At 66.5% G+C, this 114,569-nt stretch carries 95 protein-coding genes and 1 tRNA gene (1 of these 96 running past the window's edge); 61 read left to right on the plus strand and 35 right to left on the minus strand.

Annotated elements, in window-relative coordinates:
- The 7 genes from ACUVWL_RS00705 to tkt all read left to right on the plus strand — a co-directional run.
- Positions 1–540, plus strand: partial view of a DUF58 domain-containing protein gene (locus ACUVWL_RS00705; protein ID WP_134809232.1) — the 3' portion only. It extends 390 nt beyond the left edge of the window; 540 of the gene's 930 nt are visible here — the last part of the coding sequence; its start codon lies off the left edge, out of view; it ends in the stop codon at positions 538–540.
- Positions 537–986 carry a DUF4381 family protein gene (locus tag ACUVWL_RS00710; protein WP_197606527.1) on the plus strand — a complete coding sequence of 150 codons (450 nt, stop codon included), beginning with the start codon at positions 537–539 and terminating at the stop codon, positions 984–986. The genes ACUVWL_RS00705 and ACUVWL_RS00710 overlap by 4 nt, the downstream gene beginning before the upstream one ends.
- Positions 983–1,987 (plus strand): vWA domain-containing protein, encoded by a 1,005-nt coding sequence (locus ACUVWL_RS00715; protein ID WP_014648252.1) that lies wholly within the window; start codon positions 983–985, stop codon positions 1,985–1,987. The genes ACUVWL_RS00710 and ACUVWL_RS00715 overlap by 4 nt, the downstream gene beginning before the upstream one ends.
- Entirely contained in the window at positions 1,984–3,822 is a 1,839-nt protein-coding gene (locus tag ACUVWL_RS00720) for a VWA domain-containing protein (RefSeq protein WP_445978745.1), read from the plus strand. The genes ACUVWL_RS00715 and ACUVWL_RS00720 overlap by 4 nt, the downstream gene beginning before the upstream one ends.
- Entirely contained in the window at positions 3,819–5,534 is a 1,716-nt protein-coding gene (locus ACUVWL_RS00725) for a BatD family protein (RefSeq protein ID WP_445978746.1), read from the plus strand. The genes ACUVWL_RS00720 and ACUVWL_RS00725 overlap by 4 nt, the downstream gene beginning before the upstream one ends.
- 57 nt (positions 5,535–5,591) lie before the next feature.
- Complete coding sequence (locus tag ACUVWL_RS00730; RefSeq protein WP_014648249.1) at positions 5,592–6,911, plus strand: dicarboxylate/amino acid:cation symporter; 1,320 nt, start codon at positions 5,592–5,594, stop codon at positions 6,909–6,911.
- Between the two features lie 216 nt (positions 6,912–7,127).
- Entirely contained in the window at positions 7,128–9,125 is a 1,998-nt protein-coding gene (gene tkt / locus ACUVWL_RS00735; RefSeq protein ID WP_014648248.1) for a transketolase, read from the plus strand.
- 125 nt (positions 9,126–9,250) lie between these two features.
- Here the strand turns inward: tkt and ACUVWL_RS00740 are convergent, their stop codons facing one another.
- Together ACUVWL_RS00740 and ACUVWL_RS00745 are read right to left on the minus strand one after the other, a co-directional pair.
- Positions 9,251–11,203 (minus strand): acetyl-CoA hydrolase/transferase C-terminal domain-containing protein, encoded by a 1,953-nt coding sequence (locus ACUVWL_RS00740; RefSeq protein WP_445978747.1) that lies wholly within the window; start codon positions 11,201–11,203, stop codon positions 9,251–9,253.
- Between the two features lie 33 nt (positions 11,204–11,236).
- Positions 11,237–11,794, minus strand: coding sequence for a flavin reductase family protein (locus tag ACUVWL_RS00745; protein ID WP_014648245.1), 558 nt, complete (start codon positions 11,792–11,794; stop codon positions 11,237–11,239).
- A gap of 118 nt (positions 11,795–11,912) precedes the next feature.
- On the opposite strand from ACUVWL_RS00745, the gene ACUVWL_RS00750 reads away from it, so the two are divergent.
- The 3 genes from ACUVWL_RS00750 to ACUVWL_RS00760 are packed head-to-tail and all read left to right on the plus strand — an operon-like array spanning position 11,913 to position 14,072.
- Positions 11,913–12,278: a BlaI/MecI/CopY family transcriptional regulator gene (locus ACUVWL_RS00750; RefSeq protein ID WP_049406228.1), complete on the plus strand. Its 366-nt coding sequence runs from the start codon at positions 11,913–11,915 to the stop codon at positions 12,276–12,278.
- Positions 12,271–13,512 (plus strand): M56 family metallopeptidase, encoded by a 1,242-nt coding sequence (locus tag ACUVWL_RS00755; RefSeq protein ID WP_126411307.1) that lies wholly within the window; start codon positions 12,271–12,273, stop codon positions 13,510–13,512. The genes ACUVWL_RS00750 and ACUVWL_RS00755 overlap by 8 nt, the downstream gene beginning before the upstream one ends.
- Positions 13,509–14,072 carry a hypothetical protein gene (locus tag ACUVWL_RS00760; RefSeq protein ID WP_032962142.1) on the plus strand — a complete coding sequence of 188 codons (564 nt, stop codon included), beginning with the start codon at positions 13,509–13,511 and terminating at the stop codon, positions 14,070–14,072. The genes ACUVWL_RS00755 and ACUVWL_RS00760 overlap by 4 nt, the downstream gene beginning before the upstream one ends.
- Positions 14,073–14,125: 53 nt before the next feature.
- On the opposite strand, the gene ACUVWL_RS00765 is transcribed toward ACUVWL_RS00760, so the two are convergent.
- The 3 genes from ACUVWL_RS00765 to ACUVWL_RS00775 form a co-directional block, all read right to left on the minus strand.
- Positions 14,126–14,926: an MBL fold metallo-hydrolase gene (locus ACUVWL_RS00765; protein WP_014648241.1), complete on the minus strand. Its 801-nt coding sequence runs from the start codon at positions 14,924–14,926 to the stop codon at positions 14,126–14,128.
- 11 nt (positions 14,927–14,937) lie between these two features.
- On the minus strand, positions 14,938–15,756 hold the full coding sequence (locus tag ACUVWL_RS00770) for a S1/P1 nuclease (protein WP_049440438.1): 819 nt from the start codon (positions 15,754–15,756) through the stop codon (positions 14,938–14,940).
- 561 nt (positions 15,757–16,317) lie between these two features.
- Positions 16,318–16,947 (minus strand): OmpW/AlkL family protein, encoded by a 630-nt coding sequence (locus ACUVWL_RS00775; protein ID WP_014648239.1) that lies wholly within the window; start codon positions 16,945–16,947, stop codon positions 16,318–16,320.
- Positions 16,948–17,139: 192 nt separating this feature from the next.
- Here ACUVWL_RS00775 and gap point away from each other — a divergent pair, with 192 nt between their 5' ends.
- From gap to ACUVWL_RS00815, 8 genes are all read left to right on the plus strand, one after another.
- Positions 17,140–18,144: a type I glyceraldehyde-3-phosphate dehydrogenase gene (gene gap / locus ACUVWL_RS00780; RefSeq protein ID WP_005414333.1), complete on the plus strand. Its 1,005-nt coding sequence runs from the start codon at positions 17,140–17,142 to the stop codon at positions 18,142–18,144.
- Positions 18,145–18,269: 125 nt separating this feature from the next.
- Entirely contained in the window at positions 18,270–20,948 is a 2,679-nt protein-coding gene (locus ACUVWL_RS00785) for a DUF2339 domain-containing protein (RefSeq protein ID WP_445978748.1), read from the plus strand.
- Positions 20,945–22,321: a DUF3999 domain-containing protein gene (locus ACUVWL_RS00790; RefSeq protein WP_032962132.1), complete on the plus strand. Its 1,377-nt coding sequence runs from the start codon at positions 20,945–20,947 to the stop codon at positions 22,319–22,321. The genes ACUVWL_RS00785 and ACUVWL_RS00790 overlap by 4 nt, the downstream gene beginning before the upstream one ends.
- 637 nt (positions 22,322–22,958) lie before the next feature.
- Positions 22,959–24,134: a phosphoglycerate kinase gene (locus ACUVWL_RS00795; RefSeq protein WP_014648236.1), complete on the plus strand. Its 1,176-nt coding sequence runs from the start codon at positions 22,959–22,961 to the stop codon at positions 24,132–24,134.
- Positions 24,131–24,784: an HAD hydrolase-like protein gene (locus tag ACUVWL_RS00800; RefSeq protein WP_111205442.1), complete on the plus strand. Its 654-nt coding sequence runs from the start codon at positions 24,131–24,133 to the stop codon at positions 24,782–24,784. The genes ACUVWL_RS00795 and ACUVWL_RS00800 overlap by 4 nt, the downstream gene beginning before the upstream one ends.
- A 210-nt stretch (positions 24,785–24,994) precedes the next feature.
- The gene (pyk, locus tag ACUVWL_RS00805) at positions 24,995–26,461 is read left to right on the plus strand and encodes a pyruvate kinase (protein WP_032959168.1); all 1,467 of its coding nucleotides are present in this window, start codon (positions 24,995–24,997) and stop codon (positions 26,459–26,461) included.
- 183 nt (positions 26,462–26,644) lie between these two features.
- Entirely contained in the window at positions 26,645–27,649 is a 1,005-nt protein-coding gene (locus ACUVWL_RS00810; RefSeq protein ID WP_445978749.1) for a class I fructose-bisphosphate aldolase, read from the plus strand.
- A 129-nt stretch (positions 27,650–27,778) separates the two neighbouring features.
- Positions 27,779–28,921, plus strand: coding sequence for a hypothetical protein (locus ACUVWL_RS00815; RefSeq protein WP_014648232.1), 1,143 nt, complete (start codon positions 27,779–27,781; stop codon positions 28,919–28,921).
- Between the two features lie 92 nt (positions 28,922–29,013).
- Here the strand turns inward: ACUVWL_RS00815 and ACUVWL_RS00820 are convergent, their stop codons facing one another.
- Both ACUVWL_RS00820 and cysK read right to left on the minus strand, forming a co-directional pair.
- Positions 29,014–29,613, minus strand: a complete 600-nt coding sequence (locus ACUVWL_RS00820; RefSeq protein WP_445978750.1) for an O-acetyl-ADP-ribose deacetylase — start codon at positions 29,611–29,613, stop codon at positions 29,014–29,016.
- 273 nt (positions 29,614–29,886) lie between these two features.
- Positions 29,887–30,846: a cysteine synthase A gene (gene cysK, locus ACUVWL_RS00825; RefSeq protein ID WP_014648230.1), complete on the minus strand. Its 960-nt coding sequence runs from the start codon at positions 30,844–30,846 to the stop codon at positions 29,887–29,889.
- 208 nt (positions 30,847–31,054) lie between these two features.
- Between cysK and ACUVWL_RS00830 the strand changes: the two genes are divergently transcribed.
- From ACUVWL_RS00830 to ACUVWL_RS00875, 10 genes are all read left to right on the plus strand, one after another.
- The gene (locus ACUVWL_RS00830; protein WP_010481448.1) at positions 31,055–32,038 is read left to right on the plus strand and encodes a LysR family transcriptional regulator; all 984 of its coding nucleotides are present in this window, start codon (positions 31,055–31,057) and stop codon (positions 32,036–32,038) included.
- A gap of 623 nt (positions 32,039–32,661) precedes the next feature.
- A complete protein-coding gene (locus tag ACUVWL_RS00835; RefSeq protein ID WP_197621835.1) occupies positions 32,662–33,081 on the plus strand; it encodes a DUF2946 domain-containing protein in 420 nt (139 codons plus the stop codon).
- 72 nt (positions 33,082–33,153) lie between these two features.
- Positions 33,154–35,217 carry a TonB-dependent copper receptor gene (locus ACUVWL_RS00840; RefSeq protein ID WP_329768503.1) on the plus strand — a complete coding sequence of 688 codons (2,064 nt, stop codon included), beginning with the start codon at positions 33,154–33,156 and terminating at the stop codon, positions 35,215–35,217.
- A 273-nt stretch (positions 35,218–35,490) separates the two neighbouring features.
- The gene (locus ACUVWL_RS00845; protein WP_032957171.1) at positions 35,491–36,597 is read left to right on the plus strand and encodes an efflux RND transporter periplasmic adaptor subunit; all 1,107 of its coding nucleotides are present in this window, start codon (positions 35,491–35,493) and stop codon (positions 36,595–36,597) included.
- Positions 36,594–39,719, plus strand: a complete 3,126-nt coding sequence (locus ACUVWL_RS00850) for an efflux RND transporter permease subunit (protein ID WP_032957173.1) — start codon at positions 36,594–36,596, stop codon at positions 39,717–39,719. The genes ACUVWL_RS00845 and ACUVWL_RS00850 overlap by 4 nt, the downstream gene beginning before the upstream one ends.
- Complete coding sequence (locus ACUVWL_RS00855; RefSeq protein WP_197621834.1) at positions 39,712–40,314, plus strand: GNAT family N-acetyltransferase; 603 nt, start codon at positions 39,712–39,714, stop codon at positions 40,312–40,314. The genes ACUVWL_RS00850 and ACUVWL_RS00855 overlap by 8 nt, the downstream gene beginning before the upstream one ends.
- Before the next feature lie 182 nt (positions 40,315–40,496).
- Positions 40,497–42,005, plus strand: coding sequence for an alanine/glycine:cation symporter family protein (locus ACUVWL_RS00860; RefSeq protein WP_049440417.1), 1,509 nt, complete (start codon positions 40,497–40,499; stop codon positions 42,003–42,005).
- Positions 42,006–42,839 carry a TrmH family RNA methyltransferase gene (locus ACUVWL_RS00865; RefSeq protein WP_049440415.1) on the plus strand — a complete coding sequence of 278 codons (834 nt, stop codon included), beginning with the start codon at positions 42,006–42,008 and terminating at the stop codon, positions 42,837–42,839.
- A 166-nt stretch (positions 42,840–43,005) separates the two neighbouring features.
- Positions 43,006–43,992, plus strand: a complete 987-nt coding sequence (locus tag ACUVWL_RS00870; protein ID WP_049404925.1) for a hypothetical protein — start codon at positions 43,006–43,008, stop codon at positions 43,990–43,992.
- A 10-nt stretch (positions 43,993–44,002) separates the two neighbouring features.
- Positions 44,003–45,454 carry an alanine/glycine:cation symporter family protein gene (locus ACUVWL_RS00875; RefSeq protein WP_049440414.1) on the plus strand — a complete coding sequence of 484 codons (1,452 nt, stop codon included), beginning with the start codon at positions 44,003–44,005 and terminating at the stop codon, positions 45,452–45,454.
- A gap of 126 nt (positions 45,455–45,580) precedes the next feature.
- Here ACUVWL_RS00875 and ACUVWL_RS00880 read toward each other — a convergent pair whose 3' ends face one another.
- The 4 genes from ACUVWL_RS00880 to ACUVWL_RS00895 form a co-directional block, all read right to left on the minus strand.
- On the minus strand, positions 45,581–47,002 hold the full coding sequence (locus ACUVWL_RS00880) for a M28 family peptidase (protein ID WP_032957185.1): 1,422 nt from the start codon (positions 47,000–47,002) through the stop codon (positions 45,581–45,583).
- Positions 47,003–47,247: 245 nt separating this feature from the next.
- A complete protein-coding gene (gene mscL / locus ACUVWL_RS00885) occupies positions 47,248–47,652 on the minus strand; it encodes a large-conductance mechanosensitive channel protein MscL (RefSeq protein ID WP_005418809.1) in 405 nt (134 codons plus the stop codon).
- 54 nt (positions 47,653–47,706) lie between these two features.
- Positions 47,707–48,423 carry a fumarylacetoacetate hydrolase family protein gene (locus ACUVWL_RS00890; protein WP_445978751.1) on the minus strand — a complete coding sequence of 239 codons (717 nt, stop codon included), beginning with the start codon at positions 48,421–48,423 and terminating at the stop codon, positions 47,707–47,709.
- A gap of 75 nt (positions 48,424–48,498) precedes the next feature.
- Complete coding sequence (locus ACUVWL_RS00895) at positions 48,499–48,780, minus strand: hypothetical protein (protein ID WP_005410817.1); 282 nt, start codon at positions 48,778–48,780, stop codon at positions 48,499–48,501.
- A gap of 178 nt (positions 48,781–48,958) precedes the next feature.
- Between ACUVWL_RS00895 and ACUVWL_RS00900 the strand changes: the two genes are divergently transcribed.
- Complete coding sequence (locus tag ACUVWL_RS00900; RefSeq protein ID WP_012511947.1) at positions 48,959–49,294, plus strand: Rieske (2Fe-2S) protein; 336 nt, start codon at positions 48,959–48,961, stop codon at positions 49,292–49,294.
- A 303-nt stretch (positions 49,295–49,597) separates the two neighbouring features.
- Here the strand turns inward: ACUVWL_RS00900 and ACUVWL_RS00905 are convergent, their stop codons facing one another.
- The 4 genes from ACUVWL_RS00905 to thiS form a co-directional block, all read right to left on the minus strand.
- A complete protein-coding gene (locus ACUVWL_RS00905) occupies positions 49,598–51,445 on the minus strand; it encodes an SLC13 family permease (protein ID WP_032957191.1) in 1,848 nt (615 codons plus the stop codon).
- A gap of 27 nt (positions 51,446–51,472) precedes the next feature.
- A complete protein-coding gene (gene trmB, locus ACUVWL_RS00910; RefSeq protein WP_019660186.1) occupies positions 51,473–52,207 on the minus strand; it encodes a tRNA (guanosine(46)-N7)-methyltransferase TrmB in 735 nt (244 codons plus the stop codon).
- Entirely contained in the window at positions 52,207–53,001 is a 795-nt protein-coding gene (locus ACUVWL_RS00915; RefSeq protein WP_005418798.1) for a thiazole synthase, read from the minus strand. The genes trmB and ACUVWL_RS00915 overlap by 1 nt, the downstream gene beginning before the upstream one ends.
- A gap of 118 nt (positions 53,002–53,119) precedes the next feature.
- Entirely contained in the window at positions 53,120–53,320 is a 201-nt protein-coding gene (gene thiS, locus ACUVWL_RS00920; protein ID WP_005418796.1) for a sulfur carrier protein ThiS, read from the minus strand.
- 240 nt (positions 53,321–53,560) lie between these two features.
- On the opposite strand from thiS, the gene ACUVWL_RS00925 reads away from it, so the two are divergent.
- The 10 genes from ACUVWL_RS00925 (at position 53,561) to ACUVWL_RS00970 (ending at position 61,993) form a co-directional block, all read left to right on the plus strand.
- Positions 53,561–55,381 (plus strand): autotransporter outer membrane beta-barrel domain-containing protein, encoded by a 1,821-nt coding sequence (locus ACUVWL_RS00925; RefSeq protein ID WP_288496540.1) that lies wholly within the window; start codon positions 53,561–53,563, stop codon positions 55,379–55,381.
- 159 nt (positions 55,382–55,540) lie between these two features.
- Positions 55,541–55,614, plus strand: a tRNA-Gly gene (locus tag ACUVWL_RS00930).
- Positions 55,615–55,738: 124 nt separating this feature from the next.
- Positions 55,739–55,957, plus strand: a complete 219-nt coding sequence (locus ACUVWL_RS00935) for a hypothetical protein (protein WP_032957205.1) — start codon at positions 55,739–55,741, stop codon at positions 55,955–55,957.
- A 177-nt stretch (positions 55,958–56,134) separates the two neighbouring features.
- The gene (gene rimK, locus ACUVWL_RS00940; RefSeq protein WP_005418651.1) at positions 56,135–57,013 is read left to right on the plus strand and encodes a 30S ribosomal protein S6--L-glutamate ligase; all 879 of its coding nucleotides are present in this window, start codon (positions 56,135–56,137) and stop codon (positions 57,011–57,013) included.
- A 258-nt stretch (positions 57,014–57,271) separates the two neighbouring features.
- Entirely contained in the window at positions 57,272–57,751 is a 480-nt protein-coding gene (locus ACUVWL_RS00945; protein ID WP_032957208.1) for a hypothetical protein, read from the plus strand.
- Positions 57,752–57,846: 95 nt separating this feature from the next.
- On the plus strand, positions 57,847–58,317 hold the full coding sequence (locus ACUVWL_RS00950; protein ID WP_014648207.1) for a hypothetical protein: 471 nt from the start codon (positions 57,847–57,849) through the stop codon (positions 58,315–58,317).
- 115 nt (positions 58,318–58,432) lie between these two features.
- Positions 58,433–58,894, plus strand: coding sequence for a hypothetical protein (locus ACUVWL_RS00955; protein WP_014648206.1), 462 nt, complete (start codon positions 58,433–58,435; stop codon positions 58,892–58,894).
- 162 nt (positions 58,895–59,056) lie between these two features.
- Positions 59,057–59,734, plus strand: coding sequence for a response regulator transcription factor (locus tag ACUVWL_RS00960; protein WP_005410804.1), 678 nt, complete (start codon positions 59,057–59,059; stop codon positions 59,732–59,734).
- Entirely contained in the window at positions 59,697–61,067 is a 1,371-nt protein-coding gene (locus ACUVWL_RS00965; protein WP_032957212.1) for a sensor histidine kinase, read from the plus strand. The genes ACUVWL_RS00960 and ACUVWL_RS00965 overlap by 38 nt, the downstream gene beginning before the upstream one ends.
- Positions 61,068–61,606: 539 nt before the next feature.
- Complete coding sequence (locus ACUVWL_RS00970) at positions 61,607–61,993, plus strand: hypothetical protein (protein ID WP_075076075.1); 387 nt, start codon at positions 61,607–61,609, stop codon at positions 61,991–61,993.
- Positions 61,994–62,166: 173 nt separating this feature from the next.
- Here ACUVWL_RS00970 and coaE read toward each other — a convergent pair whose 3' ends face one another.
- The 3 genes from coaE to ACUVWL_RS00985 are packed head-to-tail and all read right to left on the minus strand — an operon-like array spanning position 62,167 to position 64,917.
- The gene (gene coaE / locus ACUVWL_RS00975) at positions 62,167–62,778 is read right to left on the minus strand and encodes a dephospho-CoA kinase (protein WP_032957216.1); all 612 of its coding nucleotides are present in this window, start codon (positions 62,776–62,778) and stop codon (positions 62,167–62,169) included.
- Positions 62,779–62,789: 11 nt separating this feature from the next.
- A complete protein-coding gene (locus ACUVWL_RS00980; RefSeq protein WP_005418626.1) occupies positions 62,790–63,653 on the minus strand; it encodes a prepilin peptidase in 864 nt (287 codons plus the stop codon).
- Positions 63,654–63,660: 7 nt separating this feature from the next.
- On the minus strand, positions 63,661–64,917 hold the full coding sequence (locus tag ACUVWL_RS00985) for a type II secretion system F family protein (protein WP_262224781.1): 1,257 nt from the start codon (positions 64,915–64,917) through the stop codon (positions 63,661–63,663).
- 355 nt (positions 64,918–65,272) lie between these two features.
- Here ACUVWL_RS00985 and ACUVWL_RS00990 point away from each other — a divergent pair, with 355 nt between their 5' ends.
- The 3 genes from ACUVWL_RS00990 to ACUVWL_RS01000 all read left to right on the plus strand — a co-directional run bounded on the left by ACUVWL_RS00990 (position 65,273) and on the right by ACUVWL_RS01000 (position 68,134).
- Complete coding sequence (locus ACUVWL_RS00990; RefSeq protein WP_032957219.1) at positions 65,273–65,710, plus strand: pilin; 438 nt, start codon at positions 65,273–65,275, stop codon at positions 65,708–65,710.
- 114 nt (positions 65,711–65,824) lie between these two features.
- The gene (locus ACUVWL_RS00995) at positions 65,825–67,714 is read left to right on the plus strand and encodes a hypothetical protein (RefSeq protein WP_445978752.1); all 1,890 of its coding nucleotides are present in this window, start codon (positions 65,825–65,827) and stop codon (positions 67,712–67,714) included.
- A gap of 3 nt (positions 67,715–67,717) precedes the next feature.
- Complete coding sequence (locus tag ACUVWL_RS01000) at positions 67,718–68,134, plus strand: pilin (protein ID WP_070490395.1); 417 nt, start codon at positions 67,718–67,720, stop codon at positions 68,132–68,134.
- A gap of 33 nt (positions 68,135–68,167) precedes the next feature.
- On the opposite strand, the gene ACUVWL_RS01005 is transcribed toward ACUVWL_RS01000, so the two are convergent.
- Positions 68,168–69,259: a glycosyltransferase family 4 protein gene (locus tag ACUVWL_RS01005; protein ID WP_262224783.1), complete on the minus strand. Its 1,092-nt coding sequence runs from the start codon at positions 69,257–69,259 to the stop codon at positions 68,168–68,170.
- A gap of 171 nt (positions 69,260–69,430) precedes the next feature.
- Here ACUVWL_RS01005 and ACUVWL_RS01010 point away from each other — a divergent pair, with 171 nt between their 5' ends.
- Together ACUVWL_RS01010 and ACUVWL_RS01015 are read left to right on the plus strand one after the other, a co-directional pair.
- Complete coding sequence (locus ACUVWL_RS01010; protein WP_262224784.1) at positions 69,431–70,243, plus strand: FkbM family methyltransferase; 813 nt, start codon at positions 69,431–69,433, stop codon at positions 70,241–70,243.
- The gene (locus ACUVWL_RS01015) at positions 70,240–71,355 is read left to right on the plus strand and encodes a glycosyltransferase (RefSeq protein WP_262224785.1); all 1,116 of its coding nucleotides are present in this window, start codon (positions 70,240–70,242) and stop codon (positions 71,353–71,355) included. Before ACUVWL_RS01010 ends, ACUVWL_RS01015 begins: the two co-directional genes overlap by 4 nt.
- Here the strand turns inward: ACUVWL_RS01015 and ACUVWL_RS01020 are convergent.
- The 3 genes from ACUVWL_RS01020 to ACUVWL_RS01030 are packed head-to-tail and all read right to left on the minus strand — an operon-like array spanning position 71,318 to position 74,656.
- Entirely contained in the window at positions 71,318–72,514 is a 1,197-nt protein-coding gene (locus ACUVWL_RS01020) for a lipopolysaccharide biosynthesis protein (protein ID WP_445978753.1), read from the minus strand. The genes ACUVWL_RS01015 and ACUVWL_RS01020 overlap by 38 nt on opposite strands.
- 43 nt (positions 72,515–72,557) lie before the next feature.
- Positions 72,558–73,772 (minus strand): glycosyltransferase, encoded by a 1,215-nt coding sequence (locus tag ACUVWL_RS01025; protein ID WP_445978754.1) that lies wholly within the window; start codon positions 73,770–73,772, stop codon positions 72,558–72,560.
- Between the two features lie 11 nt (positions 73,773–73,783).
- On the minus strand, positions 73,784–74,656 hold the full coding sequence (locus ACUVWL_RS01030) for a glycosyltransferase family 2 protein (protein WP_049405668.1): 873 nt from the start codon (positions 74,654–74,656) through the stop codon (positions 73,784–73,786).
- 357 nt (positions 74,657–75,013) lie between these two features.
- Here ACUVWL_RS01030 and pilB point away from each other — a divergent pair, with 357 nt between their 5' ends.
- Positions 75,014–76,744, plus strand: coding sequence for a type IV-A pilus assembly ATPase PilB (pilB, locus tag ACUVWL_RS01035; RefSeq protein ID WP_049405669.1), 1,731 nt, complete (start codon positions 75,014–75,016; stop codon positions 76,742–76,744).
- 112 nt (positions 76,745–76,856) lie between these two features.
- On the opposite strand, the gene ACUVWL_RS01040 is transcribed toward pilB, so the two are convergent.
- Complete coding sequence (locus ACUVWL_RS01040; RefSeq protein WP_445978755.1) at positions 76,857–78,230, minus strand: sigma-54-dependent transcriptional regulator; 1,374 nt, start codon at positions 78,228–78,230, stop codon at positions 76,857–76,859.
- Between the two features lie 60 nt (positions 78,231–78,290).
- Positions 78,291–79,904 (minus strand): sensor histidine kinase, encoded by a 1,614-nt coding sequence (locus tag ACUVWL_RS01045; protein ID WP_049440369.1) that lies wholly within the window; start codon positions 79,902–79,904, stop codon positions 78,291–78,293.
- Between the two features lie 405 nt (positions 79,905–80,309).
- Here ACUVWL_RS01045 and sucC point away from each other — a divergent pair, with 405 nt between their 5' ends.
- The 3 genes from sucC to ACUVWL_RS01060 all read left to right on the plus strand — a co-directional run bounded on the left by sucC (position 80,310) and on the right by ACUVWL_RS01060 (position 84,191).
- A complete protein-coding gene (sucC, locus tag ACUVWL_RS01050; RefSeq protein WP_004154430.1) occupies positions 80,310–81,479 on the plus strand; it encodes an ADP-forming succinate--CoA ligase subunit beta in 1,170 nt (389 codons plus the stop codon).
- Between the two features lie 20 nt (positions 81,480–81,499).
- On the plus strand, positions 81,500–82,375 hold the full coding sequence (gene sucD, locus ACUVWL_RS01055) for a succinate--CoA ligase subunit alpha (protein WP_005410793.1): 876 nt from the start codon (positions 81,500–81,502) through the stop codon (positions 82,373–82,375).
- A 181-nt stretch (positions 82,376–82,556) separates the two neighbouring features.
- Positions 82,557–84,191, plus strand: a complete 1,635-nt coding sequence (locus ACUVWL_RS01060; RefSeq protein WP_445978756.1) for an NAD+ synthase — start codon at positions 82,557–82,559, stop codon at positions 84,189–84,191.
- Positions 84,192–84,333: 142 nt separating this feature from the next.
- Here the strand turns inward: ACUVWL_RS01060 and ACUVWL_RS01065 are convergent, their stop codons facing one another.
- The gene (locus ACUVWL_RS01065; RefSeq protein WP_329890350.1) at positions 84,334–85,536 is read right to left on the minus strand and encodes a lipase family protein; all 1,203 of its coding nucleotides are present in this window, start codon (positions 85,534–85,536) and stop codon (positions 84,334–84,336) included.
- Between the two features lie 199 nt (positions 85,537–85,735).
- Positions 85,736–86,623, minus strand: a complete 888-nt coding sequence (locus tag ACUVWL_RS01070; protein ID WP_032960726.1) for an outer membrane protein assembly factor BamD — start codon at positions 86,621–86,623, stop codon at positions 85,736–85,738.
- A 113-nt stretch (positions 86,624–86,736) separates the two neighbouring features.
- Here ACUVWL_RS01070 and rluD point away from each other — a divergent pair, with 113 nt between their 5' ends.
- The 4 genes from rluD to ACUVWL_RS01090 are packed head-to-tail and all read left to right on the plus strand — an operon-like array spanning position 86,737 to position 89,435.
- The gene (rluD, locus tag ACUVWL_RS01075) at positions 86,737–87,726 is read left to right on the plus strand and encodes a 23S rRNA pseudouridine(1911/1915/1917) synthase RluD (RefSeq protein ID WP_014038257.1); all 990 of its coding nucleotides are present in this window, start codon (positions 86,737–86,739) and stop codon (positions 87,724–87,726) included.
- Positions 87,726–88,496: a peptidoglycan editing factor PgeF gene (gene pgeF, locus ACUVWL_RS01080; RefSeq protein ID WP_241887056.1), complete on the plus strand. Its 771-nt coding sequence runs from the start codon at positions 87,726–87,728 to the stop codon at positions 88,494–88,496. Before rluD ends, pgeF begins: the two co-directional genes overlap by 1 nt.
- Before the next feature lie 20 nt (positions 88,497–88,516).
- The gene (locus ACUVWL_RS01085; protein WP_445978757.1) at positions 88,517–89,023 is read left to right on the plus strand and encodes a DUF4166 domain-containing protein; all 507 of its coding nucleotides are present in this window, start codon (positions 88,517–88,519) and stop codon (positions 89,021–89,023) included.
- Entirely contained in the window at positions 88,998–89,435 is a 438-nt protein-coding gene (locus tag ACUVWL_RS01090; protein ID WP_241887054.1) for a thiol-disulfide oxidoreductase DCC family protein, read from the plus strand. The genes ACUVWL_RS01085 and ACUVWL_RS01090 overlap by 26 nt, the downstream gene beginning before the upstream one ends.
- Before the next feature lie 69 nt (positions 89,436–89,504).
- On the opposite strand, the gene otsA is transcribed toward ACUVWL_RS01090, so the two are convergent.
- From otsA to ACUVWL_RS01110, 4 genes are all read right to left on the minus strand, one after another.
- The gene (gene otsA, locus ACUVWL_RS01095; RefSeq protein ID WP_014648191.1) at positions 89,505–90,869 is read right to left on the minus strand and encodes an alpha,alpha-trehalose-phosphate synthase (UDP-forming); all 1,365 of its coding nucleotides are present in this window, start codon (positions 90,867–90,869) and stop codon (positions 89,505–89,507) included.
- Positions 90,866–92,647, minus strand: a complete 1,782-nt coding sequence (locus ACUVWL_RS01100; protein WP_032960733.1) for a glycoside hydrolase family 15 protein — start codon at positions 92,645–92,647, stop codon at positions 90,866–90,868. The genes otsA and ACUVWL_RS01100 overlap by 4 nt, the downstream gene beginning before the upstream one ends.
- A 41-nt stretch (positions 92,648–92,688) precedes the next feature.
- Positions 92,689–93,447 carry a trehalose-phosphatase gene (otsB, locus tag ACUVWL_RS01105; protein ID WP_014648189.1) on the minus strand — a complete coding sequence of 253 codons (759 nt, stop codon included), beginning with the start codon at positions 93,445–93,447 and terminating at the stop codon, positions 92,689–92,691.
- A 151-nt stretch (positions 93,448–93,598) separates the two neighbouring features.
- Positions 93,599–96,034: a TonB-dependent receptor plug domain-containing protein gene (locus ACUVWL_RS01110; protein WP_180835131.1), complete on the minus strand. Its 2,436-nt coding sequence runs from the start codon at positions 96,032–96,034 to the stop codon at positions 93,599–93,601.
- Between the two features lie 214 nt (positions 96,035–96,248).
- Here ACUVWL_RS01110 and ACUVWL_RS01115 point away from each other — a divergent pair, with 214 nt between their 5' ends.
- From ACUVWL_RS01115 to ACUVWL_RS01130, 4 genes are all read left to right on the plus strand, one after another.
- A complete protein-coding gene (locus ACUVWL_RS01115; RefSeq protein ID WP_126411289.1) occupies positions 96,249–96,731 on the plus strand; it encodes a DUF3574 domain-containing protein in 483 nt (160 codons plus the stop codon).
- Positions 96,732–96,767: 36 nt separating this feature from the next.
- On the plus strand, positions 96,768–97,625 hold the full coding sequence (locus tag ACUVWL_RS01120; RefSeq protein ID WP_445978758.1) for an SH3 domain-containing protein: 858 nt from the start codon (positions 96,768–96,770) through the stop codon (positions 97,623–97,625).
- 108 nt (positions 97,626–97,733) lie between these two features.
- On the plus strand, positions 97,734–99,452 hold the full coding sequence (locus ACUVWL_RS01125) for a thiamine pyrophosphate-dependent enzyme (protein WP_014648186.1): 1,719 nt from the start codon (positions 97,734–97,736) through the stop codon (positions 99,450–99,452).
- A gap of 634 nt (positions 99,453–100,086) precedes the next feature.
- A complete protein-coding gene (locus ACUVWL_RS01130; protein WP_126411287.1) occupies positions 100,087–101,697 on the plus strand; it encodes a hypothetical protein in 1,611 nt (536 codons plus the stop codon).
- A 165-nt stretch (positions 101,698–101,862) separates the two neighbouring features.
- Here ACUVWL_RS01130 and ACUVWL_RS01135 read toward each other — a convergent pair whose 3' ends face one another.
- A complete protein-coding gene (locus ACUVWL_RS01135; protein ID WP_053495831.1) occupies positions 101,863–102,573 on the minus strand; it encodes a glutathione S-transferase in 711 nt (236 codons plus the stop codon).
- Between the two features lie 169 nt (positions 102,574–102,742).
- On the opposite strand from ACUVWL_RS01135, the gene ACUVWL_RS01140 reads away from it, so the two are divergent.
- The 3 genes from ACUVWL_RS01140 (at position 102,743) to ACUVWL_RS01150 (ending at position 106,970) form a co-directional block, all read left to right on the plus strand.
- Positions 102,743–103,564: a DUF3014 domain-containing protein gene (locus ACUVWL_RS01140; protein ID WP_241887048.1), complete on the plus strand. Its 822-nt coding sequence runs from the start codon at positions 102,743–102,745 to the stop codon at positions 103,562–103,564.
- A 181-nt stretch (positions 103,565–103,745) separates the two neighbouring features.
- Positions 103,746–106,331, plus strand: coding sequence for an ATP-dependent chaperone ClpB (clpB, locus tag ACUVWL_RS01145; protein WP_445978759.1), 2,586 nt, complete (start codon positions 103,746–103,748; stop codon positions 106,329–106,331).
- Between the two features lie 93 nt (positions 106,332–106,424).
- Entirely contained in the window at positions 106,425–106,970 is a 546-nt protein-coding gene (locus ACUVWL_RS01150; RefSeq protein WP_227864321.1) for a hypothetical protein, read from the plus strand.
- Between the two features lie 39 nt (positions 106,971–107,009).
- Here ACUVWL_RS01150 and ACUVWL_RS01155 read toward each other — a convergent pair whose 3' ends face one another.
- The 3 genes from ACUVWL_RS01155 to ACUVWL_RS01165 all read right to left on the minus strand — a co-directional run bounded on the left by ACUVWL_RS01155 (position 107,010) and on the right by ACUVWL_RS01165 (position 109,974).
- A complete protein-coding gene (locus ACUVWL_RS01155; RefSeq protein ID WP_046432175.1) occupies positions 107,010–107,810 on the minus strand; it encodes a MipA/OmpV family protein in 801 nt (266 codons plus the stop codon).
- Between the two features lie 140 nt (positions 107,811–107,950).
- Complete coding sequence (locus tag ACUVWL_RS01160; protein WP_049440348.1) at positions 107,951–109,240, minus strand: ATP-binding protein; 1,290 nt, start codon at positions 109,238–109,240, stop codon at positions 107,951–107,953.
- The gene (locus tag ACUVWL_RS01165; RefSeq protein ID WP_014648178.1) at positions 109,237–109,974 is read right to left on the minus strand and encodes a response regulator transcription factor; all 738 of its coding nucleotides are present in this window, start codon (positions 109,972–109,974) and stop codon (positions 109,237–109,239) included. The genes ACUVWL_RS01160 and ACUVWL_RS01165 overlap by 4 nt, the downstream gene beginning before the upstream one ends.
- A 179-nt stretch (positions 109,975–110,153) precedes the next feature.
- Between ACUVWL_RS01165 and ACUVWL_RS01170 the strand changes: the two genes are divergently transcribed.
- Positions 110,154–111,440, plus strand: a complete 1,287-nt coding sequence (locus ACUVWL_RS01170) for an O-acetylhomoserine aminocarboxypropyltransferase/cysteine synthase family protein (RefSeq protein WP_049440347.1) — start codon at positions 110,154–110,156, stop codon at positions 111,438–111,440.
- A gap of 423 nt (positions 111,441–111,863) precedes the next feature.
- Here ACUVWL_RS01170 and ybaL read toward each other — a convergent pair whose 3' ends face one another.
- Positions 111,864–113,561, minus strand: coding sequence for a YbaL family putative K(+) efflux transporter (gene ybaL, locus ACUVWL_RS01175; RefSeq protein ID WP_041863753.1), 1,698 nt, complete (start codon positions 113,559–113,561; stop codon positions 111,864–111,866).
- Positions 113,562–114,046: 485 nt separating this feature from the next.
- Between ybaL and ACUVWL_RS01180 the strand changes: the two genes are divergently transcribed.
- Positions 114,047–114,562, plus strand: a complete 516-nt coding sequence (locus tag ACUVWL_RS01180; RefSeq protein WP_445978760.1) for a hypothetical protein — start codon at positions 114,047–114,049, stop codon at positions 114,560–114,562.
- Positions 114,563–114,569 lie beyond the last annotated feature (7 nt).

A 114,569-nucleotide genomic window follows, 5' to 3' on the forward strand; every position in this document is an offset into this window, starting at 1 on the left:
TGGTCGGCGCAGCGCCGCGGCGACCGCGTGGGTGCGCTGCGCGGCAGTGACCGCGAAGCGCCGATTGCCCCTGCGGGCGGGCCACGCGGCGTGCTGCGCGTGCTCGACGCGCTGACCCGCTGGTATGCACAGCCGCCGGTCGACGATCTGGGCCTGGCGCGTGCACTGGATCATGCCGGTCGCGTGCTGCGCCCGGGGGCACGCATGCTGGTGCTGGCCGATCCGCAGCAGGCCATCCGCATTTCGCCCGCGCGCTGGAGCGCGCTGGCCCAGCATCACGATCTCAGCCTGGTGCTGCTGGTTGATCCGCTGGAACTGCATCCCCCCTCGGCGGCGCTGCAGTTCCAGACCGCACAGCAGCGCATCGGCCTCGACCTGCGCCGCAGTGAAGTGCAGGCGCATTGGCAGGCACACTTCGTCGAACCGCTGCAGGAACTGCGGCGCCAGCTCGGCGCACGCCGTGTCGATGTGCAGGTGCTGTCCACGGATGCGCCCAGCGACGCGTGGCTGGCGCCATCACCGACCGAGGTGCCGGCGTGAGCGCCGCGCTGCCGCTGCGCGATGTGCAGTTGCCACCGGCACCTTCATGGTGGCCGCCTGCCCCCGGTTACCTGATGGTCGGCGCGGCGGTTGTGCTGGTGCTGTTGGTGATCGCCGTGCTGATGTGGCGGCGTCGCCGTCGCCGCCAGCGTTGGTTGCAGCTGTTCGATAGCGAACTGGCAGCCACCACCGACGCTGCGGCCGAACTGGCGGCCATTGCCGGATTGCTGCGCCGTGCCGCACGCCGTGCAAAGCCGGGCAGTGAATCGCTGCGCGATGATGCCTGGTGGCAGCGTGTAGACCCCCAGGGCACGTTGCCCGGTGCGCGTCGCAGCCTGCTGGCCGAAGGCGCGTATCGCCCACGCGTCGACAGCAGCGACGTGGCGGCCGTGCGCAGTTGGGCCCGCGAGCGCTATCTGGCGATGCTGCTGGAGCGCCGCCGATGAACCTCTGGACGACCTATTGGCCATGGCCGGACCTGCAGCTGGCATGGCCACTGGCATTGCTCGCGCTGCCGTTGCCGTTGCTGATGCGCTGGTGGAAGCGCCGTGCAGAACCGGGCGCCGCGCTGCGTGTGCCCTACGCCGCCGCCGAGCTCGAAGCGCTGTCCGGTGGGGGCCGCGTCGACGTGTCGTGGCTGCGCACGCTGCTGCTATGGCTGGGCTGGTGCGCGCTGTGCATCGCGCTGGCACGGCCGCAGCAGCTGGGCGAAGCCATCACGCCGCCGCAGCAGGGCCGGCAGATGATGCTGGCGATGGACGTGTCCGGCAGCATGGGCGAGGGTGACATGGTGCTGGGAGCCCAGGCGGTTGATCGCCTCACCGCGGCCAAGGCCGTGCTGGCCGACTTCCTGGATCGTCGTGCCGGCGACCGCGTCGGCCTGCTGATTTTCGGTGATCGCGCCTACACGCTTACGCCGCTTACCGCAGACCTGGCCAGCGTGCGCGATCAGCTGCGCGACAGCGTGGTCGGCCTGGCCGGGCGCGAGACCGCCATCGGTGATGCCATCGGCCTGGCAGTGAAGCGCCTGCGCAGCCAGCCGGAGGGACAGCGCGTGCTGATCCTGTTGACCGATGGTGTCAGCAACGCCGGTGTGCTGGAGCCGCTGCGCGCCGCGGAAGTCGCGCGCGCCGAAGGCGTGCGCATCCACACGGTTGCATTCGGCGGTGATGGCAGCATGCGCCTGTTTGGTATCCCGATTTCCACCGACCAGGATCCGGTCGATGAGGCCACCCTGAAGAAGATCGCCAGCATGACCGGTGGCCAGTTCTTCCGCGCGCGTGACACCGCGCAGCTGGCCGGGATCTACGCCGAGCTCGATCGCCTGGAGCCGGTCGCCGCGAAGGGGCCGAGCCTGCGTCCGCGCGAAGAACGCTATGCCTGGCCGTTGGGGCTGGCGTTGCTGCTGGGCGTGCTGGCCTGGCTGTGGCCGGAGCGTCGCCGATGATCGCGTTTGCTTCGAATCTCCCCGATTGGAGCGCATTGCACTTCCTGCGACCGGAGTGGTTGTGGGCGCTGCTGGCGTTGCCCCTGATCCTCGCGCTCGCGGTGTACCGGCAGCGACGCAGTGATGCGTGGCGGCAGGCGGTGGACGCACACCTGTTGCCACATCTGCTGGCCGCGGGCGCGAAGCGGCGAGTGCGCCTGCCATGGGCGCTGCTGCTGGGCTGGACACTGGCATCGCTGGCCATGGCCGGGCCGAGCTGGCGCCAGCAGGCACAACCGATGTTCCAGGCCAGCGCACCGCTGCTGGTGGTGCTGGACCTGTCCAGCCGGATCACGGCAACCGATCTTCCGCCGTCGCGCCTGCTGCAGGCGCGGGCGAAAGTGGGCGAGCTGCTGCGCGCGCGCCAGGGCGGGCAGGTGGGGCTGGTGGTGTATGCCGATGATGCCTACACCGTGGCGCCGCTGACCGACGACGGCAGCAATGTTGCGTTGTATCTGGATGCGCTGTCGCCGGACGTGATGCCGCGTGATGGCCAGCGTGCCGACCGCGGCATCGACTGGGCGACACGCTTGATGCGGCAGATCGGCGCGTTGCAGGGGCAGATCCTGCTGGTCAGCGATCAGGCGGACAGCGAAGCTGCACTGGCGGCGGCGCAGGCACGCAGCCTGGGCCTGCAGGTGTCGGTGCTGGGCCTGGGCACGCCTGCCGGTGCGGCGTACCGCGATGGCAATGGGCAGATCCGCCAGGCCGCGCTGGATGAGGGCAGCCTGCGTGCAGTCGCCACTGCCGGTGGCGGCCGCTATGCGCGCATCTCTGCCGATGACGGCGATCTGCGTGCGCTCGGTGTACTCGACGCGCGCGACGGCACGGCGGCGCAGCGGCCGGGCGAAGGCAAGCAGTGGCGTGACGAAGGCTTCTGGTTGCTGCCGCCGGTGATGCTGCTGGCATTGCTGGCCTTCCGCCGTCGCGCGGTGCTGGCTGCGGTGCTCGCGGTGGGTCTGCTGCCATGGATGAATGACGCGCAGGCGCAAGCCCCTGCGACGCCTGTCTCGCAGCCGGCGCAGGGCACGCTGTGGAAGCGCAGCGACCAGCTGCAGCATCAACGCCTGGCCGAGGGGGTTCAGGCCTACCGCAAGGGCGACTTCGCCACTGCACGCAGACAGTTCGAAGGCATCGACAGCGATGCCGGTTGGTACAACCTGGCCAACACGCTTGCACGCGAAGGCAACTACGACGAAGCGATCGCCGCCTACGACCGCGCACTGGCGCTGCATCCGGGCATGGCCGATGCAGTGGCCAACCGCGCCGTGGTCGATGCCGCACGCAAGCGCAGGCCATCCGGGGGCGGCCAAGGCCAGGATCAACAGAAGCCACCGCAGAACGGGCAGCAGAAACAACCGCAGGGCCCGCAGGGCCAACAGAACCCACAGGGACAGCCGAAGCAGAGCCAGCAGCAACCCGGCCAGGGCCAGCCGCCGTCGGGCCAGCAGGGCCAGCCCAAGGCGGGTGACAACAACGCGCAGTCGGAGCCTCAGCCTGGCGAACGTGGCCGCGATGGCCAGCAGGCACCACCGCAGGTGGAAGATGCCAAGGCGCAGGCGCAGGCCGATGAACAGCAGCGCCAGCGCATGCAGCAGGCGATGCAGCAGGCACGCGAGGGTGAGGCCGGCAAGGGGGGCAAGCCAGTGCCGGGTGGTGAGGGCCGCACGCCGCGCCAGCGCGAGGAGCAACAGGCGGTGGAGGCATGGATGCGGCGTGTGCCGGATGATCCGGGCGCATTGCTGCGGGCCAAGTTCCAGCTGGAAAACGAACGCAGGAAGAGGGAAGGGCGATGACGCGGTCGATCAACATGCACGGGCACTGGCCTCGACAGGTACTGGCGGCGCTGCTGTTGTGGCTGCCGCTGCTGGCCTGGGCGCAGCCGCGCGCGTGGCTGGACCGCGACCGCATCGCGATGGGCGACACGGTCACGCTCAATGTCGAGAGCGACCAGGGCGCCCCTGACTTCACGCCATTGCGCACCGACTTCGACCTGAGCGGGCAGACCAGCAGCCGCCAGGTGGAATGGAGCAATGGCAGCATGCAGCAGCGCAACCTGTATGGCGTGGCGCTGACACCACGACGTAGTGGTGCGCTGGTGGTACCGGGCCTGCAGGTGGGCAGTGTGCGCACCGCACCGCTGACGCTGCAGGTCGATGCGGCCGCCGTGGCGGGGCCCGACAGCAATGCGATGGCCTTCATCGAAACCGTTGTCGATGACGATACGCCGTATGTGCAGCAGAGCGTGGGCGTGGTGGTGCGGCTGTACTTCGCCTCGCAGCTGGCCTCCGGCGAGCTGGTGCTGGATACCCCGGCGGGCGCGTCGTTGCAGCGTGTGGGCGACGACCGCACCGATGTACGCCAGGTCAACGGGCGCCGCTACAACGTGGTCGAACGGCGTTTCCTGCTGATCCCCGAGCGCAGCGGCGCGTTGCGCCTGGCCGGTGCCCGTTTCAGTGGGCGCAGTGCGGGTGGCTTCTTCGACGACTTCTTCGGCGGTGGCGATGGCCGCATGAATGCCACCGGCGCAGACCGCACGCTGCAGGTGCAGGCACAGCCGGCGCAGGCCCCGCAGCCGTGGCTGCCACTGCAGAGCCTGCAGCTGCGCTACACCAGTGCGCCGACCAGTGCCCGCACCGGTGAGGCCGCCAACGTGGTGGTCGAAGCGGTTGCCGAAGGCGCGACGCGCGCGCAGTTCACCGACCTGCCGGTGCCGGATGTCGGCACCAATGCGCAGGTGTTCGCCGAACCGACACAGTACGAAGAGGCCTTCAACGGCAGCACGCCGCGCCTGAAGATCACCCGCCGCTATTCGATCGTGCCGCGCCAGCCGGGTTCGCTGGTGGTGCCGGGGCCGCGCCTGCCCTGGTGGGATGTGCGTAACGGCAAGGCGCAGGAGGCGAAGCTGCCGGACCTGACGCTGGCCGTCGCGGCCGGCACCGGCACCGGCACTGCCTCACCGGCGCCATTGCCGCCGATCGACACCGATGCCGCGCTGCCGGGCGCCGATGGCCAGGACAGCCGCATCGCCGCGACCGATCCGCGTGCCAGCGGCCTGTCCGAGCGTCCGTGGCCGTGGATGGCGGCGGCCATCGGCCTGGCGTTGCTGTGGCTGCTGACTCTCCTGTGGGGCTGGCAGCGAGGTCGGCGCCCGCGCGCAGTGGCGCCTGTAGCGGGCAAGCCCTCTGTGCCGACTGCGGCGGGCGGGCGTGCCGGCCTGGCAGAACTGCGCCGCGCGCTGGATGGCGAGGGCTTCGACCAGGTGGAAGCACAGCTGTGTGCGATGGCTGGTGTGGAACGCATCGAGCAGGTCATCGCGCGGCTTGGGGATGCAGCCCAGCGTCAAGTGCTACAGGACCTGCAGCAGGCGCGGTGGGGCGGGCAGGGGGATCTGGCGCCGCTGCGCACGCGCCTGCGCGAGGTCTTCCGTGACGGACCGCACTGGTCGGCGGCTGCGGGCACCGCCGACACTGACCTGGCGCCGCTGTATCCGCCGCGGCGAACCTGAACCGGCGCCGCTTGCGCGCTTTGTTAGAGTGCATTCATTTTTCGAGGAAACCCGCGTATGACAGCAGCTGCTGCCGACAAGAAGAAGTTGCCCCTGCATTGGAAGATGGGCATCGGCTTTGCGATCGGCCTGGTCCTGGGACTGATCGTGCACGCCCTGGGCGGCAGCGTCGATGGTCTGCAGGCTGGTGCCAAGTGGGTAATGGACTACGTCACCACCCCGGCGTCGGGCCTGTTCCTCAACCTGATCTTCATGCTGATCGTGCCGCTGATCTTCTCGGCGCTGATCATGGGCGTGTCGGAGATGGGCGACATCCGCGCCCTCGGCCGCATCGGCTGGAAGACCCTGGCCTACACCGTGCTGCTGTCCGGCATCGCGGTGGGCATCGGCCTGGTGCTGGTCAACCTGCTCAAGCCGGGCGCGGGCGTCGATCCGCAGACTGCGGCACTGATGCTCTCGGAGAACGCCGAGCGCAGCAAGGAAATCGTCGCTGGCATCCACGGCACGCCGAAGGGCATGGACATGCTGCTGTCGATCGTGCCGAGCAACGTGCTGCAGGCCGCGTCGGACAACGGCGCGATCCTGTCGCTGATGTTCTTCGCGCTGATGTTCGGCATCGGCATGGTGCTGACCGACAATGAAAAGGTTGCCCCGCTGCGCCGCGCCATCGAAGGCGTGTTCGAAATCTCGATGACCCTGATCAACCTGGTCATCCGCCTGGCCCCTTATGCGGTGGCCTGCTTCATGTTCAACCTGGCCGCGCTGTTCGGCTTCGAGCTGATCATCCGCCTGGGTGCCTATGTGGGCGTGGTGGTGCTGGCGCTGGGTCTGCACATGATCGTGACCTACGGTACCGCGGTGTGGCTGTCCGGCCGCTCGCCGCTGTCGTTCTTCCGCGATACCCAGGAAGCAACGGTGATGGCGTTCTCCACCGCCTCCAGCAATGCCACCCTGCCGACCGCGCTGCGCGTGGCCGACCAGATGGGCTTGCCGCAGCGCGTGTCGCGCTTCGTGCTGACCGTGGGTGCCACCGCCAACCAGAACGGCACCGCGCTGTTCGAGGGTGTGACGGTGATCTTCCTGGCCCAGTTCTTCGGCGTGGACCTGAGCATCGGCCAGCAGATCATGGTGATGGCGGTCTGCATCCTCGGTGGCATCGGTACCGCCGGCGTCCCGTCGGGATCGCTGCCGGTGGTGGCGATGATCTGCGCGATGGTCGGTGTGAATCCGCTGGGCATCGGCCTGATCCTGGGCGTGAATCACTTCCTGGACATGTGCCGTACCGCGCTGAACGTGACCGGCGACCTGGCCCTGACCACGCTGGTGGCCAAGGGCGAGTCGCACGATGGCCCGGCGCTGGGTCCGCAGCAGGACTGAGTCCAACGCCACTGCTGGCGACCTGATCGGGGTCGGATTCCTTTCCTCAGGGGAAAGGGCTCCGGCCCCTTTTCACATGCGGAATCCGGCGGAGATCACGTCCTTGCGGGCCAGCGGCCGGCACGACCGGGCAAGGTGAACTGACCCCCCGCCCGGCGACTATGGGACAATAGGCCGCCCGCACGTCCGCGGCCGCCTCCCGATTCCGACAGAACCATGACGCAGCCTACCCGTCGCCAGTTGGCCAACGCCATCCGCTTCCTTGCCGCCGATGCGGTTGAAACCGCAAAGTCCGGCCACCCCGGCATGCCCATGGGCATGGCCGACATCGCCGAAGTCCTCTGGAACGACTACCTCCGCCATAACCCGAGCAACCCGCACTGGTTCAACCGCGACCGTTTCGTGCTGTCCAACGGCCACGGTTCGATGCTGCAGTACGCGCTGCTGCACCTGAGCGGCTACGACCTGCCGATCGAGCAGCTGAAGCTGTTCCGCCAGCTGGGCAGCCACACCGCCGGTCACCCGGAACGCCACGAGACCCCGGGCGTGGAGACCACCACCGGCCCGCTGGGCCAGGGTTTCGCCAACGCCGTGGGCTTCGCCCTGGCCGAGAAGCTGCTGGCACAGCGCTTCAACCGTCCGGAGCTGGAAGTGGTCGACCACCGCACCTGGGTGTTCATGGGCGATGGCTGCCTGATGGAAGGCGTGTCGCATGAAGCCGCTTCGCTGGCCGGCACCTGGGGCCTGCACAAGCTGGTCTGCTTCTGGGACAACAACCACATCTCCATCGACGGCAACGTCGAGGGCTGGTTCACCGACAACACCCCGGAGCGTTTCGAAGCCTATGGCTGGAACGTGGTCCGCGACGTCGATGGCCATGACCCGGACAGCATCAAGGCCGGCATCGAGGCCGCGCTGTCGCAGAGCGACAAGCCGACCCTGATCTGCTGCCGCACCACCATCGGGTTTGGTTCGCCGAACAAGGCGGGCAAGGAATCCAGCCACGGCGCACCGCTGGGCAAGGACGAGCTGGAAGCCACCCGCAAGCAGCTGGGCTGGGAATACGGTCCGTTCGAGATCCCGCAGGCGATCTACGACGGCTGGCGCGCCAATGGCGCCGGCACCCTGCGTCAGGCCGAGTGGGAACAGCTGTTCGACAAGTACGCCAGCCAGTACCCGGCTGAAGCAGCCGAACTGACCCGCCGCTCGCATGGCGAACTGCCGGCCGACTTCGTTGCCAAGGCCGATGCCTACATCGCCCAGGTGGCCGCGGAAGGTCCGACGATCGCCTCGCGCAAGGCCTCGCAGCTGGCCATTGAAGCCTATGCCCCGCTGCTGCCGGAAATCGTCGGCGGCTCGGCCGACCTGGCGCACTCCAACCTGACCCTCTGGAAGGGCAGCAAATCGGTTGCCAGCGACGACGCCAACGCCAACTACGTGTACTACGGCGTGCGCGAGTTCGGCATGACCGCCATTGCCAACGGCCTGGCCCTGCACGGTGGCTTCATTCCGTTCGACGCCACCTTCCTGGTGTTCAGCGATTACGCCCGCAATGGCGTGCGCATGAGCGCGCTGATCCCGGCGCACGCCATCCACGTCTACACCCACGACTCGATCGGCCTGGGCGAAGACGGCCCGACCCACCAGCCGGTGGAGCACCTGGCCTCGCTTCGCTACATCCCGAACAACGACGTGTGGCGTCCGTGCGATGCGGTCGAGTCGGCGGTGAGCTGGAAGGCCGCGATCACCCGCCAGGACGGCCCGAGCTGCCTGGTGTTCAGCCGCCAGAACCTGCCGCACCAGCCGCGCAGCGCCGAGCAGATCGCGCAGATCGAGCGCGGCGGTTACGTGCTGGCCGATGCCGCCGGTACCCCGGATGTGATCCTGATCGCCACCGGTTCGGAAGTCTCGCTGGCCACCGAAGCCAAGGCCCAGCTGGATGCGGCTGGTCTCAAGACCCGCGTGGTCTCGATGCCGTCCACCGACGTGTTCCTGCGCCAGGACGCGGCCTACCGTGAATCGGTGCTGCCGAACGCGGTGCGCAAGCGCGTGGCTGTGGAAGCCGGTGTCACCGGCTTCTGGCGCCAGTTCGTCGGCCTGGACGGTGCCGTGATCGGTATCGACACCTTCGGTGCCTCCGCCCCGGCCGACCAGCTGTACAAGCACTTCGGCATCACCACCGCGCACGTGGTGGAAGCCGCCAAGGCGCTGTAAGCAGCATCGCGACGTAATGAGGAAAGGCCGGCGCAAGCCGGCCTTTTCTTTGCCGCAGGAAAAAGGGGACGGAGGGGATTAAGTCGTTTGTGCACAAACGACTTAATCCCCTCCGTCCCCTTTTCTCAGGCGGTGCGTGCCAGTGCCAGGCGCAGCAGGCGCGCGTCCAGGCGTTCGGCGAAATCCTTCGGTGCCTGCAGGCCCATGCGCTGCAGGTACACCGCATCGCCGTCGCCGGCCGGTTGCCGTAGTGCTGCCCAGACGGTACGCAGCTTGTCGCCGCGGGTCTGCGTATTGGCCTTCAGCCACGCCAGCGCTTTCACCAGCACCTGCTCGATCTCGTTGAAGTCACTGCCCAGCGGATAGTCCGGCAGGCTGCCATCGGCGCGGAACGGGGCCAGCGCCGCTGTCAGCGCCTGCGGCGTATTGCGCTGCTGCCGCTGCGGATCCGGTTGCGCGACCGCCAGCAGTTTGCGCGAGGCGTGCGCCTGCTGCAGCAGGCCGCCCTGGAACAGGGCCTCGGTGATTGCGGTCATCGCATGCACGCAGTCCTCGTCGGTCAGTCCGCGCAGGTCGGCAATGCCGTATTCGTTGAGGTAGATGTCGCGCAGGTGGCGCGGAATGGTGGTGTGCCCGTAGTTCCAGCGCACGTTGGATTCACGTCGGCCCTTGTCATCGCGCGCGGCGCGGAACATCAGCACGCTGCGGGCTTCCGGCAGGGCATGTGCCATCGCCACGAAGTTGTACTGGCCGCCCACACCGGATACCACGCGTCCATCGTCCAGCGCGTCGGACACCGCCGCGCCCAGCGCGGTGGCCATCATGCAGGAGTTGAAGAAGCGCGCATGGCGGCGCTGCAGGCGTTCCAGCGTTTCGTTGCCGCCGTACAGCTGGTTGATCTCGCTGATGCGGCGCATGCCGATCGCACGGCACTCGTCCTCTGGCAGCGTGCGCAGCCACTCGTAGAATTCCGGCGAGCCCAGGTAGAACGCGCCGTGCAGGTACTCACCTTCGGCCGCCAGTGTGGCGTGGTCGATCGACAGCGTGCTGCCGTTCTCGATGCGCTGCATCAGCGCCAGGTCATCGTGTACCTTGCGCTTGATCACCCCGGTCTGCACCAGCCTGCGGAAGCCCTCGTTGAGCATCTCGCTGCAGCCGTACAGGCCCACTTCGAACGGGTCCACACCGCCGATCTCCTGCACCAGCGGGTGGCTGGCCAGCTGCGGATCCAGCGCGTGCAGCACGCGGCGGTAGCGCGCGTTGTCGGTATGGCGCAGCACCAGCGCATGGCTGAGCGCGTCGGCCAGCGTACCGATGCCGATCTGCAGCGTGCCGCCATCGCGCACCAGCGTGCTGGCGTACAGGCCGATGGCGTAGTCGGCATCGCCGACCGGCTGCCGCGGCAGCCCGAACAGCGCCGGGTACGGCGGCGGTGGGGTGATCACCAGATCGAAGAACGAGACATCGACCGTGGCCGAGCCGCCCAGGTAGGGCAACTGGGGATCGATCTCGGCGATCAGCAGCGGACGCGGCAGGCCACGCGCGGTCATCGCGTCCAGCGTGTCCTGGGTGATGTCGTTGTTGCACGACAGGGAAAGCCGGCGGTCGTTCGGGCGCATCGCCACTTTCTGCACGATCACCTGTGGCGCGCGCTGCGCCACCGCATCGGCGGCGTGGGTGTAGTTCAGGCTGGTATAGCTGGATTGCGCCTGGCGCGACCCGAGCAGGGCGCCGGACTGCATGTAGAACTCTTCCACCTGCACATGTGCCGGCAACGCGTCGCGTGCGATCGCATCGGCATAGGCCAGGCGCGGGAAGTCGTCGCCGAAATGGCGCTGCGCGAACGGTGCCAGGAAGCGGGCTTCCAGGCCGTTGCCCCGCGCCTTCGGCGGATTCAGCGACAGCGCGGTATACAGCTGCAGCGGCCGCGACGGATCGTGCTCGACGCGCGAGTAGAGGGCGTTGAGCAGCCGATGCGGCTTGCCCAGTGCCAGCGGTGCCCCGATCCGCAGCGGCCCGTCCACGCGCGCAAACAACCAGTCGACGGCGGCGTCCAGGTCGGTGAGGTGTTCGGTCATGCGCGGCGGTCCTGCGTCGGGGAAGTGCGGGCATTACAGCATGTCGGGCTTGAACCGCCGTCGACGCGAGACTTCCGCGCCGGCCACCATGAACTGCCCATCGCCGCGGTAATGCACCGTGCGCGGCAGTTTCGGCCGGGGCGCAACATGGGCGTGCACGATTTCCCAAATGAACAGATTGCTCGCTGCCACCTGGCTGTCGTCGTACAGGCGGCATTCGAAGCACGAATGGCATTGGCCGACCAGTGGCGCGCCGACCTCACGCGCGGGCAGTGCGTCGAGCCCGAAACGGGCGAACTTGTCGACCTCGCGGCCGCTGCAGTTGCCGATGTCCACCACGGTATCGAGCAGCTCCACCCCGGGCACGTTGATCACGCACTCGCCGCTGCCGCGCGCCAACGCGTGGCTGTGGTTTGCGTCCCACAGGTAGGTGGCGACCAGTGAAGGCGAGAAGCCCATGACCATGTGCCACCCCATCGTCATCAGGTTGCGCTGGCCGCGCCATGCCGTGCTGACCAGCACGATCGGGCCGGGTTCGAGGAAGCGGCGGGCCTGCTCGACCGGGAAATCCTTCTTCGGCAGTGCTTTCATCCGGGGCCAGGGGCGGGAGGAACCGATGCTGGCGCAGCCGGGATGAACCCGGAGTCGAGGGGCTTGACAGGCAGTTCGATTACGCGCGTAATCAATCTGTCGATTACGGATGTAAACCATGACCCCGATCAGCGAAGCCGAAGCCGTCGTGATGGAGGTGCTGTGGCAGCAGGCACCGCGTAGTGCCGATGACGTGGTGGCCGCGCTGGCCCATCGCGACTGGGCCGAGCCGACCATCAAGACCCTGCTCAACCGCCTGCTGACCAAGGGCGCGATCACTGCCGAGCGCGATGGACGGCGTTACCTGTACCGGCCGCTGCTGCAGCGACAGACGTGGGTGGAGGCGCAGAGCCAGGACTTCATCGGCCGTGTCTTCGAAGGGCGCGTGGCGCCGCTGGTCGCGCACTTCAGCGAACGCGGCCAGCTGAGCGCGCAGGACATCGCCGAACTGAAGAAGCTGATCCAGGAGCTGGACCATGACTGAGCTGCTCGACGGACTGTGGCGGGCCAGCTTGTGGCTGGCCGTGGGTGTGGTCCTGCTGGCGGTGCTGCGACCGCTGCTGGTGCGGTTGGGGGGCGCTGGGCTGGCCTACCGCAGCTGGTGGCTGCTGCCGCTGCTGCTGGTGGCCCTGACGCTGCCATTGCCACAGGTTGCGGTGTTGCAGCAGGTACCCACGCTGCCGCTGAAAGTGATGCCCGGTGCCCTCGATGCCCTGAGCGGGCCCTCGCTGCCTTGGGCCGGGCTGTTGTTCGCGCTGTGGGCATTGGGCGCGGGCATCCGCCTGTTGCGCGACCTGCACGCACAACATCGTTTCGAACGGAGCATGGGCCCACTGACGCCGCGCACCGATGGCAGCTGGCAGGCCAGCGGCGATCCCGGCTTGCCCGCGCTGGTTGGCCTGTGGCGCCCACGCATCGTGGTTGGTCCCGACTTCGACCTGCAGTTCACCGCACAGGAACAGAGCTTGATCCTGCAGCACGAGCGCAGCCATCACCGTCATGGCGATCACTGGGCCAACGGTGCGCTGCTGCTGGTGCGCGCGGTGTTCTGGTTCCACCCGCTTCTGCCGTGGGCTGCGGGCCGCTTCCTGCGCGACCAGGAACTGGCCTGCGATGCCCGCACCATGGCCCCGCAGCCGGCGCTGCGCGGCCTCTACGCCAGCACGCTGCTGAAGGCGCAGCTGGTCCACCCGGTTGCGCCCGCGGTCTGCCATTGGCGCAGCCAACCCGTGTTGAAGGAGCGTATCGCCATGTTGAAGCAGTCCAAGCGGAAGGCATTGCCGTGGGTGTCCGGGCAGGTGCTGGTGGTCGGGTTGTGTGTGGGCATGGGCGCGGTGGCATGGGCCAGCCAGGGCGGCGCGGCCGGGAGCCCGGAGATCGGTGTCGAGCCGTACGCAACGGCGGAAGAAGGTGCGGCCAAGGCTGGGCTGGACCGTCCGATCCAGATCGACAGGATGCCACCGCCGTCCTATCCAAAATCCGCGTTCGAGCAGCGCCAGGTAGGCGTGGTGAACCTGCGCGTGGAGGTGGATGCGCAGGGGCGTCCCAGCGATGTCCGCGTGCTCAGTGCCACCAATCCGGGCGTGTTCGATGCGGTGTCGATCGCTGCGGCACGCAGCTGGACCTATCGGCCGGCGATGAAGAACGGTAAGCCGGTTGCAGCGGCGGTGAAGATTCCGATCACGTTCGCCATGGACAACACCGAGGACACCCAATGAAGTCCGCTGCGCTGATCATGGCGGCAGCGCTGCTGGTCGGGTGTGCGAGCCAGGACCGCCTGACCACGGTGGATACCCGCAGCGAAAATGTCGGCCACCAGCGCCTGCAGCCGCAGGCGGGCAGCGGCGGTGGACAGCTGCAGGTGTATTCGCTGGGTGCGACCGAAGGCTACCGGATGCCGCAGCTGTACGCGGCACCGGACCCGGAGGTTGGCGATCGTGACCCGCGCGCGGAACTGGCGCCGACCACGATCTGCCTGCAGGTGGTGGTTGATGCCAATGGCGCCGTGGAGCGAAGCCTGCCATTGACCGATCGTCCGGAGTGCGCGGCAGGTGCTGCGGGCGAGAATGCGCCCCTGCTGCAGGCTGCCCAGGAAGCCGTGGCGATGTGGAAGTACTCGTCCGCAGCGGTCTGCCACTTCGCGGCGGGCAAGGTGCCTGCCGACCGCGGTGACTGCCGGGGCGCCGAGCGCGTCGAGCCGGTAGCGGTTACCCTGCAGTACGCCTTCACGTTCGAGATCGTGAAGGGCCAGCACGTGGTGCGGATGCAGGGAAAATGAACGCTCGCGGTCCGTGATGGAAACCGATGGCGCCGGGCTCTGCCCGGCGTACGTCAGGCCCCGCCCTGGATATTGGCCTTTACCGCAGGCTGCATCAGCTTCGGTTCTTCCAACGTCGCATCGCGGGCCTGGCGCACGCTGACGAACTCCGCCTCGGCCACGCCGTCGTGCACGTGGATGTTGTGCGCGCGCTGTTCACCGATGGTGGTTTCGTTGGCGAAGTCGCGGCCGCCCGGGCCGTAGTCGTGGCAGACGAACACGCGGGTGGCATCCGGCAGGGCCAGCAGGCGCTGGATCGAGCGGTACAGCTGTGCGGCATCACCGCCGGGGAAGTCACAGCGGGCAGTGCCGCCGTCGGGCATGAACAGCGAGTCGCCAGTGAACAGCGCATCGTCGATCAGGTAGGCGATGCTGTCGCTGGTGTGGCCGGGCACGGCGATCACCTGGCAGCGCAGTTCGCCCAAAGTGAAGGTCTCGCCGTCACTGAACAGGTGGTCGAAGATTTCATCGGCGCCCGGAAGCTGCAGGCCATAGCGTGGCGCAAACGTCGCCTGCACCGCGCGGATGCCTTCACCGATGGCCAGCGTGGCCTGCGGAAAGCGCTGCTTGAGCCGGCGCCCGGCCGACACATGGTCGGCGTGGGCATGCGTCTCCAGCAGCCAGCGCAGCTGCAGGCCCTGTTGTTCGATGGCCTGCAATGCCGCGCGCAGCGGTGATTCGCTGCTGGCGTCGGTGTCCGGGTCGTAGTCCAGGACCGGATCGATCAGCGCCGCCTCGCCGCTTGCCGGGTCGCTGACCAGGTAGCTGAAGGTGTTGCTGTCACGGTGGAAGAACGACTGCACCTGGACCGGCATTGGAGCTCTCCTCAGCGCGTGCCGAGCACGCGGTTCAGCAACTGCGCCAGGTTTTCACCGGCCAGCCGCAGCTGCGCTTCGGCCAGCGGCCGGTAGCGCTCGGTGTACTCGTCACCGATTTTACGCGAGGCCGGATAAACGCCAGCTTGCATGGAGATGCGGCAGCTGGCCTCGGCCCAGACCTGCGGGTCGCGCTGCGGGTTGGACTGGCGCGCCAGCTTCGGTGCGCGCTGGCTCTGCAGCACCGGCAGGTAGCCGGCATCGTCCAGCTTGCGGGTGTTGAGCATGCCGCTGTCCCACAGCGAGTGCAGGTTGGTACCGCGGTTGCCGAACTGCAGCTGGAAATCATTGCCGCCCTTGTCGTGGGCGTAGCCGGCGTGCATCGGCTGGTGGATGTCGCCGACCAGGTGCACGACGAACTTCAGCGCCTGCAGGCGCTCGCCGTCAGTCAGGCTGCGGTCGCCCAGAATGGCGCTCTGCGCCTTGAGGGCTTCGACGATGCAGTTGCCGTTCCTGCAGTGCTTCGGTGCTTCGTAGTGGCAGTCGTCTTCGGCAATGTTGACGTAGTGCCAGCCGGCCGAGCGACGGCCCAGGCCCGGGTCCTTGGCGCGCAGCTGGTCGGCCCAGGGCGCGATGCTGGCCAGGGTGGCGTCCGGTTCGGTGGCCAGCAGGCGGTCCACTTCGGCGCGGGCGGCGGGGGTGAGGCGGGCGTCGGCGACTTCGGCGACAAGGCGGTGGCCTTGCGCGCCCCAGGCATGGGCAGGGGCGGAGACGGACAGCAGGGCCGGCGCCAGGGCGGCGGCGAGGAACAGGGAGTGCAGGGCTTTCATGCGCCCATTCTAGCGGGGTAGGTGGATTGAAGAGCGGCGCGTTCCTGTTCCGAAGTGGAAGCGTAGAGGGAGGGGCGGCGGGACACGCCGTAAATCCGTCCTTGGAGGAGGCTCGATGGCGCCATCCATGCCGCCAACGGTCCCGCCGCCCCTCCCTCTGCGCTCCCCTCCAAACATGGCCGCGGAGGCGGATGCAAACGTCAAATGCAACATCAAAAACAAATGCAGGATCAAAATCGGCCTCCTGCAATTACAGGCAATCACTGCGCCTCGGATGCACGGGTTCTGCTCTTGCCTTTGCTTGAGCTGGTACGCACGCGGTGATGGGAAGGGGCAAGGCGGGGAGCGGAGCCGGGACCGTTGGCGCCATGGATGGCGCCATCGAGCCCCCAGGGATGGGTTTACGGCGTGTCCCGGCTCCGCTCCCTGCCTTGCCCCAGCTCCGGAACCGCTTCAGTCCCAGGCACAAAAAAGCCCCGGCAATTACCGGGGCAACATGCTGCGAGGGCTTTGCGTGTAGCGGGGGAGCGGGGGCGAAGCCCCCGCGCCCAATACACCGCTTTAGAACTTGAAGACGTACGAAGCGCCGTAGACCAGCGGATCGATGTTGACCGTGCCGATCTTCTCGCCGTTCAACTTCACCTTGCTGTCGATGTCGATCCAGCGCATGTCCACGCGCAGGGCGCCCTTCTCGCCGATCGCGAAGTCCACGCCGGCGTGTGCGGCCAGGCCCCACGAATCCTGCAGCTTCAGCTTGCTGCCGGCCAGCGCACCCGTAGTGTCTTCGCTGAAGAAGGTGGTGTAGTTCAGGCCGGCGCCGACGAACGGCGACACCTTGCCCTTGCTGTTGAAGTGGTACTGCAGGGTGACCACCGGCGGCAGCTGCTTGGTGCTGCCGACGCGGCCCAGGCCGTTGATGTTGATGTCGTGCTTGAACGGCAGCGCGGCCAGCACTTCGATGCCCAGGTTGTCGGCGATGAAGTACTCGCCGGTGATGGTCGGCTTGACGTCATTGTCGACGTCGACCTTCAGGGTGCCGCCGGCCAGCCAGCCGTTGTTCGACTTCGGCGCCACCTGGTGCACGCCGGCCGAGACGGTCCAGTCGCCCTTGGACTGGGCCATGGCCGGGGCGGCGGCGAGCGACAGGGCGGCGGCCAGGCTGGCCACGATCAGGGGGGAGGTCTTGCGCATGGGGGTGTTCTCGTTGCTGGGTGGATGGCGACAGTCTCGGCCTCACGCCGCGCTAACGCTTTGATCCGGATCAAATCCTGTCCGTGGGCCGGCCGGCGGTCCCGGCTGGCCCACGGTGGCCAGCGGCGGTTTGCTAGAATTGTGGGCCCTATCCATCCCGCCGCACCTGTCGCGGCCGCAGGAGCTTGAGAAATGGCAATCAAGGTTGGTATCAACGGTTTCGGTCGCATCGGGCGTAACGTCCTGCGCTCGGCGGTGCTGAACTTCGGCGACGACATCGAAATCGTGGCCATCAACGATCTGCTGGAGCCGGACTACCTGGCGTACATGCTCAAGTACGACTCCGTGCACGGCCGCTTCAAGGCCGACGTGGCGGTGCAGGGCAACGACCTGTTGGTCAACGGCAAGAAGATCCGCCTGACCCAGGAACGCGACCCGGCCAACCTGAAGTGGGATGAAGTCGGCGCTGATGTGGTGCTGGAAGCCACCGGCCTGTTCCTGACCAAGGAAACCGCGCAGAAGCACATCGATGCCGGCGCCAAGAAGGTCATCATGTCGGCCCCGTCGAAGGACGACACGCCGATGTTCGTGTACGGCGTGAACGACAAGACCTACGCCGGCCAGGCGATCATCTCCAACGCTTCGTGCACCACCAACTGCCTGGCCCCGCTGGCCAAGGTCATCAACGACAAGTGGGGCATCAAGCGCGGCCTGATGACCACCGTGCATGCGGCCACCGCCACCCAGAAGACCGTCGATGGCCCGTCCAACAAGGACTGGCGCGGCGGCCGTGGCATCCTGGAAAACATCATTCCCTCGTCCACCGGTGCGGCCAAGGCCGTCGGCGTGGTCATTCCGGAACTGAACAAGAAGCTGACCGGCATGAGCTTCCGCGTGCCGACCTCGGACGTGTCGGTGGTCGACCTGACCGTCGAGCTGGAAAAGGAAGCCACCTACGCCGAGATCTGCGCCGAAGTGAAGGCACAGAGCGAAGGCCCGCTGAAGGGCATCCTGGGCTACACCGAAGACAAGGTGGTGGCCACCGATTTCCGTGGCGAGACCTGCACCTCGGTGTTCGACGCCGATGCCGGCATCGCCCTGGACGGCACCTTCGTCAAGCTGGTGACCTGGTACGACAACGAGTGGGGCTACTCGAACAAGTGCCTGGAAATGGCCAAGGTCATCGCCGCCAAGTAAGGCCGGCGTAGATCGCAGACGAACCCCGGCCTGGCCGGGGTTCGTCGTTTAAGGGGCCCGCCCTGTCGTAGCATGGGGCGGTCGACCGCTGCCGCTGGGGCGCGGGAACGCAATGGAAGCACGCAATGGAAGCACTGATCGCACTGGTCGTATTGGTCCTGTTGGCCATCCCCCTGCTGCTGGTGGTGGCGCTGGTGATGATCTCCGGCCTGCGCCGCCGCGTCGCGGCGCTGGAAAGCGCGATGGCCGCCGCGCCTGCCACCGCCAGGCCGGCCGCCAGCGCGCCCACGCCTGAACGGGCTGCGGCCACGCCCACGGCCAGTGCCGATCCACCGTTCCTGCGGCCGGTCGTCACTGCTGCACCGCAGCCCCCGCAGCCGCCGGCACGCGAGGCAGCGCCCACCGGAGCGCCCGTCCTTCGTCCTGTTGCGCCACCGCCAGTACCGCCTGCGCCGGTGCAGCCACCGTTGCCTTCCGAGCCGGCACTGCCCAACTTCATCGAGCGCGGCATTGGCGCGGTCAAGCGTTGGTTCACCGAAGGCAACGTGCCGGTCAAGATCGGCATGCTGGTGCTGCTGGCCGGTGTCGCGGCGCTGCTGAAGTACGTCAGCGACCAGGGCTGGCTGGTGTTGCCGATCGAGCTGCGCCTGGCCGGCATCACCGTGGGCGCGCTGGGCCTGCTGGCCTTCGGCTGGCACCAGCGCGAGCGCCGGCGCCTGTTTGCGCTGGCCTTGCAGGGCGGTGCCATCGGCGTGCTGCTGCTGACCATCTTCGCGGCCTTCAAGCGCTTCGACCTGATTCCGCCGGGCTTCGCCTTCGCCAGCTCCATTGCCCTGGTGGCCGGGCTGTGCGTGCTGGCGGTGGTGCAGAACTCGCGCACGCTGGCCGTGCTGGGGATCCTGGCCGGCTTCATGGCACCGCTGTGGCTGTCCACCGGCAGCGGCAATCACGTGGGGCTGTTCAGCTATTACGCGGTGCTCAACGCAGGCATTTTCGCCATCGCCTGGTTCCGCCCTTGGCGCGCGCTGAACCTGCTGGGCTTCGCCTTCACTTTCGGCATCGGCACCTTCTGGGGCGTGCTGCAGTACGTACCGGACAAGTTCAGCAGCACTGAGCCGTTCCTGCTGTTGTTCTTCGTGTTCTACCTGCTGATCCCGCTGCTGTACGCGCGCCGCCAGCCGGCCGGCCGGCGCGATCTGATCGATGGCAGCCTGGTGTTCGGCGCGCCGCTGGTCGCATTCTCGTTGCAGGCAGGCATGCTGCACGAACAACCGATGACGCTGGCACTATGCGCGCTGGGCCTGGCCGCGATCTACGCGGTACTGGCACGGGCGCTGATCGCACGTGCCTCGTACACCATGCTGGCGCAGTCGCATGCCGTGCTTGCGGTGGGCTTCGCCACGCTGGCGGTGCCGCTGGCCTTGTCGGCGCGTGCCACCGGTGCCGTGTTTGCGCTGGAAGGTGCAGGCCTGGCCTGGTTGGGGCTGCGCCAGAAGCGCTGGCTGCCGCAGGTATCCGGCGCGTTGCTGCAGATCGGCGCCGCATTCGCCTTCGTTGCCGGTGGCGACCACTGGCACGAAGACCTGCGCTTCCTGATCAACCCGACCGCCATCGGCGCGCTGTTGCTGGCCCTGGCCGGCTTCGCGTCGGCGTGGAGCTACCAGCGCAGGCCACGTCATGAGGTCGCACTGGTGTACTACCTGTGGGGCCTGCTGTGGTGGCTGGGCGGCCTGGTCCATGAGATCACGCGCTTCTTCCCGTACCGCACCGAAGTGGACGCGTTGCTGGTGCTGGCCGCGGTCACTGCCTGGCTGGTGGCCGAAGTGCAGCGTCGCCAGCCGGCACGTGCACTGGGCGTGACCGCACTGGCCATGCTCGCGCTGGGCTTCCCGCTGGCCCTGGTGCAGAGCGATGCACACCACCAGCCGTTCGCCGGTTATGGCGCGCTGGCCTGGGCGGTGTTCGCGGTGCTGGGCGTGCGGACCCTGCTGTGCCTGCGCCAGGGCGGCGATACCGTGGCCCGCATCGCGCAGTTCCTGTGGTGGCTGCTGTGGCCGTCGCTGCTTTCGCTGCTGGCCCTGTGGGGCGGTGGCGAAGCCGATCTGGCGCAGGGCTGGACGACCCTGCTGGTGACCTTGCCATGGCTGCTGATGGCGGCACTGTCGCTGTGGCGCTGGAATGCGCTGCGCTGGCCATTGGGACAGGCCTTCGACAGCGTGCGCGTCCCGCTGCAGTGCGTGCTGTTCGGCCTGCTGTCGATCGGCTGGCTGTTGGGCCAGCTGCTGCCGGGCGACGCTGCACCGCTGTTGTGGCTGCCGGTGCTGAATCCGGCCGAGATCGGCCAATGGTTGAGCCTGTTGCTGCTGGCGCGCTGGCTGTACAGCAATCAGGGATCGCAGGCCCCGCAGGCATTGCTGAACATCCGCATGCCGCTGCTGGCACTGGCGGCCTTCGTCGCGCTGACCAGCCTGGTGCTGCATGGCGTGCACCAGTGGGGTGGGCTGGCGTGGAACGCGTCGATGATGCGCTTCAGCCTGGCCCAGACCAGCCTGACCGTGTTGTGGAGCGTGCTGGGCGTGATTGCCTGGGTGTGGGGTTCGCGTCGTGGCCAGCGTGTGCTGTGGATGGTCGGTGCCGTGCTGATGGGCGTGGTACTGGCCAAGCTGGTTATTGTCGATCGCCAGCACCTGGGCAACCTGCTGGGCATCGCATCGTTCATCGCCTACGGCCTGCTGTGCACGGTCGTGGGTTATCTGGCACCGGCTCCGCCGAGCGTGGCGCCGACCGTGGAGGAAAAGCAATGAGGAAGTGGAGCAGGGCGCTGCTGCCGGCGATGTTCGGCATGCTGGCCGCCGTCGTGGTGCAGGCGGCTGATTACCGCACGCAGTATGCCGAGCAATGGCCGCTCACATTGTCCAGCGCGCAGTCCGGTGCCTACCGCATCGTGCTGGAGCCGGCGATCTACCGCCGTGCCGTGAGCCCCGACCTCAGCGACCTGCAGGTGTTCAATGCAGCCAGCCAGCTGCTGCCGTCGGCACTGCTGGCGCCGGACCAGCCGCTGGCGCAACCGCCGGTGCAGCGTGAACTGCCGTGGTTCGTGCTGCCGCCGCTGGCCGATGCCCAGCGCAACGATCTGCAGCTGCTGACCGAGCGTGATACCGATGGGCGCGTGCGCCGGGTCGAAGCACGGGTGAGTGGCGGGGCGACGGCGAACGGGCAGGGCGGCTGGCTGATCGACGCCAGCATGCTCGACCAGCAGCCGCTGGCGGCGCTGGTGCTGGACTGGGCCGACAGCGGCCAGCCGCTGCAGGCGCAGGTTCAGCTGGATGCCAGTGATGACCTGCAGCACTGGCGATCGATGGGTCGCGACGTGCCGCTGGTGGATCTGCAGCGCGCCGGCAAGCGCCTGCTGCAGCGCCGCCTGCAGGTGGACGGCACTGCACGCTACCTGCGCATCCTGGCGCAGGGCGACTCGCGGTTGCCGACCCTGCGCGGCGTGTTGGCGGAACTGCCGCCAGCGCCGGCCACGCTGCCGTGGGAATGGCTGTCGCTGGAGCCGACGTCGAAGGGCAAGGGCGAATACACCTTCGAGATGGATGGCCGGTTCCCGGTGGCGCGCGCCGATGTGGCCAGCACCGACAACAGCCTGGTGCAATGGACGCTGTTCAGTCGTGATGATGAGAGTGCCGAGTGGCAGCGCCGCAGCGCGCCGTGGATCGCCTACCAGGTGCAACAGGGCACGCAGGGCCAGCGCCAGCAGTCGGCGGCGCAGCCGCTGGGCGGCGTGCACCGCGACCGCTACTGGAAGCTGGTGGCGAATCCGGCGGAATCTGCCACTGCGCCGACGCTGCGCCTGGGCTACCAACCGGAAGTGCTGGTGTTCCTGAGCCAGGGTGCGGCGCCCTACGCACTGGCGGTGGGCAGCGCGACCGCGCGCCGCACGGACGCGCCGATCGGGGTGTTGATCGAGGAACTTCGGCAGCGCAACGATCCGTCGTGGCAGCCGACGCTGGCGCGACTGGAAGGCAGCCCGGAACCGCTGGCGGGCGACGCGGCGCTGAAACCGCAGCATGACTGGAAGTCGTGGCTGTTGTGGGCGCTGCTGGGTCTGGGCGTGCTGGTGGTGGGTGGCCTGGCGCTCAGCCTGCTTCGGCAGAAGCCGACGCCTTCGGCGTAGGTTCCGGCGAACGGCGCAGCCCCTCGTGGGTGGCTGCAAAGCGCGATCCCGGGGATGGGCCAAGCGGGTGGGCTGGGCAGGGGACGCCGTGAATCCGTCCCTGGGGGCTTAGCCGCGCCATCCATGGCGCGGATACCCCTGCCCAGCCCACCCGCCCGGCCTCTGACAGTTTCCGTGTGCGTCCACCCACGGAAAGAAAAAAAGAAGAGCAAAAGCTGCTTGGCTGGGCGCTCTTTGTAGAGCCGAGCCCACGCTCGGCTGCTCTCCACGAGATCCCCAGCCGAGCATCAGCTCGGCTCAACCTTCCATCTCCCTCCGACACCAGAAACCGTCTTTGCTTTCGCCGTCCGCTCCGCCTCATGAACCTGTCGAGGCCAGGGTGGTCTGGGCTCGCGGGGGCGTAAGCGCCATGGATGGCGCGCCCGAGCCTCCAGGGATGGATTCACGGCGTCCCCCGCGAGCCCACACCGCCCCGGCCCACCCACAGCATCACAAGGCGCCAGCGCGTTGGCTCTGGCTGTTGCAGTTGCAGTTGCGCCTCTGCCTGCCGCAGGCATCGGCCCTCCCACCAGCCGCACCCGATACAATGGCCGCCTGCCGTAGCCCGGCATCCCGTCCCTGAGCCAAAGAGTTTCCCATGTCCATCGTCCGCATGACCGACCTCGACCTCTCCGGCAAGCGCGTGCTGATCCGCCAGGATCTGAACGTGCCGATCGAGAATGGCCGCATCACTTCCGAACAGCGCATCACCGCTTCGTTGCCGACGCTCAAGCGCGCGCTGGAGCAGGGCGCGGCAGTGATGGTCACCTCGCACCTGGGGCGCCCGAAGGAAGGCGTGTGGAGCGAGGCCGACTCGCTGGCGCCGGTCGCCCAGCGCCTGTCCGAGCTGCTCGGCCGCGAGGTTCCGCTGGTGCGTGACTGGGTCGACGGCGTCGACGTGCAGCCGGGCCAGCTGGTGCTGCTGGAAAACTGCCGCATGAACGTCGGCGAGGGCAAGGACGACGAGGCCCTGTCGAAGAAGTACGCCGCCCTGTGCGACGTGTTCGTGATGGATGCCTTTGGTACCGCACACCGCGCGCAGGCCTCGACCCATGGCGTCATCCGCTTCGCCCCGGTCGCGGCCGGTGGCCCGCTGTTGATGGCCGAGCTGGACGCGCTGGCGCAGGCGCTGGACGCACCGGCCAAGCCGCTGCTGGCCATCGTTGCCGGCAGCAAGGTCAGCACCAAGCTGGAACTGCTGGCCAACCTGGTCGGCAAGGTCGACCAGCTGATCGTTGGTGGTGGCATCGCCAACACCTTCATCGCTGCCGCCGGCTACAAGGTCGGCAAGTCGCTGTATGAGCCGGACCTGCTGGACACCGCGAAGAAGATCGTGGCCGATGCCAAGGCGCGTGGCGCCGACATCCCGCTGCCGGTCGACGTGGTCACCGCCAAGCAGTTCATGCCGGACGCTGTTGCCGAAGTGAAGGCGGTCGACGCCGTCGCCGAGGACGACCTGATCCTGGATATTGGCCCGCAGACCGCTGCGCAGTACGCGCAGCTGATCGGAAAGGCCGGCACCGTGGTCTGGAACGGCCCGGTCGGCGTGTTCGAGTTCGAAGCCTTCAGCAAGGGCACCGAAGCGCTGGCCCGCGCCATCGCCAGCTCGCCGGCATTCTCCATCGCGGGCGGTGGCGACACCCTGGCGGCGGTCGACAAGTTCGATATCGCCGGGCAGGTCAGCTATATCTCCACTGGCGGTGGTGCGTTCCTGGAGTTCCTGGAAGGCAAGACCCTGCCGGCCGTCGCCGCGCTCGACGCGCGCGGCGCATGAGTGCCGACCGTAGCAAGGATGTCCTGTTCTTCGACCTCGACGGCACGCTGATCGATTCGCAGGTGGGCATCACCGCCTGCATCGCCTATGCGCTGCAGAAGATGGACCATCCGGTGCCGCCGCAGGAGACGCTGCTGGGCTGGATCGGTCCGTCGCTGCGCACCACCTTCGCGCCGCTGTTCGTCGAACCGGCACGGGTGGAACAGGCGGTGGGCTACTACCGTGAGCGCTTCGACGCCGAAGGCTGGCGCGAACACACGGTGTACCCGCAGGTGGAAGACACGCTGCGCACGCTGCATGGCCGTGGCCACCGCCTGGCGGTGGTCACCGCCAAGAACGAGCCGCATGCGCGCCGCATCCTTGCACACCTGCCGTTTGGCGGGCTGTTCGAGGAGATCATCGGTTCGACCCTGGATGGCTCGCGCAGCCACAAGCCGGAGCTGGTCGGGGAAGCTCTGCGCCGGCTGCAGGTGCAGCCCGCACAGTGCTGGATGATCGGCGACCGCCGCATGGACATCGAAGGCGCGCGTCACCACGGCCTGCGCAGCGTGGGTGTGCTGTGGGGCTTTGGCGGTGAGGCGGAACTCACCGCGGCCGGCGCTGGCCAGCTGGCACGCGAACCGGCGCAGCTGGAAACGCTGCTGGCCTAGCTTCCTGTAGCGCCGAGCCGATGCCCGGCTGCTCCGGCGAGTGGCCAGCCGGGCATGGGCTCGGCTCTACGGAATGCCCTGCGCCAGCGTATGTCCGGACAATGTCCGTTGCATGACCTGCGGAGTCAGGCAGCACAAGGCTGTAACCGTATACATGCGGCGTGAAGGATGTGCTAATTTCCGTTCTTTAACGGGAGAGGCCCATCCACCATGTTCGAGCGTCAGCGTCGCACCAAGATCCTTGCCACCCTCGGTCCGGCCACTGATCCGCCGGGCGTGCTGGAGGATCTTTTCCGCGCCGGCGTCAATGTGGTGCGCCTGAACTTCAGCCATGGCGATCCGTCCGGCCAGGCCAAGCGTGCTGCCGAAGTGCGCGCCGCGTCGGCCCGCGTGGGCGTGGAAGTGGGCATCCTGGCCGACCTGCCGGGCCCGAAGATCCGCATCGAGCGCTTCGCCGAAGGTAAGGTGCAGCTGAAGGCGGGTGACCGCTTCGACCTGATCGCCAGCGAGAACGCCGGCCCGGGCAACGCCAGCCAGGTGGGCGTGAGCTACCTCGGCCTGCCGCAGGACGTGGGCCCGGGTGATGTGCTGCTGCTCGACGACGGCCTGATGCAGCTGCAGGTGGTGGAAGTGCAGGGCGAGCGCATCGTCAACACCGTGCTCAACGATGGTGTGTTGTCCGACCGCAAGGGCCTGAACAAGCAGGGCGGCGGCCTGTCGCTGGGTGCCCTGACCGAGCGCGACAAGGAACTGATCGGCATCGTTGCCAAGATCGGCGTGGACTTCATCGCCGTGTCGTTCTGCCGCAACGCGCAGGACATGAACGACGCGCGCGACATCGCCCGCTCGCACGGCTGTGATGCCGCCCTGGTGTCGAAGATCGAGCGCACCGAGGCGATCGAGAACCTGGAAGAAATCGTCGAGGCCAGCGACGTGGTGATGGTTGCCCGTGGCGACCTTGGCGTGGAAATCGGCGATGCCGAGCTGCCGGGCCTGCAGAAGAAGATCATCAAGGCCTCGCTGGCGCAGAACAAGGTGGTGATCACCGCCACGCAGATGCTGCAGTCGATGGTGGAAAGCCCGATCCCGACCCGCGCCGAAGTGCTGGACGTGGCCAACTCGGTCATCGACGGTACCGACGCGGTGATGCTGTCGGCGGAAACCGCCGCCGGTGCCTACCCGGTCAAGGCGGTGGAAGCGATGGCACGCATCTGCCTGGGTGCCGAGCGCCAGTTCCAGACCGAGACCGATTTCAACGCCTCGCCGCGCAACCTGGAACGTGCCGACCAGGCAATTGCCATGGCCACCATGTTCCTGTCGCAGCATGTGGGCGTGCGCGCGATCGTGGCCATGACCGAATCCGGCGGCACCGCGCGTTACCTGTCGCGTTTCCGCGCCAAGGCGCCGGTGTTCGCGGTCACCCGCCACGACGGCGCGCGTCGCCAGATGGCGCTGATGCGCGATGTGTTCCCGATCAACTTCGACAGCCGCGGCCTGACCCCGCGCGAAGCGGCGCGCGGCAGCATCCGCCTGCTGGTCGAATCGGAACTGCTGCAGGCCGGTGACCGCGTTGTGTTCACCAGCGGCGAGCACATGGAAACCCATGGTGCCACCAACACCCTGCGCCTGCTGGAAGTGGGCGAGGATGGCCGCGCCATCGGCCTGGGCGATCTGTAAGCCCTGACGGTCGGGTCGGCGCTGCCGATCTGGGGTCAGAGCCCTGAAGGGGCTCTGACCCCATGCCGCAGGACATCCTTTGTCCTGCGTAGACGTGGAAGCGTTTCCATCCTGTCCTCCACGGCGAGGCAACGGGCAGCAGGGCTATACTTACGTTTTTCCCGCACCCGCCACAGGAAATACATGAGCATCGAACAGCTGGCTGAAACCGCCCAGGCCATGGTCGCCCCGGGCAAGGGCATCATCGCGATCGACGAATCCACCGCTACCATCGCCAAGCGTTTCGCCGGCGTCGGTATCGAGAACACCGAGGAGAACCGTCGCGCCTACCGCGAGCTGCTGCTGACCACGCCGAAGCTCAACGAGCACATTTCCGGCGCCATCCTGTACGACGAGACCATCCGCCAGTCGACCAAGGACGGCGTGCCGTTCGCCAAGTACATGGCCGACCACGGCATGATTCCGGGCATCAAGGTGGACAAGGGTGCGCACCCGCTGGCCGGCTGCCCGGGCGAGCTGGTGACCGAAGGCCTCGACGGCCTGCGCGAGCGCCTGCAGGAGTATTACAAGCTGGGCGCGCGCTTCGCCAAGTGGCGTGCGGTCATCAACATCGGCGAGAGCATCCCGTCGGGCACCTGCATCGAGTCCAACGCCCATGCGCTGGCCCGCTATGCAGCGCTGTGCCAGGAATGCGGCCTGGTGCCGATGGTCGAGCCGGAAGTGATCATGGACGGCGAACACGACATCGAAACCTGCTACGAAGTCACCGAAGCCACCCTGCGCTCGCTGTTCGACGCGCTGTACCAGCAGAACGTGCTGCTGGAAGGCACCATCCTGAAGGCCTCGATGGTCATCTCCGGCAAGGACTGTGAAGAGCAGGCCGATGTCGAGGAAGTGGCCGAGTCGACCGTGATGTGCCTGAAGAGCACCGTGCCGGCGATCCTGCCGGGCGTGGTGTTCCTGTCCGGTGGCCAGAGCGACGAGCAGTCCACCGAGCACCTGAACGCGATGAACCAGCTGGGCAACCTGCCGTGGCCGCTGAGCTTCTCCTACGGCCGCGCCATGCAGCAGGCCGCGCTGAAGCTGTGGGCCAAGGACATGAAGGGCAACTACGCTGCTGCCCAGAAGACGGTGTACGAGCGCGCCAAGGACAACGGCCTGGCCGCGCTGGGCAAGTGGAACGGTTGATCCGTCCCATCGCCGGATGAACAAGGCAGCGCCGGCATCACGCCGGCGTTTGCTTTTGCGGGTATCTTTTCCGCCCCCGCGTGCCTGGCCGGTATGCGGGAACCACATGGAAGGCCAAGGAGAAACAACATGCGTTTGGCAGCAATCACACTGGCCGTTGCCACGGTCCTGGTCGCCAGCGGTTGCAACCGCATCGGCGGCGGCGCGGACGCGGGCAAGGCCGCGTCACTCGATTTCGACAAGCCGGTATCCGGCGAGATCACCTCGCGCAGCGGCATCAACTACAACGACGGCAGCCACCACCAGCTCTACCAGATCAAGCTGGAAGACAAGCAGCTGGTCGGGCTGAAGCTGACCGGTTCGCTGAGCGGCTCGATCGCCGTGTTCAACAACGGCAGCCTGGTGGCCAGCAGCAACACCGGCTACGAGCGCGAAGGCGACGTCTCGGTGGCCTTCCGTGCCAACGGTGGCGGCACCTACCAGGTGGCGGTCAACGCCAACGGCTCGACCGACTACGGTCCTTACCGCCTGCGCGCCGAGAAGTTGGTGCCGTACGACGGCAAGCCGCTGGCGGGCAGCGGCGAGATCGTCGACATGCTGGCCGGTGGTTCCCAGGACTACACCCTGCAGGTGGACAAGGCCGGCCTGTACGAGATCCGCCTGGTGTCGGATGTCTTCGATCCGGTGCTGAAGCTGTCGGGCCAGGGCGTGGATGCAGAGAATGACGATGGCGGCGACAGCACCAACTCGCGCCTGACCCTGTCACTGAAGCCGGGCAAGTACACCCTGACCGCGCGCGGCCTCGGCGACGGCGTCAGCGGCATGTTCACCCTGTCGGCCAACCGCATCGAGCTGCCCGGCAATCTGGTCGAGCGCGATGGCACGGCACTGCCGAAGTCGGGCAGCGTGTACACGATGCTCGACAACGATGGCCGTCGCCGCTTCCTGCTGTCGCTGGACCGCCCGGCCGATGTGCGCCTGGATGCGATATCCAGCCAGGTTGATACCGTGCTGCGCGTGGTCGGCGGCGATGTCGAGCTGACCGACGACGATGGTGGCAACGGCACCAATTCGCGCTTGGAAGAGACCCTGCCGGCCGGTCATTACACGGTCGACGTGTCCAGCCTGAACAATGGCGCGGGCATGGTGGAAGTGCGCGTGCAGGTGGATGGCGCCAGCGCCGATGGGGCTGCGGCCTCGGCGGCACGTGCCGCAGCCGACGCAGCCGCCGTGGCCGATGACGCCGCCGCGGTGGAAGCTGCCAGCCGTTGAGCGTGCCCCACGCCATGCGTGGCTGAGCACGACGGTGCAACGGAAAAGGCCGGGCACTGCCCGGCCTTTTTCTTTACGTCGCGCACCGGGATTCAGTGCGCGGCGGCAAAACCCGCATCACCCAGGGGCGGCAGCATCGCCCCGCGCGGTTCGCTGTCCGCGCTTTGCCCGGCGGCGCTCAACGCCTGCTGGTAGGCCTTGGCCGTAGCGGTATTGAACGCCACCAGCACGATGCGCATCGGTTGCGCATGGCTGCGCTGCCACGCCAGTGTTTCGGTCACTGCGATCTGCGCCGCCTGGTACAGCGGATAGCCATAGACACCGCAGCTGATCGCCGGGAACGCGATCGACTGCACGCCCAGCGACTCGGCCAGCTGCAGCGACTTCCAGTAGCAGTTGGCAAGCAGCGCCGGTTCGTCGCGCTGGCCGTCATGCCAGACCGGGCCCACCGTGTGCAGTACATGGCGCGCCGGCAGCGCATGGGCGCTGGTGGCGCGCACTTCGCCCGTCGGGCAACGCACGCCCGGGCGCAGCTCCGGCAACTGCGCGCACTCGGCCAGCAATGCGGGGCCGGCCGCGCGATGGATCGCGCCGTCGACACCGCCGCCACCGAGCAGTGTTTCGTTGGCCGCGTTGACGATCGCATCCACCGCCAGGGTCGTGATGTCACCCTGCCAAACCTCGATCTTCATGCGTCCGTCTCCTGCCTGTGAGGTGATCCGCGCAGCATCTGCGCCGGCTGTTCCCACGGTAGGGGACAGGGCATCGATACTGCGTCATGACCGTCTCACGCGCTGCGATCCGACGGCCTTCACGCACGATGGCGGGCGACGCCTTCACGCAGGCTGAAGCAGAGCGGGGTCAGATCCTTTCCCGCATGGGAAAGGCTCTGACCCCTGTCGCTGATCCACGCGGGTGGGGTCAGAGCCCTTTCCCTGCGGCAAAGGGATCCGACCCCGGGCGGTTTACGGCAGGCCGGCCAGCCAGTCGTCGTCGGAGCCTTCGTTGACATCGGCGAACAGCGGCGTGGAGAAATAGCGTTCACCGGTGTCCGGCAGCATCGCCAGGATCACCGCGCCGGGTTCGGCGCGGGCAGCCACGTCCAGCGCGCTGGCCACGGTGGCACCGGCAGAGATGCCGACGAAGATGCCTTCCTCGGCGGCCAGGCGGCGCGCGGTGGCGATCGCGCGGTCATCTTCGACCGAGACCAGTTCGTCCACCACATCGCGGTTGAGCACGTCCGGCACGAAGTCCGGGGTCCAACCCTGGATCTTGTGCGGCTTCCAGTCATCGCCCTTGAGCAGGGCGGCGCCGGCCGGCTCGGTGGCGATGATGCGGGTCTGCGGGCGCGCGACCTTCAGCACTTCGCCCACACCAGTGAGCGTGCCGCCGGTGCCCCAGCCGCTGACGAAATAGTCCAGCCGCTTGCCGGCGAAGTCGCGCAGGATTTCCGCGGCGGTGGTGTTGCGGTGATAGGCCGGGTTGGCCGGGTTGGCGAACTGGCTGGCCAGGAACCAGCCGTGCTGTTCGGCCAGTTCGGCTGCCTTGCGCACCATGCCGCTGCCGCGTTCGGCAGCCGGGGTCAGGATCACCTTGGCACCATAGGCACGCATCAGCTTGCGGCGCTCGACCGAGAAGGTCTCGACCATGGTCGCCACGAACTTGTAGCCGCGCGCTGCGGCGACCATCGCCAGTGCCACGCCGGTATTGCCCGAGGTGGCCTCCACGATGGTGTCGCCCGGCTTGAGCAGGCCACGCGCTTCAGCGTCGAGGATGATCGCCAAAGCCAGGCGGTCCTTGACCGAGCCGCCCGGATTGAACGACTCGACCTTGGCGTAAACGCTGACCTGCGGCGGTGCCAGACGCTGCAGCTTGACGATGGGGGTGTTGCCGACGGTGTCGAGGATGGAGTCGTACAGGGCCATGGAAGCGCTCCGGAAACGGGGCCGCGCCGGGCTTCGGCGGGCGAAGGGGGAGGGCTGGCTGTTCAGGCCAGCGGCTGCCGGCTGACCGTAGCGCCGGCATATGACGCCCGGAAATGACCAGATACCTTTCTTAAACAACCTTTGGTTATAAGCTGGTGACGGCAATTGACCCTAGAGTGGACCTCCGCCCCACGCCGCCTGCCTGCCCATGACGCTGACCCAGCTGCGCTACCTGGTTGCCATCGCCGACGCCGAGCTGAACATCACGCTGGCCGCCTCGCGCGTGCATGCCACCCAGCCCGGCTTGTCCAAGCAGCTCAAGCAGCTGGAGGACGAGCTGGGTTTCCTGTTGTTCGTGCGCAAGGGCCGCAGCCTGGAGTCGGTCACCCCGGCCGGGACCGAGGTGATCGCCCGCGCCCGCGCCGTGCTGGCCGAGGCCAACAACATCCGCACCTACGCGGCCAACCAGCGGCGCGAGAGCCAGGGCCAGCTGATCCTGACCACCACCCACACCCAGGCGCGCTTCGTGCTGCCGCCGGCGGTGGCGGCGATCAAGCAGGCTTACCCGCAGGTCAGCGTGCACCTGCAGCAGGCCGGTGAAGCCGACGCGCTGGATCGCTTGAACCAGGGTGACGCGGATATCGCCATCATCAGCACCGCTGGGGGAGAGCCCACCGATGGCATCGCGGTGCCACTGTTCCGCTGGCGACGCCTGGTGGTGGTGCCCAAGGGCCACCCGCTGGACCGCGCCGGGCGTGCACCGGACCTGGCCGCGCTGGCCCGGCAACCATTGATCAGCTACGAATCCTCGACCCGCCCGAATTCGTCGCTGCAGCGTGCGTTTGCCGCCAACGGGCTGGTGCCGGATCTGGCGCTGACCGCGCTGGATGCCGATCTGATCAAGACCTATGTGCGTACCGGCCTGGGCGTGGGCCTGCTGGCCGAAATGGCGGTCAGTTCCAACGACGAAGACCTGAGGTCGTGGCCGGCGCCGGACCCGATCAGCGAGTGCATCGCCTGGGCGGTGCTGCCGCGCGACCGCGTGCTGCGTGATTACGCGCTGGAGCTGGTGCATGTGCTGGCACCGCAGATCGATCCGCGCGACCTGCGGCGGGTGCTGGATGGCAACCAGGCGGCCGCGTGGCCGGTGCCACCGACCTGGGAATCACTGACCCAGACCATCACGGTGTGAGGGGTTGGTCGAGCAGGGCTTGCAGCCCTGCACCTGCCGCGGCATTCAAGCAACAGCAACAGCAACAGCAGAAGCGGCATTCCGTGGGTTGGCGGGGCGGTGTCGGAGTGCGGGGACGCTGCAAGTACGTCCCTGTAAGCTTGGCAGCCGCATCCATGCGGCTGACACCCCGCACTCCGACACCGCCCCACCTCTGACAGATCTTCGCGGCTGTTGGTAGGTGTCGACCTTGGTCGACACGGTAGATCCACGCCATGCGTGGATGAAAGCTGTCAGATATCGAAATACATCTGGGGTCAGATCCGTTTTCCTTCGGAAAACGGATCTGACCCCAAAGCCGTTCCAACAGACCGCAGGAAACTGTCGAAGGCGGGGTGGGTCCGGTTGCGGGAGTGTCCGCGGCATGGATGCCGCGGCCAAGCCCCCATGGATGGGTTTACGGCGTCTCCCGCAACCGGACCCGCCCCGCCATTCAACAGGAAGCCAGCTTTTGCTTTTGCTGTTGCTTCGGCTCTTGCCGTGGACGTGGCCTCTGCAGGTGCAGGGCGCAGCCCTGCCGATAAACCCCCTCCTGCGACGGTTCGTCGCACGGGCAACCCTGGACCCGGCTCTACACTAGCGGGATGACTCGGCTGTCCCGCCCGCAGCGCCTTCTGCTCCAGCTTGCCGTCCTGGCGACGCTGCTGATGGTGCTTGCGCCGCTGGTCAGCCGCGCGCTGCAGGCGCAGCCGATGGACCACGCTGCGATGGCCGGCATGGACCACGCGCACATGCAGCATGATGGTGCCGTAGCGGGCCAGAGCCCCTTGCCCGGGCACACGGATCCGACCCCACCGGCCGATCCCCACGCCATGCACGGCGAAGCCTGCGAATACTGCGTGCTGGCGATGCGCCTGCTGCCGTGGCTGGCCGTGCTGGTGCTGCTGTTGCCGCTGTTGTGGCGGCCGCGGCTGGTGTTCCCCTGGTCGCGGCAGGTGCTGCCCGCGCTGTGCTGGCCGGCGCATGCCGCGCGTGGGCCGCCGCCTTTCTCCATCGTTCGCTGATGTCCCTGTCGAATCTGCCGCACGACGCCTGACCGGGCGCCGTGCGCGCGTGCGTACCTTGGAGCTGTTCCGATGAAAATGACTTCCCGCCCCGCGGGCGCCTGTGCGCGCCTGCCGTTTGCCCTTGGCCTGGCCGTAGCTGCAACGCTCGCCCATGCCGCGCCCGCCGAAGAGGCGCGTACCCTCGACACCCTGGTGGTCACCGCTGCCGCACCGTCCTCGCCACTGCACTGGGTGACCGACCCACGCCTGCCGCGGCAGCCGGTACCCGCCAGTGATGGCGCCGATTACCTGAAGACCGTTCCCGGTTTCTCCGCCATCCGCAACGGCGGCACCAACGGTGACCCGGTGCTGCGCGGCATGTTCGGTTCGCGCCTGAACATCCTCAGCAATGACGGCAACCTGATCGGTGCCTGCCCGTCGCGCATGGACAATCCGCTGTCCTACATCGCGCCGGAAAGCTTCGACCGGCTGACCATCATCAAGGGCCCGCAGAGCGTGCGCTGGGGCGCAGGTGCCTCGGCTGGCACCGTACGCTTCGAGCGCGATACACCGCGCTTCGAAGAGCCGGGCCTGCGTGCCGATGCCAGTGCGCTGGTCGGTTCGCGCAACCGCAACGACCAGGTGCTTGACCTGACCCTGGGCAACCCGACCGGCTATGTGCGCGCCAGTGGCAACCGTTCCGAAGCCGATGACTACAAGGACGGCCACGGCGATGTGGTGCCGTCGAAGTGGCGCAAGTGGAACGGTGACGTGGCGATCGGCTGGACGCCGGATGCCGACACGCTGCTGGAAATTTCTGCCGGTGCCGGAGATGCGATCGCACGCTATGCGGGACGGGGCATGGACGGGGCCGCGTTCGAACGCACCAGCTATGCCGCGCGTTTCGAGAAGCGCAACCTGCCGGGTGCGTGGGACACGGTGCAGGCCAACGTGTACTACAACGAGGCCGATCACGTGATGGACAACTACACGCTGCGTGCGCCGAACCCGAACAGCATGATGCCGATGCCGATGGCCTCGAACGTGGATCGCCGTACCCAGGGCGGCCGGGTCAGTTCCGAGTGGCGCTGGCAGGACGTGCAGCTGGTGGCGGGCGTGGATGGCGAGGACAGCCGCCATCGTGGCCGCATGGGCATGGGCCGCGACACCTACCGCCAGGCCGCCTGGGAGACCGATGCCAACTTCCGCCGCTACGGCGTGTTCACCGAGTTGACCCTCGGCGCCGGCACCGACCAGCGCTGGATCAGCGGCCTGCGCATCGATCGCGCCAGCGTGCGCGACGAGCGGCAGTTGCTCCGCGGAATGATGGGCAACATGCCCAATCCGACTGCGGGCCAGCGTCGCAAGGAATGGCTCGGCAGTGGCTTCCTGCGCTACGAGCAGGACCTGGCCGACGGCCTGACCTGGTACGCCGGCCTCGGCCACAGTGAACGCATGCCCGACTACTGGGAGCTGTTCTCGCCCGACCACGGCCCGGCCGATGCGGTGAACGCGTTTGCCGGCATCCAGCCCGAGCGCACCACCCAGCTCGACGCTGGCCTGCAGTACAAGGGACCGCGCGTGCAGGCCTGGGTCTCGGCGTACGCCGGGCAGATCCAGGACTACATCCTGTTCACCTACCACCGCAGCGGCGCGATGGGGATGAGCCAGGCCAGCAACGTCGATGCGCGCATCGCCGGTGCCGAGGCGGGGCTGGAAGTGAGCGTGGCCGAACAGTGGAAGCTGGGTGGCACGCTGGCCTATGCCTGGGGCGAGAACCGCGACCAGCAGCGTCCGCTGCCGCAGATGCCGCCGCTGGAAGCGCGCCTGAGTGCGAACTGGGAAGGCCAGCGCTGGAGCGCCGGTGCGCTGCTGCGCGCGGTGACCCACCAGCACCGTGTCGCAGATGGCCAGGGCAACGTGGTCGCACAGGATCTTGGGCCGAGCGCGGGCTTTGCCACCTTCGCGCTCAACGCGGCGTACCGTTTCGGTTCGCAGCTGCAGCTCAGCGCAGGCGTCGACAACCTGTTCGACCGCGCCTACAGCGAGCACCTGAACCTGGCCGGCAGCGCCGACTTCGGCTTCCCGGCCGACCCGGTGCGCATCAACGAGCCGGGGCGCAGCGTGTGGATGAAGCTGAACTACCGGTATTGATCCGCCGGATGTAAAAAAACGGGGCCGGATCCCCGCCAGGATCCGTCCCCGCCCGACGCCCTCCGTCGGGCAGCTTCGACTCTACGATGACTGACCCGGTGGTGCACGACGGGATACACCCCGATACACGCCGACACTGCCCATGGCAGCCTTGCACGGAATGGGTTCAAGGCGCTATCGCAGCCCTGGTTCCACGCCGGTAAACGCTTGGCACATACCGCTTTCAGGGGCACTTGCCTACACTCGGCGGCCGTGGATCAATTTGGACCGTTCATGTTGGCTCGTATCGCTTCGACCCTGGCCCTTGGCCTCAGCCTGGCCGTGCTGGCCGGGTGCGCAGGCAAACAGGAGGCCGCCGCGCGTCGGCAGGGAGAAGCGGTGCCGGTCACTGCGCAGGTCGTGCAGTCCCGTCAGTGGAGCGACACCCTGCAGGCGCTTGGCACGGCCAAGGCGCGCGAATCGATCAGCGTGACCGCCAAGGTCAGCGAGATCGTCGAGAAAGTGCATTTCGAAAGCGGCCAGCACATTGCGGCCGGTGCGCCGATCGTGACCCTTCGTGGGCAGGCCCAGGAGGCCGCGCTGGTGCAGGCGCAGGCGACCTTCCATGAAGCCGATCAGCTGTACAAGCGCCAGCGCGAGCTGGCCGCCCAGCGGCTGGTGTCCAGCGCCACGCTGGATACGCAGAAGTCGATCCGCGATGCCGCCGAAGCGCGCGTGATGCAGATGCAGGCAGACATCGGTGATCGCCGTGTGCGCGCGCCGTTCGCCGGCGTGCTCGGCATCCGCCAGGTCAGCCCTGGCTCGCTGGTGACCCCGACCACGGTCATCGCCACGCTCGATGACATCGAGCACATGCACATCGATTTCCAGGTGCCTGAAGTGGAACTGGCTGCGCTGGGCGTCGGTGACAAGGTCAGCGCCACCAGCGTGGCCTGGCCGGGCCGCACCTTCGAGGGCGTGGTCAGCACCATCGATGCGCGCATCGACCCGGCCACCCGTGCCGTGACCGTGCGCGCCGACTTTGCCAACGGCGACCATGCGCTGCGTCCTGGCATGCTGCTGGACGTGCGCCTGTTCCGCCCCGAGCGCCCGGCGCTGGTGATTCCGGAAATCGCCGTGGTGCAGGTCGGTCGCGATACCTTCGTGTACCGCATCAAGGCTGACGACAGCGTCGAGCGTGTGGACGTGGTAACTGGCGCGCGCCGTGCCGGCGTGGTCGAGATCAGGCAGGGTCTGGAAGCGGGCCAGCGCATCGTGGTCGATGGCACCGGCAAGCTGCGTCCGGGCCTGAAGGTCGCCGCCAAGGACGCAGCGCCCGCCAGTGGTGCAAAGCCCGCTGAAGACGCTGCGCCGGCCGCGGCCGAGGGCCACGGCGGATGAAGCTGTCCGACATCTCCATCCAGCGGCCGGTGTTCGCCGTGGTGATGAGCCTGTTGCTGCTGGTGCTGGGCGTGATGTCCTTCACCCGCCTGACCCTGCGCGAACTGCCGGCCATCGACCCGCCGATCGTCTCGGTCTCGGTGGACTACACCGGCGCCTCGGCGGCGGTCATTGAAAGCCGCATCACCCAGGTGCTGGAAGATGCGCTGGCCGGCATCGAAGGCATCGATACGATCAACGCGCGCAGCACCAACGGCCGCTCGCAGGTCAGCATCGAGTTCACCTCCAACCGCGATATCGAAGCGGCGGCCAACGACGTGCGCGATGCGGTCAGCCGCGTGGCCGACCGCATGCCGGAAGAGGCGCGGCCACCGGAGATCGCCAAGGTCGAAAGCGATGCCGACCCCATCATCTGGTTCAACATGGTCTCCTCGACCATGGACACGCTGGAGCTGAGCGACTACGCCGACCGTTACGTGGTCGATCGCTTTTCCAGCCTCGATGGCGTGGCCCAGGTCCGCATCGGCGGCCGCCAGCGCTATGCGATGCGGATCTGGCTGGACCGGGACCAGCTGGCCGCACGCGGGCTGACCACCGGCGACGTGGAAACCGCGCTGCGCAACGAGAACGTGGAGCTGCCGGCCGGCCGCATCGAGTCGACCGACCGTGATTTCACCCTGCGCGTGGAGCGCAACTACATCAAGCCCGAAGATTTCGCGACCATCCCGCTGGGCAAGGGCCGCGACGGTTACGTGGTGCGCATGGGCGACGTGGCGAAGATCGAGCTGGCCTCGGCCGAACGCCGCGCGTACTACCGCAGCAATGGCGAGCCCGGCATCGGGCTGGGCATCGTCAAGACCTCCACCGCCAACTCGCTGGACGTGGCGCGTACCGCGCGCGCTGAAGCCGAGCGGGTGGCGCTGACCCTGCCCAAGGGCACGCAGATCTTCGTCGCCTTCGACAACACCACCTTCATCGAAGCGGCGGTGGACCGCGTCTACGCCACGCTGGTGGAGGCGATGATCCTGGTGCTGGTGGTGATCTGGCTGTTCCTCGGCAGTTTCCGCGCCGCGTTGATCCCGGCGGTGACGGTACCGGTCTGCCTGGTCGCGGCGTTCATCGCGCTGTACGCGTTCGATTTCTCGATCAACCTGCTGACCCTGCTGGCGCTGGTGCTGTGCATCGGCCTGGTGGTGGACGATGCGATCGTGGTGGTGGAGAACGTGCAGCGCCGCATCGACCTGGGTGAGCCACCGCTGGTGGCCTCCAAGCGCGGCACCGCGCAGGTCGCCTTCGCGGTGATCGCCACCACCGCCGTGCTGGTGGCAGTGTTCCTGCCGGTCGGCTTCCTGGAAGGCAACACCGGGCGCCTGTTCCGCGAGCTGGCAGTGGCGCTGGCCGCCGCCGTGGCGTTGTCCGCGTTCGTGGCGCTCACACTGACGCCGATGATGGCCTCCAAGCTGCTCAAGCCGCACACCGGGCAGGCGCCACGTGGCCTGCACGGCTTCATCAACCGCAACCTGGAACGCCTCGCGGGTGCCTATGGGCGGGTGCTCGATCACCATGTCGACCGCACCTGGATCTACCTGCTGGTGATGGTGGCCGCGCTGGTCGCCAGCTGGGGCCTGCTCAAGCTGCTGCCCTCGGAACTGGCGCCGGCCGAAGACCGCGGTTCGTTCCAGATCATGATCGACGGCCCGGAAGGTGCCGGCTACGACTACACCGTGCAGCAGGTGCAGCAGGTGGAGGCGCTGCTGGCCCCGCATGTCGGCCCGGACAAGCCGATCGTGCGTGCCAACCCGCGCGTGCCCGGTGGCTTCGGTGCCAGCGAGGAAATGCACACGGGCCGCGTCAGCATCTTCCTGCAGCCGTGGCGCCAGCGCAGCGAGGCCACGCCGGACGTGGCCAACGAACTGCAGAAGGAACTGGACACCATCCGTGGCGTGCGTGTGCGTACCCAGGTCGGTGGCGGCCTGGTGCGCAGCGGCGGGCAGCCGTTCCAGATCGTGCTGGGTGGGCCGGAATACGCGGAGATCGCGCAGTGGCGCGACCGCATCCTGCTGCGCATGGCCGACAACCCCGGCCTGGTCGGCCCCGACTCGGACTACAAGGAAACCCGGCCGCAGATGCGGGTCAACATCGACCGCCAGCGTGCGGCCGATCTCGGCGTGCCGGTCACCGCGATCGGTTCGGCGCTGGAAACCATGATGGGCTCGCGCCGCGTCACCACCTTCGTCGACAACGGCGAGGAGTACGACGTGCTGGTGCAGGCCGGACGTGACGGTCGCGCCAGCCCGGCCGACCTGGCCGCGATCCGCGTGCGCGCCACCTCTGGCGAACTGGTGCCGCTGTCCAACCTGGTCACGTTGAGCGAAGTGGCCGAGGCCGGCACCCTGAACCGCTTCAACCGCCTGCGCTCGATCACCATCAGTGCCGGCCTGGCGCCGGGCTATCCGCTGGGCGAGGCCATTGCCTGGGCGCAGAACGTGGCCCAGGAAGAGCTGCCGCAGTACGCGCAGGTGAACTGGAAGGGTGAATCGCGCGAGTACCAGAGCGCCGGTGGCGCCGTGCTGCTCACTTTCGCCATGGCCCTGCTGGTGGTCTACCTGGTGCTGGCCGCGCAGTTCGAGAGCTTCATCCACCCGCTCACCATCATGCTGACCGTGCCGCTGGGCGTGCTCGGCGCGCTGGTCGGGTTGTGGGTGAGTGGCGGTACGGTGAACCTGTTCAGCCAGATCGGCATCGTGATGCTGGTTGGCCTGGCCGCGAAGAACGGCATCCTCATCGTCGAATTCGCCAACCAGCTGCGCGACGATGGGCGCAGCGTGCGCGAGGCGATCATTGAATCGGCGATGGTGCGCCTGCGCCCGATCCTGATGACCTCGATCGCCACCGTGGTCGGCGCCATTCCGCTGGTGGTGGCCGGTGGTCCCGGTTCGGCCAGCCGTGGCACGATCGGCATCGTGATCATCTTCGGCGTGACCCTCTCGACCTTCCTGTCGCTGTTCGTGGTGCCGGCGTTCTACGCGCGGCTTGCCCCGTACACCCGTTCGCCGGAAGCGGTGAAGCGCGAGCTGGAGAAGCAGGAAGCGGAATCGCCGTCGGTGGGCGGCCATGCCTGACCGGCACACCGACGGGGTCGGGTCCCTCGCTGACGGGGTCGGACCCCTTTCCCAAAGGGAAAGGGCTCTGACGCCACTTCGAGGCGACGGCTTCCAGCTGCGCCCCTGGCGCCCGGATGATCTGGAATCGCTGCTGCGCCACGCCAACGATCCCGAGGTGTCGCGCGGCCTGCGCGACCGTTTCCCGTACCCGTACACGCGCACCGATGGCGAGGCCTTCCTCGCCGGCCGCGTGCTGGCCCCCGGAACCCTGAATCTGGCCATCGAGATCGACGGCCAGGCCTGCGGCAGCGTCGCTGCCCAGCAGGGCATGGCCGAGCGTGGGCACACCGCCGAACTGGGCTACTGGCTGGGCCAGGCCTATTGGGGGCAGGGCGTGATGACCCGTGTGGTCGGGCTGTTCGCACCGTGGGTGATGGACGAGCTGCGCCTGTTCAGGCTGCAGGCCACGGTCGTCGACTTCAACCTCGGCTCGGCGCGGGTGCTGGAGAAGAACGGCTTCCAGGAGGAGGGCGTGGAGCGCTGCGCGGTCTACAAGCGCGGCGTGCTGCACGACCTTCGCCGTTTCGCCAGGGTACGCACCCAGCTGCCCTGAACACGCGGGCTGGCTGTTGTAGAGCCGAGCCCATGCTCGGCTGCCTCCTCGGGGGGCCAAGCCGAGCATGGGCTCGGCTCTACAAAACAGCGCTACCGCAGCGGCCTGCGATCAGGGAGAATCGACCGGTCCCTTCCAGCCGACGGGACGTCCTTACAACCCGCCGACTGGAGAGAGCGCGCGTGGAAGCAACCGTACACTTCATCAACAGCATCATCTGGAGCAAGGCACTGATCTTCGTGTGCCTGGGCGCCGGCCTGTTCTTCAGCCTGCGCACGCGCTTCATGCAGATCCGTGGCTTCTTCGAGATGTGCCGCCTCACCGTCAAGGGTGAGAAATCCGACGCCGGCGTGTCCTCGTTCCAGGCCCTGGCCATGTCGATGGCCGGCCGCATGGGCATCGGCAACATCGCCGGCGTGGCTACGGCCATCGCCTTCGGCGGCCCCGGTGCGATCTTCTGGATGTGGGTGATGGGCTTCCTCGGCGCGTCCACGTCGTATGTGGAATGCACCCTGGCGCAGATCTACAAGACCAAGGACGCCGAAGGCCGCTACCGCGGTGGCCCGGCGTACTACATCGAAAAGGCCATGGGCCTGAAGTGGTACGCGCTGGCCTTCGCCATCGCCACGATCATCGCCGCCGGCTTCCTGATGCCGGGCGTACAGGCCAACGCCATTGCCGACAGCATCATCAACGCCTGCCGTGGCACCGCGCTGTGCGGTCCGCTCGATGGCCAGGCCTTCGGCATGGAATCGGTGCAGGCGCTGAAGCTGGGCATCGGCATCGTGGTGGCGCTGCTGCTGGGCGTGGTGATCTTCGGTGGCGTCAAGCGCATCGCCAACTTCGCCGAAGTGGTGGTGCCGTTCATGGCCGCCGGTTTCATCCTGATGGCCATCATCATCATGATCATCAACTACGACCGCGTGCCGGAAATGTTCGGCATCATCTTCAAGAGTGCCTTCGGCACGCATGCCGCATTCGGCGCGATGATGGGCCTGGCGGTGGAGTGGGGCATCAAGCGCGGCATCTATGCCAACGAAGCCGGCCAGGGCTCGGGCCCGCATGCAGCGGCCGCCTCGGAAGTCTCGCACCCGGCCAAGCAGGGCTACGTGCAGGCCTTCGCGATCTACTTCGACACCATGATGGTGTGCACCGCCACCGCGTTCCTGATCCTGGCCAGTGGTACCTACAACGTGTACTCGCCGGTGGAGGGCGCCGCGCCGATCTTCCAGGGCCTGGCCGGCATTCCCGAAGGTGCGGGCTACGCCCAGGCCGGCGTGGAAGCGGTGCTGCCGGGCTGGGGTTCGGCGTTCGTGTCGGTGGCCATCTTCTTCTTCGCCTTCACCACCATCATGGCGTACTACTACATGGCCGAGACCAACCTCAGCTATGTGAACCACAACAGGAAGCGCCCGCTGACCGTGCTGGTGCTGCGCCTGGGCATCATCGGCATGGTGGTGTTCGGCGCGTTCCATAATGCGACCCTGGCCTGGGCGCTGGGTGACATCGGCGTCGGCCTGATGGCCTGGCTGAACATCATTGCCATCCTCATCATCCAGAAGCCGGCGATGCTGGCCCTGCGTGACTACGAACGACAGAAGAAGCTGGGCCTGGATCCGGTGTTCGACCCTGATGCCCTGGGCATCAAGAACGCCGATTTCTGGCGCCAGCGCAAGCAGGAGAGTGTGTAAGTGAACAACCCCTGGAACAACCGCCGCCCGTCCGCCCGTCCGCCGCGCGCAACGCCGTTGCCGCGCCCGGAGGTGCCGGCCACGGGCGGTGGTGGGCGCGGTGGCGGCGACGAGCTGCGCCTGTACGGCCTGAATGCCGTGCTGGCCGCGTTCGAAGCGCGGCCACAGGCGCTGCGCAAGCTGTACCTGCTGGAGGCGCGCATTCCGCGCCTGCAGCCGCTGCTGAAGTGGTGCGTGGCCAACCGCGTGGGGTATCGCGTGGTTGAAGACGGCGATCTGAACAAGCTTGCCGGCACCACCCACCACGAAGGCGTGGTGGCCGATGTGCTGCGCGCACCGGCGCTGCCGCTGGCGCAGTGGCTGGAGCAGGTCGGCGACGGCCCGGCGCTGGCGCTGTGGCTTGATGGCGTGGGCAACCCGCACAACCTCGGTGCGATCCTGCGCTCGGCCGCACACTTCGGCGCCAAGGCGCTGCTGCTGCCGGCCGGCAGCACGCTGGCGCTGTCCGGTGCCGCCGCGCGCGTGGCCGAGGGCGGTGCAGAAGCGGTGCCGCTGGTGCAGCTGCCGGAGACCGCCCAGGCGATGACGCAGCTGCGTGCGGCCGGCTTCGGCCTGGCGGCGACCCTGGTGGAGGGCGGTGACGACGTGTTCCGCACCTCGCTGCCGGCCCGCCTGGTGTATGTGATGGGCGCCGAAGGCGAGGGCATGGACCGCAGCCTGGCGGGAGCGTGCGACCAGCAGGTCTCGATTCCCGGCAGCGGCGCGGTGGAGAGCCTGAACGTGGCCTCGGCCACGGCGGTACTGCTGGCGCAGTGGGCGAGTCGCCGCGGCTGATCCGGTATCCCGGGTCGGATCCCTCGCCGCAGGCGAGGGCTCTGACCCCTTCCAGGGTCCGTAATTGCGTCAAGCGCGCATGATGTTTTGAAAGTTTCCTTATTGGTCAGCCGCTTCCGGCAACGCAGGGTGGAACTCCATCCCACGTTGTCCAGAAGAGGCTGCCATGCATCACCCACGCTGTATCCTCATCGCATTGCTGGTCCTGACCAGCGTCCTTGCCAACGGCCGTGCCGCAGCCAGCGAACGCAGCCTGGACGGCGTCAACTTCACCGGGCCGCTGATCACCCCCAACCCGGCTGGCCTGCCGCAGGGCAACTGGTACATCGAACCCTATCTGGTGCGGATCGACAGCCGCGATCATTACGACGATGGCGGCCATCGCCGCCGCAGTGGGCAACGCAGCGGCGCATGGGCAACGGTGGTACCGATCATCTACGGCTTCAGCGACCGGGTGATGGGGCAGGTCAATCTCAGTGCATCGCGTGCCGAACAGGGCGGCGCGCGCAGTAGTGGTTTCCGTGCCGGTGACACCACCGCGCGCCTGCAGTACCTGTTGCAGGCGCCCAATGCCGATGGCACGCGTCCGGCCATCTCGGTCGCGCTGGTGCAGCGCTTCAGCACCGGCAGCCATGACCGCATCACCGGCAATCCGCTCGATGCGCAGGGCGACGGTGTGCAGCGCACCACTGCCGCATTGGGCGTGCAGCAGGTGGTCTGGCTGGGTAACGACCGCCCGCTGCGCTGGCGTGCCCAGCTCAGCGCCGGGCCTGCGCCGTCGCGGACGGCGATCTCCGGGGCCAGCGTCTACGGCACCGACGACAGCTTCCAGGGGCACATCTCCCGGGGGTCGGTGCTGGGCCTGTCGGTCGGCGCCGAGTACAGCTTCAATCCGCGCTGGGTGGGCGTGATGGAAGTGGCCGCCAGCCGCGAGACCGGCCAGCGCCTGAGGGGTTTCGCGCGCAACGCCAGCGGTGGTTTCGAACGCATCGACGAGCATCGCCCGGCCAGCCGCAGCGTCACCCTGGCGCCGGCCGTGGAGTACCACTTCAGCCCGTCACTGGGCCTGATCGCCGGCGTCGAGTTCAGCGTGGCTGGCCGCAACACCGGCCGCATCATCAGCCCCCAGGTCGCCCTGGGCATGTTCTTCTGAGGGGCCGCCGATGAACATCGAATCCATCGTCAACGCGATCCTTGGCGTCGTCTGGAGCCCCTACCTGGTGGTGCTGTGCCTGCTCACCGGCCTGTACTTCAGCGTCCGCACGCGCTTCATCCAGCTGCGTGCATTGCCGGACATGCTGCGCCTGATGTTCCGCCATGAGCGCTCCGATGCCGGCGTGTCGCCGTTCCAGGCGTTGTCCCTTTCGCTGTCCAGCCGCGTGGGCGTGGGCAACATCGCCGGCGTCGCCATGGCCATCGCCTTCGGCGGGCCCGGCGCGATCTTCTGGATGTGGATCGTCGCCTTCCTCGGCGCCTCGAGCGCCTTCATCGAGTCCACGCTCGCGCAGATCTACAAGGAGCGCGACGGCAAAGGACAATACCGGGGTGGCCCGGCGTACTACATCGAAAAAGGCCTCGGCCAACGTTGGTATGCCGTGCTGTTCGCATTGGTGACGGTGCTGGCGGGCGCGATGCTGGCCGGCACGCAGTCCAATGCGATCACCAGTGCGGTGAACGAAGCCTGGGACGTGCCGGTGATGACCACCACGGCGGTTCTGCTGGTGGTGCTGGGGGCCATCCTCATCGGCGGTGTGCGGCGCATTGCGCGCGTGGCCGAATGGGTGGTGCCGCTGATGGCCGTGGCCTACCTGCTGGTCGCGGCGCTGGTGATGGTGCTCAACGCGGACAGGGTGCCGGAGGTGATCATGCTGGTGCTGCGCAGTGCATTCGGCGTGGATGCGGCGTTCGGCGCGATGATCGGCACCGCCATCCAGTGGGGCGTGCGCCGTGGCGTGCTGTCCAACGAGGCCGGCATGGGCAGTGGTGCGCATCCGGCCGCCGCCGCGGAAGTCTCGCATCCGGTCAAGCAGGGCCTGGTGCAGTCGTTCTCGGTCTACATCGACACAATGGTGGTGTGCAGTGCGACCGCCTTCCTGATCCTGTCCACCGGCCTGTACAACGTCTACGACCCGGCGGTGAACGGTATTCCGGATGAGGCGCGCCTGCTGCTGGGCAATCTGCCGGGTGTCGAAGCCGGCCCACGCTTCGTGCAGCACGCGGTGGAATCGACGCTGCCGGGCTTCGGCCGTTCGTTCGTGGCGCTGGCGATCCTGCCGTTTGCGTTCACCACCATCCTGGCGCTGTATTACATGGCCGAGACCAACGTCAGCTATCTGTGCCGCGATCGGCCGGCGGCGTGGCTGATGGGCGTCTTCCAGTTGCTGTTCCTGGCAGCGACCGGCTACTCGGCGGTGAACAGTGCCACAGTGGCCTGGTCGCTGGGCGACATCGGCGTCGGCCTGATGAGCTGGCTGAACATCATCGCCATCCTGCTGCTGCAAAGGCCTGCCCTGGCCGCACTGCGCGATTACGAGCAGCATCGCCAGGCCGGCAAGGATCCGCTGTTCAACCCGAAACTGCTGGGCGTGCGCAACACCAGCGTGTGGGAAGGCTGACAGGATCGGGGTCAGATCCCTCGCCAGGGCGAGGGCTCTGACCCACGCCATTGCCCGGTGGGTGCGAACCTCGGTTCGCACCGCTCTTCCCGCTGCACTCGCCGGGCATGGCCCGGCGCCAGCGCATCACTCGTTCGGCGGCGTGGTCGCCTTGGCCTCGCTGCCGAAGCTGCCGTCGGCTTCCGCCGCCAGGTAGGCGAACACCGTATACGCGGCCACGTTCTGCGCCAGTGCCTTCGGGTCGATCTTGTCCAGCGTGTCGTCGGCGGTGTGGTGCAGGTGGAAGTAGTCCGAGCCGTCCTGCGCCAGCCACGCCCACGCACCGCCCTTGGCGGCCAGCGGGCCGACGTCCGGGCCCGGGCCACCCTTGTCGGCCTGGTACTCGATGCCCAGCGGCTTCATTACTTCGGCAATCTGCTTCGTCGCTTCACGTGAGCCTTCCGGATTCGGTGAACCAGTATTGAAGGCATAGATGCGGCCTGCGCCGAAGTCGCTCTCGGCGGCCAGCTGGTGCAGGGCCACGTCCTTGGCGTGTGCCTCGGCATAGGCCTTGCCGCCGTAGAGGCCCTGTTCCTCGTTGGCGAAGGCGATCACGCGGATGGTGCGCTTCGGTGCCTGCTTGAGCTGGCCGATCAGGTGGCCGGCGGCCATCGTGATGCCCACGCCCGCGCCGTCATCCACGGCGCCGGTGCCCAGGTCCCACGAATCCAGGTGACCACCGATCACCACCACTTCCTTCGGCAGGCTGCGGCCGGTGATCTCGCCGATCACGTTGTACGAGGTGGCGGTGCCGTCCCAGCCGCAATCCAGTGCCACCTTCACTGTGGTGCTGCCACGCGCCAGCAGGCGGGCCAGCTGGTCGGCATCAGGCACCGACAGCGCGGCCGACGGCACCGGGGTCAGGCCGTCATCGAAACGGGTGATGCCGGTGTGCGGCACGCGGTGCGAGTCGGTACCGGCCGAGCGCATCAGGAAGCCGACCGCGCCCTTGCGGATGGCTTCGGATGGGCCCTTGCTGCGGATCGCACCGCCGCGGCCGTAATCGCGGCCATCGCGGAAGGGCAGCATCTGGTAATCGACGAAGGCGATCTTGCCCTTCAGCGAACCTGCCGGTGCGGCCTGCAGCGCGGCCAGATCGGCGAAGCGCACCACCTCGGCTTCCACGGTGCCACCCGGGCTGCCGCCCAGTGCGGTGATCTGCAGCGGCTGCGGGTTCCTGCCGGTCACGGCGGCGTGTTCACTGCGGCGCTCCCATTTCGGGAATGTCACCGGCTCCTTCCAGACCTTGTCGAAGCCCAGGGCCTTGAACTTGGCTTCGGCCCAGGCAACGGCGCGGGCATCGGCTTCGCTGCCGGCGATGCGCGGACCAATCTCGGTGGTGAGCGACTCGACCACCTTCCAGCCGGTGTCATCGGCCAGCGCCTGGTCGCGCAGCTGCGCGGCGGTCGCCAGCGAGGCGGGGGGCAGGGTGGTGGTGCGCGGTGCCGCGAAGGCCGGGGCGGCCAACAGGGCGAGGGAGGATGCGATGGCAAGGACGCGGCGACGCATGGACAACTCCGGGAAGGGACCTAAGCCTTGGAGCTTAACAGTCGTTCAGCCCGGCGCATGGGCGGGAGGTCATGGCTGGCGCGGATGCTGTTTCCCGCCAGATGCAGCAAAGCGAAAGCCCCGCCGGAGCGGGGCTTTCGCCTGCTTCTGTAGAGCCGAGCCCATGCTCGGCTGCCTTTTGCAGATCAGCCGAGCGTGGGCTCGGCTCTACAGGTGGGAGGGGCGCCCATAGGCGCCCGGTACCCTTACTTCTTCAGGCTGTCGCGGATCTCGCGCAGCAGCACCACTTCTTCGGCCGGCGCCGCCGGTGCCGCTTCCTTCTTGCGCGACAGGCGGTTGATCGCCTTGACCACGATGAAGATCGCGAAAGCCACGATCACGAACTGGATGACGGTGTTGATGAAGTCGCCGTAGCCAACCACCACCGCCGGGATCTCCTTGCCATCCGGTCCGAGCCGGGCTGGCGACAACGTCCAGGCCAGGCTGGAGAAGTCCACGCGGCCGATCAGGTAGCCCAGCGGTGGCATGATGATCTTCTCGACCAGTGCGGTCACGATCTTGCCGAAGGCCGCGCCGATCACCACGCCGACGGCGAGGTCGATGACGTTGCCGCGCATCGCGAATTCCTTGAACTCGGTGAGCATTCCCATTGTTGTTTTTCTCCGGTGGGGAAGTGGACAGCGCGCAGGGTAGCGCAGGTGATGTCAGCCGGCGATCACGCCGTGGCGCTCGGCCACGTTTTCCAGGCGCGCGCTGAAGCGGTCGCCGGGCTTGAGCGCGGCCACGCCGGACGGCGTGCCCATGAACACCAGGTCGCCGGCACGCAGCTGCCACAGCTTGGACAGCTCATGCAGGATCTCCGGCACGTTCCAGATCATCTGGTCGAGCAGAGCCTGCTGGCGCACCTCGCCGTTGACCTCCAGCGACAGGTTCAGCGCGGCCAGGTCGCCGACTTCCTCGGCGTGGACGATTTCGCTGATCGGCGCGGAGGCATCGAAGCCCTTGGCCGCGTCCCACGGGTGGCCCTTGTCCTTGGCGGCGGCCTGCAGGTCGCGGCGGGTCAGGTCCAGGCCGACGGCATAGCCGTAGACCAGTGCGTCGGCATCGGCCACCGCCAGCTCGCCGACGGGCGCATCGCGGCCGATCGCCACCACCAGCTCCACTTCGTGGTGCAGGTTGGCGGTCGCCGGCGGGTAGGGGATGGCATCGTCGTGACCGACCACGATCGAATCGGCCGGCTTGCTGAAGAACATCGGGCGGCCGCGGTCATCGGCCGCCGGTACGGCCGCGCCCATTTCGCGGGCGTGGTCGGCGAAGTTGCGGCCGACGCAGTAGATGCGGTGCACGGGGAAACTGCCACCACCGGCTACCGGCACACGCGGCAGGGCTACGGCAGGGATCACATCGGAGACATCGGACATGCGGGCATCCAGGAAGGGCGTGCCCGCAGTCTAGAACGCATGGCGCCCGCCGTCAGCGGGCGCGCAGGAGGTGGATCAGCGCGAGGCCGGCAACACCGGCTTGCGTACCACGCGGTACTCGCCTTCGACCACGGTCGGGTCGACCGGGCGGGCAACACCCGGCTTGCGCGAGGCCAGCAGCTTCCACGCCAGGCCGACCAGGATCATCGCCGCACCGACGAACACACCGATGAACACCATCGCGGCCAGGATCGCCAGGCCAAGCAGGCCCACGGCAACGCGCACCAGCGGGTGGCGCGGCTTGCGCGGCGCGAACAGGGTGCGGAACTGGTTGAAGGCGGATGCGCGATTGAACATGGCGGCTCGATAGGCTGGGATCAGCGAAACCAGAGTATCGGGACGCGCCACTGTCATTGAGTGAAAAACTCGTTAAATATAGCCTGTGCTTATTACGGATCAATGACTTGTGTTCATGTCGCAGCCAGTCACCTGAGTGGGCATGCGACAATGCGGGTTTATCGTACGAGCCTTCGCCATGACTGCCGCTGCTGCCCTGATCGCCCTGGATGCCATTGCCGATGGCGCGTTTGCCGAGGTCGAAGCGGTGGTCGATGGAGATGCCGAATCGCTGGTGCTGTACCGCGACGGCGCGCAGGTGCGCGCATTCCTGAACATCTGCCCGCATGCCGGCCGCCGCCTGGACTGGGCGCCGGGGCAGTTCCTGAAGAGCCGCGAGGGCCACCTGGTGTGCGCCGCGCATGGCGCGTCGTTCGCGCTGGACAGTGGCGACTGCATCGCCGGCCCGTGCAAGGGCGACCGCCTGCGCGCGGTGCCGGTGGACGTGCGCGACGGGCAGGTCTACCTGGCTTGAGGCCAGAAGCAGTCGAGCACGGCTCGACGCTACAAAAGCCGTGTCGACCAAGGTCGACAGCTACCAGAGCGAGATCCGTGCCGACCAACGGTCGGCACCCACCACCAGCCGCGTGAAACTGTCGAAGGCGGCGGACTGTGGGTTTGCGGGGTGTGAGCGGCATGGATGCCGCGGCCAAGCCCCCATGGATGGGTTTACGGCGTCCCCGCAAACCCACAGTGCCCCGCCATCCCACGGAATGCCCGCTGTTGCTGTTGCTTCGGCTTCTGCAGGTGCAGGGCGCAGCCCTGCCGATCAAGTCCCTCAGAACATCAGGTTGATCATCAGCACCACCACGCAGGTGTAGATCAGCGACAACGGGCCGCCGACCCGCCACATCTCGCGCGGGGTGTAGTTGGCCGGGCCGGTGATCATCGAGATCACCGGGTTGGAGGCCGTCATCAGGTTGTTGGACGCCGACAGCGCCACGATCAGTGCGAACGCGGTCGGGTTGCCACCCGCCGCCAGTGCCAGGTTCACCGCAATGGGCACCATCACGATGGTCGCGCCCACATGGCTGATCACCAGCGAGAACGCCGTGGTCAGCAGCGCCAGCGCCACCTCCAGCACCCACACCGGAATGCCGGTCGGCAGCTTGTCGATGGTATGGCCGGCCACCCACGCGGCCGCACCGCTGGAGTCCATCGCCCAGCCGAGCGGAATCAGCCCGGCCATCATGAACACCGTCTTCCAGTTGATCGAGGCATAGGCCTCGTCCATGCGCAGCACGCCGGTCAGCAGCATGCCGGCCACGCCGGTCATCAGCGTCAGCGCCACCGGCAGCTTGCTGGTCAGCGCGATCAGGATGGTCAACGCGAAGATCGCCATCGCGATCTTGAACTTGTGCGGGCGCTGCTCGCCGGTCGGGTAGTCGGTCACCACCACGAAGTCGCGGCTCTTGGCAGCCTGCGCCAGGTCGGTCCAGATGCTGTGGAACACCAGCATGTCACCGGCGCGCAGCTGCACGTCACGCACGTCCTCGCGGATCACCTGCTTGTCACGGTTGATCGCCAGCAGGCTGATGCCGCGCTCCTTGCGCAGGCGCAGGTCGGCCGCACTCTTGCCGATCACGTTCGAGGTCGGCGGCACCACCGCCTCGGAAATGCCGGCGCGGCTGGGGTTGAACAGGTCGCCCAGGTGCTTCAGGCGCGAGGACATGCGCAGGAACTGGTTCTGCGCGAAGTCGCTGATCTGCTGGCGCGGGCCCATCGCACCGAGCACGCTGCCGACCCAGATGCGCATCTCCGCCGGCGGCGCCAGGCGGGTGTCATTGCCGGTCTTCAGGGCCAGCAGCAGTGGCGCATCGTGCAGGGTCTCGGCCTCGCCCAGGGTCATGCCGACCAGCGGGCTTTCGGCGCTGACCACCAGCTCGAACACATCGCCTTCGATGCCGTAGGTCTTGGCAAAGTAGCTCTCGGTTCGCGCCGGGGTGACCCCGTCGTTGACCAGGTTTTCTTCCTCGATCAGCTTGCGGTCGCCGTAGTAGCGGAAGTACAGCAGCGAGGCGACCAGCAGTGCCACGCCGATCGGCAGCGGCGCGAACATGCGCAGCGGCTCGATGGTGGCCAGGCCGGAGGGCAGGTTGTTGTTGGCCGAGGCCAGCAGATCGTTCAGCAGGATCAGCGGCGAATTGCCGACCATGGTCAGCGCGCCGCCCATCACGATCGCCGCCGAGATCGGCAGCAGCAGGCGCTGCATCGTCAGCCCGGTGCGCGCTGCCAGTCGCGAGGCGACCGGCAGGTACAACGCCATCACCGACGGGTTCTGCATGAAGGATGAGTTCAGGCCGGCGATGGCCGTGGTCATCATCAGCAGCCGCTGCTCGACACCGTGGCCGCGCCGCAGCAGCCAGGCGGCCAGCCGGTTCAGCGCCCCGGTGCGGTCCAGACCCGCACCGAGGATGGTGGTGGCGATGATGCTCATCACCGCGTTACCGGAGAAACCGCCGAAGATTTCCTCCGGCGCGATCAGTCCGGTGACACCGAGCACCACCAGCACCACCAGCGCGACCACGTCGGCGCGGATGCGCTCGAACAGGAACATCGCCATCGTGAAGCCGACCAGCCCGAGCACGAGCTTCATGTCGTTGGTCAGCGTCAGCGCGGTATCCATGTGGGGCGCGGCGTCCTCAGGCGATCGTCAGGTGCGGTCGTACAGCAGGTCCCAGACGCCATGGCCGAGCTTCTGGCCGCGGGTCTCGAAGTGGGTCTGCGGGCGCCAGTCCGGGCGCGGCACGCTGCCACGCGGGCCGGCACGGTTGACCAGGCCGGCGGTGGCATCGAGAACATCCCACATCTGCTCGGCGTAGTCCTCCCAGTCGGTGGCACAGTGCAGGCGGCCGCCCGGGCGCAGCTTGCGCACCAGCAGTTCGGCGAACGCCGGCTGCAGCAGGCGGCGCTTGTTGTGGCGCTTCTTGTGCCACGGGTCCGGGAAGTAGATGCGCACTTCATCGAGCGCGCCGTCGGCGATCTCGTTCTGCAGCACTTCCACCGCATCGTGGTGGTACAGGCGCACGTGGTCGGCATTGTCCTCGGCCAGCGCGTTCAGCAGTCGGCCCACGCCCGGGGCGTGCACCTCGATGCCGATGTAGTCGCGCGACGGGTCGTGCTGGGCGGCGAAGCGCAGCGCGGCACCGTTGCCGAAGCCGATTTCCAGCACCTTGTGTGCCGGGCGGCCGAAGGTGGCGTCCAGGTCACGCGGTTGGCCGGTGTAGTCGAGGCCGAAGCGCGGCCAGCGTTCGTCGAACGCGCGCTGCTGGGCAGGGGTGAAGCGGCCCTGGCGCAACACGAAGCTGCGCACCTCGCGGCGGCCCTCGCTCACGGTGAAGGGCTTGGGCGGGGCCTTGGAACCGGCGCTGTCAAAAGGATTGGTCATCAGCCGATCAGCCCATCCACCGGCGAGGAGGCGCTGGCGTAGCGCTTGCGCGGGATGCGCCCGGCAAGGAAGGCCTCGCGGCCGGCCTCGACCGCCTTGCGCATCGCACTGGCCATCAGCACCGGGCTGCGCGCACCGGCAATGGCGGTGTTCATCAGCACGCCGTCGCAGCCCAGCTCCATCGCGATCGCCGCATCCGAAGCGGTACCGACGCCGGCGTCGACGATGATCGGCACCTTGGCGTCTTCGATGATCTGCAGCAGGTTGTACTTGTTCTGGATGCCCAGGCCCGAGCCGATCGGCGCGGCCAGCGGCATCACCGCAGCGCAGCCGATCTCTTCCAGGCGCTTGGCCAGGATCGGGTCGTCGGAGGTATAGACCATCACCTCGAAACCGTCCTTGACCAGCTGCTCGGCGGCCTTCAGGGTCTGCATCACGTCCGGGTAAAGGGTCTTCTGGTCGCCCAGCACTTCCAGCTTGGTCAGGTTGTGGCCGTCCAGCAGCTCACGGGCCAGCCGGCAGGTACGCACGGCGTCCTCGGCGGTGTAGCAGCCGGCGGTGTTGGGCAGGATGGTGAAGCGCTCCGGCGGCAGCACGTCCAGCAGGTTCGGCTCGCCCGGGTTCTGCCCGATGTTGGTGCGGCGGATGGCCACGGTGACGATCTGGGCGCCAGCGGCCTCGGTGGCCAGGCGGGTTTCTTCCAGGTCCTTGAACTTGCCGGTGCCGGTCAGCAGCCGCGAGCCATAGGTCTTGCCGGCGATCACCAGCGAATCGGGGGAGACATGAACGTTCATGGCGCGATTATCGCTTATCCGCCTGAAGATGGGGTCACGCAGAGGGCGGGGTCGAGCGTGGGGTCAGATCCCTTTGCCATCGGCAAAGGGATCTGACCCCTGAACACCCGCGCAGGCCTCAGCCCCCGCCCAGCGCGTGCACGATCTCCACCACGTCGCCTTCGGCCAGGACGTGCTCGCCATGGCGGCTGCGGCTGACGATCTCGCCGTTGACCTCCACCGCCACCCGGCGCTGCAGCAGCTGCTCGGCCTGCAGCAGGTCGTGGAGGGTCGCCGAAGCGGGCAGGGTACGGGGTTCGCCGTTGAGCTGGATGTTCATCGCCGCATTGTCGCCGATGGCCTGCGCGGATCGGAACCCTTGCAAATTTCGTTGATCGCCAGCCCCGGCACAGCGTGGTCCAGCGCCCTCAGGCGACAATCCATGCGGCGGCGCAGCGTGAGCAAAACGCGGCGCAGTGGAACCATTCACCGTGCGGCGGCGTACGTCCGCCGGGTCCTCAACGATATCCCCACAGGAGTTTTTTACATGCTGCTCAGCAAACGCCCGATCCGCTCCCTGATGGCGGCCGCGATCGCGCTGGCCGCGCTTCCGGCCATGGCAGGCGAATCCCCCTATTCCAAGGCCGTGTTCTTCGGTGACAGCCTGACCGACGCTGGCTATTTCCGCCCGCTGCTGCCGGCCGATGTGCGTCCGGTGACCGGCCAGTTCACCACCAACCCGGGTTGGGTGTGGGCGCAGCAGGTCGCCAACTACTACGGCCTCAACGGCACGCCCAACGGCAATGGCCAGAACGGTGACAACTACGCCGTCGGCGGCGCCCGTGTATCGGCCGACGAAGCGGGTGGCCTCGGAGCCATTCCGTCGCTGAAGTCGCAGGCGACCCGTTACCTTGCTGCGAATGGTGGCAAGGCTGACGCCAATGCCCTGTACACCGTATGGGGCGGTGCCAACGATCTGTTCGCGGCCACGCGCGCAGCGGCCGGTGGTGCCTCGCAGGCCCAGGTGCAGGGCATCATCGGCGCCGCGGTCACCGACCAGATCGCGCTGGTGGGCGCCCTGAAGCAGGCCGGTGCCCAGTACGTGCTCGTGCCGAATCTGCCGGACGTGGGCATCACTCCGCAGTTCCGTGGCCCCAACGCCGCCGCCGCCACTGCACTGTCGGCCGGTTACAACAAGGCCCTGTACGGTGGTCTGAAGCAGGCGGGCATCGAGTTCATTCCGCTCGACACCTTCAGCATCCTGCGTGAAGTGACCGCCAACCCGGGCATGTACGGCTTCACCAACGTCACCAGCACCGCCTGCAAGATCGATCCGGCCAACTCGACGCAGAGCATCCTGACCTGCAACCCGACCAGCTACGTCAGCCCGGATGCGGCCAACACCTACCTGTTTGCCGATGGTGTGCACCCGACCACTGCCGGTCATCAGCTGCTGGGCCAGTACGCGGTCTCGGTGCTGGAAGGCCCGCGCCTGCAGCAGGTGCTGAGCCACTCGGCACAGACCATCGGCCGCTCGCGTGCCGACCAGGTCAGCATGCACCTGGGTGGTCGGCCGGCTGACGGCCTGTCCTGGTGGGGGGGCGTGCGTGGCGACCTGCAGCGCTACGACCACGCCGACCTGTACGACGGCCTGGCCCCGGCCGGCCTGTTCGGTATCGACTGGGCCCGCGACGGCATGGTGTTCGGCGGTTTCGCCGGCTTCGGCCGCCTCAGCGCCGACTTCGGCAATAGCCGTGGCGACTTCACCCAGAAGGACACCACCGCAGGTCTGTTCGCCGGCTGGTACGGCGATCGCATCTGGGTGAACGGCCAGGTCAGCTACACCTGGCTGTCCTATGACGTTAACCGCAAGGTCCAGCTGGGCCCGGCCACCCGTGAGCACGGTGGTTCGCCGGACGGCAGCAACCTGACCGCCGCCCTGAACGCCGGTTACGAGTTCGGCACCGAAGGCGGCTTCCGCCACGGCCCGATCGCCTCGGTGATCTGGCAGAAGGTGAAGATCGACGGCTACACCGAAAGCGCCGCGGCCGGCACCCTGGCCACCGCACTGGGCTATGACCGCCAGAACGTCGATTCGACCGTCGGCCGCCTCGGCTGGCAGGCCCGCTTCGATGGCGGCGCCGTTAAGCCGTACGCGCAGGTGACCTACGATCACGAGTTCGAGGACACCAAGCAGGCCAGCGCCTGGCTGCAGACCCTGCCGGAACTGGGCAACTACCGCGTGCCCGGCCTGAACTTCGACAAGAACTACGCCACCGTCGTGCTGGGTGCCCGTACCGAACTGTTCGGCCTGCAGAGCAACTTCGGCCTGAGCGCGTCGACCGGCCAGAAGCGCGCGCAGGACGCCACCCTGTTCGCCAACTTCAGCGGCACGTTCTAAGCAGCACCCGCTGGGGTCGGATCCCTTTCCGCAAGGAAAGGGCTCTGACCTGTTGCGCCGGGGGTCGGATCCGTTTCCGCCAGGAAACGGCTCTGACCCCATTGCGGCATGCTGCCATTGCGCAACACTGGCCCAACCGCATAGACTTTCACCCGCAATGCGGGCGTAGCTCAATGGTAGAGCTGTAGCTTCCCAAGCTACTGACGTGGGTTCGATTCCCATCGCCCGCTCCAATCACGCCACGCGTGTAGACAGAAGGCCGCTCATCAGCGGCCTTCTGCATTTCTGATTAGTTTCATATCCACGGCCATCCGCGCCCGGTTAGCGTTGCCGCATTTCCTACACGGGACGCAGCGCATGGAAACGAAGGACGACGTCGTCGGCAGCCTTCATGAGATCTACAGGAACTCCGGTGCCGGCACCTCCCGCCAGCTGGCGGCAGTGCGCGCACTGGGTCGCGCCGGTGGGCCGAAGGCCGCGCAGCTTCTGTGGCAGATCTATGAGGGGACCTCGGCCGGATCGGTCACGCAGATGGCCTGCATCGCAGCGCTGGGTGAATCCGCGCGCGGGTTCTGAAGCGGAACCAGCCCGCATGGTGATGCGGGCCTGTGGTGTATCCGGCGATGGTTACTCTTTCGCCGGAATCGTCGCCGCAGGAGCCGGCCACTACCGGCGCAGGCGGCACGGGCCAGGCATCATCCACCCGCCACACGCCCGCGCTATGCTTCGCGCCTGCCGACCGATCCCACCGCGATGAAGCTCGCCATCCTGTCCCGCAACAGCTCCCTGTATTCCACCCGTCGGCTGGTCGAGGCGGCGCGCGCGCGCGGCCACACCGTGCGCATCCTGGACCCGTTGCGCTGCTACATGCGCATCGCCGCCGATGGCTTTTCCATGCACTACAAGGGCCGGCCAATGACCGGCGTGGACATGGTCATCCCGCGCATCGGTGCCTCGATCACCCGCTACGGCACCGCGGTGCTGCGCCAGTTCGAGCTGATGGGCGCGCGCACGCCCAATCCGTCCGACGCCATCCTGCGTTCGCGCGACAAGCTGCGCGCGCACCAGCTGCTGGCGGCCAAGGGCATCGACATGCCGGTCACCGTGTTCGGCGACAACCCCGATGACACCGTCGATCTGCTGTCCATGCTCGGCCCGCCGCCGCATGTGGTGAAGCTCAATGAAGGTACCCAGGGGCGCGGCGTGATCCTGACCGAGAAGGCCAGTGCCTCGCGCGGCATCGTCGAAGCGCTGCGCGGCCTGTACGCCAACTTCCTGATGCAGGAATTCATCGGCGAGGCCAAGGGGGCCGACCTGCGCTGCTTCGTGGTGGGCGACCAGGTGGTGGCGTCGATGCAGCGGCAGGCACCGGAGGGCGACTTCCGCTCCAACCTGCACGCCGGGGGTACCGCTGTGGCGGCCAAGGCCAGCCGTGCCGAGCAGCAGGTGGCGGTGCGTTCGGCCAAGGCGCTGGGCCTGTCGGTCTGCGGCGTGGACCTGATCCGTTCCGCGCGCGGCCCGCTGGTGCTGGAGGTCAACTCCACGCCCGGGCTGGAAGGCATCGAAGCGGCCTGCGGGGTCGACGTGGCGACACGCATCATCGAGCACGTAGAGAAGATCAAAAAACCCTGATTATCCATGGGGTTATGATTCTCACCGGCAAATGATCCGGGCCTTTAACGAGGCTTTAATCGGATCGGGCGTAGGCTTCAGCGAACCGCAGCTCTGCCTCTCAGCAGGATCGGTATCGGGATACGACTTCAGGCCCAGGCGGGTGCACCGTCTGGGCCTTTTTTATGCCTGTCGGCCCCATGCCCAAGGTCTCTTGTGGAGGCCGCGTGACGGTCGTAGAGTTGGCCCTTCGTTCCGGGATGGATCGGGAGGTTGGCGATGTACCGCATCATGATGATCGCGTTGCTGCTGGGCCTGTCTGGCGCTGTTGCCGCCAAGCCGGAGAAAGTGGCTGTACAGATGGACCGGCAGGGCTCGGTCGCCGAGCAGATGCGTCAGGTGGAAACCGCCCTGGCCGCCCCCGACTATGCCGAACTGTCCGCCGAGGATCGCGGCCAGGTGCAGCAGTCGCTGTCGCGTATCCGCCAGCACATGGGCGAACGCCAGACCGTGCAGGAGCTGCCGCCGCAGCTGCAGGCCGAGGTCTTCAACGAGCAGGAACGCATCAACACCCTGTTGGCGCGTGGCCATGAAGACAGCCGGCAGATCTGCAGGTACGAACGCACCACCGGCAGCAACATGCCCAAGAGCCGCTGCCTGACCGTGGCCGAACGGCGCCGGATCGAAGAGAAAGGCAAGGCGCTGATCAACGACCAGCGCAGCTACAACACGCTCAGCCCACCGCCCGCCGGGCGTTGACCGCACCGCCCTTCGGCCCATCGAGTGTGCTGTGACGGCGCATCGGTGGCACCGCAGGATCGATGTTCCACTCATGGAAGAACCTGGAGGTAACGATGCAGCGCATGACCCCCTTCGCCCTGATGCTGGGCCTGGCCCTGGCCACCACCGCCCACGCCAAGCCCGAGAAAGGGCAGGTGAAGTTCGACGCCAACGCACCGGTGGCCGAACAGATCCGCAACGTTGAGACGGCGATCAACAGCGAGGACTACAGCGAGATCGGGCTGGAAGACAAAAGCCGCGTGCAGCAGGCGCTGGGCCGCATCAAGATCAAGATGGGCGACCACGAACGCGTGGAGCAGGTCAGTCCGCAGGACCGCACCGAGATCTTCAACGACCAGGAAGTGATCAACACGATCATGACCCGCGCCCACGCCGACAGCCGCATGGTCTGCCGTCGTGAACGCACCACCGGCAGCAACATGCCGCAGAGTGTCTGCCTGACCGTGGCCCAGCGCCGCAAGGCGCAGGAAGACAGCCGCAAGGCGCTCAACGACAACCAGCGCTTCAACAACTACAAGCCCTGATCGCTGCCGGACCGGTCGCATGCCGCCATCGGTCACCCTGCCGTGCGTCCCTTGTGGGCGCATCGGCGGAATCGTAAAGTCGAGACCCTATTCATGGACGAACATGGAGCTCGTCATGTACCGCAATACGACACTTGCCCTGATGCTGTCGCTCGGCCTGGTAGCCACCGTGCAGGCCAAGGCGCAGAAGGACACCGTGCAGATGGATGCCTTCACCCCGGTGTCCGAGCAGATCCGCCGCGTTGAAACGGCCATGGGCAGCGAGGACTACAGCGAGATCGGGCTGGAGGACAAGAGTCGCGTGCAGCAGGCACTGAACCGGATCCGGATCAAGATGAATGGCCGGGAGAAGGTGGATGAGCTGGCCCCGCAGGAGCGCAACGACCTGTTCAACGAGCAGGAGATCGTCAACACCATCATGACCCGCGCCCAGGCCGACAGCCGCATGATCTGCCGCCGCGAGCGCCTTACCGGCAGCAACATGCCGACCAGCGTCTGCCTGACCGTGGCCCAGCGTCGCAAGGCCCAGGAAGACAGCCGCCGGGCGCTGACCGACCAGCAGCGCATCAGCCGCTGACCGCTCGCCGAGGGGGCTTTTGCCGGTGTCGGCCCTTCGGTACGAAATGTTAAGAATGGAACCTGTATCGTTCAGCAGGTAGACGTCGCGTCCACCCACGCAGGGGCATCCTGAGCGGGTGGGCCTGGCCCCCCGACGACCCTTCAAGAACCAGAGGTCCCAGTGCGCATTCTCGTAATCGAAGACAACAGCGACATCGCCGCCAACCTTGGCGACTACCTTGAGGATCGTGGCCACACCGTGGACTTCGCCGCCGACGGCGTGACCGGCCTGCACCTGGCCGTGGTCCACGAGTTCGACGCCATCGTTCTGGACCTGAACCTGCCGGGCATGGATGGCATCGAAGTGTGCCGCAAGCTGCGCAACGAAGCGCGCAAGCAGACCCCGGTGCTGATGCTGACCGCCCGCGACTCGCTGGACAACAAGCTGGCTGGTTTCGATTCCGGCGCCGATGACTACCTGATCAAGCCGTTCGCGCTGCAGGAAGTGGAAGTGCGCTTGAACGCGCTGTCGCGCCGCGGCAAGGGTGTGCAGACCCGCGTGCTGGAAACCGGCGACCTGGAATACAACCTGGACACGCTGGAAGTGCGCCGCCAGGGCAAGCTGCTGCAACTCAACCCGACCGCGCTGAAGATCCTGCAGGCCCTGATGGAGGCCGCGCCGGCCGTGGTCACCCGCCAGGAGCTGGAAACCCGCGTCTGGGGCGAGGAGCTGCCCGACTCGGATTCGCTCCGTGTCCACATCCACGGCCTGCGTGCGGTGGTCGACAAGCCGTTTGAAGTGCCGCTGATCCAGACCCGCCATGGCATCGGATACCGCATCGCCACCCCGGAAGCCTGATTCCGTGGCAACCAAGGGGGAGCGCCGGCGTTCGCCGTATCGGCGGCGCCTGCGCAGCCGCATCATCGTCTCGTTCGTGTTGTTGGGCTTCTGCCTGACGACACTGTTCGCGTTTGCCACCAACTGGGCCCGCATGCGCGTGGAAAACCAGCTGGTGGAAGACGTGATGAACCGCAACATCAACGAGTACGTGCGGCGGTTCTACGAGAGCCCGGATCGCAACCCCGACCTGCCCGTGCAGCAGATGCGTGCGCGCCTGATCAAGCCTGACAAGTTTGACGCGCTGCGCGAGGAAGAGCCGGACTGGTATGAGTTCAAGGATGGCCTGTACAACATGGGCGGCGTGGACGAGCGCGGCCAGCGCTATTCCTACAAGCTTGCCGTGCGCAAGACGCCCGACGCCTGGGCATTCCTGGCCTACGACATGACCGACAGCGTGCGCGGTGGGCAGCAGCTCAACCGCGCGCTGGTGCTGTCGGTGCTGGTGTTCAGCCTGTTGTCGCTGGTGCTGGGCTGGTGGTCGGCATCGAAGGTGATGAAGCCGGTTTCGGACCTGGCCGCGCGGCTGCGTGCCTATCGCGGCGGCACCAGTGATCCCGAGCCGCTGGCGCCGCGTTTCCCCGATGACGAAGTGGGGCAGCTGGCGCAGGCGCTGGATGATTATTCGTCGCGACTGACCGAAGTGGTGCAGCGCGACCGCGAGTTCAATGCCGACGTCAGCCACGAACTGCGCACGCCGCTGGCGGTGATCCGTGGCGCCACCGAACTGCTGCTGACCCGGCCCGGCCTGGATGAGAAGGTGCTGCAGCGGCTACAGCGCATCCAGCGCGCCGAACAGCAGTGCAGCGACCTGATCGGCGCGCTGCTGCTGCTGTCGCGCAACGAGCGCGGGCAGGGCACCAGCAACGTCGCGCGCGTGGCCGAACAGCTGCTGGACGCCCACCGCGCGCAGCTGGGTGGCAAGCCGCTGGAGCTGGCGCTGGAAGGCGAGCGCAACCTGGTGATCGATGCGCCGGAGGCGGCCTTGTCGGTGGCGCTGGGCAACCTGATCGGCAACGCGGTGAAGTACTCGCAGGATGGCGAAGTGCGCGTCTTTGTCGGCAGCAATTCAGTGTCGGTGACCGACAGCGGCCCGGGCCTGAGCGAAGAGGACGCCGCCAAGCTGTTCCAGCGCGGCTATCGCGGCACGCATGCCGGCCATTCGCAGGGGGGCGGCATCGGCCTGTCGATCGTCAGCCGCCTGTGCGATCTGTACGGCTGGCAGGTCAGCGTGCGCCCCGGTGGCGAGCGCGGCGTGATCGCCACGCTGACGTTCTCGCCGAAGCCGTTGTAAGGGCCCCTGCTTGGGTGGGTGCTCCACTTGTAGAGCCGAGCCTGCGCTCGGCTGCCGTGGCTTCCCGAAGCCGAGCATAGGCTCGGCTCCACAGCGGGTTCGTGTCGCGCCCTCTGTCGCTTGTGCCATCGAATTCCCCTCGCAGGAAGGATGGGCCAGAAGCCCAACACGACATCACCGTGACCGTTGCCACGTAGCGCGTGTGTCCGCATGCACGCATTCGTACCCTCAGCGGCGGCTTGAGAATTTCCTTACAGATCACAACGCTACGTGATGGCCAGATGGGGCGGCCGGGGCAGGTGCCCTGGCCGGGATTGGCGTCCTGAAAAAAACCTTCAACTCAAGCGCTCCGGGTGGGCTGCGGCTCATCATGGAAAATGCATCGCCTGCCTCGTTTCGGCGGATGGTGCGTGGGGATTCATCAGAATCCGCTGGAGTCTTTTTCCTCGCGCTTGAGTTGTTGGGTCTCCGGTACGCCAACCCGCACCGTCCGCCACCTCGCATCCGCAGGTGGCTCGTCGTCTGCGAGGAGATTCACCATGTCCGCACGCCCCGTGTTCCCCCAACTGTACGCACTGATCGGCGAAGCCGCTGACCTGCTGCCGGCCGACGTCGCCGCGCGCATCGAAACCCTGCTCGATGATCCCAAGGATCTGCTGCCTGCGCTGCTTGCCCGCATGGACGGCCGCGATGCCGCCGACGGCCGGCGACTGGAAGCGCAGGGCCTCAGCCCTGCCCAGGCGGCCACCATGGCCGGCCTCAGCCGCACCCTGGCCGGCTTGAATGCACTCATGCAGGTGCTGCACGCCGCCGAAGCCGCCCGCGAACAGGGCGGTGCCCACCAGCAGCTGAGCCCGGATGTCGTCGACGGCCTGCTGCTCGGCGCACGCGAACTGGCCCGTTATGCCCGCCTGCAGCTGGAGTAGGTCCACGCCACGCGTGAATGCAGAACGCTTTGTAGAGCCGAGCCCATGCTCGGCTTGATGATCGCAGCCGAGCGTGGGCTCGGCTCTACAGCAGTTCCACGCTGGTGCAGGGTAAATCGCCGCAATGCGCGGATGCGCTTCGGTAGTGCCGGTCGCTGGCCGACAGCCAGGCCTCAGCCCCCAGCCAACCCCAGATACCGCTCATGCACCCGTTCCACCTGCGCCTGCAGGTCCTCCGGGTGACCATCGTTGACCACTACATCATCGGCCAGTGCCAACCGCTGCGCGCGGCTGGCCTGGGCGGCGATCATCTTGTCGGCCAGCGCGGCGTCGATGCCGTCGCGCTGCATCAGCCGGGCGTGCTGCACGGCTTCGGGCGCATCCACCAGCAATACCCGGTCCAACCACGGGTAGGCTTGCCGCCCACCGACCTCAGTCAGCAGCGGAATGGCGGCAATCGCATAGGGGCTGGCGGCCTGCGCGCATTGCTGTTGCATCAGCAGGCGGATGGCCGGGTGGGTGATCGTTTCCAGTGCCGCCCGTTCGGCCGGGTCGGCGAATACGTGGGCCCGCAGGCGCGCCCGGTCCAGGCTGCCATCCGCCTGCAGCATGCCGGCGCCGAAGCGCTCGGCGATACGGTCAAGGGCTGGGCTGCCGGCGGCAACCACCGCGCGGGCGGCCAGATCGGCGTCGGCCACCACGATGCCCAGCGCCTCGAAGCGCCGGGTCACCTCGCTCTTGCCGGCGGCAATGCCGCCGGTCAGGCCAACCACATAGCGGCTCATGGGGATTCCCCTCAGCGCAGTCCGCTCAACACCAGGTACTGCTCCACCACGGGCGCGCCCCACATGAAGTACAGCCAGCCCGCGATGGCCAGGTAGGGGCCGAACGGGATCGGCGTGGCGCGGTCACGGCCCCGGGTGTACAGCCAGATCGAGCCGATGATGGCGCCCAGCACCGACGACAGCAGGATGATCGGCAGGATGCCCTTCAGCCCGCACCAGGCGCCGAGCGCGGCCAACAGCTTGAAATCGCCGTGGCCCATGCCTTCCTTGCCGGTCAGCTGCTTGAACAGCCACCAGACCATCCACAGCGACAGATAGCCCACCGCCGCGCCGACCAAGGCAGGCTTGGCCGGCATGTACAGGTTGTCGATGTTGCCTATCAGGCCCAGCCACATCAGTGGCAGGGTCAACTGGTCGGGCAGCAGCTGGGTGCGCAGGTCGATGCCGGACAAGGCGATCAGGAAGCAGGTCAGCACAATAGCGCCGAAGCCCTGCCAGCCGAAGCCGAACTGCCAGACGCAGGCCAGCACCAGCACCGAGGTCAGGGCCTCGACCAGCGGGTACTGCAGCGAGATCGGCGCCTTGCAGTGGCGGCACTTGCCGCCCTGGATGATCCAGCTGAACAGCGGGATGTTCTCGTACCAGCTCAGCTTGTGCTTGCAGTGCGGGCAGTGCGAGGGCTCGACCACGATCCCCGGTGGTGGGGGCTCGTAGAAGTCCGGTTCTTCCAGGACCTCGCGCGCATCGCGCTTCCACTGCCACTCCAGCCGCTTCGGCAGGCGCAGGATGACGACGTTGAGGAAACTGCCCAGCAGCAGCCCCAGGGCGGCCGCGGCGGGGTAGCCGAGGCCGGGATGCTGGTCGAGAAATGCCATGTATGCGTCAGACCACCGATGCCAATTTGAAGATGGGGAGGTACATGCCAATGACCAGGCCGCCGACGATGATACCAATGAACACCATGATCATCGGCTCGAGCAGGCTGCTCAAGGCATCAACGGCATTGTTGACCTCCTGCTCATAGTACTCGGCCACCTTGAACAGCATGGCGTCCAGGGCGCCCGCCTCTTCACCGATACCCGTCATCTGGATGACCATGTGTGGGAACAGGGCGGTCTGCTTCATGGCCATGTTGACCGGGTAACCGACCGAGACGTCATCGCGCATGCGCAATACGGCATGCTCGTAAACCGTATTGCCGGTAGCGCCTGCAACAATGCCCAAGGCTTCTACCAGCGGTACGCCAGCCTTGAAAGTCACAGCGGTCGTGCGGGCAAAGCGGGCAATCGAGCTGTTATGCATGATCTGGCCAATGACTGGCACTTTCAGGATCAAGCGATCCATCCCGTGCTGCATCTTCGGCGAGCGTTTGTAGGCCATGGTGAAACCTACGATGCTGCCGATGACGATGATCGCGATCAGCCACCACCAAGAGACCATGAACCGGGATGCGGCTACAATCATCTGAGTAAATGCTGGCAGATCAGCGCCAAATCCCCTGAAGACGTCCTCAAATTGCGGAACCACCCAGATCAGCAGGATCGAGCTGACCAAGAGCGCTACCGCAATGACCATTGCAGGGTAAAACAGAGCCTTTTTTATCTTGCCCTTCAGGGCTTCGATGTTCTCTTTGTAGTTGGCCACGGTATCAAGCACCGTCTCCAATACACCGGCGCCTTCACCTGCACGCACCAGGTTGCGATAGAGCTCGTCGAACTGCACCGGATACTTGCTGATTGCCTCATGAAGGGACGATCCGCCCTCGATATCGGTGCGGATGCCGTCCACCATCTTCTTCATGCGCGGGTTCTTGTGCCCGCTGGCGATGATGTCCAGCGCTGAGACGATCGGCACACCGGACTTCATCATCGTCGCCATCTGGCGGCTGAAGAATGCAATGTCCTTCGGCGAAATCTTGCTGCCGGCTGCGCCGAACAGTGGCTTGGGCTTTAGCTTGACCGTGCCCGGGGTGATGCCTTGGCGGCGCAGCTCGGCCCGCAGCAGATTCGCGTTTTTCGCGGCCTGCTCCCCTTTCATCTTCACACCCCGCTTGTCCGTCCCCTCCCAGACAAACGGCTGCAGGTCCGTGGTGCTGCGCGCCACGGGCTCCTTCTTGATCGCACTGCGACTGACAGACATATCGGCTCCCCAAGACCCGCCATCCCCAGGCGGGCGTCTAGCCGTCGATGGTAGCGGGTTCGTGCCCGTCTGGGCAGTTGTTGGGGGCACCATCATGCGAATTCGTGCCGGGTGCCGACCAAAGGTGACGCACTGCGTCACATTGCCGCGTCCATCGCAGATTCGCATCCGGGGGGTTCCCATCCGTGAAATAGCTGCCATCATGGGCGCGGGGAAATCCAGGGGGAGGCGTGCCGGGGTTGGCACGCAACCTGCGTTGATCCACCCGCAGGGGGCAGGACCCGCTCAGCTGACCACTGGTCAGACCGATCCTGACTTCTGAAATCAACCACCACTTATCTTGGGGATGTACCAAATGAAGAACCAGAAGGGCTTCACCCTTATCGAACTGATGATCGTTGTTGCGATCATCGCCATCCTGGCTGCCATCGCGCTGCCGGCTTACCAGGACTATGTGGCACGCTCGCAGGTTTCCGAAGCGATGACCCTGAGCTCGGGTGCCAAGACCGCTGTTACCGAGTACTACGCCGACAAGGGCGCCTTCCCGACCACCAATGCAATGGCCGGCCTTGCTGGCGCGTCGTCGATCAACGGCAAGTACGTGGCCAGCGTGACCGTTGGTGCCAACGGCGTGATTACCGCCAAGATGAAGGGCTCGGGCTCGGTGAGCTCCAAGGTCGCCGGTCGCGACTTTGCGCTGGTCCCGGCAGACGCTGGCGGCTCGATCACCTGGGACTGCAAGGGCTCCGCCACGACCATCGACGCCAAGTACCGTCCGTCGTCCTGCCGCTAATCGCGCAGACGGCATAGCGGTATGGGGAAAGGGCCGCTTTGCGGCCCTTTCTTTTTGGGGCAAGGGGAGTTCTATTCGATGCGAAGTGTGCCTGCTCAGCGACTGCTGCCTCTGGTGGGTCTTGTCCTGCTGGCGCTGCTGGGTGTGGGCGTCTACTGGAATGGCTTGAATGGGGGGTTCATCTTTGATGACTTTCCCAATCTGGTGGACGATCCGGATTGGCGCTTGACCTCGATGGACTTTACTTCCATCGCGCAGGTCATGGGCAACGGGGTCACGGGCGACGTGGGCCGTCCATTGGCAATTCTCAGTTTCGGCCTGAATTACTACTTTACTGGCTTGGCGCCTTGGCCGATGAAGGCGACCGGGTTGGCTCTACACCTCCTGAATTCAGTGCTGGTGTTCGCCCTGGCGTCCATGCTGATCAGGCGAGTGCTCAGCATTTCGTGGTCACAGGTGCGCTTGACGGCCTTCATGGTCGCCACCGCGTGGATGGTTCATCCATTGCAGGTGTCTACCGTCCTTTATGTCGTGCAGCGCATGGAAATAGGAGGGGCGACGGGAGTCCTGATCGCGCTTCTCTGCTATCTCAAGGCGCGCGGCAGCGCTCCCTGGTCCCGGGCGTCGTTGCTCTGGTGGTGCTGTGCGGTGTTCGGAGCCGGGATTGGCTTGGGCTTCAAAGAGACCGCGATACTCATTCCAGCTTACACACTCTTGATCGAGGTGTTTCTCCTCAAGTTCCGGAATCCGGATGGAACACGCGCGCGCGCAATTTCCCTCCTATATGCCTTTGGAGCGATAGGGGCGATCTTTCTATATTTCGCAGTGATTCTGCCTGGCGCCCTGGCGCCGGAACGCTACTCGGCACGTGATTTCAGCTTGGCAGGCCGGTTGTACTCGCAACCGGCGATTCTGCTGAACTACCTTCAGCAGATCATGCTTCCCTGGCCCGAGTCGTTGAAGTTCTATTACGACAATGCACAGGTCCCGCCATCCTGGCGTTCAACTACTTTCATAGTTCCGGTGCTGGCGCTGGTCGCGCTGTCGACAGCGGCTTGGGGGCTGCGCAAGCGCTGGCCCCTGACGGCACTTGGCATCGGATGGTTCTTTGCCAGCCATTTGCTGACCAGTAACGTTGTGCCGCTGGAGTTGGCATTTGAACATCGGAACTACCTGGCAATCGTGGGTATCGCTCTTGCCCTGGTGCAACCACTGGCCGCGGTGATGCAGAGGTGGACCGTTGAGGCACGCCGTACGGTAGGGGGAGTCCTGCTGCTTTTTGTTGCGGCCATGGGGTGGATCCAGGTGCAGACGTGGGCAGATCCAATGCGCCTTGCTCTCACGTTGTCCAACCGTAATCCTGATTCTTCGCGGGCCGGTTATGAACTTGGACGAGCACTGCTGGCATCGGCCCCCGCCGATCCTGCCTCCCCGGCCTGGGCGCTGGCTGAGAAGGAGTTCACGCATGCGGCCTCATTGCCCGGTAGTTCGCCACTTCCCGAGCAGGCACTGATCATTCTCAAGTCGCATCAAGGGCGGGCGCAGCCCCGGGAGATATGGGGTTCACTTGAGCGGAAGATATCCAGGCGGTCATTGGGACCACAGGAAGTCGGGGCGCTTGAAGCGATCGTCGCATGCCGGGTTGAGGGGGGGTGCAGGCCAGTTGAAGAGCAGGCACTGTTTGCTCTGTTGTCGACCGCAACTGCAGAGAATCCTCGATCGTCGAGGGTCCGGGTAGTGTTCTCCAATTACGCCTTCAACGTGATGAAAGATCCGTCTCTAGCGATGAGGCTCATTCGTGAGGCCGTGCAGATCTCGCCGGAGGACCTGGGATGCCGGCTTTGGTTGCTGAGGATGGGATTGGCATCGAACTTGCTTCAGGTCAGTGAGGCTAGGCAAGGATTGGGGATCCTGCGAGCCGTCAATCATCGCCATGCATATGACCGGGACATTGAGGGCCTGGAGCATTGGCTGGTGGCGAGCCAACAAACAACAGGGGAGTAGTACATGAATCAGCGTGGATTTTCCTTGATCGAACTCATGATCGTGGTTGCTATCATCGCCATCCTGGCGGCAATTGCGCTGCCGGCCTACCAGGACTATGTTGCTCGAGGACAGGTAGCTGAGGGGCTCTCGTTGTCGACCGGGGCCAAGGAGGCAATAGCCACCTACTACTCCGACCATGGGCAGTTTCCTGCCGACAATCGCGCCGCGGGCATGGCTGCTCCAGGGTCGGTATCCGGAAAATTCGTCCGATCGGTGACCGTTGACGGTACCGGATCGATCTCGGTGGCCTTTGCTTCTTCGGCCAGCGCGAAGGTCGCCGGACAGACACTAGTTCTTACCGCGAGCGATACCAACGGGGCGGTGAACTGGTCTTGTGGAGGGTTGGACGCCCGGTATGTGCCCACATCCTGTCGCTAGACGACAGTCCGGTTCCGGGGCTTGAACGAGAGTTCAGGGGTGATTTGAGCGTGTCGCCTCTAGAAGAAGCGCTTCCATCTGAATGGCTCGCTCTTCCCAGTCGAAGGCCCTCAGGGCGGTACTGGAAAGCGGCATCTGAAGCTGAAGATCGATGGATTCTACGAGATCATTGATGTCGCCGGGGGCGTATACGCGTATTGCGCCCCCGCCGATCCGTCGTGTGTCACCAACGTCTGAGGCGACGATCGGCACACCACAGGCAATCGATTCCGCTAGCTTCAATGGGTAGCAGAAACGCCCAAACCCTGAATTGCGATTGCAGACTACTGATACATCGAGTGAATTGATTAGTAACGGGACCTGCTTCCAGCCGATGACGCCGAAATCGATGATCCTGGGATGTGGGTAGCGGTGAAGGGTGGCATCCCTGGGGCCGGCAATGACGAGGTGGATGTCGGGGTGGCGCTCTGAAAGTGTCTGGAATGCTCGGAATAGATCTTCAATCCCCCTGCTTTGATCGAGGGCGCCGGCACAGCCAATTAGGCGAGCCTTCACGGGAAGACCAAGCATCTCCCTGCTGACACGTTTGTCGATCGGATGAAACAGATCCCGGCGGACTCCGTTGCCAATGACATGTACTGGGATAGGTGTTGAAAGGGTGGATTTCACGTGATCAGCCAGGGCATGTGTTACTGCGCTGATTGCCTTTGAGCCCGCACATGCGCGACGGAACGCGGCGCGCATGCCTGGGATCCGGCTGAGTCCGAAAGATTCGTAATTGTCGTAGAGATCTGCAACGTGAGGAGTATGGATGTGCTTCGCCAAGCTTGCACCGAGCACGGTGCATGGTGCATCAGAGCTTGTCAGGAGGACATCGATAGGGTGCTGCTGGTGAAGTCGCCTGATAGCACGTTCTAACTGGATGGTCTCGAGTGAAAGAGCGTTGATGGAACGCCATTGAACCCCTGCCGCAGACAGGAAATTCCCGGAATCTCGATGCCGATAGCTCAGTGCGATTCCGCTGATGGCATGCCCACGGCGCGCAAGTGCTTCCGGGATTTCCCAGAGTCGGCCATAGCGGTCGTCGATGAGGTCGCGTCCGGTGTACTGCCGCTTGCTGAGCATGAGGACATGCATGGACTGACCTGTATGGAAAATCAGATGGGTAGTGCATCATCATGGGCCAGTTGAAGGTGGGAAGTCACCTGCGGGGGGGGGGGCATGGGATTTGCAACAGCGCTGAGGCAGGTGGGTAATCAGCTGCGCATCGGGGAGCGGCCGGGCTGGGTGCAGAGCATGCTGCGCCGCCTGTTCCGTCGGGCCCGCGGGCGGCAGACCGTACGCGATTTCGATGGCCGGTTCATCATGACCCTCGATCTTGCCGAGCATATGCAGCGTCGCATGTTCTGGATGGGCTACTACAACCTTCGCCTCGTCTCTCTCCTCGACCGTCTCCTCGAGCGGGGAATGACCGTGATCGATGTGGGTGCCAACATCGGGGAGATTAGCCTGGTCTGCGCGAATCGAGTGGGCAGTGCCGGTCATGTCGTCGCATTGGAGCCGATAGCCGGGATTGCTGACGAATTGCGATTGAATGTGCGGCGCAATGGGCTGCAGGGGATAGTGCAGGTCCATCAGCAGGGCTTGGCGGGAGAGGTTGGCCGGCAGGCGATCTATGCGTCCTACGGACAGCATGATGTGGATGAAGTTAATCTGGGGCTGGGGAGCCTGCATGGAACCGAGGGCGTCGACCAGCGCATTGGAATGGTCGACATCACGACGCTGGACGAACTCGTACGGCGTATTGGCCTGTCACGGCTGGACCTATTGAAGGTCGACATTGAAGGCGGTGAGTTGCCCTGTCTGCAGGGGGGGATCGAAACGCTACGACGCTTCCTGCCGATAATTGCGGTGGAAGTGCAGGAGCGCTCCAGCCTGGCCGCTGGATACCATAGTCGGGAGATTCTGGAGCTGCTATCGCCATTGGGCTATCGCTTCTATCGCTTGGAGGCGAGGCGGCGGTTGGTTCGGATCGGTGTTCAGGATCTGCGTGACTATCAGGATGTGATCTGCATTGCAGGGCCGGTCCGGGCCTTGGAGGTTGCATGATCTGGCTGCTGGCCAGCCGCTGGGAAGCCGGCGGATTGGAGCGCGTGCAATTGAACCTCGCGCGTGGCTTCAAGAAGAGAAAATGCTCGGTGAGTATCATCGCCGGGCGTGATCTGAATGGGCCGGGTGACAATGGTGAAGTGACGTTCATCGCTCCGCGCGGTGCCTGGCAGATGCTCCTTGGATTGCCCTTGCGCATCCGACGTGAGCGGCCACGCGTCGTGGTCACTACCTCCAACGACATTGCGGTATGGGTCACCTTCTGGCGCCGCATTCTCTATCCTTCTACGGCAGTCGTTGTGGCTCAGCATCTTTCGCTGTCAGGGCCCAGGCGGGCGGCTCGTGGGTTTGTCAGGCTCAAACTGGAATTGATTCGTTGGGCGATGCGGGGCATGCTGACGCGGTCCCAAGGTCTGGTCGCTGTTTCTGTGGCGTTGGCGGCAGAAATGGCGTCTGAGCTGAAGCTCCCTCGCTCCGGAATACGAGTGATTCACAACCCGTTGGTCAGTACGGAGGGTGTGCAGGCAAGGCACATTTCTCAGGCGTGGCCCTTCCCGCATGACGATGTTCCGGTTTTTATCTATGCGGGGCGCCTTTCACCGGAGAAGCGCCTCGATCTTCTTTGGGAGGCATTTGTGCTGGTGCGAGCCACCCATCCGGCACGTTTGCTCATACTGGGACAGGGGCCGGAAGGTGCGCGTGTGGCCCAGTGGATTGAGAGGAGCACACTCCAGAGCGACTGCGCTCTGCTGGGGCGGGTGGAGGATGCGCTGCCCTGGATGGCCCGAAGCACGGCGCTGGTGCTGCCGTCAGACTACGAAGGGTTTGGCAATGTCCTGGTCGAGGCCATGAGCTGCGGCGTTCAGGTGATTGCTACCGACTGCCCACACGGTCCGTCGGAAGTCCTGGGCGGCGGTCGGTTTGGTCAACTGGTGCCTGTGGGAGATGCGCATGCATTGGCCCAGGCCATGAGGAATGTGCTGAATGGAAGGCGGCAGGTGGCTGCTGAAGATCTTCGCGAACGTAGCAAGGCATTCTCCATCGATGCAGCCTGTGAGGCGTATCTGGAGCTCTTCAGCTTGGCAATTGAGCGGCTTCAGGGCCGGGACTGAAAATCACAGTCAACCATGCGGCCATTGCCATCAGTGCTTCGGCGACGATGATCATCCAAACCGCTCCCAACAGTCCGTGTGCAGGAATCCAGGCTGCGGCGATCAAGGTCATTATCACCAGCCCGAGAGTCTCGATGACGAATCGATGCATTTTCTTGCCACGTCCAATCAGCACATTACAGGCGATTTGGCGCAGGCTGTAGCCGATGATGAACAGGCCCATCCATTGCAGGCCGGGAATGGCAGCAGAGAACTCAATACCGAGCACGGAGGGCAAGATGCTGGCGGTACACCACAGCACGAGGCCCCCCAGCGTTCCATACGCCGTCGCGACCAAGATCATTGAAACGATCAGGTGTAGATGCTGGGGGGACACTGGTTGCGCACGGAACAACCGCGGCATCGCTGACATGACCATTGCATCGAGTGGCATCGCAATTACCGCCGCGATGCGATAGCACGCAGCATACAAGCCGGCTAGCTCGCTTCCACCTGCATGCAGGACGAGCGATTTATCCAGCGTAGTCACGGCAACGGCAGAACTCCAGGCAGCGGCGTGTCCCGTGCCATGAGCCAGATCGCTGCGTCCGATCTGCAGGTGTGCTGGGCCGGGGCGCAGTATTCGCCGGACCAGCATGAGGGCCAGCACCGCGCTGCATGCCGAAGAGGCCAGGTGCAGCAATAGATAGGTCGTCAGGTTGTGGTCGACCGGTAGCAGCCCGAAGATGCAGATGGCTGCAAGCCTCATGCCTGCGTTCAATGCGGGAAGGGCAGCGGCCCAGCCCAAACGATCATTGGCTGAAAATGCGAATGCAGCATTGGTGACGATGGGGAATGCGATGATCTCCGAAAGCGCGACAAGGCCGAGTGCGGGCCACGACATCAAGCCAGCGGTCAGTAGAGAAAAGGCCAAGGAAAGTGGCGCTGCGCTCAGGGCGCAGAGCACAAGGCTCTGCTTCCAATAACGGGGAAACTTCCCGTGGTCCGCAGTGCTGTATTGGTACATCAGCATGCCGCTGCCCAGCCCGACTAGGCCGGCAAGAGCCGAGGCCGTGCCAACCGTGCCGGAGAACAGGCCGTAGTCGGTTGCCCCCAAAACGCGAGCGCCGAGGATGATCCATGCAGCCAAGCACGCCATCCGCATGCCCTGCCAGAACATCACCAGGATCGAGGTCCTAGCAAGGTTGCCAAGGCGCGGTAGCCTAGCGGACATTCTGGGGCTCCATGATGGCGCGTAGTCGCTTCGCATAGTCTGCGGCGACTTGCGAATGGTCGAAGCGAGCTACCAGCTCAGGTCGTTGTGCGTGTGCCCACGCTTGCGCCTGTTCCGGTGCACTCAGCAGTTCGATGAGTACGCTTGCAAGCGAAGCTGAGGATCGTTGCGTGGCCAGATAGCGAGGCGGGCCCGCTGGAAATGCATCACGTACTGCCGGCACGTCCGTGGTCACGACCGGGCAGCCGCAACCGAGAGCTTCCACAGTAACCAATCCAAGCCCTTCCTGATCTCCGTTGCGGGCCTCGACGAAGGGAGCGACGAGCGTAGTCGCACGTTGGTAGTAGGCGGGAAGCGCGTTCTGTGTCACCGGACCGACGAAACGGACGTGCTTTTGCAGACCTAATGCTGCCACCTGAGCTTCCCGTTCTGGTAGTTCCGGCCCGTGTCCGATGACGGTGAGGAAGACCTGGGAATGACGAGCCAGAACGAGTGGCAAAGCATCAATCAGGTACGTCAATCCCTTCTTCTCGACCAGTCGTCCGACGAACAGCAGTTCGTTATGTGCCCGCTTCACTGGGGAGGGGACAAAGCGATGTTGAAGGTCCACGCCCATTGGCGAAACCGCCAAGGGAAGGTTCGCCGCTAATGCGCGGAAGGGCGCCACCATCGCCTGACTGACGACGCTGGCCGCTTGTGCGCGAGCTAGGGAGAATCGTTTCACGGCCGAGAGAAGCCGCCCCTTCAGAGAGAAGAGATCTCCGCCATGAGATGTAATCAGCATCGGGGGGCGGAGGCGTCTTGGCAGCAGCGCGCTTGTGAGTCCCTGCGGAATGATCCAGTGTGCATGCAGCACTTCGTGACGATTTCGCCGCAGCTCGCGTTGCAATGCCCACCACTGACACAGCAGGAACGTGGGCAATAGTGCAAGCATCCAAGGGCGGCGGCGCAAGTTGGAGGTGATGCCACCACCATTGACAAGTTGCTCCATGCCTTCCGGCGCGTAGCGATAGCGAATGACCTGTACACCGTCCAGTTTCTCTTGGGTGGCGGCGCCAGGAGCGTGAGGACATAGCACAGTGACCCGGAAATCACCGGTCAGATGCCGGCTGAGGGCGTGCACGAACCCAGGCTCGGTGTCTCCTTCCCACCGCGGATAGGTGGACGCCACGACCAGCAGCCCCGGAAGAGAGGCGGTCTGCATGCCTCCCTCAGTCACTCGGTTGAGTCCTTCCGCGATGCAAGGTAGGTAAGGCCGGTGATCTGCTCCGATACCAAGCCGATAAGGAAGATGATCACCGATGCGCTGAACAGCAGTGTGCTCATGTTGGTGAAGCGATGCATGGTCGCGAATGTATACCCGTAGTAACCCAAGCCCAGAAGGAAGAAGGCCAGCGCCACCGGCGCGAACAGTTTCAGGGGGGAGTACAAGGTCGCAATCTTGAAGATGATCAGCAAGAAGCGGATTCCATCCTTGATCGGACGAATATGGCTACCGTTCCCCACACGCTTCGCGACAGGAATGGGAACATAGGCAACAGGGTAGGCGCTTCGGAAGAATGCCATGGTGCTGGTCGTTGGGTAGCTAAATCCGTTAGGCAGCAAATGCAGGAACTCGCGGAAGCGTCGCGCGCGTACCGCACGGAAGCCCGAAGTCAGGTCCATTACTTTGAAGCCGGTCATATGGCTGGCCAGCCAGTTGTAGAATCGATTGGCAAGGCCGCGGTGAACGTTGGCTTGGCCGCTGCTGTCGCGAGCGCCGACGACCATGTCGTAGCCTTCGGATAGCTTATCCAGCAATGCCCGGATGTGGGCCGGGTCATGCTGCCCATCGGCATCCATGAACACCAGAATGTCTCCACAGGCTGCACGTGCGCCACGTTTGATCGAGGCACCGTTACCCATCGAATAGGGGCTGGAAAGCACCCGAACACCTTGTTCCCGCGCAATTGTTGCGGTGGCGTCGGTGGAGCCGTCATCGACTACGATGATCTCTGCAAGTGGGTACTGCAAACGAAGTTCCGGCAGCGTGCGAAGAAGGCCTTCGGCTTCATTCTTGGCCGGCAGGATGATGCTGAGCTGATTCAAAGTGTGTCCCCATTTTCCCCGGTGCAATGGTACTCCGCTGCGGTGCCTGAATGGGAAGGAGCGGAAGGAAAGGCACGGGTCAGACCTCCTCCAACCTGAAGTAGTCTGAGGAGCGGCTGTAGACGAAAGCGATGTGGAAACATGTGACCAGAAGGGATGTTGGCAGGCCGTTGACGGGGCTATCATCCCCGGGGGAGTCAGGATCGTGCCTGCCGGGCTGGGAGTGCCGGGCGAGGCAGTCATGCTGAAGGATTGGCGTCGTCGTCGGCCATCGGGTCGCGGCAGGTTCTGCTGCCCTGTGCGGTGCCTCTGGAAGGCGCGCCGCACTGCCTGACCCATGATGAGCCAAGGATCCATATGAACGCCGTAACCACCGCCAATCTCGTCGGCATCACCGGCCTGGCCCGTCGCCTGGTCCAGGATGGTGCGCTGGACGAGGCTTCCGCCCGCGACGCCATGGCCAAGGCCGCTGCGGCCCGCCAGCCGCTGCCGACCTGGTTCGCGCAGAACAAGGTGGTCGGGGCGGCCCAGTTGGCGGCGGCCAACGCGGTCGAGTTCGGCATGCCGCTGTTCGACGTGTCCACGTTCGACGCCAGCCAGAACGCGATGAGCCTGGTCAGCGAGGAGCTGCTGCGCAAGCACAACGTGCTGCCGCTGTTCAAGCGCGGCGGCAAGCTGTTCGTGGGCACCAGCAACCCGACCCATTCGCTGGACGAGATCAAGTTCCACACCAACCTGGTGGTGGAGCCGATCCTGGTGGATGAAGACCAGATCCGCCGCACGCTCGAGCAGTGGCATGCCAGCCATGACACGCTGGGCGACGCGCTGAGCGGTGACGACGATGGCATTGGCAACCTGGATGTGTCCGGCGGTGACGAAGACATTTCCGGAGCCGGCGACTCCGGCATCGATGCCAAGGGTGATGACACCCCGGTGGTGAAGTTCGTCAACAAGGTGCTGGTGGACGCGATCCGCAAGGGCGCCTCGGACATCCACTTCGAGCCCTATGAAGACGACTATCGCGTGCGCCTGCGCATCGATGGCCTGCTGAAGATGGTGGCGCGCGCGCCGGTGAAGCTGAACCAGCGCATCGCCGCGCGCCTGAAGGTGATGGCGCAGCTGGACATCGCCGAGAAGCGCGTGCCGCAGGACGGACGCATCAAGCTCAACCTGTCCAAGACCAAGCAGATCGACTTCCGCGTGAGCACGCTGCCGACCCTGTTCGGCGAGAAGGTGGTGCTGCGTATCCTGGACGGCAGCGCGGCCAAGCTGGGCATCGACAAGCTGGGTTACGAGCCGGACCAGCAGAAGCTGTTCCTGGACGCCATCCACAAGCCGTACGGCATGGTGCTGGTGACCGGCCCGACCGGTTCGGGCAAGACGGTGTCGCTGTATACCGCGCTGGGCATCCTCAACGACGAGACGCGCAACATCTCCACCGCCGAAGACCCGGTGGAAATCCGTCTGCCCGGCGTCAACCAGGTGCAGCAGAACAACAAGCGCGGCATGACCTTCGCCGCGGCACTGCGCTCGTTCCTGCGACAGGATCCGGACATCATCATGGTCGGCGAAATCCGCGACCTGGAGACGGCCGAGATCGCGATCAAGGCGGCGCAGACCGGCCACATGGTGCTGTCCACGCTGCACACCAACGATGCACCGCAGACCATCGCGCGCCTGATGAACATGGGCATCGCGCCGTACAACATCACCAGCTCGGTGACGCTGGTGATCGCCCAGCGCCTGGCGCGCCGGTTGTGCAACAACTGCAAGCGCCCGGCCAACCTGCCAGAGCACGCGCTGCTGGCTGAAGGCTTTACCCAGGCGCAGCTGGATGCGGGTATCGAGCTGTACGAGGCGGTCGGCTGTGACGAGTGCACCGAGGGGTACAAGGGCCGCACCGGTATCTACCAGGTGATGCCGATGACCGACGAGATCGCCACGATCGTGCTGGCCGGTGGCAATGCGTTGCAGATTGCCGAGGCCGCACAGCAGATCGGGGTGAACGATCTGCGCCAGTCGGCGTTGAAGAAGGCGGCGGCGGGTGTCACCAGCCTGGCCGAGATCAACCGCGTTACCAAGGATTGAGGTAGAGCCGAGCCTATGCTCGGCTGATGGTTCGAAGAGCAGCCGAGCGTGGGCTCGGCTCTACAGTAGATCTGCGTCGTGCGTGGATGGGGTGGCCCGCGTCGGGCCCTCCTTACTCCATCCCCAGCTTCTTCAGCTTGTAGCGCAGCGCGCGGAAGGTGATGCCCAGCTGCGCGGCGGTGCGGGTCTTGTTCCAGCGGTTTTCTTCCAGTGCGCGCTGGATGGCGCTGCGCTCGAGCTGTTCAATGTACGAGGGCAGGGCGGCGCTGCCGGGCTGCAGGTCCACCACGGCTTCGGCGTGCGCTGCGCTGCCGGGCGTGCGCGGGGCATGCTGCGGCAGGCGCAGGTCGTCGGCGCCGATGCGGTCTTCTTCGGCCAGGGCCAGCGCGCGTTCCAGGATGTTCTCCAATTCGCGCACGTTGCCAGGGAAGGCGTACTGGGCCAGTGCGTCCAGCGCCGACGGCGCCAGCAACGGCGTCGGGCGGCCATGGCTGCGGGCCAGCCGTGCCAGTACCGATGCGGCCAGTTCCGGCAGGTCCTGGCGACGCTCGCGCAGCGGCGGCACCCTCAGTTCGATCACGTTGATGCGGTAGTAGAGGTCGTGGCGGAAGCGCCCGTCCTCGACCAGCTCGGCCAGGTCCTTGTGGGTGGCCGAGAGGATGCGCACGTCCACCGGCTCCTCGGTAGCCGCGCCCACCGCGCGCACTGATTTTTCCTGGATCGCGCGCAGCAGCTTCACCTGCATCTGCAGCGGCAGCTCGGCCACTTCGTCGAGGAACAGGGTGCCGCCATGCGCGGCCTGGAACAGCCCGGGCTTGTCGGCGTGGGCGCCGCTGAAGCTGCCCTTGCGGTGGCCGAAGAATTCGCTTTCCATCAGCTCGCCGGGAATGGCGCCACAGTTGACCGGCACGAACGGGCCGGTCGCGCGGGAGCCCTGGGCATGGATGGTGCGTGCGACCAGCTCCTTGCCCACGCCGGATTCACCGAGGATGTAGACCGGCGCCTGGCTGCGCGCGACCTTGCCGATGGTGGTGCGCAGCACGTCCATGGCCGGCGAATCGCCGAGCAGGCGTGCGCCCTGTTCGGCGGCGGGGCCGGGCGCGGGGCGCTCGGTGTTGTTCAGTTCCAGCGCGTGCTTGACCAGGCCGCGCAGCACGGCGATATCCACCGGCTTGCTGACGAAGTCGAAGGCGCCGGCCTTCAGCGCTTCCACGGCCAGGTCCATGCTGCCGAAGGCGGTGATCATCGCCACTGGCGTGCGCGGGTAGTGCTGCGCGATCTCGCTGACCAGCTCGATGCCATTGCCGTCCGGCAGGCGCATGTCGGTGATGCACAGGTCGTACGGATTGCTGGCCAGCAGTTCGCGCGCTTCGGCAAGGTTGGCTGCCGTACTGATGCGCAGCCCCATGCGGCCGAGCGTCAGTACCAGCAGTTCGCGGATGTCGCGTTCGTCGTCGACGACGAGGGCGCTGCGGGTTTCGTTCATGGGCGTGAAAGATAAACGAGGGGGCTGGAAGCGACAAATGTTTGACGCACAGAATCGAGATCAGGTGGGCAACAGCGTATGCGGGCCGGGCAGCACCAGGCGGAAGCAGGAGCCTCCAGCGGGAACCGGGATGTAGTCCAGCCGCGCCTGGTTGGCCCGGCACAGCTCGCGGGCGATATACAGGCCCAGCCCGGTGCCATGCTCGGACGTGGTGAAGAACGGCCGGAACAACTGTGCGGCCACGCTCTCGGGAATACCGGGGCCACGGTCCATCACGTCGATGACCGCACTGCGCTCGTGCTGCGCCACGCGCAGGCGCACCCGCGCCGGCTGCTGGCCGATGCGCCCGTACTTGAGCGCGTTGTGCACCAGCACGGTCAGCACCTGGTAGAGGTGCTTGGTGTCGACCTGGGCCAGCACCGAGGTGTCGTTGATGATCGGCTCGATGCTGTCGGTCTCCAGCGTCTGGCCCTGCTTGTACTCCAGCACGAAGCGGCGCACGAAGGCGGCCAGGTCGACGTTCTCCGGCGTGGCGCGCTCGCGCCGGGCCAGGCCCAGCACGCTTTCGACGATGCCGTTGGTGCGCTGGCACTGCTGGCGGATGATCTGCAGCAGGCGGCGGTCGCTTTCGTTGAAGCCGGTGCCTTCTTCCAGCAGCTGCACCGCGTAGTTGATCGCGGCCAATGGGTTGCGGATCTCGTGGGCGAGGCTGGCCGAGAAGCGGCCCATCGCCGACAGGGTGAGCGATTCGGCGCGGCGCGAGACCACGCTGGAGTCGTCCAGGAACACCAGGGCCAGGTCGCTGCCGGCCAGCAGGCGGGCAAAGCGCGGCTGCACTTCGGGCTGGTCGGGGTTGAGCTGCAGCGGTAGTTCGTCCTGCGCCCAGCCATTGCGCCAGCGCTGCAGGCGACGGGCGAGTTCCGGGGCGGCGCTGGCCAGGTCCAGGCGGCCGCTTTCGCCGCTGCCGTCGTTGTCACCGAGCAGCATCGCGGCGGCCTCGTTGGCCAGGGTGACGCGGTTGTCGGCGTCGACCACCAGCACGCCGGTACGCATGCGGCGGATGATCAGCTCGTTGATCTGGAACAGGTTGGCCACTTCATCGCCGCGCTGGTTGGCCAGCTGCTGGTTGCGGCGCGCGCGGCTGCCGACCTGGTAACTGATGAAGGCCAGCGCCAGGTAGCTGGTGGCGAACATGGCCAGTTCGGCCAGGGTGCGGGTGGGATCGCCGCCTTCCAGCAGCTTCCAGGTGTACTCCACGCCGGTGGCGAGGCTGGCGGCCAGCGCCAGGCCCAGCCCCAGGCTGAGCGGGAGCAGGGTGGCGGCGGCGGCGATGTTGAACAGCAGCGACATCGAGATGCCGGCGCTGGCACCGGGCAGGGCATGCGACAGCAGGGTGGCGGCGACGATGTCCACCAGCACGCCACTGACCACGATCGGGCGCAGCCAGCGTTCGTTGCGGCCGATCACCAGGGCCAGCAGGGACAGCACCAGGTAGATGGCGGCGACGGTGTCGGCCAGCCGCGGATGGTGGGCTTCGCCGACCATGGCCGACAGCGGGCTGTAGAGCAGGGCGGCGATGACCGAGGCGATCAGCACCCGGTACAGCGCGAAGAAATACAGCTCACGCCGCGGAATCGATTCGATGCGGTCGATCAATGAAGCACTGGGTGACACGCCGGAACTCCCCTTCTGGCTGCCTGGGTCTGGAATCTGCGGCAGGCCTGCCCGGCGTCCCCTGAGGCCGGGCGGGCACGTCGCTTCGATGTGGCCTGCGGTGGAAGCGGTCGAGCAACCCCGACGCGACACACCCTGGCTGACCAGTATAGGGCCCCAGGCAGGGCGCCGCCGGAGCCGCCCGGATCGCGCATTTGGCCCGGGATGGATACCGGTGGCCAGTGGGCCGCCGGGCGCAACTGCCTGAATGACGGCGGAAATCTGGCCGCGTCTGGCGTTTTGTACAGACTTCTTTGCGCCCCGGCGCCGGCTCGGCCACAATAGTGGGCCCGCCGCGGTCCATGCCGGCGCCCCGCCGGGGCCCTGAGGAATTGCGTGCGGTCGTTCCTATTCCCACGGTGACGCATGAATTTCCACGAATACCAGTCAAAACAACTGCTTGCCGAGTACGGCATCCCGGTCCCGGCCGGCAAGGTCGCTGCGACCCCGGACGAAGCGGTTGCCGCTGCCAACTCCCTGGGCCAGGGCCCCTGGATGGTCAAGGCGCAGATCCACGCTGGCGGCCGCGGCAAGGCTGGCGGCGTCAAGTTCTGCAAGACCACCGACGACGTGAAGGCCGCTGCGGCCAAGATGCTCGGCACCAAGATGGCCACCTACCAGACCGCAGGCGTTGAACTGCCGGTCAACCTGGTGCTGGTGACCACCGCCGGCGAGATCGTCAAGGAACTGTACCTGTCGGTGCTGGTCGACCGTGGCACCAAGACCATCACCTACATCGCCTCTTCGGAAGGCGGCGTGGAAATCGAGCAGGTCGCTGCTGAAACCCCGGAGCTGATCCACTCGCTGAACGTCGACTTCGTCGAAGGCGTGCAGGGTTACCACGGCCGTGATTTCGGCTTCAAGCTGGGCCTGACCGCCAAGCAGGCCGGCCAGTTCGCCAGCATCATGGTGAACCTGTACCGCCTGTTCAACGAAAAGGACCTGGCCCTGGTTGAAATCAACCCGCTGGCCATCCTGGACGACGGCAACCTGTACGCGCTGGACGGCAAGTTCGACAGCGACGACAACGCCGCGTTCCGCCAGAAGGCCCTGGTCGCCATGCGCGACAAGACCCAGGAAGATCCGACCGAAGTGATCGCTTCGGAGCTGGACATCAACTACGTCACCATGGACGGCAACATCGGCTGCATGGTGAACGGCGCCGGCCTGGCCATGGCCACCATGGACGTCATCAAGCTCAACGGCGGCGAGCCGGCGAACTTCCTGGACGTGGGCGGCGGTGCCAACAAGCAGCGCGTCATCGAAGCGTTCAAGCTGATCCTGTCCTCGGACAAGGTCGAAGGCATCTTCGTCAACATCTTCGGCGGCATCGTCCGCTGCGACATGATTGCCGAAGGCATCATCGCCGCCGTGAAGGAAGTGGGCGTCAAGGTTCCGGTCGTGGTGCGCCTGGAAGGCACCAACGTGGAAGAAGGCAAGCAGCTGCTGCGCGACAGCGGCATGGCCATCATCCCGGCTGACAACATCAACGATGGCGCCAAGAAGATCGTTGAAGCTGTCAAGAACGCTGCCTGATTCGACACCAAGGAATTCCCATGTCTGTTTTGATTAACAAGAACACCAAGGTGATCGTGCAGGGCTTCACCGGCCAGCAGGGCACCTTCCACGCCACTCAGATGATCGAGTACGGCACCCAGGTTGTTGGCGGCGTGACCCCGGGCAAGGGTGGCACCACCCACATCGATCTGCCGGTCTTCAACACCGTTGCCGATGCAGTGCAGAGCACCGGCGCCAACGCTTCGGTCATCTACGTGCCGCCGCCGTACGCGGCCGACGCGATCCTGGAAGCCGCAGCTGCCGGCATCAAGGTCATCGTCTGCATCACCGAAGGCATCCCGGTGCTGGACATGCTGCGCGTCAAGAACGTGCTGACCCGTTCGCATCCGGACACCGTGCTGATCGGGCCGAACTGCCCGGGCGTCATCACCCCGGGTGAGTGCAAGATCGGCATCATGCCGGGCCACATCCACCAGCCGGGCAAGATCGGCATCGTGTCGCGTTCGGGCACCCTGACCTATGAAGCGGTCAAGCAGACCACCGAAGTCGGCCTGGGCCAGTCCACCTGCATCGGCATCGGTGGTGACCCGATCAACGGCCTGAACTTCGTCGACTGCCTGAAGCTGTTCAACGAAGACCCGCAGACCGAAGGCATCATCATGGTTGGCGAGATCGGCGGTGACGCTGAAGAAGCCGGCGCCGAGTACATCAAGAACCACGTGAAGAAGCCGGTCGTCGGTTTCATCGCCGGTGCGTCGGCTCCGGCCGGCAAGCGCATGGGCCACGCGGGCGCGATCGCCTCGGGCGGCAAGGGCACTGCCGAAGGCAAGTTCGCCGCCATGGAAGCTGCCGGTGTTGTCACCGTCCGCTCGCCGGGCGATCTGGGCGCTGCCATCGCCAAGCTGGTGAAATAAGATCGACTGCCTCCGGCAGACGATGCTGTAGAGCCGGCCGCTGGCCGGCCGCTTGAACACAGAAAGGCCGCCTCCGGGCGGCCTTTCTGTGTCTGGTGTGGGGCCAGATCCCTTTTGCTGCGCAAAACGGATCTGACCCCGGCGTTACAATGGCGGCATTGCAACCACAGGCTGGAATCCCATGGCTTCGATCCGCATCGCGATGGCGCAGTTCGACTTCCCGGTCGGCGATGTCGCCGGCAACACCGAGCGCATCATCGAGATGATCGGCCAGGCGCGCGACGAGTACGGCGCCGAGCTGGTGATGTTCCCCGAGCTGGCGGTGAGCGGCTACCCGCCGGAAGACCTGCTGCTGCGCCCGGGCTTCCTGTACGAGTGCGAGCAGGCGATGGCCCGCATCGCTGCCGCCTGCCGCGGCATCACCGCCGTGGTCGGCTGGCCGCAGGCGGCTGGCGCGGTGGTCTACAACGCCGCCAGCGTGCTGCGTGACGGCCTGGTCGAGCAGACCTACCGCAAGCGTGAGCTGCCCAACTACGCCGTGTTCGACGAGCGCCGCTACTTCGATGTCGATCCGGATGGCGGCAGCTGCGTGTTCGAGGTCAACGGTATTCCGGTTGGCCTGCTGATCTGCGAGGACCTGTGGTTTGCCGAGCCGCTGGCCGACACCATGCGCGCCGGTGCGCAGCTGGTGGTGGTGCCGAATGCTTCGCCGTACGAGCGTGGCAAGCATGCCCAGCGCGACGCCGTGCTGGCTGCACGTACCCGCGAGAGCGGGGCGGCGATCGCCTATCTCAACGTGGTTGGCGGCCAGGACGCGCTGGTGTTCGATGGCGCCTCGGTGGTGGCCGACGGTGATGGCACGGTGCACCCGGCCGCTGCTGCCTTCGTCGACCAGTGGCTGGTGGTGGAGTACGACGGCGCCAGCCGCCGCTTCATGCCGCACGTGTGGATGGACGACGGCGACGAGAGCATGGACGCGCTGGCCTGGCGCGCGGTGACCCGTGGCATCCAGGACTACTGCCGCAAGAACGGCTTCAAGAAAGTGTGGCTGGGCCTGTCCGGCGGCATCGACTCGGCGATCGTGCTGGCCATGGCGGTCGACGCGATGGGCGCGGAGAACGTAACCGCCGTGCGCCTGCCGTCGCGCTACACCGCGGCCCTGTCCAACGACCTGGCGGCCGAGCAGTGCCAGGCGCTGGGCGTGAAGCTGGAGGCGGTGTCGATCGAGCCGGCGTTCAAGGGCCTGATGGAAGCGTTGGCGCCGATGTTCGAGGGCACCGCGCCGGACGTGACCGAAGAGAACCTGCAGTCGCGCAGCCGCGGGGTGATCCTGATGGCGCTGGCCAACAAGTTCGGCGGCTTGCTGCTGACCACCGGCAACAAGAGCGAGTACGCGGTCGGCTACGCCACCATCTACGGCGACATGTGCGGTGGCTATGCGCCGCTGAAGGACCTGTACAAGACCGAAGTGTTCGGCCTGTCCAAGTGGCGCAATACCGTGGGCGGCGCACCGGTGATCCCGCCGGCGGTGATCAGCCGCCCGCCGTCGGCCGAGCTGCGCGAGAACCAGCTGGACCAGGATTCGTTGCCGGCCTATGACGTGCTGGACGGCATCCTGTACCGCTACATCGATCAGGAACAGTCGCGAACGGAGATCGTGGCCGCCGGTTACGACGCGGCCGTGGTTGACCGCGTGCTGCGCCTGGTGCGCATCAGCGAGTGGAAGCGGCACCAGGCCGCGCCGGGGCCGAAGGTCTCGCGCCGCGCCTTTGGCCGCGAGCGTCGTTACCCGATCAGCAACGGCTACAAGGGCTGAGGCAGCGGTTGGCAGGTAGTGCCGGCCGCTGGCCGGCAACGCCCTATAGCGCGTATCCACGCATGGCGTGGATCTACTGCATTCGGTAGTGCCGGCCGCTGGCCGGCAACTTCCTGGATCGCGTATCCGGCATGGCGTGGATCTACCGGGCTTCGTCGAGCCGTTGTTCGAGGCCTGCGATCTCCGCAGCGTCGTTGAAGTGGTCGCCCTCCAGTCGTGCACGCACGAACGCCAGGGCATCCGCCGCCGCCGCATCCAGCGTGCCGCGATGATCGACCGGGTAGCGCCGGAACGCGACCGGCTCGCCTCGCACGGCCAGGCCTGCGGCGTACAGCAGGGTGGTCAGATAGGGCACGTCGCGGTCCTCGCTGCCATGGGCCAGCATCAGCGGCTGGCTGAAGCCGCGGCGCGGTACGCCCAGATAGTCGTACAGCACCGCCCAGATGCCCGGCACGCTGGTCAGTGGTGCAGTAAACATGCTGCCGGTATCGGCGCCGTCCAGCGTGGCGGTCAGTTCGCTCAGGCACTGCTCGCGGGCCACTGCCACACGGGCACGGCCTGCGTCGCTGAGGACGCGGTCGATCTGAGGCGCGGCCTGCAGCAGGCCGTCGAGCAGATACGCGTGATATGCGTTGGGTGCGCCAGGATTGGCGGTGCGGTTGCCGGGATTCATCACCAGCGCGGTCAGTTCGACTGCGGTGGGCGTTCCGGCGGTGAAACTGCCGCGGTACTGCAGGGATGGGCCGCCATGGGAGGCGGCCAGATGGCCTGCTGTCAATGCGGCCGCGCCCCCCTGCGAATATCCGACCGAGACCCAGCGCGGCGACAATGTTGCCGTCCCCAGGTACTGGCGGCTGGCCTTGACCATGTCGATGGCGTTGCGCGCCGCGGTACGCACGTGCAGGTAGGCATGATTGCCTGGGCTGCCCAGGCCCTGGTAGTCGGCGGCGGCGACGGCATAGCCCTGGGCCAGGAACACGTCCAGGAAGCGTCCGTCGCGTTCGGCATGGGTGGGGCCGGAGACCGAGGGCGCACAGCGATCCGCAATGCCCTGAGTGCCATGTGCCCAGGACACCACCGGCCACCCGCCCGCAGGCGCCGCGCCGGCGGGCAGGTACAGCAGGCCGGTGCCTTCGGCCAGCTGGCCGCGGTGGTCCGGGGTGCGGTAGTGCAGCTTGTAGGCCTGCGCGGCCTTCGACGGCACCCATGACGCGCGATAGGGGGCGGCAGACAGCAGATCGCCCGGCGCGGCCGGTGCAGCGGCCAGGGGGCGCGGGGATAGCGCCAGCAGGGCGGTGGCGATGAGGCAGGACAGGGGACGGAAACTGCAGCGCAGTGGGGCCATGGGACGCTCCGTGATGGCCGGTGTGGCCGTTGCGCCGCAGTGTGGAGCGCCTCGCCCAGGCGGGCTGCGACCGGCGTCGCATCCGCGCTGGATTCGTAGCATTCCTAGGTGCCGGCCCCGGCGCGGGGAGGCGGATGAGGAAAGCAGTCGAGCGTGGCTCGACTCCACAAAGAAGAAGGGCCCCTTTCGGGGCCCTCTCTTATTTCTTTTCCAGTCGCGCGTTGCGCTGGCCGGTGCTGGCGGACTTCTCGCCGGCGAACGGGTTCAGCTTGCGGATCATCCACGGGTACTTCGGCCACTTGCCTTCCAGCCACGGATGGTCCGGCTGGTTCAGCTGCAGGACGCGGCGGGCGTCGTCGGCCAGAGTCTTGTTGCCCAGGTGGGTGTAGGAATCGGCCAGCACGGCCACGGCGTCGTACTGGAAGGCGCTCTGCGGGTAGGTTTCCAGCAGGTAGTTGGCGCGGCCCACGGCCGAGACCCAGGCGCCGCGGCGCATGTAGTACAGGGCGTTGTCCAGCTCGTGCTGGGCGAACACGTCACGCAGCTCCAGCATGCGCTGGCGCGCATCGGCGGCGTAGCGGCTGTTCGGGTAACGATCAACCACGATGTTGAAGTCCGAGTACGCCTGGTGCGGCGTGGACAGGTCGCGGCGGCTGGCATCCAGCGACCATACGCGGCGCAGGAAAACCGTACTGCGGTTGGAATTGGCCAGGCCGCGCAGGTAGTACAGGTACGCAATGTTGCGGTGCGTCGGGTAGGTGCGGATGAAACGGTCGATGCTGGACACCGCGTCATCGTGCTTGCCGGCCTTGTACTGGGCGTAGGCGGTTTCGATCATCGCCTGCTCGGTGTACGGGCCGTACGGATACTGGGCCACCAGGCGGCGGAAGCTGGCTTCGGCGCCGCTCCAGTTGCCGCCCTGCATCAGCTTGTGGCTTTTCTCGTACAGCTGTTCGACCGGCACGCCTTCGTCGGGGCGATCACCCTTCTTGGCGCCGCGGTGGCAGCCGGTTGCGGCGATGACCAGCACCAGCAGCAGGGCGGTGAGGCGGACGGGCGCGGAGAGCATGGCGGAGCGTCGGATCATGGGGTCGAGGCGGGACGCGGCTGGAATACGAAGGGTCGATGATAGCCTAGTGTCCTGTCCAGCGACTGAAACCGGCCGCCGGGACCCCAAAATTTCAAAGAATGCCCCCTGCCATGTCTGAACAACCCTCTGAATCGGCCCGCCAGGCCATCGTCCCCGACACCGCCGCCGGCCGTCGTTTCGATGCCGTCGTGGCCGAACTGTTCCCCGAATATTCGCGTTCGCGCCTGACCGAGTGGATCAAGTCCGGTGACGTCCTGCTGGACGGCGCCCAGGTGCGCCCGCGCGATCCGCTGCGCGGCGGCGAGGTGGTGACCCTCCATGTGGTGCTGGAAACCCAGACCGACGCCCAGCCGGAGGACATCCCGCTGGACGTGCTGTTCGAGGACGAGCATGTGCTGGTGATCAACAAGCCGGTCGGCCTGGTGGTCCACCCCGGCGCCGGCAACCACAGCGGCACCCTGGTCAACGCGCTGCTGTTCCGCGACCCGTCGGTGGCGGTGCTGCCGCGCGCGGGCATCGTGCACCGCCTGGACAAGGACACCAGCGGCGTGATGGTGGTGGCCAAGACCCTGGAAGCCCAGACTGCATTGGTCGAGCAACTGGCGGCCCGTGACGTGCACCGCCAGTATCTGGCCATCGTGATGGGCGCGCTGGTGGCAGGCGGTACCGCCGATGCCCCGATCGACCGCCACCCGCGCGACCGGCTGAAGATGGCGGTGCGCGAAGACGGCAAGGAAGCGGTGACCCACTACCGCCTGCGCGAGCGCTTCCGTGCGCACACCGCGCTGGAGTGCCGTCTGGAAACCGGCCGTACCCACCAGATCCGCGTGCACATGGCACACGTGCGCCATCCGATCATCGGCGACCCGCTGTACGGCGGTGCGCTGAAGCTGCCCAAGGGTGCCAGCGACGAGCTGGTGGCCGCGCTGCGCGGCTTCAAGCGCCAAGCCTTGCACGCCGAGACCCTGGAGTTCATGCATCCGATCACTGGTGAGCCGGTGCGCAATACCGCGCCGGTGCCGGAGGACATGCTGCACCTGATGAAGGTGCTGCGCGAAGACAGCGAAGCCTTCGCCGCCCGCGAGCGGGATCGCTGGTGATGGCCGCCGCGCTGCCGTTGCTGCAGGCGGACTGGCCGGCGCCGGCAGGCGTCCATGCGCTGACCACGCGTCGGCATGGCGCGGGCATCTCGCCGGCGCCGTTCGCGCAGTTCAACCTCGGCAACCGGCACGCGGCCGATGGTGATACCCCGGCCAACGTGGAGCACAACCGCCAGCTGCTGCAGGAGGGGCTGGCACTGCCCTCGGCACCGCACTGGCTGCGCCAGGTGCACAGCAGCACCGTGCTGCGCTTCACCGCGCCACCGGTGGCTGGCGCCAGCGAACCGGTGGCCGACGCCGCGGTGACTTCGGTGCCGGGCGTGGTGCTGGCGATCCTGACCGCCGACTGCCTGCCGGTGGTGTTTGCCGCGGCCGATGGCAGCGAGGTGGGTGCGGCCCATGCCGGCTGGCGTGGGCTGGCTGACGGCATGCTGGAGGCCACGGTGGCCGCCCTGCAGACGCCGCCGGCGCAGCTGCGGGCTTGGCTGGGCCCGGCTGCCGGGCCGGTCGACTACGAGATCGGCGAAGAGGTCTACCACGCCTTCGTCGGCCATGATCCGGCCGCCGGGGCGGCGTTCGTGGCCACCCGCGCAGGCCACTGGAAAGTGGACCTGTTCGCGCTGGCGCGGCAGCGGTTGCAGGCGGCGGGGATGGACCCGGCGCAGGTGTATGGCGGCACGGTGTCGACCATGGCCGATCCTGACCTGTATTCGCACCGGCGCGACCGTCGTACCGGGCGCATGGCGACCCTGGCCTGGATCGCGCCCTGACCACGCCGCTGTTCGCGCGCGTGCTGGGGCCGGCCTTCGCCACCCTGGCAGCGCCGGTGCAGGCGCTGCATGCCGCGCCGTTGCCCTGCCGCTACGTGGGGCAGGCGCGCATCGTGCGAGGGCGGCACTGGCTGGTGCCGCTGCTGGCCGCGTTGGCGCGGCTGCCGAAGGACGGCGACGCGCTGCCCACCGAAGTGGCGTTCAGTGCACGCGGGCAGGGTGAGCAGTGGGCGCGACGGTTCGGCCGCTGGCCGATGGTGTCGCGGCTGTGGGCGCACGAAGGGATTCTGCGCGAGCAGCTGGGCGCGGTGCGCTTCGAGTTCGCGTTGCAGGCCCGCGAGGGTGGTATCGACTGGTCGGTGCGGCGGGTCTGGGCGTTCGGGTTGCTGCCGCTGCCGACGCGTTGGTTCGGCGGTGTGCGCTGCCGTGAAGCCTGGCGCGGCGAGCGTTACACTTTCCTAGTCGATGTGACGCTGCCCTGGGCCGGAGCCCTGATCCGCTATGAAGGCTGGCTCGAACCACAGTGACGGCGCCGCCGGGACTGGCAGCGCGGTGATCGTGTTCGACGGCGTGTGCGCCCTGTGCAACCGCTGGGTGCGCTTCCTGCTGCGTTTCGACCGCAAGGGGCGCTACCGTTTTGCGGCGATGCAGGGGCAGCAGGGCAGCGCGATGTTGCGCGCGCACGGGCTGGACCCGCAGGACCCGATGTCGTTCCTGCTGCTGGACGCGCAGGGCGCCTGGACCGATACCGATGCCATCCTGCGTGTACTGGCCGGGCTGGACGGCGTCTGGCGCCTGACCGGCGTGCTGCGGATGGTGCCGCGCGGCTGGCGTGATGCCGCGTATCGCGCGCTGGCGCGCAACCGCTACCGCTGGTTCGGGCGGCATGATGCCTGTCATCTGCCCGCACCGGAGCAGGCAGCGCGGTTCCTGGATTGAAGAAAAGGGGACGGAGGGGATTAAGTCGTTTGTGCACAAACGACTTAATCCCCTCCGTCCCCTTTTTTCTCAGCCTTCCAGTGCGTCCAGGTAGCTGCGCCGCCAGTGGTTGATGTCGTAGGTGCGCAGGTGCTCCATCATGGCGTGCCAGCGCTCCTTGCGCTTGCGCAGCGACATCGTCGCCGCGGTGGCGATGGCGTCGGCAACGCCATCCAGGTCGTGCGGGTTCACCAGCAGTGCCTGCTTGAGTTCGTCGGCGGCGCCGGCCAGCAGCGACAGCACCAGCACGCCCGGGTCCTCCGGGTCCTGCGAGGCCACGTATTCCTTGGCCACCAGGTTCATGCCATCACGCAGCGGCGTGACCAGCCCCACCGCCGCTGCACGGTAGAAACCGGTGAGGGTGGCATGGGTGAAGTTCTGGTTGACGTAGCGCAGCGGCGTCCAGTCCGGCTCGGCGTGGCCACCGTTGATGTGGCCGGCGATCTGCTCCAGCTGGCTGCGCAGCTGCCGGTACTCGGTGACATCACCGCGCGAGACGGGGGCGATCTGCAGGTAGGTCAGCGACCCGCGCTGGTCGGGATGGCGCTCAAGGTACCGTTCGAAGCCGAGGAAGCGCTCGGGCAGGCCCTTGGAATAATCCAGGCGATCAACGCCGATCGCCAGTTGGCGATCACGCAGGCTCGCGCGCAGGTTCTTTACGGCGGCCTTGGTGGCGGCGGTACCGGCCTGGCGCGCGATCAGCTCGGTGTCGATGCCGATCGGGAACGCCGCCGCGCGGAAACGACGCCCGCCCGGTGCCTCCAGCTCGCCGTTGGCGAGTACCCGACCGCCGCCGAACAGGCGCAGGTAGGTCTGGAAGCGATCGGCATCGCGCTGGGTCTGGAAGCCCACCAGGTCATACGCGTAGAGCGCGGAGAACAGCCGCAGGTGGTCGGGCATCGCCTGCAGCAGGTCGGCCGAGGGCATCGGGATGTGCAGGAAGAAGCCGATGCGGCAGCCGATGCCACGCTCGCGCAGCAGTGCGCCAAGCGGGATCAGGTGATAGTCGTGGATCCAGACGATGTCATCCTCGCGCAGCAAGGGCGCGAGCTTGTCGGCGAACAGTGCGTTGACCTTGTGGTAGGTCTCGCGGGTGGCACGGTCGTAGTCGACCAGATCCAGGCGGAAGTGCAGCAGCGGCCACAGCGTGCGGTTGGCAAAGCCGTTGTAGTAACCGTCCACCTCGCGCTTGCTCAGGTCCATGGTGACGTAGTCGATGTCACCGTCTTTCTGCCGGTGCAGCGTGCCGCTGCCGTCCTTTACCGTCTTGCCGCTCCAGCCGAACCACAGGCCGCCGCGTTCCTTCAGGGCGGCCAGCAGGCCGACCGCCAGGCCGCCGGCGCGGTTCTCGCCGGGTACGGCCACGCGATTTGAAACCACCACCAGACGACTCACGATGCCTCCTGCCAGGACCGCGACAGGCGCATCGCGGCAGTGATCAGGCCGACGTGCGAATAGGTCTGCGGGAAATTGCCCCAGGCCTCGCCGCTGTCGAAGGCCAGATCCTCCGACAGCAGGCCCAGGTGGTTGCGCTGCTTCAGCAGCAGCTCGAACATCTCGCGCGCCTCGTCCATGCGCCCGATCGCCGCCAGCGCATCGATGTACCAGAACGTGCAGATGGTGAAGCTGGTTTCCGGCTCACCGAAGTCATCTGGCGCGACATAGCGGTACAGCGAATTGCCATGCTTGAGGTCGCGGCCGATCGCATCGACGGTGGCGATGAAGCGGGCGTCCATCGCATCGATGAAGCCGATGTCGGCCAGCAGCAGGAGCGAGGCGTCCAGGCGATGGCCGCCGAAGGTATCGGTGAAGTGGCCCAGTTCCTCATTCCAGGACTCGGCCATGATGCGCGCATGGATGGTGTCGGCGCGCTCGCGCCAGTAGTGAGCGCGGTCATCGCGCTTCAGGCGCACGGCGATCTTGCACAGGCGGTCGCAGGCGGCCCAGCACATCGCGCTGGTGTAGGTGTGCACTTCGGTGCGGCCACGGAACTCCCACAGGCCCGCATCGGGTACGTCATGCAGGGCGAAGGCCTGTTCGCCCAGCGGTTCGAGGCGGGCGAAGGTGTGCGCGTCGCCGGGATCCTGCAGGCGGCGGTCGAAGAACAGCTGCGTGGAGGCCAACACCACGCTGCCGTAGACATCGTGCTGGCGCTGCACCCAGGCCAGGTTGCCACGGCGCACCGGGCCCATGCCGCGGTAGCCGGACAGGCTGGGCACTTCGTCTTCGTCCAGCTTGGCTTCAAAGCCGATGCCATACAGCGGCTGCAGCGTGCCGTCGGTGGTGGCCAGGTTGAAGATGTAGCCGAGGAACTGTTCCATCGTGCGCGTTGCGCCGAGACGGTTCAGCGCCCGCACCACGAAAGCTGCGTCACGCAGCCAGCAGTAGCGGTAGTCCCAGTTGCGCACGCTGCCGGGTGCTTCTGGAATGGAAGTGGTCATCGCCGCGATGATCGCGCCGCTGTCCTCGTACTGGCACAGCTTCAACGTGATCGCACTGCGGATGACCGCGTCCTGCCACTCCAGTGGAATGGACAGGTAGCGCACCCATTCGCGCCAGTAGTCGCGGGTGCGCTGGAACGCTTCCTGCACGTAGCCGCTGATCGACCGGTTGAGTGACTCATCCACGCCCAGGATCAGGTGGATGGGATGGTTGAGCACGAACGGCAGGCCATCGCGCACGAAGCGCACCGGCACATCGGTGGTCAGCCGCAGCACGTGCTCCGGCAGGATCCAGCGCACATGGTTGCTGCCCCAGGTCGACTCTGGCACGCGTGCGCCCCAGTCGGCCAGCGGGCGCGCACGCACGGTGATGCGCGGGCTGCCAGCCAGCGGACGCACCTGGCGGATCAGGCTGACCGGCCGGTAGAAGCGGTCGTTCTGCCGCCAGCGGGGGGCGAAATCCAGGATTTCCAGTTCGCCGCCGTGCGCGTCGCGGAGCACCGTGCGCAGGATCGCCGTGTTGGTGAGGTATTCCTGCTCGCTGCTGGCGAAGTCTTCCAGCTCGATGGCGAAGTCGCCACCGGTCTGCTGGTTGGGGCCGAGCAGCGCACAGAAGGTAGGGTCGCCGTCGAAGGTGGGCAGGCAGCTCCAGACAACGCGGGCACGTTTGTCGACCAGGGCGCCGAAGCTGCCGTTGCCGACCACGCCCAGATCAAGATCGGGTTGGGTCATCACGCGGTACATCTCGGTTGCGGCCGTGGGGGTTGGCCGGGTCAATAGGCATTCTCACGCAGCCAGGCGTGCACGCTGCGTATGTCGGGCAGCGCGAACACCGCCGCGCTGGGTTCACGTTCACCCACCAGCACGCTCCAGCCATGCTGGCTGTTGGCGGCATCGAAGCCGAATTCATCGGTGAGGTCGTCACCGAGAAACACCGGCAGGCGGCCGCGGAAGGGCAGGTACTGCATCATCCGGCGCACGGCACGGCCCTTGTCGGTGCCGACGGGCACGAACTCGACCACATGGTCGCCGGGTTGCAGGCGGTAGCTGGCGCGGCCCCGCACGTGGCGATCGGCGAAGGCGCGCACATCACTTGCCGCGTGCGGCGCACCGCGCCAATGCAGGGCCAGGCCGACGCCCTTGTCTTCCACCAGCACGCCGGGATGGCCGTGGGCAAAGCGCATCGCCTGCTGGTGCAGCGCGTGCAGCCACTCGGCGGTGTCGTCGTCGTGTTCGTCGCGCAGCACACGACCATCCTCGCCGCGCAGTTCGTGCCCATGCAGGCCGGCGGCAGGCAGCTGGAGGGGAGCGAACAGCTGGTCCAGCTGTTCAAGCGGTCGGCCACTGACCAGTGCCACGGCGCCTTCCAGGCGGTCACTGATGCGGCCGATGGCTTCGCGCACATCCGGCAGGAGCTGCACGGCATCCGGTCGTGCAGCGAATTCGATGAGGGTGCCATCGACATCGAGGAACAACGCACAGGCGTCGTCCAGCAATGGCGGTGGCGGACGCAGGGGGAGCGGTTCAGCCATGACGACCAGCCTGCCAGCCTGGGCGTGTACGTGGGGTCGAGGGCAGGCTGCGGATCAGCTTCGGTGGGTGCCGACCGTTGGTCGGCACGGCAGGTCAGCCTGCATCCAGCCCAAACAGCGCGGACCAACGGTCCGCACCCACCCAATGCGATCAGAACGTATAGCGGACGCGGCCGTAGTAGTACGCGCCGTTGCTGCCGATCGGCGACAGCACGTCGTACGGCAGGTTGCCGAAGTAGTGGATATCGCTGTTGGATCGATCCGGGTAGTTGTCGGTCAGGTTCTGGCCGCCGATGGCCACGCTCCATTGCGGGGTAATGCGGTACTCGACTTCGGCATCCAGCTGCCATTCGGCCTGGTAGGTCTGGCGCGGGATGTAGCCATCACCGAAGTTGAACACCCGGGTGGCGCTGCCGTAACGGTTCACGCGGGTGCTCAGCGACCAGTGGTCGTTGCTCCAGGCGGCCGAGAAGCTGCCACGCGTGCGCGGGGTGGCATCGGTCAGGGTGTTGGTCTCCTCGATGCCGAACAGTACGTAGTCCGGGTTCAGCGCGCGCAGCTGCGCCGGCGTGGCCAGCACATTCTTCAGCGTGGTCTTGGTGTAGGCGTAGGTGCCGGTCAGCAGCAGCTGGCCATCGCCCAGCGACTGCCGCCAGTTGCTTACCAGCTCGGCGCCACGGGTGCGGGTATCGGCGGCATTGACGAAGAAGCTGGCGCTCTGCAGGCCACTGACGCCGTAGCTGGCGGCCACGTAATCGGTCAGCGCATCGCCGGTGATGCTCTCCGACAGCGCGATGCGGTCGTCGATATCGATCTGGAAGAAGTCCAGCGACAGGTCGAAATGCTCGCCGATGCGGCTGGTGAAGCCCAGCGAGGTGTTGATCGACTTCTCCGGCTTCAGGTTCTGCGCACCCAGGCCACGCGCGATCGGATTGTTGACCGACAGCAGCCGGCCCTGCACCAGCTGGCCGCCGGCGTTGTAGCCGGTGGAGGTGGATTCGTAGCCGATCTGCGCCAGCGACGGAGCGCGGAAATTGTTGGAGATGGCACCGCGCAGTGCGAACGCCGGGGTGAATTCGTAGCGCAGGCCGAGCTTGCCGGTCAGTTCGCCGCCAAAGTCGTCGTTGTGCTCGTAGCGCGCGGCCAGGTCGGTGGAGAACTTCTCGCCGAACTGGCTGGACAGGCTGGCATAGGCGCTGGCCACGTCGCGCGACAGGGTGGCGGCGTCCTGTGGGGTCAGGCCGCCACCGGCCTGCGAGCCGGTCGGGCGGTCGGTGTACGGGCCCGCCGCATAGCTGGCCGGGTCGCCGGGGCGGGTCTGGTAGCGCTCATGGCGCGCTTCCACGCCCAGGCCCAGCGTGTGGCTGATGCTGTCGCTCTGGGTGAACACGCGGCTCAGATCGAGGTTGCCCACGGTCTGCGCGTACTCGTAGTCGGCGGTCTTGAAGCGGGTCGGGCTGGTCGGGCCCAGCGATGCGTTGAGCGAATCACGCAGGCGGTAGGTGAAGTCGTTCTGGCCGTAATCCAGGCTGCTGTCGTAGCTCCATTCGCCCCACTGGCCGCGCACGCCGGCCACGGCCTGTACGTCGCGGTTCTCGCCTTCGGAGATCGGTCGGTAGCCGTTCGGATAGACCTGCTTCCAGTTGGCATCGCCATCGGGATAGCGGAAGTAGTTGGCGCCTTCGGTATCGCGCTGGTTGAAGGTGCCGAACGCGTAGAACGTCGAGGTCTGGCCCACCGGAATCTCGGTGTTCAGCCACAGGTTGATGTCCTTGCTCTTGCCATCGCCCAGCACATAGTTGCGCTTGCCCTGCAGCGCCAGGTTGTCCGGCGTCTGGTCCCACGGCGGAATCTGGTCGAAGCCGGCGCGGTTGGTGCCGTTGCGGTGCTTGTATTCCAGGCCGACGCGCAGGAAGCCGCCGTCCTCGCCCAGCGAAGTACCGACCTTGGCGCTGACGTTGCCGGTCTGGCCGTCGGTGAGGGTGCGGCCGATCGGCTTGAGGTCGGTGTGGTTGGCACCGTAGCTGGCCTCGATCTCGCCACCGTCGCCGCCGTTGTCGAGGATCACGTTGATCACGCCGGCCACGGCGTCCGAGCCGTAAAGCGCACCGGCACCGTCGCGCAGCACTTCAATGCGCTTGATCGCGCTGACCGGGATCGCATTGAAATCGACCGGGGTGGTGCCCTTGCCGATCTTGCTGTCGGTGTTGACCAGCGCGGTGTGGTGGCGGCGCTTGCCGTTGACCAGCACCAGCACCTGGTCGGGGGACAGGCCACGCAACTGTGCGGCGCGCACGTGGTCGGCGCCACCGGAGTTGGATTGGCGCGGGAAGTTGAACGACGGCAGCAGCGCCTGCAGCGCGCTGCCCAGTTCACCGTTGACCACGCCGGCCTTGCGGATGTCCTCGGCGGTGAGCACATCCACCGGCGAGGTGGATTCGAGCACGGTGCGATCGGCGGCGCGGGTGCCGGTGACGATCACGGTGTCCAGGTTGGTGGCGTCCTGGGCCAGGACCGGGACGGCAGCGGAGGAAAGCACGAGGGCGATGGCGAGGCCGAGCGGCGACGCGGGCAGGCGGGCGGACATGGGGGCTCCAGCAACAACGACGACGGGGAAGGGGGAGATAGTTTCACTTACATCCATCCGGATGAAGCGATATATTATCTTCGCGTGATGGCCGGTGCCGATGCAAGTCCCTGCCGGTCCGGCATGAGCTGATGCCCGGTTGGCATCAGCACGCCGGGCCAGTGGCGCTGTACGCTGCCGGCTTGCCCTGTCCCCCTTCCCCGGAGCTGTACCGATGAAACACTTTGGCCTCGTCTTCGCCGTGCTGCTGGCCACCAGTGGCTGCGCCAGCCTCTCTTCGCAGGCGCCCAGCGCCTATGCCACGGCCACCACCGCCGAACTGAAGGGCGATGCCGCGCGTCCGTCCGCCGGCCACGGCTGGGTGCGCAGCGAGCTGTACTTCGGCGTAGGCGAAGAGCAGGGCGCCGGCAACCGCCCGCAGGCCGACACCATCAGCGAGGCGCAGTGGCGCACCTTCCTGGACAAGGAAGTGACCCCGCGCTTTCCGGATGGCCTGACCGTGTTCGATGCCTACGGCCAGTGGCTGTTCCGCGGTGATGCCTCGCCCAACCGTCTGCGCACCAAGGTGCTGGTGGTGCTGCACGAGGACACCCCGCAGCGCCGTGCCGATATCGAAGCCATCCGCCTGGCGTGGAAGCAGCAGACCAAACATCAATCGGTGCTGTGGTCGCGGCAGCCGGTCGAGGTATCGTTCTGAGTTGAAGGTGCCGCCGCGGTGCTGCAGGGAGCAATGATGAACTACAGGGAATGCCTGCTGGGCCTGGCATTGGCAGGCGTACTGGCACCGACGGCGCAGGCGGGTGGGGACGACGGCGAAACGCTGCGCTTCCAAGTGGCCGAGCACGTGCAGGCGCACGCCGATCCCCAGCAGGACGGCAGCATCGCGGTGCAGCTGTTACCGTCAGGCAAGCGCCAGACGCTTGAGGGCGCGGCCGATGCCGACGGCAATTCGCGATGGTCGCTCGAGGATGTCGATTTCGATGGCTACCCGGAACTGGTCGCGCGCGCCTCGGTGGGCATGGTCAACGAAGCGGTGACGGTGTACCGCTTCGATCCGGCCAGTGCCGGGTTCCGCGCGCTGCAGGCCGACACCCACGGCAAGGACAGTTGCGGTGACCTGATGGGGCTGACGGTCGACCGTCCGAGCCGCACGCTGACCAGCAGCTGCCGCAGCGGCCCGATGTGGTACACCGACCAGTACCGGTTTGCAGGCGCGAAGCTCTATCTGTACCGCGCCGAGAGCGTGCTGATGCTGGGCGATACGTTGAACGCCGCGCTGCAGTGGGAACAGACCGGCGAGCAGGGCCCGCTTGCCGTCTGGCGCACCTATGATGCCGCCGGCCGGGTGCTGGAAAGTGCCATCGCCGATGGCCTGGGTGCACCGCCGGATGGACCGTTGCGTGGCCAGCAGGCCACCGTGGTACCCGCGCGGCTGTTCCTGTTCGATCGACCCGGCGCATCCAGCACCAGGCGTTACCTGGTGCAGGGAGACCGCGTGGAGATGCTGGATGAACAGGATGGCTGGGTGAAGCTGCGCTACCGCAACCCGAAGCAGGGCGCGGTGGAGGGCTGGATCAACGTCAACGATTGACTCGATCTCCGCCGGTAGTTTGCCTATCGAGGTGATGTGCGCCTTGCCCACGGAGGCATCACTTCTTCGGGTCTAGCCTCGGATGCTCTCCCCTCGAGGATGTATCCGATGAGCAAGCGCGTTGCCGAGATCGTTGTCGATACCCTGCAGCAGGCGGGCGTCCGCCGCTGTTACGGCATCGTTGGCGATACCTTGAATCACGTCACCGATGCCCTGCACCGCAGTGAAATCGACTGGGTACATGTACGCCACGAAGAAGTGGCCGCCTTCGCTGCCGGCGCCGATTCGCTGGTGAGCGGCGAGTTGACCGCCTGTGCGGGTTCTTGTGGTCCCGGTGGCCTGCACTTCATCAACGGCGTCTTCGAGAGCAATCGCAACCGTGCACCGATGGTACTGATCGCCAGCCAGGTGGTGACCAGTGAGCTGGGCATGGAATTTCCGCAGGAAGTGGACTTCAAGGCGGTGTATGCCAGTTGTTCGGTGTTCTGCGAGCAGGTGCACAGCCCGGAGCAGGCGCGGCGCGTCGTGGCCCTGGCCTGCCAGGCCGCGATCAGCCGCCGTGGCGTGGCGGTGGTGATCCTGCCGGCCGACATCAGCCAGGCCGAGGTGAAGCACGATGTGCCGTTCTCGGTGCACTACACCCAGCCGGTGCTGCGCCCGTCCGATGCCGAGCTGCAGCGCATCACCGAACTGCTGGGGCAGGGCAAGCGCATCGGCATCTATGCCGGTGCCGGTTGCCAAGGCGCGCACGCGCAGCTGCTGGAGCTGGCCCGGCGCCTGCAGGCGCCCATCGCGCATACCTCGCGCGCCAAGGATTTCGTCGAGCCGGACAACCCGTACAACATGGGCATGACCGGCATCTTCGGCATCGAATCCGGCTTCCACACGCTGATGGAGTGCGACACGCTGCTGCTGCTCGGCGCCGATTTCGCCTGGGGCCAGTTCTACCCGGACAAGGCCACGATCATCCAGGTCGACCGCGATGGCAGTCACCTCGGCCGCCGCCACCCGGTGAGCCTTGGCGTGGTCGGTGACATCGCACCGACGCTGGACGCGCTGCTGCCGATGCTGCCGCCGCGCGAGGACAGCAGTTTCCTGGACGAGTGCATCGGGCGTCGCGACAAGGCGCTGAAGAAGCGCGAACAGGAAGAACAGCCGGGCGAGGGTGAATTGATCCACCCGCAGCATCTGACGGCATTGCTGTCGAGGCATGCCAGCGACGATGCGCTGTTCACCGCCGACGGGGGTTCGCCGATGGTGTGGGTGCTGCGCCATATCCGCGTCAACGGCCGCCGCCGCACGCTGACCAGCCTGCTGCACGGCACGATGGCCAACGCGATGCCGCAGGCGCTGGGCCTGCAGAAGGCCTTCCCCGGCCGGCAGGTGATCTCGCTGTCCGGTGATGGTGGCCTGGCGATGCTGCTGGGTGACCTGCTCACGGCAGTGCAGGAGAACCTGCCGATCAAGGTGGTGGTGTTCAACAATGGTTCGCTGAACTTCGTCGAGCTGGAGCAGAAGGTGGAGGGCCTGCTGGACAACTACACCGACCTGAAGAACCCGGACTTCGGCCGCCTGGCCGAGGTCATCGGCTTCCACGGCCGCACGGTGACCCGCAGCGAGGATCTGGAAGAGGCGGTGCTGGATTTGCTGTCCCAGCGCGGCCCGGCGCTGCTGGACGTGCATACCAGCCGCGCGGAGCTGGTGATGCCGCCGCAGATCGAGGCCAAGCAGGTGGCCGGTACGGCGTTGTACGCGGCCAAGGCAGTGTTGAACGGCCGCTTCGACGACGTGAAGCATCTGCTGGTGGACAACTTCCTGAAGAAGTAGAGGGTTGGTCGATGCAGGGCTGCGCCCTGCACCCGCGGTAGTGCCGGCCGCTGGCCGGCCACTCAGAAGCAACGGCGGCCATCCGTGTGGTAGGTGTCGACCTTGGTCGACACGGTAGATCCACGCCATGCGTGGATGAACGAACGAATGATCGAAATAATCTTCTGTAGAGCCGAGCCATGCTCGGCTCAGAGCCTTCGCGTACAGCGGGCGAGCATGGGCTCGGCACTGCAGCGAGAGCCTGCCTTGGCTTTGGATCTTTTGATCTTCTTCCGTGGCTGCCGCGCGCAGGAAACTGTCAGGGGTCGGTCGGGTGGGCTGCGCAGGACCGTTGGCGCCATGGATGGCGCCATCGAGCCCCCGTGGGTGAGGGCGCTTTGCTTGCGAAGCACTGCTTCGCAAGGCCCGAACGCACAGCCGCCAGCGGCTGGGCCGGTCTGGGGATTTACGGCGTGTCCTGCGCAGCCCCCCCGACCGGCCGAACTCGCAATGCCAGTCGACTAACAGTCGACTCTACCCGCGACCAGCCACGAGGGGCCCCGCCGTTGGCTGGAACCCATCATTCCACGACGGAATTGGCGCGCCGGCCTCGCTGGGCCTACCATCGGCGCTCCCCACCCCCACCGCCCCTTCCATGTCCGCTCCCGCTTCCGCCGTACCGCGTCGCTGGTTCGTCGCCGGCGACTTCAACGGCTTCTTCGGCCTGGTCGTCGACAACCTCTCCATCCTCGGCTTCATCGCCATGGCCCTGGTCGGGATCTTCCAGTTCCCCGCCGACGTGGTGTTCGGCCGAATGTTCCCCGGCACCGCCTTTGGCGTGCTGGTCGGCAACCTGCTGTACACCCTGATGGCGCGCCGGCTGGCGGCACGTACCGGCCGCGACGATGTCACCGCCATGCCGCTCGGCCTGGATGCCCCCACCAGCATCGGCATGGCCCTGCTGGTGCTCGGCCCGGCCTTCCTCGCGTTCAAGCAGCAGGGCATGGACCCGCACGCTGCGGGCATCGCCACTTGGCAGCTGGGCATGGCCGCGCTGGTCATCATGGGCGTGCTCAAGTTCGTGCTGTCGTTCTTCGGTGAAGCGGTCACCCGCGCACTGCCGCGAGCTGCGCTGCTGGGTTCCATCGCCGGCATCGCGCTGGTGCTGATGGGCCTGCTGCCGCTGCTGGAAACGCTGCGCTCGCCGCTGGTCGGCTTCACCACGCTGGGCCTGCTGCTGTATGTGCTGATCGCCAAGGGCAAGCTGCCGGTGCGTGGCCCGGGCGTGCTGCTGGCCTTCGTGTTCGGCACCGTGCTGTATTACGGCCTTGGACTGGCCGGGCTGGGCGCGCCCGGCTTCCATGTGCCGGAATGGGTGCCGCCGCAGGTGGTGCTGCCGCTGCCGACGCTGGGCTTCCTTGAGGGCCTGCCCACGGCGATGACCTACCTGCCGCTGCTGCTGCCGTTCGGCCTGCTGATGGTGGTCGGCGGCATCAATGTGTCTGAGAGCGCACGCGCGGCTGGCGATGACTACCGCACCCGCGACATCCTGCTGGTGGAAGCGGTGGCCACGCTGGTGGCGGGTGTCTGTGGCGGTGTCGCGCAGACCACGCCCTACATCGGCCAGCCTGCCTACAAGCACATGGGCGCGCGCAGCGGCTACACGCTGCTGACCGGCCTGTTCGTCGGCATCGGCGGCATGCTCGGCATCATCTCCGGGCTGGTGCAGTGGCTGCCGCTGGCGGTGCTGGCACCGATCATCGTGTACGTGGCCATCGACATCACCACCCAGGCCTTCCAGGCCACGCCGCGCCACCATACCGGCGCGATGGTGTTCGGTTTCCTGCCGTCGGTGGCTTACCTGCTGGCGATCAAGGCGCCGGGCTGGATCGCACCGGACCAGCTGCCGCAGCTGCTGACCAAGCTCGACGGCCACGGCCTGCCCGAGCTGGCGGTGATCTTCACCCTGGGCAATGGCTTCATCATCACCTCGATGCTGTGGATCTCGGCCGTGGCGGCGATGGTCGATGGCCGCCTGCGCCGTGCCTGTGGCGTCCTGCTGGTGGCCGCCGGGCTGACCCTGTTCGGCCTGATCCACTCGGTGGACCCGCGCGGTGGCATCTACCTGCCGTGGGACCTGGAAGGATTGGCGCGCATCATCAGTTTGCAGTTTGCCGGCGCCTACGTGGCCCTGGCGGTGCTGCTGGGCCTGCTTTCGCTGCAGAAGCAGCCGGTGCAACCGCTGGGTGATCGCACCGATCATTGACCGGTGACGCCGGGCATGGCCCGGCGTTACCGCTCCTTCCACTTCTGGTGCTCTGTAGAGCCGAGCCTGCGCTCGGCTGCTCTGAGCCGAGCATGGCTCGGCTCTACAGGGGCGTGTTGCAGGTGGCGAATGATCACAGCGCGCTCTGCCGGTCAGCGGCCGGCACTACCGTTCGGCGTCCAGTTCCGGGTAATGGCGGAAGATGCCGTTGGTGTTGAACGGCAACCGCCGCTCAGACGCCAGATAGGCGGCGATGTTGGGTCGTTTCGCCACTCGTTCCTGCAGCGCGCGCAGCCGGGGCAGGGTGGGGCCGAGCGCCTGCATGCGGCGCGGAAACATGTAGTCCAGCCCGCTCAGCAGCTGGAACAGTGACAGATCCACATAGGAGTGCTCGCGCAGTGCATGGCGGCCACCGTTGGCGGCCATCACCTGCTCGAAATAGCCGAGGAACTTGGGCAGGCGCTCGCTGCGCAGTGACGCGGCTCGTGCCCTGGCCTCGGTCTTCTGCTGTTCGTAGTACTTCGATGCGGCGATCGGATGGTGGGTGTCGTGCACCTCGGCTACCAGGTCGGCGATGGTCAACTGCAGTTGCAGCGCCTGCATCCGCCGCGATGCGGCCTGCGGCACCAGGTCCAGCGTCGGGCCGAGGAAATCCAGGATCGCCGCGACCTGCGCGATGACCTGGCGGCCGGCCTTCAGGAACGGCGGCGCAAAGGGCTGTGCCCCTTCGTTGCGACCCTCCAGAAACGGCTGCATCACCGCATCGCCGTGCACCCGCGCCATGTCGATGTAGTCGGCGCCGGCATCTTCCAGCGCCAGGCGCACGAACTCGCCACGGCCCTGGATGCCGGTCCAGTAGTACAGCGCGTACTGCATGGCAGAGTCTCCACGGGACAGGACTCCTAGCCTCGCGCGGGTGGCGCAAAGCAGACGTGAGCGTGGACGACGCGTGCCTGAACCCGAACGGCAGCGGAACAGGCGGGGAACCGGCTGCAATCGATGGGGTCACACCTTCTCCATTGCGTGTGAAACGAGGTGCTGCATCATGCAGAGTGGAAAGGCGGTCTGGCCCTGGGTGTTGGGTGTGGTGGTGATCGGTGGCGCGGGCGGCTGGTTGTTCCGCGATCAGCTGAAGAGCCTGGCCGACGGTGTCCCGGTGCCGGTGCAATCAAACCCTGCCAGTACCAGTGCACCGGCACAATCGCAGGCGGCCGCAGAGCCCGCGCCAGCACCACCATCGATCAGGCATCCGCTGGATACCGAGGCCGCCGCCGACCCGGCGCTGCCGAAACTGGCTGACAGCGACGCCGCGGCCTGGGGCGCACTGAGCCAGCTGTTCCAAGGCGAGGGGCCGCTGACCCTGCTGCTGCGTGATCACCTGATCCAGCGCCTGGTCACCCAGGTCGACAACCTGGACAAGCCCAGCGTGCCGCCGACCGCGCTGGCCGCGCGGCCGCTGCCGGGCAACCTGCAGGTCGATACGGGCGAAGGCGGCGAACGCATCGCCGCCAGCAATGCGGCACGCTATGCGCCTTACGTACAGGCGTTCACTGCGCTGGACCCGACGGCAACGGCTACCGCTTACAAGCGCTTCTATCCGCTGATCCAGCAGGCCTATGCCGACCTTGGCCGGCCCGAGGGTTATTTCAACGACCGCCTGGTCATGGTGATCGACCACCTGCTGGACACCCCGGAACTGGCCCAGTCGCCGCTGGTGCAGCGCGATGAACGCGGCCGCTATCGCTTCGTCGATCCCACCCTGCAGTCACGCTCGATCGGGCAGAAGGCCCTGCTACGCATGGATCCTGCACAGGCGCGGGCGATCAAGCAGCAGCTGCGGGCGATCCGCAGCACGATCACCCGCTGAGCCCGTCCACCGTGCGGAACTGATCGGGATCAACGCGCCGACCACACGCGCTCCGGCATGCTGGCCGCAGGCTGACTGGCCCCGGGGTGCAGTCGCAGCCACCCTTGAAACCGGGTGGGGCAACCGCATCTTTCCAGCATTGCCGGCCCAGGCCGGCCCTGAAGACCGATGAGGATTCGCAATGCGGATGGACAAGCTCACCTCGCGTTTCCAGCAGGCGCTGGCAGACGCACAGTCGTTGGCCGTGGGCCGCGACAACAGCATCATCGAATCGGTTCACCTGTTCAGCGCGCTGCTGGACCAGCAGGGTGGCAGCACGCGCCCGCTGCTGGCCCAGGCCGGGGTGAACGTGCCGGTGCTGCGCGAGCGCCTGACCGAGGCGCTGGACGCACTGCCCAAGGTATCCGGCCAGGCCGGCAACGTCTCGATGGGCAACGATCTGGGGCGCCTGCTGAACCAGACCGACAAGCTGGCGCAGCAGCACGGGGACGCCTTCATTGCGAGCGAGTGGTTCGTGCTGGCGGCGCTGGACGATGGCGGCACGCTGGGCATGGCGCTGCGCGCCGCTGGTGCCGACAAGACGCGCCTGCAGGCGGCGATCGACAAGCTGCGTGGCGGCGAGAACGTGCAGTCGGAGAATGCCGAGGAGCAGCGGCAGGCGCTGGAGAAGTACACCATCGACCTGACCGCGCGGGCCGAGAGCGGCAAGCTCGACCCGGTGATCGGCCGTGACGAGGAAATCCGCCGCACCATCCAGGTGCTGCAGCGCCGGACCAAGAACAACCCGGTGCTGATCGGCGAACCCGGCGTGGGCAAGACCGCGATCGTGGAAGGGCTGGCCCAGCGCATCATCAACGACGAAGTACCCGAGGGCCTGCGCGGCAAGCGCGTGCTGTCGCTGGACATGGGCGCGCTGATCGCCGGGGCCAAGTTCCGCGGCGAATTCGAGGAGCGACTGAAGGGTGTACTCAACGACCTGGCCAAGAACGAAGGCCAGATCATCCTGTTCATCGATGAACTGCACACCATGGTCGGCGCGGGCAAGGCCGACGGCGCGATGGATGCCGGCAACATGCTGAAGCCGGCGCTGGCACGCGGCGAGCTGCACTGCATCGGTGCGACCACGCTGGACGAATACCGCAAGTACATCGAGAAGGACGCTGCGCTGGAGCGCCGCTTCCAGAAAGTGTTCGTCGGTGAGCCGTCGGTGGAGGACACCATCGCGATCCTGCGCGGGCTGAAGGAAAAGTACGCCGTGCACCACGGGGTGGAGATCACCGACCCGGCCATCGTGGCCGCCGCCACGCTGTCCAACCGCTACATCACCGATCGCCAGCTGCCGGACAAGGCCATCGACCTGATGGACGAGGCGGCCTCGCGCCTGCGCATGGAGATCGACTCCAAGCCGGAGGAGCTGGATCGCCTGGAACGCCGGGTGATCCAGCTGAAGATCCAGCGCGAGATGCTGAAGAAGGAAAAGGACGAAGCCTCGCGGCAGCGGCTGGCCGACCTGGAGAACGACATCGACGGGCTGGAGCGCGAGTTCTCCGACCTCAATGAAATCTGGAAGTCGGAGAAGGCTGCGCTGCAGGGCGCCACCAAGATCAAGGAGCAGGTCGAGCAGGCCAAGCTGGAACTGGAAGCCGCGCAGCGCCGCCAGGATTTCGCCAAGATGAGCGAGATCCAGTACGGCCTGTTGCCGCAGCTGGAAAAGCAGCTGGCCGCGGCCCAGGAAGCCGAGCACAAGGACTTCAAGCTGGTGCAGGACCGGGTCACCGACGAGGAGATCGCCGAGGTCGTGTCGCGCTGGACCGGCATTCCGGTCAACAAGATGCTCGAAGGCGAGCGCGACAAGCTGCTGCGCATGGAAGAAGTGCTGCACAACCGTGTGGTCGGCCAGGAGGAAGCGATCAAGGTCGTCTCCGATGCCGTGCGCCGTTCGCGTGCAGGCCTGTCCGATCCGAACCGTCCGGCCGGCTCGTTCCTGTTCCTCGGCCCGACCGGCGTCGGCAAGACCGAGCTGTGCAAGTCGCTGGCCGAATTCCTGTTCGACAGCGCCGACGCGATGATCCGCATCGACATGAGCGAATTCATGGAGAAGCACAGCGTCGCCCGCCTGATCGGCGCCCCCCCGGGTTACGTGGGCTACGAGGAAGGCGGCTACCTGACCGAGGCGGTGCGCCGTCGCCCGTATTCGCTGATCCTGCTGGACGAAGTGGAGAAGGCGCATCCGGATGTGTTCAACATCCTGCTGCAGGTGCTGGACGATGGCCGCCTGACCGATGGCCAGGGCCGCACCGTGGACTTCCGCAATACCGTCATCGTGATGACCTCGAACCTGGGCTCGCACCAGATCCAGGACATGAGCGCCGACGACAGCCCGGAGGCCTACACGCAGATGAAGGCAGCGGTGATGGGCGTGGTGCAGGCGCACTTCCGTCCGGAGTTCATCAACCGCCTGGACGACATCGTGGTGTTCCACCCGCTGGACAAGCAGCAGATCAAGCAGATCGCGCGCATCCAGATGCGCGGGCTTGAGAAGCGGCTGGCCGAGCGCGGGTTGAAGCTGGCGGTCTCCGATGCGGCGTTCGACCTGCTCGGCAACGTCGGCTTCGATCCGGTGTACGGCGCGCGCCCGTTGAAGCGTGCGATCCAGTCGCAGCTGGAAAACCCGCTGGCGCAGCAGATCCTGTCCGGCGCCTTCGTCAACGGCGATACCATCGAAGTCGGCAACGACGGTGGTCGCCTGGTGTTCGCCAAGGCTTGAACCGGTGGCGCCCCGGCCATGGCTGGGGCGCCATCCGAGCCTTGGCAGCGCACGATGGTCCTGTTTCACTTTCGCAAGGATGAGGAGAACCGCATGGACGTTGCCCGCAGGGCTTCACTCTGCATGACGCTGGCGTTGGCTGCTGTTTGTGGACACGCCGCGGCCGCCGAACAGGTCCAGCTGCCGCCGATGAAGGGCTACCAGCAGGCCCACCAGAGCACCGACGCGCAAGGCAACCGCATCACCGAGTACGTGCCACAGGGCCAGACCGTGCACGACTGGACCGACATGGTCACCGTCAACGATGCGCCGAACAGTGGCCATGTGAGTCCGCGTGAGTTCCTCGGCATCATCGAGGCGGGGTGGCGCATCGCCTGTCCGGCGGCGCAGAGCCACTGGATCCGCGAAGGTGAAGAAGGGGGACGGCCATTCGCCCTGCTGATGCTCAGCTGCCCGCGGAATCCGGGGACAGGCAAGCCGGAGTTCACCTGGATCAAGGGCGTGCAGGGCAGGCAGGGCTTCCACACCGTGCAGAAGTCGTTCCGCTCCGAGCCGGAGAAGGAGGACGTCGTGCAGTGGATCGGCTGGCTGCGCGAGGTCGGGTTGTGCGGCAACGGCGACGCACCGGCCTGCCGCTGACCGCAGAGGGAAAGGGCGCCCTGCGGCGCCCTTCATGCATCAGAAGCGGTGGGTGTAACCGCTCATCAGCCCGAACTGGTTTGCCTTCTGCACGATCGGGCTGTTGGCCGCATCGCCGAGCAGGCGCGTGCCTTCGGCCGAGATGTACCAGTTGCCGTTGCGGCCCACGCGGTGGCTCCACTTCAGGCCGACACCGGCACTGACCAGGCCGGCCTTCGGCCTGTGCTCGGCGAAGCCCGTGCGTTTGGCCTGTTCCGGGCTGACGCCGTACCAGGTCTGCATGTAGCCGCGGTTGCCGTAGTCGGTGGAAACACTGCCGCTGACCACGCCACCGGCCAGGTCGAACAGCGGCATGCTCAGGTTCAGATGGATCTGCTGGGTGGCCAGGCCGTTCTCGGCCTTGTCCTCGTCCTTGCGGGTGAACTGCCAGGAGCCGCTCAGCACGGCTTCGCCCAGCGTATAACCAGCCGAGACGCCGACCAGGGGACGGGTATCGATATCACCCATGCCGCGCAGGAAGTCCGAACCGCCCAGCAGCGAGTCCTTGTCCTTGCGGATGCCGCTGGCGCCGACATAGGCACGCACGCGCGTGTGCTCGCCGAGGGAGGTGCCCCAGCCGATGCCACTGGTGCCCAGAAACCATCCCCCCGGCGAGGTGACATCAAAGGACAGCGACGGCGTCGCACGATACTCCTCGCTGCCGCTGTAACGCGGTGCCACGCCGCCACCGGCGGCGAGCTCGAAGGTCCAGTGGTCATCCTTGGCGTGGGCGATCGGGGCGGCGAACAGCGGCAACACGGCCAGGCAGAGCAGGGCGGGGGAACGGCGAAGCTGGGACATGGAAACTCTCGGCAATGGGAGGAAAGCAGCGCGCGCATCCGGCGAGTGCTGCAGGGTTGCCAGCGTGGCGATATGCCGGCGACCGATCCGTCCGCAGTTGTGCGGGAGTTGTAATCAACTGTAATGGCGCCCTTGGGCGTTCAGCTGGCAGCCAGCGGCCAGTGCATTTCCAGGCGCGCGCCGCCCAGCGTGGCGCGACTGATGCGCAGCTCGCCGCCGTGGCGGGCTGCAATGCGGCCGACAATGGCCAGGCCCAGGCCGAAGCCGCCGGTATCGCGGCTGCGGCTGTCGTCCAGGCGGGTGAACGGGCGCATCACCTTCTCCCGATCGGCTTCGGCGATGCCCGGGCCGTCATCGTCCACGCGCAGGCAGGCGCGGCCGCTGATACCGACCAGCGAGACCTCCACCTGCGAACGCGCGTGGCGCAGCGCATTGCCGACCAGGTTGCTCAGCGCCAGCTGCAACAGGCGTGGCTCGGCATCCACTCGCGGCAACGCGCTGGGCTGCACGCGCAGGACAATGCCGGCACGTTCGGCATCGCGGCGGGCATCGGCCAGGCAGGCCTGGAGCCAGTCGTTGGCTTCGATGCGCTGCATCGGTTCGCCCTCGCTGGGATGCTCCAGCCGTTCGTAGGCCAGCAGTTCGCTGACCAGCCGGTTGAGCTCGGCCAGGTCGCCGTGCAGGCCCTGCGCCAGCCGTGCGCGGCGTTCGCGGTCATCGCTGTCCTGCATCAGGTCCAGGCCGAAGGCCACGCGCGCGATGGGCGTGCGCAGTTCGTGCGAAATGGCATGGGTCAGGTCGCGCTGGCGCTGCACCAGTTCGGCCACGCGTGCCGCCATGCGGTTGGAGTGTTCGACGATGACCCGGATCTGCGAGCGGGGCGAAACCTGCGCACGTGCCTGCAGGTCGCCGGAACCGATGCGGTCGGCGTGCCGGCGCAGTGCTTCCAGGTCGCGCCAGAGCAGGCGCACCCAGGCATACAGGCTGGCGCCCACCAGCAGCAGGATGCTGAGGTAGGCGGCGATGGTCATGTACGTCGTCATCTGCACCGCGCCGGGCAGGCGCAGGTGCAGCCAGCGGCCGCCGATGCCGTCGATGGGCAGCAGCACCTGCTGGTACTGATCGCGCACGACGAAGCCATCGGCCTTCACGGCCTCCTGTTCCTGCGCGTCGAGCGCGGGAGGTTTGTCGAGCAGGGTCAGGGCGATGCCGTAGTGTGGCTGCCACTGTTGCAGGCGCTCACGCTGCTGGACGGCGTCCAGGCCGGCCAGGCCACTGCGCAGGGCGTACACCTGCCCGCGCACCTGCTGCACGAACACGCGATCCTGCACGGGCGTGTAGATGCCATCCAGGATGTGGTTGAGAAAGAACACCGACACCAGGAAGCAGGCGCCGGTGATGAACCACAGCCACAGGAACAGCCGCTTCATTCCGACCAGGCCGCAGGATTGAACTGGTAGCCGCGCCCCCACACGGTCTTGATCCGCCGCGGTTCGCGCGCATCGTCGCCGAGCTTGCGGCGCAGCTTGCCGATGCAGACGTCGACGCTGCGGTCCAGACCGTCGAAGCCGATGCCGCGCACCGCCTGCAGGATCTGGTCGCGCGACAGGATCTGCCCCGGCTGGCTGGCCAGCAGCCACAGGATCTCGAATTCCGTGGTGCCCAGCTCGACCGGCTGGCCGTGCAGGTGCACCTCGCGCTGCATGCGATCGATCAGCAGCTCACCATGCATCAGCCGGCTGGGCGTGCCGGTATTGCTGCTGCCGTGGCGGCGGCGCAGCAGGGCGCGCAGGCGGGCCAGCAGCAGGCGTGGCTCGATCGGCTTGTGCACATAGTCATCGGCACCCGATTCCAGGCCCAGCACCTGCTCGATGTCGTCCTCACAGGCGGTCAACATCAGGATCGGCACATCGGAGAAGCTGCGGATCTGCCGGCACACATCGATGCCCCCCAGGCCGGGCAGCATCAGGTCCAGCACCACCAGTTCCGGTGCATGCTGGCGGCAGGCGGCGCTGGCGAGGTCGCCGCGTGCCACGTGCTGCACGGCGAAGCCATGTTCGTGGAGATAGTCGCTGACCAGTTCGGCCAGGCGACGGTCGTCCTCCACCAGCAGGACCGACGTGGGCGAACTGCTGGCAGGGGGAGTCCAGGGGGATGGCTGCATGCGTGGGGCCTCCGTTCCCAGGCAGGAGCGCCCGGCGGCGCAGCCTAGCAACGCCCCATGACGACTGCCTGAATCGCGGCCAACCTGATAACCGCGGGTACGGACGTCATCGCCAGCGGCTTTCAGCAGGCGGCCCTGGCTGGCCTATGGTGGCGGTTTCCCGGATGGAGCCTGGTGCAATGAGCGACCCGCAGTGGCAACTGGAAACCCTGGCCGTGCACGGCGGTTACCGTCCCGACCCGACCACCCGCGCGGTGGCGGTGCCGATCTACCAGACCGTGGCGTATGCCTTCGATGACACCCAGCACGGCGCTGACCTGTTCGACCTGAAGGTTCCGGGCAACATCTACACGCGCATCATGAACCCCACCACCGACGTGCTGGAGCAGCGCCTGGCCGCGCTGGAAGGCGGCATCGGCGCGCTGGCGCTGGCCTCGGGGCAGGCCGCGATCACCTATGCCATCCAGACCATCGCCGAGGCCGGCGACAACATCGTCGCCTCCAGTGCGCTCTACGGTGGCAGCCTCAACCTGCTGGCGCACACGCTGCCGCAGTACGGCATCCAGGCGCGCTTCGCCGACCCGGCCGACCCGGCCGCGTTCGCCGCGCTGATCGACGAACGCACCAAGGCGGTGTTCGTCGAATCCATCGGCAACCCGCGCGGCAATGTCACCGACATCGCCGCCATCGCCGAGGTCGCGCATGCCGCCGGGGTGCCGCTGATCGTCGACAACACCGTGGCCACGCCGTTCCTGCTGCGCCCGTTCGAGCACGGCGCCGACATCGTGGTGCATTCGCTGACCAAATACCTCGGGGGACACGGCAACAGCCTGGGCGGCGCGATCATCGATTCCGGCCACTTCGACTGGACCGCACAGCCCCAACGCTTCGCACGGCTCAACCAGCCCGACCCCAGTTACCACGGCGTGGTCTATACCGAAGCCCTGGGGCCAGCGGCCTACATCGGCCGCGCGCGGGTGGTGCCGCTGCGCAATACGGGCGCTGCGTTGTCGCCGTTCAACGCGTTCCTGATCCTGCAGGGCATCGAGACCCTGGCCCTGCGCATGGAACGCATCAATGCCAATGCGCTGGCCGTTGCGCAGTTCCTGAAGGCGCATGCCAGGGTAGCCTGGGTGCGCTACGCCGGACTGGCCGACGACCCCGAGCATGCCGCCGCGCAGCGCTATCTGGGTGGACACGGCTCGGGCGTACTGACCTTCGGTCTGCCCGGTGGGCGCGAGGCCGGCGCCCGCTTCCTCGATGCGCTGAAGCTGTTCACCCGCCTGGTCAACCTGGGGGATGCGAAGTCACTGGCCACCCATCCGGCTTCGACCACGCATCGCCAGCTGGATGCAGCGGAGCTGGCCAAGGCCGGTGTCAGCGAGGACACCGTGCGGCTGTCGATCGGCATCGAGCACATTGGCGACCTGCGCGCGGACCTGGAACAGGCCCTGGCCGGCGCCTGATAGCTGCGCGCTTGGTCGTCATCGCCACAGGCGATCACCGCCGGCACCGCGATGGGTTACGGTGGAACTGCCTCTCCAAGGCGTGGCAACGTGGCGATCCAGATCCCCGGTCGATGCGGGTCGACCGGGGATTTTTTGTTTCCGGGGTCAGATCCGTTTTCCTTTGGAAAACGGATCTGACCCCGCGCGCCGCCGTGTCGACCAAGGTCGACATCCACCAACAGCAGCAGGGAACTGTCGAAGGCGGGGTGGGTCCGGTTGCGGGAGTGTCCGCGGCATGGATGCCGCGGCCAAGCCCCCATGGAAGGGTTTACGGCGTCTCCCGCAATCGGACCCACCCCGCCATCCCACGCTATGCCCGCTTTTGCCGTTGCCGTTGTTTCGGCAGGTGCAGGGCTGCAAGCCCTGCCGCACGCACACCCCTCACACCACCGGAATGCTGTGCTGCCCCAGATTCCGGTACGGCGGCGTGGACATGATCATCTCCGCCAGCGAATACGCCAGCTCGCGCTCGGCCATCACCGTGCCATCGGCGCCGTGCTCCAGCAGATGCTTCACCTCGGCATCGCTGTGCGCGCGCGCCAGCAGGGTCAGGTCCGGATTGATCGCCCGCAGCTTGGCCAGCGCCTCACCGGCTTCCAGCGGCTGCGGAATCGCCAGCACCGCGATCTTGGCGCGCTCCGGATGGGCCTCGGCCAGCACCCGGTCGGCGGCGGCACTGCCGCGGATCGCCGCCAGGCCCTTGGCATGTGCCTGCTCGACGTGTTCCTTGTTGTCATCGATCACCAGCACCGGCACGCCACGGTCGCGCAGCACCTGCGCCAGTTCGCTGCCGACGCGGCCGTAACCGATCACGATGGCGTGGTCATGCAGGTCGCGCGACGGGCCGATCGCTTCGGGCGGCTCGGGTACCTGCGGAGACTGCTCCTGCTTGGCCTGCCAACGGTCCAGCAGGCCGAACACCAGCGGGTTGAGCATGATCGACACCAGCGCGCCGGCCAGCACCAGCGACTGGCCTTCCTTCGGCAGGATCTGCAGCGCCACGCCGAGGCCGGCGATGATGAAGGCGAACTCGCCGATCTGCGCCAGGCTGGCCGAGATGGTCAGCGCGGTGCTGGTCGGGTGGCCGAACGCACGCACGATGAAGAATGCCGCCGCCGACTTGCCGAACATGATGATGGCGACGGTGGCCAGCACCTGCCACGGATGCTGGACGAGGATGTTGGGGTCGAACAGCATGCCGACCGACACAAAGAACAGCACCGCGAACGCATCGCGCAGCGGCAACGAATCATGCGCGGCCTTGTGGCTCAGCTCCGATTCGTTGAGCAGCATGCCGGCGAAGAACGCGCCCAGCGCGAACGAGACGCCGAACAGCATCGCCGAGCCGAACGCCACGCCCAGCGCGATCGCCAGCACCGACAGGGTGAACAGCTCACGCGAACCGGTACCGGCGATGCGCTCGAGGATCCACGGGATGACCCGCCGACCGACCACCAGCATCACCGCCACGAACAGGCCCAGCTGCACGAAGGTCCAGCCGATGTCGGCCAGCACGCTGCCGAGCGAGTGCGATTCCTTGGCCGCGTCAGGACCGAACACACCGGCCATCACCGGCATCATCACCAGCGCCAGCACACAGGCCAGGTCTTCCACGATCAGCCAGCCGACCGCGATCTTGCCGCGCATCGTTTCCAGCAGGCGGCGTTCCTCCATCGCCCGCAGCAGCACCACGGTACTGGCGGTGGCCAGCGAGAAACCGAAGATGACGCCATGGATGGCCGGCCAGCCCATCAGCGAGGCCACGCCCCAGCCGAGCAGGGTGGCCACCGCGATCTGGCCGATGGCGCCGGGGATGGCGATCGCCTTGACCGCCATCAGGTCCTTCAGCGAGAAGTGCAGGCCGACGCCGAACATCAGCAGCATCACGCCCAGTTCGGCCAGCTGGTTGGCCAGCGCCTGGTCGGCGACGAAGCCGGGAGTGAACGGGCCTACGCAGATGCCAGCAACCAGGTAACCGACCAGGGGAGACAAGCGGAGCTTGTTGGCCAGCGCGCCGAAGATGAAGGCGAGCCCCAGGCCAACGGCAACGATGTTGATCAGGTCGGTGTCATGGTGCATCGGCACTCGCAGGAAATCGGGGGGATGTCCCGATTTTCACCGATGCGGTCACATACGGCAAACCTGGCCAGCGTATCGGATCGTTGCGTGGGCGGAGCCATCAGTGGTCAGCGTCCGACCTGGCGTGTGCGCTGCGATCGAGGGTGGCGCTGTCGGGATCGGACCTGTTTGGGATGGCCAGTTGCTCTGGACCGTGAACCGGAACCAGACCGACGCCACCCGAGACGGGCACGGGAAGGAGGATGGGTTCGATACGCGGCGGTGCCATCGCAGCGCCCTTTGCCCTGTGCGCCAAGGTTTTTCAGTCGATCCACTGGCATACGAGGGTGGGAAGTCATTCCGGTGGCGCGCGTTCTGGGTAGGACGCCTGCGGTCTGGCCGAAGTTTTCCCGAGCCCCGCACGCGTCACCATGTGCTCATTGCCCCTTCTGCCTGCCAACCAGTCGGGGGCCTGCTTTCTTTAGACCGCATGGGTGAACAACCATATGAAGCTTCCCGACATTGAATTAGTGATTCAGGCGGTAGGTCAGGACACGAGTTCTGCTTCCCTGTCCCGGTTGCTCCTTGAACTGGAAATCGGCGAGGTCGACTTCCGTCGCTATCCGTTCAACTTGGCAGGAAGGCGAATGTGGACCGACAGCGAGGGTTCGCTGCAGTTGGAATTCAAGGACATCGGACTGCTGAAGGACATTGCGTATCACGATCTGGACGATGGCCCATGGGTGCTGGCCGACGCGATCTTCTGGGGAGTCAGGAAAAACAAGCGAACCTACGCTGGATCTTTGCCACACGGATTGAGCTTTTCAATGCTGCGTCCACATGTCAGGGAGCGACTTGCCGTTCTGGGTGCAGGGAACGCTGTCGAAATGGGCTTTTCTGGAGAAGTGGATATTTGGTGGGTCGGCGGTCTGGAGCTTACGGTGGATTTTTCCGGTCCCGGAGATTCGATTCGCTGCGTGTCCGTTGGCATTCCGGTGGACCGTACTCATCGCCAAGCGTAATCGCGGC

Source organism: Stenotrophomonas muris (assembly GCF_052751275.1).

Bases quoted from the DNA above. Each gene is read 5' to 3' on its own strand.
- ACUVWL_RS00715 (WP_014648252.1), top strand. From the start codon at position 983: ATGAACCTCTGGACGACCTATTGGCCATGGCCGGACCTGCAGCTGGCA.
- ACUVWL_RS00720 (WP_445978745.1), top strand. From the start codon at position 1,984: ATGATCGCGTTTGCTTCGAATCTCCCCGATTGGAGCGCATTGCACTTC.
- ACUVWL_RS00725 (WP_445978746.1), top strand. From the start codon at position 3,819: ATGACGCGGTCGATCAACATGCACGGGCACTGGCCTCGACAGGTACTG.
- ACUVWL_RS00730 (WP_014648249.1), top strand. From the start codon at position 5,592: ATGACAGCAGCTGCTGCCGACAAGAAGAAGTTGCCCCTGCATTGGAAG.
- tkt (WP_014648248.1), top strand. From the start codon at position 7,128: ATGACGCAGCCTACCCGTCGCCAGTTGGCCAACGCCATCCGCTTCCTT.
- ACUVWL_RS00740 (WP_445978747.1), bottom strand. From the start codon at position 11,203: ATGACCGAACACCTCACCGACCTGGACGCCGCCGTCGACTGGTTGTTT.
- ACUVWL_RS00745 (WP_014648245.1), bottom strand. From the start codon at position 11,794: ATGAAAGCACTGCCGAAGAAGGATTTCCCGGTCGAGCAGGCCCGCCGC.
- ACUVWL_RS00750 (WP_049406228.1), top strand. From the start codon at position 11,913: ATGACCCCGATCAGCGAAGCCGAAGCCGTCGTGATGGAGGTGCTGTGG.
- ACUVWL_RS00755 (WP_126411307.1), top strand. From the start codon at position 12,271: ATGACTGAGCTGCTCGACGGACTGTGGCGGGCCAGCTTGTGGCTGGCC.
- ACUVWL_RS00760 (WP_032962142.1), top strand. From the start codon at position 13,509: ATGAAGTCCGCTGCGCTGATCATGGCGGCAGCGCTGCTGGTCGGGTGT.
- ACUVWL_RS00765 (WP_014648241.1), bottom strand. From the start codon at position 14,926: ATGCCGGTCCAGGTGCAGTCGTTCTTCCACCGTGACAGCAACACCTTC.
- ACUVWL_RS00770 (WP_049440438.1), bottom strand. From the start codon at position 15,756: ATGAAAGCCCTGCACTCCCTGTTCCTCGCCGCCGCCCTGGCGCCGGCC.
- ACUVWL_RS00775 (WP_014648239.1), bottom strand. From the start codon at position 16,947: ATGCGCAAGACCTCCCCCCTGATCGTGGCCAGCCTGGCCGCCGCCCTG.
- gap (WP_005414333.1), top strand. From the start codon at position 17,140: ATGGCAATCAAGGTTGGTATCAACGGTTTCGGTCGCATCGGGCGTAAC.
- ACUVWL_RS00785 (WP_445978748.1), top strand. From the start codon at position 18,270: ATGGAAGCACTGATCGCACTGGTCGTATTGGTCCTGTTGGCCATCCCC.
- ACUVWL_RS00790 (WP_032962132.1), top strand. From the start codon at position 20,945: ATGAGGAAGTGGAGCAGGGCGCTGCTGCCGGCGATGTTCGGCATGCTG.
- ACUVWL_RS00795 (WP_014648236.1), top strand. From the start codon at position 22,959: ATGTCCATCGTCCGCATGACCGACCTCGACCTCTCCGGCAAGCGCGTG.
- ACUVWL_RS00800 (WP_111205442.1), top strand. From the start codon at position 24,131: ATGAGTGCCGACCGTAGCAAGGATGTCCTGTTCTTCGACCTCGACGGC.
- pyk (WP_032959168.1), top strand. From the start codon at position 24,995: ATGTTCGAGCGTCAGCGTCGCACCAAGATCCTTGCCACCCTCGGTCCG.
- ACUVWL_RS00810 (WP_445978749.1), top strand. From the start codon at position 26,645: ATGAGCATCGAACAGCTGGCTGAAACCGCCCAGGCCATGGTCGCCCCG.
- ACUVWL_RS00815 (WP_014648232.1), top strand. From the start codon at position 27,779: ATGCGTTTGGCAGCAATCACACTGGCCGTTGCCACGGTCCTGGTCGCC.
- ACUVWL_RS00820 (WP_445978750.1), bottom strand. From the start codon at position 29,613: ATGAAGATCGAGGTTTGGCAGGGTGACATCACGACCCTGGCGGTGGAT.
- cysK (WP_014648230.1), bottom strand. From the start codon at position 30,846: ATGGCCCTGTACGACTCCATCCTCGACACCGTCGGCAACACCCCCATC.
- ACUVWL_RS00830 (WP_010481448.1), top strand. From the start codon at position 31,055: ATGACGCTGACCCAGCTGCGCTACCTGGTTGCCATCGCCGACGCCGAG.
- ACUVWL_RS00835 (WP_197621835.1), top strand. From the start codon at position 32,662: ATGACTCGGCTGTCCCGCCCGCAGCGCCTTCTGCTCCAGCTTGCCGTC.
- ACUVWL_RS00840 (WP_329768503.1), top strand. From the start codon at position 33,154: ATGAAAATGACTTCCCGCCCCGCGGGCGCCTGTGCGCGCCTGCCGTTT.
- ACUVWL_RS00845 (WP_032957171.1), top strand. From the start codon at position 35,491: ATGTTGGCTCGTATCGCTTCGACCCTGGCCCTTGGCCTCAGCCTGGCC.
- ACUVWL_RS00850 (WP_032957173.1), top strand. From the start codon at position 36,594: ATGAAGCTGTCCGACATCTCCATCCAGCGGCCGGTGTTCGCCGTGGTG.
- ACUVWL_RS00855 (WP_197621834.1), top strand. From the start codon at position 39,712: ATGCCTGACCGGCACACCGACGGGGTCGGGTCCCTCGCTGACGGGGTC.
- ACUVWL_RS00870 (WP_049404925.1), top strand. From the start codon at position 43,006: ATGCATCACCCACGCTGTATCCTCATCGCATTGCTGGTCCTGACCAGC.
- ACUVWL_RS00875 (WP_049440414.1), top strand. From the start codon at position 44,003: ATGAACATCGAATCCATCGTCAACGCGATCCTTGGCGTCGTCTGGAGC.
- ACUVWL_RS00880 (WP_032957185.1), bottom strand. From the start codon at position 47,002: ATGCGTCGCCGCGTCCTTGCCATCGCATCCTCCCTCGCCCTGTTGGCC.
- mscL (WP_005418809.1), bottom strand. From the start codon at position 47,652: ATGGGAATGCTCACCGAGTTCAAGGAATTCGCGATGCGCGGCAACGTC.
- ACUVWL_RS00890 (WP_445978751.1), bottom strand. From the start codon at position 48,423: ATGTCCGATGTCTCCGATGTGATCCCTGCCGTAGCCCTGCCGCGTGTG.
- ACUVWL_RS00895 (WP_005410817.1), bottom strand. From the start codon at position 48,780: ATGTTCAATCGCGCATCCGCCTTCAACCAGTTCCGCACCCTGTTCGCG.
- ACUVWL_RS00900 (WP_012511947.1), top strand. From the start codon at position 48,959: ATGACTGCCGCTGCTGCCCTGATCGCCCTGGATGCCATTGCCGATGGC.
- ACUVWL_RS00905 (WP_032957191.1), bottom strand. From the start codon at position 51,445: ATGGATACCGCGCTGACGCTGACCAACGACATGAAGCTCGTGCTCGGG.
- trmB (WP_019660186.1), bottom strand. From the start codon at position 52,207: ATGACCAATCCTTTTGACAGCGCCGGTTCCAAGGCCCCGCCCAAGCCC.
- ACUVWL_RS00915 (WP_005418798.1), bottom strand. From the start codon at position 53,001: ATGAACGTTCATGTCTCCCCCGATTCGCTGGTGATCGCCGGCAAGACC.
- thiS (WP_005418796.1), bottom strand. From the start codon at position 53,320: ATGAACATCCAGCTCAACGGCGAACCCCGTACCCTGCCCGCTTCGGCG.
- ACUVWL_RS00925 (WP_288496540.1), top strand. From the start codon at position 53,561: ATGGCGGCCGCGATCGCGCTGGCCGCGCTTCCGGCCATGGCAGGCGAA.
- ACUVWL_RS00935 (WP_032957205.1), top strand. From the start codon at position 55,739: ATGGAAACGAAGGACGACGTCGTCGGCAGCCTTCATGAGATCTACAGG.
- rimK (WP_005418651.1), top strand. From the start codon at position 56,135: ATGAAGCTCGCCATCCTGTCCCGCAACAGCTCCCTGTATTCCACCCGT.
- ACUVWL_RS00945 (WP_032957208.1), top strand. From the start codon at position 57,272: ATGTACCGCATCATGATGATCGCGTTGCTGCTGGGCCTGTCTGGCGCT.
- ACUVWL_RS00950 (WP_014648207.1), top strand. From the start codon at position 57,847: ATGCAGCGCATGACCCCCTTCGCCCTGATGCTGGGCCTGGCCCTGGCC.
- ACUVWL_RS00955 (WP_014648206.1), top strand. From the start codon at position 58,433: ATGTACCGCAATACGACACTTGCCCTGATGCTGTCGCTCGGCCTGGTA.
- ACUVWL_RS00965 (WP_032957212.1), top strand. From the start codon at position 59,697: ATGGCATCGGATACCGCATCGCCACCCCGGAAGCCTGATTCCGTGGCA.
- ACUVWL_RS00970 (WP_075076075.1), top strand. From the start codon at position 61,607: ATGTCCGCACGCCCCGTGTTCCCCCAACTGTACGCACTGATCGGCGAA.
- coaE (WP_032957216.1), bottom strand. From the start codon at position 62,778: ATGAGCCGCTATGTGGTTGGCCTGACCGGCGGCATTGCCGCCGGCAAG.
- ACUVWL_RS00980 (WP_005418626.1), bottom strand. From the start codon at position 63,653: ATGGCATTTCTCGACCAGCATCCCGGCCTCGGCTACCCCGCCGCGGCC.
- ACUVWL_RS00985 (WP_262224781.1), bottom strand. From the start codon at position 64,917: ATGTCTGTCAGTCGCAGTGCGATCAAGAAGGAGCCCGTGGCGCGCAGC.
- ACUVWL_RS00990 (WP_032957219.1), top strand. From the start codon at position 65,273: ATGAAGAACCAGAAGGGCTTCACCCTTATCGAACTGATGATCGTTGTT.
- ACUVWL_RS01000 (WP_070490395.1), top strand. From the start codon at position 67,718: ATGAATCAGCGTGGATTTTCCTTGATCGAACTCATGATCGTGGTTGCT.
- ACUVWL_RS01005 (WP_262224783.1), bottom strand. From the start codon at position 69,259: ATGCTCAGCAAGCGGCAGTACACCGGACGCGACCTCATCGACGACCGC.
- ACUVWL_RS01010 (WP_262224784.1), top strand. From the start codon at position 69,431: ATGCTGCGCCGCCTGTTCCGTCGGGCCCGCGGGCGGCAGACCGTACGC.
- ACUVWL_RS01015 (WP_262224785.1), top strand. From the start codon at position 70,240: ATGATCTGGCTGCTGGCCAGCCGCTGGGAAGCCGGCGGATTGGAGCGC.
- ACUVWL_RS01020 (WP_445978753.1), bottom strand. From the start codon at position 72,514: ATGTTCTGGCAGGGCATGCGGATGGCGTGCTTGGCTGCATGGATCATC.
- ACUVWL_RS01025 (WP_445978754.1), bottom strand. From the start codon at position 73,772: ATGCAGACCGCCTCTCTTCCGGGGCTGCTGGTCGTGGCGTCCACCTAT.
- pilB (WP_049405669.1), top strand. From the start codon at position 75,014: ATGAACGCCGTAACCACCGCCAATCTCGTCGGCATCACCGGCCTGGCC.
- ACUVWL_RS01040 (WP_445978755.1), bottom strand. From the start codon at position 78,230: ATGAACGAAACCCGCAGCGCCCTCGTCGTCGACGACGAACGCGACATC.
- sucC (WP_004154430.1), top strand. From the start codon at position 80,310: ATGAATTTCCACGAATACCAGTCAAAACAACTGCTTGCCGAGTACGGC.
- sucD (WP_005410793.1), top strand. From the start codon at position 81,500: ATGTCTGTTTTGATTAACAAGAACACCAAGGTGATCGTGCAGGGCTTC.
- ACUVWL_RS01060 (WP_445978756.1), top strand. From the start codon at position 82,557: ATGGCTTCGATCCGCATCGCGATGGCGCAGTTCGACTTCCCGGTCGGC.
- ACUVWL_RS01065 (WP_329890350.1), bottom strand. From the start codon at position 85,536: ATGGCCCCACTGCGCTGCAGTTTCCGTCCCCTGTCCTGCCTCATCGCC.
- ACUVWL_RS01070 (WP_032960726.1), bottom strand. From the start codon at position 86,623: ATGATCCGACGCTCCGCCATGCTCTCCGCGCCCGTCCGCCTCACCGCC.
- rluD (WP_014038257.1), top strand. From the start codon at position 86,737: ATGTCTGAACAACCCTCTGAATCGGCCCGCCAGGCCATCGTCCCCGAC.
- pgeF (WP_241887056.1), top strand. From the start codon at position 87,726: ATGGCCGCCGCGCTGCCGTTGCTGCAGGCGGACTGGCCGGCGCCGGCA.
- ACUVWL_RS01090 (WP_241887054.1), top strand. From the start codon at position 88,998: ATGAAGGCTGGCTCGAACCACAGTGACGGCGCCGCCGGGACTGGCAGC.
- ACUVWL_RS01100 (WP_032960733.1), bottom strand. From the start codon at position 92,647: ATGACCCAACCCGATCTTGATCTGGGCGTGGTCGGCAACGGCAGCTTC.
- otsB (WP_014648189.1), bottom strand. From the start codon at position 93,447: ATGGCTGAACCGCTCCCCCTGCGTCCGCCACCGCCATTGCTGGACGAC.
- ACUVWL_RS01110 (WP_180835131.1), bottom strand. From the start codon at position 96,034: ATGTCCGCCCGCCTGCCCGCGTCGCCGCTCGGCCTCGCCATCGCCCTC.
- ACUVWL_RS01115 (WP_126411289.1), top strand. From the start codon at position 96,249: ATGAAACACTTTGGCCTCGTCTTCGCCGTGCTGCTGGCCACCAGTGGC.
- ACUVWL_RS01120 (WP_445978758.1), top strand. From the start codon at position 96,768: ATGAACTACAGGGAATGCCTGCTGGGCCTGGCATTGGCAGGCGTACTG.
- ACUVWL_RS01125 (WP_014648186.1), top strand. From the start codon at position 97,734: ATGAGCAAGCGCGTTGCCGAGATCGTTGTCGATACCCTGCAGCAGGCG.
- ACUVWL_RS01130 (WP_126411287.1), top strand. From the start codon at position 100,087: ATGTCCGCTCCCGCTTCCGCCGTACCGCGTCGCTGGTTCGTCGCCGGC.
- ACUVWL_RS01135 (WP_053495831.1), bottom strand. From the start codon at position 102,573: ATGCAGTACGCGCTGTACTACTGGACCGGCATCCAGGGCCGTGGCGAG.
- ACUVWL_RS01140 (WP_241887048.1), top strand. From the start codon at position 102,743: ATGCAGAGTGGAAAGGCGGTCTGGCCCTGGGTGTTGGGTGTGGTGGTG.
- clpB (WP_445978759.1), top strand. From the start codon at position 103,746: ATGCGGATGGACAAGCTCACCTCGCGTTTCCAGCAGGCGCTGGCAGAC.
- ACUVWL_RS01150 (WP_227864321.1), top strand. From the start codon at position 106,425: ATGGACGTTGCCCGCAGGGCTTCACTCTGCATGACGCTGGCGTTGGCT.
- ACUVWL_RS01155 (WP_046432175.1), bottom strand. From the start codon at position 107,810: ATGTCCCAGCTTCGCCGTTCCCCCGCCCTGCTCTGCCTGGCCGTGTTG.
- ACUVWL_RS01160 (WP_049440348.1), bottom strand. From the start codon at position 109,240: ATGAAGCGGCTGTTCCTGTGGCTGTGGTTCATCACCGGCGCCTGCTTC.
- ACUVWL_RS01165 (WP_014648178.1), bottom strand. From the start codon at position 109,974: ATGCAGCCATCCCCCTGGACTCCCCCTGCCAGCAGTTCGCCCACGTCG.
- ACUVWL_RS01170 (WP_049440347.1), top strand. From the start codon at position 110,154: ATGAGCGACCCGCAGTGGCAACTGGAAACCCTGGCCGTGCACGGCGGT.
- ybaL (WP_041863753.1), bottom strand. From the start codon at position 113,561: ATGCACCATGACACCGACCTGATCAACATCGTTGCCGTTGGCCTGGGG.
- ACUVWL_RS01180 (WP_445978760.1), top strand. From the start codon at position 114,047: ATGAAGCTTCCCGACATTGAATTAGTGATTCAGGCGGTAGGTCAGGAC.